Below are 115,343 nucleotides of genomic sequence, written 5' to 3'. Positions count from 1 at the left end.
ACTTTTTCTGAGGTAACTAAAATACCATTTTTAATAATCGTTTTTTTCAATAATCCCCACTCATCTCAATGTAAATTATTTATCTAATAATTCTCTTTTGAATATCTCTTTTTGTTCAGGTTCTTTATAAAATGCTATCTTTGAAATTTTTAAATTTTGTTTAATTAAATTCTCTAATAAATTGAATCCACATTCGATTGGATCTACTACCGGTACATTTAAATCTTTAGAAAGCTTAGAACTAAAACCTGTCATTCCTGCACATCCAAGAATAATTACTTCAGCTCCCTCCTCAAGCATTCTCATACCCATTTTGTATAAGTTTTCATAGCTATTTACTTTATTTTCTTCAATTTTTGAAACTGGAATATTTATTGTTAATATACTTGATAATCTTGATTCCAAACCGTATTCACGCACCAAAGATTCCATCATCGGTACAGCTTTTTGAGATGCAACCAAAATCCCAAATTTTCTACCTAACAATAAGGCAGTTGACATTGCGGCTTCAGCAATACCAATAACCGGGGTTTTTGCAATTTCTTTTAGAGCATATAATCCTGGATCACCAAAACAAGCTAAGAGGATTCCATCATAATTTATACTTGTATTATTTATATACCTAATACAACCAAATGTAGCCAAATTATATTCATAAAAGGATTCTAAAGAATCTACTCCAAAATCTGGGTTTGCAATAACAAAATTCGAATTTAGCCCGCTTATCTTATTAAGAGTATTGGTAATCTCAGAGCTCATGCTCAATGAGGTATTGGGATTTAAAACTAAAATATTCACTGTTCTAAATCTCCTTCAGGCATAATTTGGAATTCTTTGTTTTTTAATTTAATTACTAAATAGTATATTAATCCAGCACCTATACTTCCTAAAACATATGCGTTGTCAAATATTATTTGCAAAGGACTATAATATTTTCCTAATATTATGAAAATTGTAGATAGAAGTAGAATGGAGATGATTTCCACATTCCAACCATTTTTATAAAAATATTTTCCCCCATCTTCCCTATAAATAGAAACTAAATCCACTTTTGTTTTGTGTACAAAAAGATACGACACTATAAATAGACCAGAAACAGGTCCAAGTATTGCTCCTAAAATACCTAATACGTCAAATATTAGTGCATCCGGAGTTGCTAAAGTTTTCCACGGCTGCCCGATTAAAGCCAAAACCGATGCTATAAGAGTGGCCTGTTTATAGCTAATATTTCTTGCGAAAATTGTTGCTATTACATTAATTGGAGGTACTAAATTCGCTGCAACATTGGTTGTCAAAACAGCCATAATTATAAACGTTGAGAATATCACAACTACAAAAGGATTCTCAAAATGTCCTACTAAAACAGCAGGTTCCCAAATAGCCTCATTAAAAGCTATTGAAGCTCCAGCAGTACCGCAGATACCAACAAAGGCAATGAATAGAGTGATAAGTGGAGCACTAATGATTTGCCCTTTAATTTGCGCCTTTTGAGATTTACTGTATCTAGTAAAATCAGCCATCGAAAGAGCAATGCCTGCATCAAATGCAATCATTGCAGATAAAGCAGGGAAGAATAATATAGCAAATGAGGTTTCTCCATTACCATGGAGTATTGGCTCTGATAATAGAACGCTAAAGCTCCAGTTCGCTGTGTTTAAGCTCCATATTATTACTACCAAACTTAGTAGTATTAATAATGGTGCTGCATAGTCTTGTAGCATTTTAACACCTTTAGATCCTGACCAAGCAATATAGACGTTTAATAACCAAAATAATAAAAATGCAATTATTAACCCAAAAAATTCTAAATTACTCCAAGCTGGTATAAAGGTTTTTAATATAGCATTGACAGCTTGACCTCCTATCCATGCTTGCACGCCAAACCAGAAACAACCAATTATACCTCGTATTAAAGCTGGAATGATAACACCTTTAGTACCAAAAGCCATTTTGCACAACATTGGGAAATTCAATCCATATTTTGTACCAAAATGACCTAATATTAACGCAAATCCCATTACTAAAGTGTGTCCTAAGACAATTGTAAATAATGCCTGATACCAAGTCATACCTGCAACGATTAATCCACTGGCTACTTGATATACCGCAATAGACACAATCATCCCAATCCATAGATTACCCATACTGAAGGCACCCCAAGAACGTTCTGCTTTAGATATTGGTCTTGTGGACTCTGTGTAATTGTTTTTATGCTTTTTTATCTCTTCAATCCCAACTTCATTAAGTTCAATTATGTCATCAATTTGATTCTGAAATTTATTTTGCATAATAATCATCCCCCTCTTATATAAAATAAATTAGCTTTATTCCTCACAAGTAGTAACTTCATAATTTTTTAGACTTTAGCCGTTATTTTATTTTGTATTAGAAAGCTGCTTATGCTTGATGTTATATTGACGTTGAATAACAATTCCAGCAGGTTTTCGGTATGCCTCTTCCCCATGAACAACTACTTGCCCGTTAACAATAACTGTTTCAATACCAACATTGTGTTGACGCGGCTTTTCAAAAGTTGCTTGATCTATAATTGTGTCTGGATTAAAAATCACAATATCCGCTGCCAGTCCCTCACGGATTATTCCTCTATCCTGTAATCCAATAATACGAGCAGGTTGGGATGTCATACGACGAATCATTTCTTCAAGCGTCGTTACCTTTTCTTCTCTCACATATTTCCCTAAAATGCGAGGGAAGGACCCGTATGCACGAGGATGTGGTTCTCCTCCTAACAATCCATCAGAACCTACCGTTCCAGCAGGATGTGCTAAGATCATCTTCACCGATTCTTCATTCATAACAAAATCAATCATGCCAACGTTATTTTTTTCATGAAGAATTAAGTCCAATGCGACATCGGCCTCATCTTTACCATCAATTTTTGCAATTTCTTCAATTGTTTTACTAACACAGTATTGTTTTTCAGTTGTTTCGACTGATGTGATAATGATGCCACTCCATCCAGCCCATTTTGCAATACTATCCCAGCCTTTAAGAGCGGTCGACATTTCATTTTTAATTTGGTCACGTAATTGCAAATCTTCAAGACGCTTTAACATTTCTTCAGTTCCTCCATCATGTGCCCATGGTGGTAAAATTGCACTTAGCATTGTACTACCTGCAATGTATGGATATTGATCAAATGTAACTTCTAATCCTGCATTTCGAGCTTCATCAATTTTCTTTAAAACATCAGCTGTTTTATGCCAATTGTCTTTGCCACAATTTTTCAAATGAGAGAAATGCAGATGAGCCCCACATCGTTTCATCATTGCGATTAACTCATCCATTGATTCTAAAATTTCATCACCTTCACTACGCTGATGAATTACTAGCGGTACACCATATTCAGCAATTACTTGACATAATGATTCAAGTTCTTTCATTTCCGCAAAGCAACAAGGAAGGTATATTAATCCCGTAGAAAGACCTACTGCTCCCTCATCTAAAGATCTTCGGAGAACATCTTGCATTCTCTTAATTTCTTCATCAGTAGCTGGGCGGTTTGCTAAGCCCATTACCTCCATACGAATATTTCCATGTGGTGCCAAAACAGCTAAATTGTAACTTGGTTTATTTCGTTTAATTTTTTCAATATATTCACCAACAGTCTGCCAGTCCCAATCTACTGCTGGTGTTCCGTCTAATCCAGCTAGATTTTTCTGCCAAGTAGACACGTACTCCTGCGGAAGCGGAGCAGCAGCAATTCCATCCTGTCCCAATAAATCTGTCGTAATTCCTTGGCGTACTTTTGCTTCTATTAATGGCTCTTCTAATATCACTAAATCAGAATGAGTGTGCATATCGATAAACCCAGGTGATACTACTAATCCTTTTGCATCGATCTCTTTTTGTGCCTGTACATCAGTTAGTAACCCTATTTTTTCGATTTTCCCTTCTTTAACAGCAATATCTCCGTAATACCAAGGTGATCCTGTACCATCAATGATCTTGCCGTTTCTAATGATTAAATCTACCATTTCCCTACCCCCTATATGTTATAAGTTTGTTAGTGTTTCCATAATTGAAATATAGCCTTCTGTTGCCTTGACAAGTTGTTCAATTTCAATGTACTCATCATCAATATGCGCAAGTTTTTCTAAGGATGGGCCAAACCCGATAGTAGGAATATTAGCCTCACCTGCAAAATGGCTTCCGTTTGTACAGAACGAGTAGTGTGAAAGCTCTGTCTGAGGAATAATTTTCTTTAAATTTTCAAATGTTTGAGCGATAAAATCTTCATTTGCTTCATATAACCAAGCAGGAAAAAAACGTTCTGCTTCAATTGTTTCACCTGTATAGCAAAGCTCACTGCCACTTGAAAAGCTTACTTTTGCATTAAACTGCTCATCTTCTAGTTCTAAACGATCAATGATTTTTTGTATTGGTTCTAACACGGATTCACGTGTTTCATTTACTAATAAACGACGGTCAAATGTTACTCGAGCATGAGAAGGGACAACTGAAGCTCCTGGATATGGTGAAGAAATGAAATCAGTTAGCTCCAAGATACCTTTACCTAAAATTGGATGTTCTTCATTCTTTAATTGGTTAATTTCAGCTATTAGTGTGACCATTTTATTTACTGCATTGATCCCTGCATCTGGATTTGAAGAGTGGGCTGATTTTCCAAATATCTCTACAATTACTTCAGCTCGACCACGTTGACCAATATTTAACTTTAAATTTGTTGCTTCACCAATAACCACATAATTAGGTTGATGCTGTTCACTGACTAACCTTGTTGCTACTCCTTCAAAACATTCTTCATGCACACTACAAGAAATAACAATCTTACCCTTAAAATTTTTCTGGCAATCTTCAGCAAAGTATTTTGCCGCTAAAAGCATAGCAGTGACAGAACCTTTCATATCTGAAGTTCCGCGCCCCCATATCTTTCCGTCTTTTACTATTGCTTCATAAGGATTAACAGTCCAATTTTCTTCAAATACCGGTACCGTATCAATATGACCATCAAATAGCACTGTTGGTCCTGGCTCAACACCATTTATAACCACCGCAATATTCCCAAATCGATCAACTGTTACTTCATCAAATTTATGCTGATTCGCAAAGTCTTGAATTTTTTTAGCTACTTCTTTTTCCTGTCCAGAAAGACTAGGACTTTGAATTAGGTTCTGGCACAAAGTAACAATTTCATCTACACGTAATTGAATCATCTATTTTCCCTCCGATTGTAAGGCATATTTACCTTCCCAAACAATGTGTTTATAACTTTCACTATCTGTATCGCCCTCAGTACTTATTAATAAAATTGAAGACTCATCATTTAATTCCATTTCTTTTAAAATATTTTGATCTTGCTCATATTTTCGTAAATAATAAAGTAAACCTAATGTTGCAGCACCTGATTCTCCAGAAATTATTTTAGGATCTTCACCTATTGGATTTCCATAAATTCTCATTCCTAATGCTGCAAGTTCATCTGTACAAGAAATTGTACCAATTGCATAATTCCTTAATAATTCAAACGCTTTAGTATTGGGTTCACCACAAGCTAAACCAGCCATTAGCGTATCCAAACTCCCTGTTATAAATTCTCTCGTCCCTTCTGAAGATATAAAAGATTCATAAAAACAATTAGCTTTATGTGGTTCAACAATAACAATTTTCGGAGTATTTTCTCCGTATACTTGCAATAAGTAACCTGCAATAGCTGCAGCAAATGAGCCTACTCCAGCTTGTAAAAATACATGAGTAGGAATTTTTTCATCGTTAATTTTTAGTTCATCTACTATTTCTTTTGCAATTGCTGAGTAACCTTGCATAATCCATAAGGGAATTTTTTCATAACCTTCCCATGCTGTATCTTGAACCATTATCCAGTCATTTTTTTCAGCAAGTTGTGCACAAATACGAACTGTTTCGTCATAGTTTACATCCTGTATTTCAGCTACAGCTCCTTCGTCTCGAATTGCTCTCAAACGTTGTTCTGAGGACCCTTTAGGCATATAAATCACCGATTTATATCCTAATTCGCGTGCAGCCCATGCTACGCCCCTACCGTGATTACCATCCGTTGCAGAAATAAACGTTAAATCACCTAATTGACTTTTTACTTTATCGGATTTTAATATATCAAAAGATAATTGTTCAATTGGTCGATTTAGTTCTTCTGCTATATATTTAGCTATTGAGTAAATTCCACCCAAAACTTTAAATGCATTTAATCCAAAACGTTTAGACTCATCTTTAGCTAAAATTGCGCTAACATTTAATTCTTTAGCTAAGTGATTAAGTCTGTGCAAGGGTGTAGATGTAAAAGCTTTGTGGGTTTTTTGGAAAGCCAGCACTCTTTCAATTTCCAATTCATTAAAATCTACTAAAATGTTACTATTGTCTGTCTCTTGGTAAAAACGATTTTTTGCCCAAAGGATTTTTTTGTTTTGCAATACCAACCTGAATACCCCTCTCTATTTGTAACTTACAACTACTTCAATTTCGACTAGTGCTCCTTTTGGAATATCAGCAACAGCTACACAACTTCTCACAGGTTTATGCTCTCCAAATTCTCGTGCATAAATTGTATTCATTCCAGAAAAGTCATCCATTGTTTGTAAAAAAACTAATGATTTCACTACTTGATCCAATGTTAATCCTTCACTCTCAAGAAGACCTCGAATATTATTTAAAATTTGTTCTGTCTGTTCTTCAATTGTTAGTCCTACAACTACACCTGTCTCTGGGTTTAGTGGTAACATTCCAGAGCAGTATAAAACATCATTTAACTTAATCGCCTGAGAATAGGGACCAACGGCTGCTGGTGCTTTTGATGTCGTAATTATCTTCATATTATCTCCTCCTTTTTATGTATACTTTTTATAAAGCAAGAAGCGTGCCAAACTAAATAACCAGTTAAACTCATATGTTTTTAAATCTCTCCCTATTATTCCGGTCTCAATTTGATACTTAAATTTTTGTATTTTTGACTATAAGTACTGAAAACAAGGATAAAAATAAAAAGTATCAAATTGATACTAGATATCAATTTGATACTTTTTAATTTTTCGAAATAAAGTAGCTCTACCTATGCCTAATAACTTTGCTGCCTCATCCATATTTAATTGATTCAATTTTATGTATTCAATTGTTTTCTGAATTGTTTCTTTTTCTATTAACTCTAATTGAAATACCGTTTGTTGTTTTTCTTTTATAATTACAAAAGATTCATTGTTTAGTTTTCGTTTAATAAGATCTTTTGCACTGTCCCATGTTACAAAATCTTCTCGTACAAAATTAAATAAGTATTCGATAAAATTCTTCAGTTCTCTCACGTTACCAGGCCATGGATATTCATAAATTTTTTGTGTAATTTTTTCATCAAACCCTTTAATACTTTTGTTAAACAATACATTAAATTCTTTTATATAGTAATCGCATAACGTAAAAATGTCCTCTGGTCTACTTCTTAATGGAGGAATTAATATCGGAATAACGTTTAAACGATAATAAAGGTCTTCTCGAAAAGTCCCTTCTTCAACCATTTTATCCAAAGCTCGATTAGTCGCTGCTACAACTCGAACATTTACTTTAATTGGAGAGGTTCCTCCTACACGTTCAATTTCATTTTCTTGTAAAACACGCAAAATTTTCACTTGCAGAGCTAGAGGCATTTCTCCAATTTCATCTAAAAAAATTGTCCCTCCATTTGCTGTTTCAAATTTTCCAACTTTACCGATTTTACTAGCTCCTGTAAAAGCGCCCTTTTCATAACCAAACAATTCACTTTCCAATAAATTTTCTGGAATTGCACCGCAGTTCACTGCTATAAAAGAATCTCTATTTCTTTCGCTTGCATGATGGATTGCTTTTGCAAATACCTCTTTTCCTGTCCCACTTTCACCTTGAAGAAGAATAGTTGATTTTGATTGCGCTGCTCTTAATGCAAATTCTTTTACTGCTTCAAGTTGTGGGCTTGATCCAATAATACTTCTAAATACTTTCCTTTTTTCCAATTGAACATTTTCCGCAATCGTTTGAATGGTATCTACATCTTGTATACTTATTAAAAACTCTTCATTATTAATAGGTCGCTTAGTTACTATTACTTTTGTTTCCCGGGGTCTTGTTTGAATAATAAATGGCTCATTTTCAATTGTGTCCAACTTTATAATCCTTCGTATCCATTTTTCCACGCTACTTGGTAATTCATCCAGTCCATTAAGGTTTAATGTTCTTAATGCATGCTCATTTGCTTGTAAGACCTTAAAATATTTTGTGACTATTAGCACACCTTGATCCATTAGGTTAATAACATGATCTAATTTTTCAGCTTGATTTTTCATTTCTTCTAAAATTCGTCCTTGTTCTAACTTACTTGCTAATAAGTCTGCCAATTTACTTAAAAAAAGTAAAATTCCTTCTATATCTATAAATAACCTTTCTCGTTGTTCTTCTGAAAATGCTAATAAACCAATAAACCCAATGATTTGATTGTTCATAAAAATCGGCGCACTAATTTCTCCTGTCTCCATACAATTTCCATAAAATCCACACGATTTACAGATTTTTTCAAAACCTGGTTTACGGATAATCATAGATTTCTTAGTTTCATAAACTTCTTTGTATACCAAATTCCCCTCAAGCTTTTTTAATATATTTATTTTCCCTTCTCCTGTACCAGCAATACGCATATAATTTATATCGGCAATTTCAACCTCTAAATCTAAAACAGCTGCAATCGCTTCTGCAATACTTTGCACATCTGATTGAATGTCTAATAAGTACAAATAGAATCCTCTCCTTATTAATTAACAATTAAAAACTTCGAAACTCCTATATAGGTTATACCTACTTGAATAATCTGTTTTTCAGAAAAACCTTAACTATGTATTACCTTCTTCTAACTTATCTAATGAATTATTAATTTATTTTAATAAAGCAAGACTGTTTCAAAAAGAAGGTTCTTTTTGAAACAGTCACTTAATAGATATATATACACGTTTTGACGAACTAAATATATTTAACTCTTCACGGTATTTTGCGACAGTACGACGAGAGATTTGAATATCTTCCTCTCCCAAAATATCAGTAATTTGCTGATCAGAATACCGGTTATCAGGATTTTCACTGTCTATTAATTCTTTAATACGACGTTTAACATAACTAACTGAATCCATTTTCCCCGAATTACTTACAAATCCTTTAGTAAATAATGATTGTAAAGCATAGGTACCATGTGGTGTTCGTATATATTTACTTCTAATCGTACGGCTAATTGTAGATTCATGGACACCAAGAATTATTGAAACGTCCTTTAAACGCATAGGTTTAATGTCTTGCATCCCCTTTTCAAAAAAATCTTGCTGCTTTTCAAGTAATACTCGAAGTAAAGCATATATCGTTTTGTCTCGCTGTTCGATTCCTTGCATTAATAGTAGAGCATCCTTAAGACAGTCTTGATAATACTTTTTAGTTTTAGGGTCAGGATCAGATTTTAGTAAATCTACGTATGTTTTACTTATTGAAACAGTTGGTAAATACTTGCGATTTAACTGAATTATCCATTGGTCGTTTCTTTTTATAACCTCTGCATCCGGCACTATATATTGAATAGGTTTGAACATGTCTTCCGAAATTGGCAGAGGATTTAAATTTCTAATATAGTTTAAGGTTCTCTGTGTTTCCTTTATAGCAGTTCTATATTTCTTACTTAATATTTTCAGTGATAGTGAAGCCATATTTTCAAGCTCGAACTTCACAAAATCTACAGCAAGTGGTGGTGCAGTTAAATCTCGGTCAATTTGGATGAGTAAATAATCGGTAAAACTTCTTGCACCCACTCCAATTGGTTCAAAAGTTTGAAATAAATCTATAATAACTTCAACGTGTTCATTTGTTGTTTCAAACTTTTCTGCTACCTCATCTAACTCTATATCTAAAAATAAACGATCATCTAAGCTACATATTAAGTATTTTAAAATACTTAGATCTTTTTTAGATAAATTTTGATGCAGTGGTATCTGTTCTAATAAATAAGCCTCGAAACTATCTTTTTGGGTTAACCTTGTTTGAAGCAAATCAATTTTTTCACTATGGTTACTACTTCTATTATTTGAAAAAACGGACGCTAGTTGTAACACATCTTTATAACTTTTTTGGAATTTTGAATCCTCTACATGTAAGAGAGGATTATCATTTGCTTTTTCGTAAATATATCCTTCCAACTCTGCACCTGAATAATGCAAAATCTCAAGATGTTGTATTAACTCTGTTGTTAGTGCTATTTTTTGAATCTGTGAAATTTCTAAAGAACCGTGCATTATAGCCCCCCTCCCTATTATTAATTATCATAACACTATAAAAATACTGATTTATATTAATTTTCTGATTTTAATATATATATTAACATATTAAGCGAGACCTTCAATATTTATGTGTAAATGAGCTTTAGCATTTAATATTGGAACTCTTTATATATTGGATTTGAACATTATTTCTAGCTTCAAACGCGATTCCATTAGGTTTATCAAATTGATATTTGTTGCACAGATGCCCTTTGGAAAACATTTGAACGTGAAAATATACTTGTGAAAGGCCCTTGTAAAAGGTACAAGGTTTTTACTTAATGGTTTGAGAACCTAGTTTTTTACACAGGGACAAAAAAAGGAAAGAAAAAAGCGCAATCCTAATAGGACTACGCTTTCTTCTTTCCCTAAATAGGGAATACACTCGGAAAATTTTCAAGAAAGGTACCATGATCTCACCGAATTATGAATACTCCGGTAACTAAGTACCTGATGCTAGTGGAGAAAATCTATAAAATCACTTTCATCATAAAAGCTACAGACAGATTAAGCCGAACAAAAAAATCAGATAAATCGCATGCTAATAAGCTTTCAATTTTTTTGATTTTATAATTTATAGTATTCCGGTGTACAAACATACGTTGTGCCACTTCATTGACACGTCCGTTCGTTTCTAAATATAACTTTAGTACTGTACTTAAGTCCGTATCGTTTGCATTATCATATTGCAAAAGAGGACCGAGCATGGATTGAAAATATCTTTCTGCTCCGTCTTTGTCTATATGTGATAATAATAATTCATACACTCCCAGCGACTGATCGTCCTCTATCGGTTTAAAAATTAATCCGTTACTATTTATTTTATGAACTTGCTTTGCTCTAATAAAATGTTTATGTAACTGATTTAATTTCTTAACTTCTTTTCCAAGTGCCATAAATTGGAGTTGCGACTCGGGGGCTTTAATAGCAAAAAAACTGCATACTTTTTCCTTTAATATTTCTAATTTAGAATAATTCAGTTGAACCGAACAAAGGATGAAATTGTCTTCTATATTTACAATAGCAACCTTTCCGTCCAATTGGTAGGTAAAAAATTCAATCCTATTAGTAAGGTCATTTATAAATTTATCATTTACTTCTGAATCTATTTTACAGCTAAACATTGTAAAGCGCAGTTCATTTTCAATTCTAAAATCATATTCTTCCAAAATAGGTATATACAAATCTTCTCTCGTAGGTGCAAGTAATGCTTTTTCAAGAGCTTTGGAAATTTCCATTTCATACTTTTCGGCTTCTAATATATACATGCAAAAAACTTTTATTATACGAGCCATCTTTACTTCCCATGGTACTGTGAATAACGGAAACGCCATTTCATTACAATAAGCAAGAATTTCATCACTAATGTTCGGTATATATGGCCCAATATTCACTACCATTCCACTAGCACCATTACGTATGTTTTCTTTTACTAATTCCAATAAATCAAAGTCCTTATTTTCATATATCCCTATTCCAGTTGTGAAGACAACTTCCTCTCCATCTAAAAAAGTTGAAATTTCTCCATTTTCTACCATATGTACCCACTTTACAGGTTTATCCATGCCCTCATGTCCAGCTATTAGTTGTATATCAAAACTATTTACAACATATTTATATAATACATTCAGTAAGACGCTCATTCCATTACCCCTTCTCTATCTTATCATGAGCATATTTAGACATATATGGAAAAACACTTTATGTTAAAAGTAAGGAAATCCCGGAGATGAATAATAGAATATATGTTAACTTCAAGAAATTCTGATGGTTTATCTTTGTAAATAATTTGATACCGAGCATAATACCAAGGGTCAATGGAATGATTGACCAAAGAATCAATGGGATTGTCGTTTCGTTCAAGTGTCCTAAACGAACTTGATTTAAAAATAAGAAGGAATCTAAAATGACCCAAAGCGGTGCTAAAGTGGCTCTAAATTCCTTCTTCGTTTTCAAAGCGACGGCAGCATATATAACCAATAATGAACCACCAGATAAAAATAATCCATGTACTACTCCTGCCATAACAACTATCCAAAGTAAAAAGTTCCTAGAAAGGTTAAATTCTTTCTTCGCAAAAAATTTCCACAAGGCTATAAAAATTATCAGCAGTGCATAAAACTTCAATAAAATAGATACCGGAACAAAGTCAAATAGAACTATACCTACAATCATACCAAGTAACATAAAAATGGAGATTTTGAAAAGTTCCTTCCAATTCGTATCTTTATAGCACGATATAGTGATCCAAATACAACATAAAAGGGAAATAACATTTAAAACAGTCTTTGCCTCATCTACACCTATCAATTGCATTGAAGCAGGCATTGCAAGCAAAGTACCTGCAAAGCCAGTCATGGATTCAACAGTATTAGCTATGAAGACGACCAAAAGAAACAAAAATTCCTGTAGACTCAACAAACTGGTCATCTTCCTTTCAGAAGGATTTTTTCTTTATATCCTCTAAACGTAGTTATCTATCTAACTAAAACGCTTTTCACTTTTGCATCAGATTTGTCTGTTTTGGCTATAGAATAACCAGTGAAGCCAAAGATCATAGCGAAAACAATACATAAGTAACACGGGATGGCCCACATCCAATAGTTTCCAACCCCTACACCTAAAACTTCTAAATAGTAAATTCCAGATACTCCCCAAGGAACAAATGGGAGAATCATTGTCCCAGCATCTTCTAAAGTTCTTGATAGATTTTTACGATCTAATCCCATTTTGTTATATGCATCTTTTAATAGAGTACCAACCATGATAATAGATATTGAAGCAACACCAGCCGTGAAAACAAGTGCAACACTACCAGCAATCGTTACCCCTATTAACTGCCATACTTTCTCCACCTTACTATAGAATGACTCCAAGATTACCTCTAAACAGCCAGCCACTTCAACTATTCCGGCAAAAGCATATCCACAAATAATTGTGACCGCAATAGTCGTCATGGAGAAGATCCCCCCACGATTAAGTAACTTTAAGACAGTTTCAGAAACAGCGGAAGCATCAAAATTTGCTGAATGAACCATCGATACATTAAATCCGCTGACCATAGCTTGGAGCCCATCAGTAAGTGAAAAAGAGTTGGATAACATTCCTACTACTAGAGCTACCACGGAGGAAAGAAGCATAATTGGGACTGTCGGTTTTTTATAGAAAGCGCCCCAAAATATCACTAAGAACGGTAAACACATAAAAACATTCCAATTGTATATTGAATCGAGTTCACCAGTAAGTGCCTGAATAGCAGTAATATCTACTTTTTCATCACCATACATCTGCTGTCCAACTATCACATATACAATCATTCCTATTAGCGAAGCTGGAATGGTTGTATATAGCATATGCTTAATATGATCATACAAATTTACTTCACAAACAAGCGGAGCCAAATTAGTCGTATCAGACAATGGCGATAATTTATCCCCAAAAACTCCCCCTGCAATGACTGCACCCGCCGCCATACCAAGCGGAATATTTAACTGTGCGGCAATTCCCATAAGGGCAACACCAGCTGTTGCTGTAGATCCCCATGCGGTTCCTGTAGCAGTAGAAACTACGGCAACGATTATAAAAGCTGTAACTAAGAAAAATGCTGGACTTATGATTTTCAATCCATAATAGATTAACATGGGCACAGTACCTGCATATACCCAGCTACCTATTACAATACCTACCGCAAATAGGATAAAAACTGCAGGCATAACATTCCCTATACGAACAGAAACCCCTTTTTCCATTTCGTCCCAAGTTAGTCCTACCCTCCATCCAATGAAAGCGGCATAGACAGCCGATATAACTAATAATATTTGAATTCCGATTCCAAAGATCCCAAAGCCTATACCAATGACTAACCCCATAAAAACAAGACAGGATATAGATTCGAATAATGTTGGCTTTCTTTTAGCTCTTACTTTCCCCATTTCCCATACCCCCTTATTTATACAATTTCTATTAATTGCTGTACCGTCAGACCATCCAAACCAAGGCTCTTCAAATGTAGCCCATCATTATTAAAATCTTGTTCTAATAATGTCCCACCTAAAATTATTACCGCATCTATATTCGGCGTTGGAACCCCTGCGACTTTTCCTAAATCGGACCAGAGAACAAGACCGCTAGAAATATCCTCTGTAAAGTACCGTGATTGAACACTTACCGGTCCTTTGATCTTTGTAAACACTTCACTTGTATTAAAAAGGGTTTGTAGATCTTCCTCTTCGTTACTAAAATATCCCCTTCTCGCTCTACTTTTGACAGCATCCTCTAATTCGAAGCCAAAAGCCTTTCCAATTGCCATACGCTCACCTTCAATAGCATGTAGTAATTTAATCGTATGTTCTGTTATCCCTTCTTTATAAAGCCAAAATTCCCCATTAGAGTAATCTATTCTCCCTGCGTTCAATAAACAAGGACCTGGATGAACCTCAGGATTTCCATTCTCCAATGTGGTATGCCATATGTTTTTAGCCTCAACGAAGCAATCATAAAGCTGAGAGCATACAGCAAGTAAACGCTCAGTTTCGCTATGAGGGTATGCAGCAAGAAAAATCTTTCTTACACGTAAGGACATTTCTGCAATAGCTTCAGCAGGAAATGCACGGGTACCATAAGTAAGTGAATTCGTTTCTGCGATACTAAACTTCGTATCAATTCCTAAATCTCTTGCTTTGTTTACAAAACGTACGCATCCCATAGCTGCAGCACCATTTAGCAAAATCACTTGCTCATCTGTTACTATCGGTGCCAATAGTTCGGCAAACTGTTCAATTGCAAATCCAGGAACCGTCAGCATAATTACATCTGCTCCTTGAATAGCTTGTACAATGTTAGTAGTTACCAAATCCACTTCGTAGAAAGACTCCTGATCTAGTTCCTTTAATAAAATTCCTCCTTTTTGTTTAATGCCATCTAAATTATTTCTAAATTGAGGAAGTTCATATAAACTTACTTCAAAACCTCTACTTTTTAAATCCGCTGCCGCAGTAATTCCGCCATTTCCTGCTCCTAATATCGCTACTCTTTGTACCTTCATCCCAATCCCTCTTTCCAATAATTTATTCTATTATAGAAACTTATCTTGAACTCCTTTCTTTATCTCACATAATTCAGTCTATTAATATATTCATATAGCTAAAATATTTTGTGCTTCAGCACATACTGCAGTATAGAATGCTGCATCCTAAAAATAATGTAGGTATTGAAATGTTGCGCTTAACAAAATATCCTCCGAATCAAAAAAAAGCAGCAAGTAAACTGTCCCCCGCTGTTTTTTAAAATTTATTCAGTTGGAATTATAATAAGTAGTAAAAGCTACCCACTAGCGTTGCATAGAAGTAAAAATATAGGATACGAAACAAAATATAAAAAATAAATTTTAGATGTTAAAACACAAAAAAACTCCTAGTCTTGGTAATGGAATCTGGTATTTGTTCTAAACCAAAGTTCTTAGAAGAAATTGTGGTAAAATCTATCAGTCATTCTACAATTGGTCTCCGATTAGCGGAGCTGAATACAACGGCTTTTAGTAGATCTTCTCGGTCGTTTGACAGCTCATTATTGGCGTTTAAAAAGCGGTTCTACAGGAATACACAGGGACAAAAAAAGGAAAGAAAAAAGCGTAATCCAAATAGGACTACGCTTTCTTCTTTCCCTAAAGAGGGAATACACTCGGAAAATTTGTTAATGTTGCTTTGTTAAACCGTAACTGACAATTTCAAAAATCATCTCGTCAGTGCAGTTGAGTCGTCTGATATGAAACATCAGACATTTAGGTGCACTTCCACAAAAAACTTTTCTTTCACTAGCAGGTAAAACACGTTGGATGGAAACCTAAATATATCGGTTCCCGACGAGAGTACCTTTCGTCAGTAAAGCAAATTTTCCGCCAAGGCTGTGCAAATCAACCATTGGAGTCTCTTGTAAACGCATAGTTTACCAGTCCCTTCCTACGGTAGTTCCGCCTTGTACTATTTATATACCCCGCTTAAAAATGATTAAACATCTTTTGTTAAATTTGTTCAAACTTTTTTATGTAAGTTTTGAAAGGATTTTTCCCATTCTGCTCCTGCTATTTTTTCTGAAATGAAAAACGAAGGCTATCAATTTTATGTCGCCTCAACATACGGTAATAAACCAGAATTATAGATAATTGTCTGAATAGTGTAGAATTGTATCTTGCACAGGGAATACTTCTACAAGGAAGCGTTTAATTTCGGTAACAATACCTCTATGCTAGTCCCTATATTAACTTGACTCGTAATTTGTATAGAGCCTTTGTGTGCTTCTATTATACTATGGCTGACAGTCATACCTAAACCAATTCCTTTTTCTTTTAAGCTATAGAAAGGATCACCAATGTGTTGTAAATGGCTCTCTTCCATTCCGCAGCCATTATCCTCAATCTTAATGCCAATATAGTTTTCATCCTTCTCATATATAGAAATGTTGATTTCCCCATTTGTTGTAATTGCCTCTAAAGCGTTTTTCAATATATTTATAAACACTTGTTTCAATTTACTTTCATTGCAGTATGTATTAAATTGATCAAGGTCATTCACGTATATTTTCGTTTGTTGTTTGGATGCTTCTATTGAAAACAATTGAACGACATCTCTCACAATTTTATTAATGTCATTATTTTCAAGCAAAATGTCTGTTGGTTTTGCAATCATTAATAGTTCATTCACAATGCTATTAATTCGATCAATTTCAGTTACTAACATGTTAATATGATCATCCAGTTTAATTGTTTTCTCTTGTCCCATTTGCAAATACCCTTTAATAATTGCAAGAGGATTTCGTATTTCGTGGGCAATACCTGCTGATAGTTCGCCTAAAGCAGACATTTTTTCGGATTGTATTAACTTGCGCTCTGTTTCTTTTAAAGCGGTTATTTCTCTTCCAATAACGACTAATCCTTTTCTGGAACCATCATTATTAAAAATAGGCACTTTAAATGCATCGAAAATTTTATTGGAACCATTTCTCAATGGTATTATTTCTTCGCATCGACTAACCTTTCCAACCTTCCACGCCTCTTCGTCCGTTTCTATACAATAAATCAAAGCATCGTGATAAAAATCTGTATATTCCGCCATTTCCTTATCTGTTTTTCCTTTATAATCGATGCCTTCAAGCTCGAATAACTGAGCACCAAATTTATTTATTTGAAGCCACTTTCCTTCCCCATCTTTAAATGAAACAAAGTCGGGCATCGTATCAATTAAAAAAGAAAGTTTCTCTTTTTCTTCTTCAATTTGTTTGGAATCCCTTAATTTATTTATTAAAACAAATAAAAGAATAGCTGTAAGGACAACGAACAAAAAACCTTTAAATGTATCCAAAAATAGAATCTGTTCATCAGAAAGATTAAAAACAGCGAGGAAATAATCAGTACCAATAATCCAAACAGGTCCTATTATTACATACAAAAAAGGTACTATCCGGAAAAAGTCAGTGTTTTTATTCATTTTTTTGTCCCCTTATTGCGATTGATAAGCTAAGTATGTTTGGTTATATTGTCACATATATAACCAGATTCATCAATATAATACAGGTGCACAAATGCCATTCAATTGTAGGTAAATTGTTTCTTTCATAGGGACAAAAAAGAAAAGAAAAAAGCGCAATCCTAATAGGACTACGCTTTCTTCTTCCCCTGAAGGGGAATACACTCGGAAAATTTGTTAATGTTGCTTAGTTAAACCGTAACTGACAATTTCAAAATTCATCTCGTCAGTGCAGTTATGTCGTCTGATATGAAACCATCAGACATTCAGGTGCACTTCCACAAAAAACTTTTCTTTCACTTTCAGGTAAAACACGTTGGATCGGAACCTAAATATATCGGTTCCCGACGAGAGTACCTTTCGTCAGTAAAGCAAATTTTCCGCCAAGGCTGTGCAAATCATCCATTGGATTCTCTTGTAAACACATAGTTTACCAGTCCCTTCCTACGGTAGTTCCGCCTTGTACTATTTATATACCCCGCTTAAAAATGATTAAACATCTTTTATTAAATTTGTTCAAACTTTTTATGTAAGTTTTGAAAGGTTTTTTCCATCCAGTTCCTGCTGTATTATACCTTGTTTTTGAATAAGAAAAACCGGGTCAAAGATAGAGGGCTCTGAAAAACTAATGATTTCGGTGTGTTCAGTTGATTTAGTGGACACTGAAAGCCCGTTTTACTTTTTTCTCCTTCATTATACCATCCCTCTCATCGGGTAGAATTCGTGAAATGTACCATATTAACTATTAATCCTGAATTATTCAATAATTAGGTATCCGTCATTAATGTAAACAATGATACAATAAAGTCAACAACCTCGCTTCAGAGTTTGAGGTTCACAGGAGTTGTAGTACCAGTCATTCTAAAGCATGAGATTGTTGCAGTTCGAATGTTCATTTGTTTTGGTACTCCATACGGATTTTATTACTTATCGGACATACGAGCATTTGGAGAGTCAGTCATGGAGTGCGTGTCAAAGGACAAAATATAATTGAAAGTTGGAGGTTATCATATATGAATATTCATCAAGCAACTATAAACGATCTTGATTCCCTAACGGAACTTTTCGACTTATACAGGCTATTTTATAAACAAGCGTCGGATTTTAAAGGTGCAAGGGAGTTTTTGGAAGAAAGATTTCTAAAAAATGAGTCCGTAATTTTTATAGCTTACGATGACGGAAAACCTGTTGGCTTTACTCAGCTATTTCCATCATTCTCATCTGTTAGTATGCAAAAGTCATGGGTGTTAAATGATTTGTATGTGAAAGAAACGGCTCGAAGAAAAGGAATGGCTAAAGAGTTAATAAATAAAGCGATTGACTTGGCAGAAGAAACTAAGGCTAAAGGAATTTTATTAGAGACAGGGCAGGAAAACGTAAATGCCCAAAAACTTTATGAAACGATTGGCTTTACAAAAGACTCCAGTTATTATTACTATTATTCTCTTTAATTCTTTTAATTTGCCATCTGTCTAAAAAGTTAGGCTTGACGCAATGAAATTTATTAAAGGTAAACACCAAATAACTCTCCAATTTCATTGGGCGTTATTTGGTGTTTGCTTATTTAATAGGGAATTGTAATCTAATATGAAAAAAGTGCAGAATTGTTCTCACACATGGACGTATTTAACTTTACTTTCTTGATTCATACGCTAATTTAATATACGGTTCTATTTGACTAAAACTCTCTACCCATTCAAGTCTTATATATGCTTCATGAGGATATCTGATATATTCATAATCCTGTCTAGGATACTTAATACCGAGCTCACTATCGATTTTGCTTTGTGTTTCCAAGCCTAAACTTAAGTCCTTCTCTCCAATATGTAAGATTAAACATCGTTGTCTTGCAGTTGTTAAAGTAGCAAACTTGGTTTTCCCAATTCTTTCATAGCCTATTCCATTACTCGTTTCTGCATCAGCAACAGCAAACTCTTTGTTATTCCAAATATACGAATCGATAGTTCTTGCTAGTTCTCTCGCTTTTGGCTTCTCAAATCTTAAAAAGAAATATTCTTTAGACTTCTGCTTGTCACCAATACAGTTGATAATGCAGAATTGCTCAAACTGCCTCATCAAAAAACAGGTAATTAAATCTTGTTTAGCTTCGAAATGCTCGTATTGCTCCATAAAAAAGCTTCGAATTTCTTTCCATGTTAAGATAAATGGTTTATCAATGATCATCTGACCATTTGCAAAATTACTTTTATGCCTCTCCAATTGTTCCAATTCCAAGTATGTGTTATAACCAATTTTATTTTCAATTAATAGCGAAATATCATTTGAAATGATAGCTCCATCAGGTATTCCATATTGCTTAGTCTTTCCATCTATAGTTTTTCTACTTTCTGCAATACCTACTATTGCAGCAATAGGTGTAAGTTTGGAAAGTGGAGAACTCACTTGATATCGATATTCAAATTTTTCCATAGAAACCGCATTTAAATCAAATAATTTTATAAAGGCTAAGGTCAATTCAGGAGACGAATGCTGTAAAACATTTATAAAAGCTTTTGTTACATTATTTTCAACCTGTAAAATATTCGTTTCCTCTGAACTGTTTTTCGTTTGTCCTCTATAGTAATGAAAAATATTTTCATAGATAGACATGCCCACACCCCACTTCTTTCTTATTCATATTCCTGGATAAGAAAGAATATACAAAAGTTGAGATCCAGAAAAACAAATACTCATCTAAAAAAATAGATGGGTATTTAGGCTTTCCATGTGCAAATTGCAGTAGCCATATTTCGTACGCGGAAGATCAAAAAGGAGAAGATTTCGATCAAATCTATATGGAATTGTATTTTAATTCGTTTGCGCCACCTGCAGAAGAATCTACATACGTGACGCCTGAGGAAGCATTCGACACTGCAAATGCATTTTTTTATAAATATAAGTCCTTATTTTCATACGATACATATAAAAAAGCCAGAGAGAACAAAGACTATTCTTTAGGCGAATTTCACGAGGGATATCGTACCTATAATCGTGCGAATGAGGTATCGACAACCTATGTAAATCCAAAGATAAATGACCTTTTTAGACTAGCCATTCCAGATCCTGATACTATCTATTCAGCTAAGGAAATACCTTATAATGATCAATACAAAGCAATACTAGAAACGATTCGAGACGAACACACTGACTCAAAAATTATCCCCTTCACGGATCCTATGAGTGCATTTCGATTAAAGGAATTTTTAACAAATCCAAATCAGTTGGAAGCATATGAAAGATGGTTTGAAGAAATGGTAGCCGTCTATGGACAGGTCTATAGCTTCCATTCGGTAAATGAATATACGATAGATCCGACTTATTGGTTTGATGATCTTCACTTCTATCCAAACTTAGGTGACATATTCGTAGCTCATCTAGACGGAACTATGAAAAACGAAGAAATCCTAACCATTGTCACAAGCGAGAATCTAGATAATTACTTAGCTGATCTAAAAAATGAAGTGCGAGCATTCCAACCGAAGTATTAAGAAGTAAACGAATTACTACATAAAGCAAATCTATAACTACGATGTATTAGTTTATTAAATTAGATTACTGACTTCATTCAAATAATTATAGTAAAAAGGTATTGGACAAAAAGGTCAAAGAGAGAATTGCCGGAGCAATTCTCTCTTCTTCATTGGTTCTAACAAAGGGACGCGTCAATCGAATGAGGACAGCCTCTTTATACGAATATAACTTTTGTATCTCACTTGGAATTGTAGTGAATTGTCAGAATTGCGTAGAATTGTTTCTAACACAGGAACGCTTTTTTAATCCCTAAATCTATTGGACATGTTTATTGAGTTTCCTACATATACATGAAATGATTACTATTTATCTATCTTCTTCCATTATAATTGTTATAGGAAATGCACTTCATTAGTTTTAACAAAATCTTCATCTAAAAAAACTGCAATTATCAAAATAATGATTAAAGGGGCTCATTATGAAAAAAATTCTATGTTTAATTTTCCTATCGATTTTTTGTTTACCTGGAATAGCAAATGCCGCATTTACCGATGTGAAGGAGTACAAAGAAGAAATTCAGTTTTTAGTTGATGAAGGGATTGTACAAGAACACGGGAAGTTTAGGCCAAGTGACCAAATCACGAGATTGGAAGCCATTTCCATGTTAATGCGCTCGCTTGAAGTCGATTATACAAATGTAAAAAATCCTAATTTTTCGGATGTACAGGAAGGCGATGTCGGTTATCCATATATTGCGAGTGCACTTGAGTTAGGGATTATTAGTGGAAAGACGGATAAAAACGGTAATGCTATTTTTGAGCCAGATGCAGTTCTGACACGCGCTCAAATGGCTAAAATAATAGTCAATGCATTTTCTCTAAAGAAGCAATATAACAAAACATTTAGAGATATTCCAGTTACCAACCCCCAAGCAGCTTATATATCTATTTTAGCGTCAAATAATATTACAACAGGTTACAATGACGGATCCTTCAAACCCAACATTCCATTAACACGTATTCACTTTGCGGTATTTCTTGCAAGAGCATTAGAACCGTCCTATCAAATGGATAATTCTTTGCCAGAAATACCATTTTCTATAGGATTTGACGCTCAAAAGCAAGAGTTTCTAATAGCAGCTTTATCTATAAGCGGTAATGTTATTAAATGGAATTCTGGCATTGAGTCAGGAGTAGATCGTTATATAAAAACGTATACCCAATTATCGGAGAATGTGAAGGAATTGGAAAATGGATATATCCTGAAGAAAGATGGTACTGTATGGGAAATAAATGATGAATATACTGGGGCTAAACAGATTAAGTCCTTAAGCAACATTGAAACCATTGCATCTGGTGGGACATTTGTTGCCGCTTTGACGAAATCCGGTGAGTTATATATTTATGATAGAAATGACTTTCTGAAGCTTGGTACAAATGAAGATTCACCGATAAAGAAACTTACATCCTCTAATGTAAAACAAATTGAGGCAGGCTCCAAAGTACTGTTTGTGTTACAAAAAGATGGAACCGTACAAAGTATAGGACAACTAAATCAATGGGCAGATCAGCAAGATGAACTTGTGAAATTACCATTTGCTCAAGTTGTAACACAAATTGCAGTTAATGATTCCGATATGTATGCTTTCCTAACAGATGACAATGACGTACTTGTTTCTAATAACAGTATAATTATCGACGGTGACTTTCTAGCAAAAAAAACAAATATTGGTTTCATGCGAGTATCCTCTATTTCTAATGTACAACATATTTATAGTTCTGGACCGAGTTTTCTCTTTAATACAAGAGAAGATAAGTACTTTCAACTGTACAATGGAACTCACCTTACAGAAGATGGGCTTGAAGTTTACAAACGTACGAAACCAACTAATGCAATAGCAGTTGGAAATCCAGAATCAATGAGTAATGGTGGGGAATTTTTTTGGCTATTAAGTGATGGTCGCCTTTATGTAGATTTAGATTCTCCATATGTAGAGAATTATTATATTCCTATATTAAAAAACACATTAAACTAAAGATAATTTAATAGTGCCTTGTAAAGAAAATCTTTGCAAGGTTTTTTCCTCTTCTAGTCAATAACTGCGAGAGTTAAGAATGGTTAAACCCTCGTTTTTTCGCCTTAACTGTTTATGCTCTGCAAGGCTTTCTATAAAGTCCTATGAATTGTAGTCTATTGTCAGAATTCTGTAGAATTGTTTCTAACACATGGATGCGTCACTGAGAACTTGGTACCCGACACTAACTCTGTTATGCCTTTATACCTCCTTGCTTATGACTATTATCATATGATATACTTTGAATTATTCCATTATTTTTAGTTATATAGCACTTATTTTAATTAAAATGTTAAGGAGGTGTAGTAATTGGAAACTAACACACCGATGGTCATCTTATTTTTTCTACTAGCGTTAATATTAGTATTAGCAATCTATTTTTTACCGACTATAATTGCAGCGCTTAAGAAAAAAACTAATTTTCTACCTATTCTTCTTTTGAACTTATTGTTGGGATGGTCACTTATTGGATGGATTGTCGCTTTAATTTGGGCAACGACTAAAGATAGTTCAGCCCAACAAATTATTATCCAAAATAATCAATCGCAAGAGGGCTCTAAATAAAATACGTATACAATCTTGTGTGGGTGATTGTCACCGGTTGTTAACTGTACATAGTTGAAAAAGAAGTAGAAACAGCCCCTTGACCGATTGTTCGGTCAAGGGGCTGTTTTTTTGCGTCCACAAAACGTCTATGAATTAAAACACTTAAAAACCCGTCCCTGTGTTAGGAAATTTCGGGTACCCACTCGCGTTGCATAAGTAACAAATAAATTTATATAATCAATATTTTTACAGTAAGTTTCCGATTCTTAAATATAAAAAAAGGAACAGTTCTTCAAAGATAAATCAGTTCCCTTTTTTTACCATTTAGTTTGGTCTTGCTTTTTCTTTTTTAATTTTTTTTCTTCTTTTCTTTTTCGACGAATTGTTCTCTTGTAATTGGACTGACGATGGTAAAATCTTTTCCTTAGGAGGAGCTTATTTAGGCTTTGGTAGGTACTTTCTGACGCCCTTTGCTCTTTCTACGGTTACGATTGAAATGATGTAAAAGTTCCTTCACTGTATTTAGGAAGAACTCCTGTACCGTATTCAAAAATGTCGAAGAACTATTACAGCTCAATATGGATGAAAACCTAAAAATTGAACATCTCATGCCATGGTCCAAGTACCTCCCAGTTGATTGCTATATTCAATCGAAGAAATAGAAAATGCTTTTCGGACAAAGAAGTCGGAAGGGCATTTTCTTTTATAAGACACAATGTGTGCACTATTTGACGATTACATAAATAACGCCCACCTGTTTGGAAGTGGACGTTAATTATTGCTACTTATTTGATAGTGATGAAGTGTAGTTAATTGACAGAATTGTTTCTAACACAAGGAAGCTTTTTCTACTTCTTATACAATACATCCGTATCAAGCATCGATTTAAATGCTCTGTGTACCTCTTTTTCTACTGCTAATACATACGCTGAACACTGATTAGCATTTGTAAGTGTTACTTTAACATTATTAATATACGATTGAAATTTTGCTCCAAATGCATAATACGGTTTAGTCAGTACCGGTCTAAAGGTTTGTTCATAAACTAGCGACGCCGTTATATTTTTAGAGTTTATACGAGAAAGAAACCTTGAAAAAAGTACTTCCTTTACATCAGGAGTTAGATTTTTCACTCCTTCAAATGTAATGCATTGACGAAGAAGGTTTGTTAAGTCTCCTTTACTTTTTGTTATTGAGTTTTTAATAGTTCCCGGAAAGTTAACATCAAACGAATGAACATTTACAAACCTATAATCCAATATCACATGATGGCCTTCTCCAGATGGTAATCGAAAAACTAAAGCATTAAAGCTATTTCCGTGTGGGATTTTTCCAACATTGGCTCTACAGTTCTGTATAATATTTTGAAACATAATTGGATCTAACACCTTTTGCATTCCACTCTCTAGAGAAGGTGAATTAATAAGGATGCCAATGTCAGAACCGTAGGATGGATCGAATTCTATTTTAATTTTATGCGATGACTTTTTAGCCCGCCCAAAACGCTTTATCATTTCTATTACCGTTTGAGGTAGACTTTTTAATTGGGTTAGACCTAAAGGATCAATTCTATTTTCAACAAACGAGGTTGCATAATGTGCCAACACACTAGCACGCCCATCCCCCTCTTCATTTATATTTGATATAACCTCCTGTTCTACTAGCTTTATCGTATGAGCTATGTGTTCTTTTAAATCATCTAAATTAGGTTCTGCCTTACCACCAGAACCTCCTAAATCACTGAATGGGTCACTGGCCATGTTCTTGCTAGCCCACTCCTTTTTAAACTGATCAATAACCATATCTACTTTATTACTAATCATAATGACATCTAAATGAAATGGGAATTGTCGAAAGAAGTCACTTGATAATTGCAGAAACTTCTTTTCATTTGCACCTAAATAAAGGGGAGTCAACAGGACAACACCGTCATAATCATTCTCACGAGTTAATCGCTCAAAGTAGTGTTTCACATCTTGCTTATCCCCATATTTATGAAAAGCACCCATTGTATCGATTAAGCCAAACTCCATAAACCCATTACGGTTATGAAACTGCACTGCGGTTGATCCTAAGCCCTTAACAAGACCCATGTTAATACCAACATATACAATGATATCTTCATATAACACTTCAATAGAAACTTTTTCTTCATTAGCGTTATTACTGAAAAAGGCATTCCTCTTTTCAGTCTTTTCCTCATCCATAAAGTTAGATAAAGGGAAATCGATTGTATAGTACCCATCTTGTGTAACATCTGAACTATCAAAAAAGTCTTGCGCAAGTGTCGTAAACAAATTATTAATCTTGTTATATTGTTCGGCTAATTTATAGCCAATTTCTTTACCTGAAAATTGATGCACCGTCCCGTCCAAATAGTCACAAAAGACGTCTACTAACTTCGCATCAATAGAATCCAGGCTTTTACTCTTTGCCTTCTTAGATTCAGGATCCTCTAATCGAGCGTGGGCAACATCATATAAGTCTCGCAACTCATCACGTTGGACTTCATCAATAATAGCTGCTGTTTCTTGAATCCACTCATAGCCTTCATCCTGCAACAAGCCGAGGAAAGACACATAGTTCTCTCCTTTTATAAAACCTTTAGTAAGAAGGTTTTCTGCAGTTTCAACAACTTTTACATTTTCTTTTGCTGCCTGCTTTGCCAACAAGCTAAAGGTTTCCATAATAACGTCATCATAGTCATGGCGGTTCAACGGCTGACTATTCGGCTTTGCACATATTCTTATACAGTTTTCAAAATCTTTTTCCGCAGAAATCACAAATGTTTTAGGCTTTAGAGTAGAACTGCCTTGACCGACCATTTGAGTGATAATTGAGACTGCCTTTGGATTAACAAGCTTTGATACAAATGTTGTTTTTCCAGAACCCGTTGGGCCTGTTAACAGATACTTAGGTCCACGAAAAGCTCCATACGTTAACTGTGTGTTCTTCATTTTTAAGTTTTCCACGACAAAAAACCTCCAATTTTATAGCCGATCACACGCATCCTAAAAAAGGAAATGTACGATCGCCTAAAGATTTCGAGGTGGAATATGAATATAGGTTTACGTCACATTCGCTTCATTTAGGTAACTGGCGGTAAGCCAATTGCTTTTGAACGAATTATCGACCAGTGATTTTGACTTCTGTAAACCATATGTATGCATATTTCAAATTATTCAATATTTTTCATTTCTTTGTTTCTGACACAGGGACGCGTTTGGATTTTTGTCCACGTTTCAATAAATAAAATTCCAAGAAACAGTTATTTTCACACCTAAATTTTGTTCCATTTCCCACAAAGAGTTAACTCTCCTTTCGCCAGAAAATGGCCAAAAGGAGTATTCTTATGGTTTTGGCAAATGAAATTGCAGTCTATTGTCAGAATAGTGTAGAATAATTTCTAACACAGGGACGTTTCACTTTGGGGCTCTTTGAAATGCGAAATGTATTATTTAAACAAATTCCATACATACAAAGAGTTAGAAAAAGCAATTGCCTTGTATATTCATTTCTACAACACAAGTCGTTACCAGAAACGATTAAGCGGCTTAAGCCCTCTAGAATTCAGGACTCAAGCCGCTTAACACTTTTTTATTATTTCCCCTGTCTACTTGACAGGGGGCAGTTCACCGAAAAGGTGCGCTTATTTTTTTATAATTCGGGCTTACTTTGTGTCAGAGTCAATTGTCACTCAAATTGTGGCTGAAACAGGGACCGTCCTAATATAGATAAACAATAAAGTTGCTAAAGAATTTCATCCTCAGCAACTTTTTCCGTATATATGATTATGAATTGTAGTCAATTATCAGAATTGTTTCTAACACAAGGACACATTTTTCAAATTTACCTTCTCATTAACATTTTCTTACCTATTGTATAAAATTCATACAATAGATATCTGTGTACTACTAGTAATAAAATAAAAAGGGCTAGTAACAAACTTAATTCTAGCAACACACTTAATTCTAAAAATAATATCGTAATCTGAACTATGATTACTAATAGACAAGTTACAAGGTTTTTCATATTAATAGTTATTTTTATAAAACGTTTTGTATCGTATACTCGTATAATCCAAATAATTATAAAACTAAACATAGTTGCTAAACCTGCACCAATTCCGCCTAATATAGGAACAAGAATAAAATTTAAAACAAGACTAAATAAACCACCTATTAAAGAAGTTTTAAATACCCCTTTAGTTTCCTTAGCAGCGATATAATTTGTACCTAGAAAACCAGAGAAGCTCGAAAATACTACACTTAAAAGTAAAAAGGGAATATACTGCCAAGATAAATAATATGCTTCTGCAAATATCAGATTTAATAATGGTTTCAATAACACTAAAATAAAAGAAGTCCCTAATAATAAAAATGACTGATAGTAATAAAAGATCCGAGTATAAAATTTTGATTTATCTTCAGCATTATATTCTTCTATAGCTGAAAGTTGCCAAGATTTTCCGAAAATAGAAGTAAAAATAGTAAGTAAGGCAGGTATTTTAGAAGCTACTGCAAAGAGGCCATTTATTTCTACACCCTTATAGTGCAAAATAAAATAACGATTAGAAGCATTCATAAGAAACCACATAAAGGCATTAGGAATCAAGGGTATTGAGTATACTAACATATTTTTCATTAATTTCATATTTAGCTTACTCACATTTATATTTTTCAATAAATCTGTATTTGAGGCAAAATAAACAATTGAAACCATGTTTGAAAATATTATACTATAAAGATACCCATTAATTCCTTGTTTAAAAACAGTTAATAATAATATATTGCTTACGCCTAATGTTAGGGTCTTTAATATCCCACTTATAGCATAAATTTTCACCTTATCTATTGCTCTAGTGTATTGTGACAGTATCACTTCTATTGCTTGTAATATCAAGATCAAATATAAATATATCAACAATCCATTTAATACATTAAAATAGCTTAATATTGGATATATCAATATAGCGATAAAAATCCCTATAGTAGTCATTGCAAATGCGTTAGTCACAACTGATTGTATAGAAATGTTTTTATCCATCACAAACCTTAGTACAGCTTCATATATACTTAATGAAATAAAAGGCAATAGCATACTCGTAGTTATGGTTATAATATCTAATGTCCCATATTCGGAGGAAGATAAATAAAAAGTATATAAAGGTACTAATAATATTAGTATAATTTTGCTACCAAAGTTTCCTATTCCGAAAATTACTGAGTTTGCAATTAATTTTTTATATCTATTCATAGTACTCTTCCCAATAATTTATTTAATGTAATTGAGTGAATTTCAAAATCTAACCCTATGTCAATCCTTTGTCTCCCAAGCGTTTCATTACCCAAGAGAAATGAGGTGTCTCCCATGTCTATTATACGACAAGAGAGCTTGTTTGATATACAAAATTTTAACGATATGACTCCTTCAAAACGTTTTGAAGCTATTTTTTCTGCAAGTGATATTAAAGCAATTGTTTTTACTATATCTAAGGAATCGATATATGGTACTCCTCCGGAGCTTAACTATGCTGCTATGATATACGCTTTGGTCATGCGTATTCATGAAGGAATACCTAATATTAAACTTTTGGTAAAACGATTAATATTAGATATTCTTTTTCGACTTGATTGTAGAATCCTATTATCAGATCAAACTCTATCAAACGCTTCTTTCTCACGCCTTATTGGAAAACTTAGCGAATCACAGATACTTGAAGAAGAGAGAGATTCTGTTATACTTCAAGCTATAGAAGAAGGTTTTGTAATGATGCCACAACTGCGTTGATCCCCCTCATTTTGAGGCAAGAGACCGTAGTGTAGCCCAAGAAAAGAAACCTAAATCAGTACCTAAGAAACGCGGATGTAAATCCAAAGCTGAAAAGGAAGTAAAAAAACAAAAATCTATTTACGAAAAAACGGTTGCTGATATTAACTTGATGTCTCACTTGATGAGTCAAGGTCCAAAGCTCCGATTAAACCAGCCTGGGGCATTAAGTAAAACAGCGAAAGTAAAAATGAATTTTGGTTTGGATTTAAAGCACACCTATCCGTTGATACTAAGAGTCAGTATATTCTTCAATCCCTGATGACTTCAGGAAATATGAGTGATGGGAAAGCAGCTATTCCCTTATTTCCCTTGGAAATAGTGCTATGTTTTATATTAGTATAAATAAACCAATTCATTCTGAAATTATTATTATTATTATTATTATTATTCATATAGGAGAACTACCTTTTAACTTTTAGGGACTTCCTTTATCATTTTGGTTAATAATTCAATATAAGATTCCTTTTGATTAGTGCGTAAAAGAGAATCGTATCCTTCCTTTTCAGCCTGTTCCAACTCAGTAATAATCTCAGAAGAACTATCTCTTAAATATTTACAACGACTTTCAAGACCTAAACTTTTATAGAAATATTTAATTTTTTCATCCCATACTATTGAAATTCCAGGAATATCTAAAGAGTATGCGATTATATGACTATGCAAACGAAATGAAACAATACTCTTGAATGTAGATATTAATTCTACTAGTTCATTAGGCTTTAAAGGTCTAGGTGATAGTAAGTCAACTTGTTTTTCTTCACTATATCCTAGTGTACTTAATATATATTGTGCAAACTTATAATCTATAATTGAGCCATTACAGAAAATCTTCCATTCTATTCCTCTTTCTTCTAAATTACCGATGACATCTTTCCAAAATTTAACCATACGTGATTGACTCATGTTGTAAGCATACATTACTCCAAGTCCTACTACATTATTTTTTTTCTTTGTAATTTTATACACTTCATCGGTCCAAATTGCAGGATCAAAAGTTTTAGTAGCCTTTAGGTGGCTGTTTACTATGTAATCATTTAATGTATTGATATCATCACGGGATGATATGGCACGTACATTTGGATTAGATAAGGAATTTACCAATATTCCTTTCATCCTTTTACTTTTGATCTCACCAACACCACAAGCATTAAAAATAATAGGTATATTATTTAAACCCAAGCATTGGACAAATTTTGATATTGGTAGCACAAATGAGTCTTTAAACATTTGACCACCAGCAAAAATAGCTAAATCATAATCTCCTGAGCAAATTTCTTCAATATTTCCATTATTTTTAAAGCCCCTTTTGAATCTTTTATACTCTAAATCAACTCCTAAAACTGTTAAAGTTTTACTTAGTTTTAATTTAAAACTTGTATATTTTTCCTTTTCCAATGAAATACTCCTATTAATTGCCGTATTATAAGCTTTCTTGCCAGATATGTCAGCGACAATAATTTCAACATCATCAAAGTAATTAATTAACAAATTCTCTACTACATTACAGATTACTCCATCTCCTAAATTTGGAGAATAATATTCACCAATTAATAGTACTCTCATTCTATTACACCTCGAATTTTTTCAATTAAGGACTTTACTAAAAGAAATATATTAAATTTATTATTAAATAGCATAAAAATATCTATAATTCCATTCATTTAAAATAAAAAAAATATATTTTGATATGGGAATAAATTAGGGATATGTTCTACTAATGTAAACTGTGCTCTATAGACATATAAAAATCCATATAAAACTATTACCGCATGGAAAACCAATTTTTTTGAATTACGATTCAAGTATTTACTAACCATTGAAGTAGCTAAAAAAAAGCCAAGATTAGCGTAGAAAATTAGCCTTCCTAACGAAACCATACTGCTATAAAAGGATATAATACATGATAATGCATATATAGCTAAAAATATCTTAAAATAATCTGCTTTTTCGTTGCTGAATTTTTTATGAAATAAAAATAATAATAATAAAATTGGAAATGTATCAAAACTTGATAAACCTAAACTCAAACTATCTACGGTACCATAATTCGAATATCTACTTCCCATCAATGGTACTAAATAATTTGCAATAGCTATATATATAAACGGTGTTGCTACAAATCCAATAACAACAAATCGCTTTGTCCTTTTTGAAAGGTTATCCTTGTTTAATGCAAAATAGGTTAACACTAACATAAATAGTGCTGAATAATGAAACAAACTAGCAATTATAATTAATAACACATATCTTTTTATATTTCTCTGAGGAATATAATAAAACGCATTAAATACTATACTCATTGCAATAAACATTCTTACAAGACCTACAGAGAGTATCTGAAAGTATAGAAATGTACATAATAAAAATACAGCCATAGGAATGCTTATTAAATTCCTATATTTCTTAAAACCATAATAAAATAAGAATAATGGTATAAAAGAAGATGTTAATTGCATATATAAGTAATTTTCAGTGAACAACGATACTAATTGATTAAGGATTAAATATCCGGGTTCCATTGTTGACTGTTGAAATTTTGAAAACCAGCCATTTTGTGAAACATCAAGAAAAATATTGATATAAGATTCATCATCAATCCCAGAATAATTTCTGAATCCCAAATTAAAGAACAAAACTAAAAATGATATCCCCATGAATACATTTAAAAAAAATGTTGTTTTACATCTCTGTGCAATGCCAGCAAACATTACGGCACTTAATATTAGGGCGGTATAATAAAATGCTGTACTGAAGTGCTCTTCAGGTAAAAGGAAACACATTCCTAAGGCTACAAAGAAGTACAAATAAATAACAAATACATCTACTTCTTTTTTATTCGAAACACTATTTCTTAGATTCAAAGACTTCAGTTTGATGTTATTAGAACTGAATGTGCTTTTAACTCGTACCATTTCTGAAGTTCCTCCGCTATTGGATGAATATCAAATTCAGCCTTTTTTATAATATCCGTCGTGTCTTTTCTAGCATAACCTTTACACTTCAAAATCTCATCCGCCCACTTCTGTGGCGATTGTTCTAAGGAAATAAAATTCAACAGAATATTACTCATCTTGACTTCCTTTGGCACAACTCTGTCCGACGTAAAACATTTAAGACCCGATGCCTGTGCTTCAATTAATACAATACCTAATCCTTCATAAAGTGACGGAAATAAAAACATATCCATTGCTTGAAACAACTCTGGAACATCAGTTCTCACACCAGTAAAAATTACGCTCCTGGATAATCCCAAATCTTTTACTTTTCTTTCTATTCGTAACCTATGTTCTCCATCTCCAACTAACATTAATACACTATCTTTATTCTTGTCGTGAATCTTTTTAAAAACATCAATCACAAAATCATGGTTTTTTTGCGGATGAAATCTTCCTACATGACCAATTACGAATTTGTTTACAATGCCTAATTCTTTACGTTTTTGTTCCCTAATTGCCTGATGAAATATAAACTTCTCTGAATTAATACCATTATTTATCACTTTAAACTTATGATCATTATATAACTTTTTAGGATACGTCCATTTCGCGGCTAAATCTGAGCAAGCAAAATAGTCTGTAGCATAGGATTTAATTGAGAACTGGTTTATACGATGAATATACTTGTGTATCTTGCTTCCACCTTGTCTTGTGTTATGACTATGAACTATTCTACAAAGAATATTATTACTTTCAGCTGCTCTTAATGGCTCGACATATGTTAACGAGCTTAAATGTTGATGTACAACTTTATACTCATTATTAGTTTTAAAAAATTCATCTAACGACTTTTTATTTTTAAAATAACCCTGTCTACGTGGTACTACAGAAAAAATATTCCCACCTAGGCTTTTGATTTCCTCATCAAACGCACATTTTTTATCTGTGTGCACTAAAAAATCAAATTGCACCTTATTTCTATCAATATTTCTATATATATTCATTAGAAAAGTCTCAATTCCACCACGATCCATAGCACCAACAATTTGTAATACTCTAATCATTACTATCTCCTTTACTTTGGATAACTGTCTCCTAAGTTGTAATGAATATCAACTTAGATTTTTAATGATGTACTTAAAATTATTATTTGACATCTAATCTATGAGATTTCCTCATCGTATCCTTAACTATCTTATAAAATTCCTGTCTTTTCTGATCTAATATACTAAAATTAAATCTTTTAGAGGTTTCAAAGTTTCCTTTTGCCTCAATTAACTTTATAGAATTATCTTTCCCTAATATCTTTATTTTAGAGGCTAGTCCTTTATAATCATTAGTCATAATCCTAAAGTTTTTATCTATTAAAGTCACTAAACCTCCTGCATTTGTTGAAACAACTGGACAACCTCTCGACATTGCCTCTATTGTAGCTCTTGGCATTCCCTCAGTTAAACTAGGTTGAATATAAACATCAATCTCATCCAGCCATTTAAACACTTCTCTCCTACTTGGTAAAATTCCTAAAAACTCAACTTGATTTTCAACTCCAAGAGATTTAGCTAATTCTATTAACCAATTATGATTCCCTCTACCAACAACTTGGAGTTTATAGCCATCACCTAAAATCTGTAAGGCCTTTATTGCAGTATCAATCCCTTTTATTTTGTTATGTGTATATCCTATTAAACCAATTGTTATCGTACCACTATGGTTTTCAATTTTTTTTTGACGCTTAATTATTGCAGTTTGGTTAATTTCAATTTTAGCACTCGGACAAATCAAATACTTCCCTTTAGTGGGGTATCTTTCTAATAGATATTGATCTACATAATGTGCATAGGTTGCGTTTTTAACCATTTCTTTTATTAATAACATAATAAATGGTGCTGAAATTCTTTTTAATTTAGAATCCATATTTTTTAAGATATCAAATACACAACCACCAACATATGCAATTGTTGGCTTATTATACTTCTTAGCCTTTTTATATGCCAGATATCCATTAATTCCAAAACACATAACAATATCACTCTTTTTAACCGCATCATCAAGAATACTGTCTAGCCTTTTATAACTTTTAATAACATTTTTCCCATCTGTGATGGAATCAACTAAATGTACTTGGTATTTTTCTGAGATTAGATTACCTGATTGATCATAAGGCTTATTTCGTGCTATAAAAGTAATATCTTCAAAATTTTTTGTTACAGTAGCATAATGTTGTACATTTGCCCCACTATAATAATATCTACCATTTTCCACACTAAAACCATTATCAGATACAAATACGAGTTTCATCCTTTTTCACCAATCCTAAGTAAAATTTTTGAAGCCACCTCTGACTATCCTCTATATCATAACCATGGTTCTTAATCTCTACAATAGGACTTATACGCTCGTAACCTTCTAATCTTGTTAGAATAACTTCGCTCCAAATTTTGGGGGAATTATTTAATCGAACTTGTTCAACATTACTTGTAATAATCGCTTCTTTCGGAATCTTATCTGAGACCACACATGGTAAACCTGAGACCTGTGCTTCGATAAGTACTATACCAAGCCCCTCATATAGTGATGGAAAAACAAACATGTCCATTGCTTGTATTAACTCATCTATGTCCTCTCTAACACCTGTAAATATCACCTTTTCTCCCAAATCTAAATCATTAACCTTTTTTTCAATTGTTTTACGTAGTTCCCCATCTCCGACTAACATTAACACTGCATTTTCATTTCTATCACAAACTGCTTTAAAAATATCAATCAAAAAATCATGGTTCTTCGATGCATTAAACCTGCCAACATGACCGAGAACAAGTTTATTTTTTATTGGAAATTCATTTCTTTTCCCATTTCTAATTTTTTCACTGTAAACAAACTTTTTAGTATCTATTGCATTATTGAGTATATAGAAATTGTTTCTTTTACAAGCTATTTCGCCAAATAACCACTCACCAGCTGGTTTAGAACAAGCCAAGAGATAATCTGCAATATTTCTAATTGGATATTGAATTACATCTTTTACCTTTGCTGACAGACCAGTTCCTGAGGATATACTATGGCTATGCGCAATCGTAACTAATTTATACTTTTTGGCTATTTTCAAATAAATTGCCGCTGTACTTCTAACGTGACCATGAATTATGTTATATTCCGGTTGTTGTTCAAAAAAGTTTCGCCAACTCTTCACATAATTCATGTGATTTTTACCTTTATAAGCTGGTACTCGAAAAATCTTTCCTCCCAGCTTATATATTTCATCATCAAAGGCGCATTTTTCTTCCGTGTGCACAATAAAGTCGAACTGAATTTTAGAGCGGTCTATATTACGATACAGATTCATTATCATAGTTTCTGCTCCACCTCTATTCATTTGAGCAAAAACCTGTAAAACTCTAATTGGTTCTGTCATTACAAATAATTCTCCTTATACCACTCGATTGCAGCCACAATTCCTCGTTCAAAACTCCATTCAGGATCATACCCCAGCATTTCTTTAGCTTTAGAAATATCAGCATTACTATGTTTAATATCTCCCTTACGATCAGGTCCAAATATCGGCTGAATATCTTTCCCTAAGGCATTAGACAGCTGGACATAGATATCAATCAAATATTCTCTTCCACCATAAGCTATATTATACGCTTGTCCCGCTGCTTCATGGGATGCATTACAAGCTTTCAAGTTTGCCTCAATTACATTCTCGATATAAGTAAAATCCCTACTCTGCTTCCCATCACCATTAATAGTTGGAGAATCATCATTAAGCAATTGTTTAATAAACTTAGGAATAACTGCTGCATATGCACCATCAGGATTTTGTCTTCTACCAAATACGTTGAAATAACGCATCCCATACGTATCAAGACTATATAACTTGGTATAAAGTCTCCCGTACTCCTCGTCCACCTTTTTGGTAAGAGAGTAAGGTGACAAAACTTTCCCTTCTCTTCCTTCTCGTTTAGGAAGATTTGGCTCGTCTCCATATACAGAAGAACTTGATGCATAAACAAACTTCTTAACTCTATTTTGTCTAGCAGCTTCCATCATATTTAATGTACCTTTAATATTAATTTCTTCATATAGTAATGGCATTTCGATACTTCTTGGTACACTTCCCCACGCTGCTTGGTGTAATACAAAGTCGATTCCCTCACATACATTCATACATGTATCTAAATCACGAATATCGCCCTCTACAAATTCATAGTTTGGATTTTCAATAAACATTTCGACGTTTTCTTTTTTACCCGTTGAAAAGTTATCAAGTCCTCTAACTTGATAACCGAGTTTGAGAATTGCTTCCACCAAATTGGAACCTATAAAACCAGCTGACCCAGTCACTAAAAATCTAGATCCTTCTGGAAACTTAATATTTGCATATCCCATTTCATAACCTCCAATATGAAAGGCCTGTTTTCTCAGCCTCTTGTCTATTAAACATTCCTTTGATATCCATTAATACACGATTATGTTTACCGTCACATACTTCAAATTCCGATGTTGCGGCTACTTCACTCAAAACTTCTGACTGAATATAACTAAAAGGAATGTACATTCCTTTTACATCTTCTAAAGAAATATTTTTAAACTCTTCATGTGGTACTGCGAAGATAACTGCATCCATTCCCTTTATATCTTCTACTTCACATAGATTAATGTTATATTCTCTAAATAGATCTTCTCTATCTGCTGCTGGGTCTACAACTTTCACCTCTACTCCGTATTCTTCTAACTCTCTAATTACATCTACTACTTTAGTATTTCGAACATCGGGACAATTTTCTTTAAAGGTAACACCAAAAATAGCAACTTTGGAGCCATTTATTTGTTTGTTTGCTTTTATCATTTTCTTTACAGTACTTTCAGCAACATACTTACCCATATCGTCATTTATTTTTCTTCCAGAAAGAATAATTTGAGAATGATAACCTAATTGTTCTGCCTTATATGTAAGATAGTATGGATCTACACCTATACAATGACCACCAACAAGACCAGGAGAGAATTTAAGGAAGTTCCACTTCGTACCTGCTGCCTCAAGCACTGCTTTAGTATCAATGTCCATTTTATTAAAAATTATGGATAACTCGTTCATGAAGGCGATATTGATATCACGCTGAGAATTTTCAATAACTTTTGCTGCTTCAGCTACTTTTATACTTTCAGCTTTATACACTCCAACATCTACTACTAACTCGTATACTTTTGCAACGATATCTAATGTTTCTTTATCCATACCTGAAACTACTTTTATAATCGTTGCTAGTCTATGTTCATGATCACCAGGATTAATTCTTTCAGGTGAATATCCTACTTTAAAATCTACACCACATTTCAAGCCAGATTCTCTTTCTAGAATCGGAACACAAATATCTTCGGTGACACCTGGATAAACAGTAGATTCATAAACAACAATGGAACCTTTTGTTAAGTTTTTACCAAGCGTTCTACTAGCTGATTCAATTGGTATTAAATCCGGTGTACGATTCTCTTTTACTGGTGTTGGTACTGCAACAATATGGAATTTCGCTTCTTTTAGTTTTAATTCATCTGAAGTAAAGTCAACAGTGGTATTCTTGATTACCTCGTTTCCTACTTCTTTTGTAGGATCTATACCATTTTTATAAAGTTCAACTTTTTCTCTATTAACGTCGAATCCAATTACGTTCACCTTTTTTGCAAATTCTACTGCTATTGGCATCCCAACATATCCTAGTCCAATTAATGAAATTTTTTCTTCTTTATTAAAAATTTTTTCATATAAAGTCATTACAATTCTCCCTTAATTAAAATAACTCCATTGTCTGCATAATAGCTTCATTAACAATTTTCACGTCATATTTCTCTATTGCAATCTTCGCGCTTTCATTTCCCATAAGCCTGCTTATGTCTTGATGATTAATTAGGTAATCCATTTTATCTACTAATCCTTGAACATCTTTTACTTTAACCAAATATCCATTTTCCCCATCAATGACCGTCTCTCTACACCCTGGTGCGTCACTAGTAATGATAGCTCTCCCCATCGCCATTGCTTCTAGGACCGTTTTAGGTGTTCCTTCATGATAAGATGGTAATAAATAAGTACTGCATTGAGCGATGAATGGTCTCACATCACTTTGTTCCCCAAAATATTCAATAATATTGGTATCGATATATGGTTGAAGTTCTTCTGGTTTTAATGCAGAAGGATTACTATCATAAGGACCTACTAGTAAACAGCGAACGTGTGGAAATTTGTTCTTTATTTGTTTACAAGCTTCCAAATATTCTATTATTCCTTTATCTTTTATAAGCCTTCCTATAAAAAGAAATACTGTTTCCTCTGGCAAAAGAGTTTGTTTGAATTTTTCAAGATTGACTCCTGAACCATTTATTATTACAGTCTTCTCATCTTTTATTAACCCATTTTGTATAAATTCATTTTTATCATCATGATTCTGAAAAAAAACTTTTTTACTGCATTTACAAGCAATCCAGTATTCAAGTTTCATGATTGATTTTACTATTATATTTTTAAAGCCTTTACCACGGAATATCGAACCAAGACCTGCTATCAAAGGATAAACTTCAGAAATACCATTTACCTTAGCAGCTATACTCCCATAAACAATAGTTTTAGCCTGATAAGTAAATATTTTGTCAGGCTTTTCCTTCTTCATAAACTTATTAAGTGCCCTTAAAGTACTCAAATCTCTAAGTGGATTCATTCCATTTCTCTCAACATTCAACTGTCTATAATCTATACTGTATTGTTCAAACTCTCTCTTCCATTTAGCTTCTGGCTCAGATCCTAAAGCAATAACTGTATGGCCCTCTTTTATAAAGTCTTTCATCATATCCATCCGGAACCAAAACAACGATGAAGTATGACTAGAAAGTACCGCTATCTTCATATCCTTGCACCTACTCGTTAAGGTTGTTTTCTATTTTTCAATATGTATTCTTCGACTTCTACATGTATCCCTTTTTCAAAAGGAATCGGCTTATAACCAAAATCTTGGGTTGCATTAACATGAGAATAAATTCTATCTTCACCCATTCTTTGAACCCTCTCTACATAGTCAATTTTTCGTTTGGATACTATCTTTAAAATACTTGCCATTAACATACCTAATCCTAATGGCACACTAACATAAGTAGTTTTTTTATTAAGTTCTTTATTGATTAACTTAAATACATCAATCATTTTTATCGGTTTTTCACCTGAAAGTTCATAAGCCTTACTCGATGTTTCAATTGGTGACATCAATACTTTATAAAAGGCTTTTCCTAAATCTCTAGCATTAACTGGTTGAATTAAACTATTACCACCATTGATTACAGGCATAATTCTAAGCTTATCAATCATTTTTATAAATTTGCTCATATTGCTATCACATAAATCTCCATATATCATCGAAGGTCTAAGTATCGTTATGCTTGTTGGACACTTTGGATCATTAGTCAATACTGAGATTTTTTCTTCAATATTTTTATATCCTTCCGATGCATGCTTGAATTCCGAGTAAATCCCCGTGGTATGTACCAGTATTGCTCTCTTTAATTTATTTTTTATAGCTGCATTGACTATCATTGGAGAATGGTGAATATTATAGATGTGCATTACAGTATCAACACTATCCATTATTCTTTCAATAAATTCATTATCATCTAAATCTCCTACAACCTTTTCTATTTTTAAGCTGCTATTATCTAATAGTGAAGTGTTAGAAGTTTCTCTGACAACACAACGAATAGGACCTTCGTATTTGTTATTAATAAGTTCTTGTAAAAAATATCTCCCTGTATGACCAGTAATGCCTGTGACTAATAACATTTCTACACTCCTTATTCAATTTACTGTCCTGAAGAAGATCCTGAGATTTTATTATTCTTAAGTTTTTCCTTAGATCCTGTCCCACCTTCAACAATCCCATCACTCCTAACAACACTAACAACAGTCCCAAAGAAGCACCTAACATCCATCCAAAACCCAATCTTCCCAACATACTCCCCATCCAGCTTCGCCTTAATCCCAATAGGAAGCTCATCTCTACCATTAATCTGAGCCCAACCTGTCAAGCCAGGCGGCACATCATTAGCACCATATTTGTCTCTTTCTTCTATTAAATCGTATTGATTCCATAGTGCCGGTCTCGGACCAATAATACTCATCTGTCCAACAAAGATATTCCAAATCTGAGGAAGCTCGTCAAGTGAAGTTTTTCTTAAAAACTTACCCATTTTCGTTATATACTGCTCTGGGTCTGCTAATAAATGAGTTGGAGTGTCCTTTGGTGTATCTATTCTCATCGTTCTGAATTTAAAAATATTAAAATTGACCTTATTAATTCCGATTCTTTTTTGTTTAAAGAGGACTGGTCCTTTTGATTCCAATTTAATTGCTATAATTAATATTAAGAATACCGGTGATAGAACAGTAAGTCCGCATAATGAAAGTATGACATCTATCAATCTTTTAATTTTCATATACATCTCGGTTACACTCCTTGATTACATTAGTCGCTTAGTACTTAATTGAATTTCCTATCACCTATCAAATCAACTACTAACCTACTAAATACTACTTCCTCCTCAAAAACAGAAAGCCAAATCAATATGTGCTTTGATGTTTTAGTTCTTCATTTCCATCTATTAAATCTACTTTACTTTCATACTCTCCATGAGCTGTTCGAGATACTGAAGCAATTCCCCTCTCAACTCATCTCTACCCAAAGCAATCTCAACAGTAGTCTGTATAAACCCTAACTTCTCCCCAACATCATACCGCTTACCCTCAAAGTCGTAAGCATATACAGTCTGCACTTCATTCAAATATTGAATGGCATCCGTCAGTTGAATCTCCCCACCTGCACCTCGTTCTTGTTTATCCAAGAAACTAAATATCTCAGGAGTTAAAATATATCGGCCCATAATAGCTAGATTCGATGGAGCCGTTCCAGCAGCTGGTTTTTCCACAAAATTTCGGACTTCGTATGTACGACCCACTTGCGTTAGGGGATCTATAATTCCATAACGATGCGTTTGATAGTCTTCTACTTGTTGAACACCAATAACGGATGTTTGTTTTTTATCAAATACGTTCATCAATTGTTTTAAGCCTGGTGTTTCTGCTTGGACAATGTCGTCTCCGAGTAATACGGCAAATGGCTCTTCCCCGATGAATTTACGTGCACACCATACTGCATGTCCGAGGCCTTTTGGTTCTTTTTGACGGATGTAGTGGATATCGATTTTGGAGGATTTTCGAACATCTGCTAAGACATCCATTTTCCCTTTGTCTTCGAGTAGCTGCTCCAGTTCAAAGGAGTTATCGAAATGATCTTCAATCGCTCTTTTACCTCTCCCTGTTACAATAATGATATCTTCAATACCAGATTCAATCGCCTCTTCGACAATATATTGAATGGTCGGTTTGTCTACTATTGGCAGCATTTCTTTGGGCATTGCTTTTGTCGCAGGGAGGAAGCGTGTTCCTAATCCTGCAGCTGGTATAATGGCTTTTCTAACTTTTTGCATCCTACACACTTCCCCTCATTACCCAATACTTTCCCCATTAGCCGCAACTAATGATTTCACATTCTTCCGATTGGCAAGTCCAATTAGTAGTTGCTTCATATCGTCGATAGAAATTTCCGGTAGCTTCTCTAGCACATACTCTAACTCCATCGCACTGATTGGAGTTGCTTTTCCAATATGAATCTTTGGAAATACGTATTTGCTTTGAATTTCATCTTCATCTAATAATTCTTCAAATAGCTTCTCCCCAGGTCGAATGCCTGCGTAGTTAATACTTATGTCATTTTCACTATAGCCTGATAGTTTAATAAGATTCTTAGCTAAGTCAACAATTTTCACTGGTTCACCCATGTCGAGAACAAAAATCTCTCCACCACTTGCAAGCGTTCCTGCCTGAATAACGAGTCTAGATGCTTCTGGGATCGTCATGAAGTAGCGGGTCATTTCTGGATCTGTTACCGTGACTGGTCCACCTGCTGCTATTTGCTTTTTAAATAGAGGCACTACACTTCCTCTAGAACCGAGGACATTTCCAAAACGTACAGCTGCAAACTTGGTCTCACTTTCTTTTGCAAGATTCTGAACAATCATTTCAGCAAAGCGCTTAGTCGCACCCATAACGTTAGGGGGATTGACCGCCTTATCTGTGGAAATCATAACAAAATGACCAATCCCAAACATATCTGCCGCTTCCGCAACGTTTTTCGTTCCAAATATATTATTTTTTACCGCTTCCATCGGATTGCACTCCATTAAAGGTACATGTTTATGGGCTGCTGCGTGATAGATCACATCAGGTTTATATTCGGACATGATATCAAAGATTCGATTACGATCTTGCACATCTGCAATAAGTGGAATTATTTTCGTGTTGGTTGAAACCTTTTTACGTAATTCCATGTCTATTGTATAAATAGAATTTTCTCCGTGACCGAGTAGGATGATTTCTTTTGGGTTGAATCTTATCACCTGTCGACAAATTTCTGAACCGATTGAGCCGCCCGCTCCGGTTACTAAAATCCTTTTATCGGTTAGTGTAGAAGATATCGCATTCAAATCTAGTTCTACTTCGTCACGCCCAAGTAAGTCTTCAATTCTTACATCTCTTATTTCATTGATAGAAACCTTGCCTGTCAGTAAATCCTCGATAAGTGGCATTGTTTGTGTACGAATACCCGTATCAAGGCATCGCTGCATAAGAATGGCACCAGTCGATCTATCCATTGATGGAATGGCAATAATAATATGTTCAATATCCAAGTCTAATACCGCTTCAGCGATAATGTCTGTTCCACCAAGTACGCGTATGTTAAAGATTTCTAAGCCTTTTTTCGCAGCATCGTCATCCAAAAAAGCTATTGGCTTTAGTGGAGAATCTGTATTTTTTAGTAGCTGACGTGCTATCATCGTTCCAGCTGAGCCCGCTCCGATAATTAGTGTACGTTTGCGGTCCTCCTTCGTCTTTTCTACTGAGATATAAGTATCCCGGAATATCCTCCATGAAAGCCTAGAACCTCCAATGAGTAGTATGTGCAGCATCCAAGTAATAGATAATGCACGCACTAATACATCACCTCTAACTAAATATTGCACTAAAGCAACCGTTAAAATCGACAGCGTAACTGCTTTATAAATAGATACTAGCTCCCTTATAGACGCGTATTCCCACACTTTTCGATAAAGTCCGTAATACATAGCGAAGCCATGATGTGCTAGGAAAATTGCTAGAGAACTCGCTAAAAGAAAGGTATTACTAAAGAGATTATTAATCGGGTAAAGTACAAAATATCCTATATATATGGAAAATAATACAATAGCAGAATCGACAACTATTAATAACGACATTCTTTTCTGTAAGGACATCTAAACACTCCTTTTCAACATAATCTTCCAAAAATGGCTACTACTCATTATATCACTTTGGTAATTAAGTGGGAGAATATATTTGTTTTTTACCTATATAAGAAAAAAATCTAGTATTTTAGTCACAATATTTCGTTTTGAGTCAAGAAAATTACGAGGTAGATAGTATAATTCTTCCTTCATTTACCATCATATATTTATTAAATTCGTTTAATTTAGGCAAATATATTCCACCACTTTTGTTTACCTAGTTCTTCTGGCTCTAATATAATTATTTCTTGATTTCCTACGATTCTTGCATTATTTTCTAGAAATATGTCGACAGCATCTAATCTCTTATGCTTCTCTAAGTATCGTAAGCCTGCGTCAAATTTAAATGGTCTCTTTTTTAAATTGTGTACATCCGATCCATATATATGTACTAAGTTCGCATCTACTAGCTCTAATGATAGCTTTTGGATACCCCGCCCGAAATGTCCTGCCAAACTACCAGCAGTAATTTGAGCAACTGCCCCGTGGTTAATGAGTTTTTCTAGCCGAGCTGGCTTATCTGCTATCGCTTTGTTTCTCTCCGGATGAGCGATGATTGGTAATATATCTTCTGATAATAACTGGTGGATAATATCCACCGTATAGTTAGGTATGCCACTTGATGGTAGCTCCAGCAGCAAATATTTGGAGGCAGCAAGGGTATGAATTTTATTCTCCTGAAGTAGTTCGACTAAATTGTCTTTTAAACGCACTTCATGTCCTATATGTAATTTTAAAGGCATCTGTCGTTCTTCTATCGTTTGTTTCAATAATTCAATTTGTTCAGTTACTATAGCAGCACTCGCATTGAATTGCGGATGGAATGCATGTGAGGTGGATACTATTTCAGTAATCCCCTCTTTTAACGCTTGCTCAAACATTTGTATTGTCTCTTCTAGTTGGGATGGACCATCATCCAATCCATATAAAATGTGGCTATGAATATCTATCATTTAAAATTCTCCTATATCTGCAATATTAAGTAATAAAAAAAGAGTAAAAGTCACTTAAGTGATTTTACTCGCTAGTTCCATAGTACTGGTAGTAGTAATGATCTTTTTCAAGCTTAAAGTTATTCATAACAGTACCTATTATTTTCGCTTTCGACGCCAATAACAGCTCTTTTGCTTTTACCGCACTTTCCTTATCGGTAGATCCAGCACTTATGACTAAGATAGTTCCATCACTTTTATTAGCTAAAATTTGTGCATCTGTTACCGATAAAACGGGAGGTGCATCAAATAAAATAAGATCAAATTCTTTTTTTAGTTCTACTATTACCTCCTCCATTGACTTTGCGCTAAGTAAGTCAGCAGGGTTTGGAGGAATTGGACCACTTGTGATGATTTTCAGGTTTTCTATATCTGTTTCCTTTACGGCTTCCGTCACATCAATTTTCTTCGTTAGAAGATTAGATAATCCTATGGTATTAGTCAGATGAAACGTATAATGCACAGTCGGCTTACGCATATCCGCGTCAATCAAAACTACCTTTTTGCCTTCCTGTGCAAATAAACAGGCTAAATTTGCGGAAACTGTAGATTTTCCCTCTGCCTGTAAAGAAGATGTTACTAGAAGTGTCGATAGCTCTCCATCAGGCTTCGAAAAATTTATATTTGTACGTGTCGTTCGAAATTGTTCCGAGACAACAGACTTTGGATTAGTTAGTACTACTAGTTTTCGTGCTACATCTTTTAAACTACTTGTTCTTTTCTTTTTAGCCATGTTTAGACCTTCTTTCGTCTCGATTTTAAATTAGTCATCACGTCCACGTTTTGGTTCTCTGGAAACGGACTGATCAAGCCTAATATCGGTAACTGAAGGAGCTCTTCCACATCTTGCTCCTTCCTAATAGTTGTATCTAGGTATTCTAGTAAAAAGGCAATTCCTACACCAAGCATTAACCCAATCACTCCGGCAATCGCCATATTCAGCAATTTGTTCGGCTTAACTGGCGATGGATTTTCCGGTTGAATTGCTGGAGATAAAATATTCACATTGTCGACATTCATTAGGGTTTTAATCTCTTGTTGAAACACTTCTGCAGTCGTATTTGCAATATCTACTGCTTTAAAGGATTCAGGATCCTGTACGCTGATTGTTACTACTTGTGAATTTTGTTCACTCGTAACGGTGATTTTATCAGTGAGTAAAGCAGGGGTTGTATCCAAGTCTAAGTTTTGAATTACTTTTGATAGAATTGCTGGACTTTTAATAATGACGTTATATGTATTTATCAATTGAAGATTAGTCTGTATGTCTTGGGAATTATATTGTTGTTGTTGCTCGACTTTTTGTTGATTGACAAGAATTTGAGTTGAAGATTGATAGATTGGTGTGATGAAGAAATAACTTATAACGCCAGCTATCACAACTGCTAGAAAAGTTAAACCGATAATTAAAGCAATTCTTTTCCTTATCGTTTTAAATAAATCTTGTAAACTAATAGTTTCTTCCATATTAAATTGTTTCCCCTTCACTTCTCTATTGGTTTATTTGCTAATAATCTCCATTATAGCATAAATACTACCTATTACATTACAAATATTCACAATTTACGATGGAATATGTATATCTTCGACTTTTTTATGACCATGCAAACTCACTCATCATATGGTACTATTTCAGTATGAAAAAACTAATTTTCTTACTTATACTCGTGACTATTTTGTTTTTCTCATCCAGCCAAACATATGAACAACAGTCTCTAATACCTTTATTTGAGGACTTTCTAGTTGCGAAACCTCTAGAAGCTCCGCTACAGAAATTAGAAATACCTTATTGGGGTCGTACAATCTCCGTGGAGGAACGAGGCTATTATCATTTTGTCGAATTCGTTATTCGAAAAAGTGCCCATTTCTTTCTATTTGGTTTAGTAGCATTAGTCTTTTATGGTGTATTGCCTAAGGTCAGATATCGGTTTTTGTTAGCGATGCTGTCCACACTAGTATTGGCGATTGCCGATGAATTCCACCAACAACTGACAGGTGGACGAACTCCTTCTTGGCAGGATGTATTTCTCGATATGAGTGGTGCTTTAACTTTCCTGTGTGTTTTTATATGTGTAAAATGTATGAGGCAAAAAATCCGTTAGGTCCCAGTGGGGCCAAACGGATTTTTATTTAAGTGAATTAAAATAATTTTCGCTCTAGGCGGACGCTTTCCGCGGAGGGAGCGATAAGCCATCACCGTCGCTATCGCGTCGTTTGTGATGGCTTATCTGTCTCCCTTATCCCGCTAGAGTCGCCGCCTGCCGCTACAATTAACAAAGTGATAAATATTCGTGGTTCAGTCAGTCGTTAAGACACGATGTTGCGAACTTAGACTGACTTCCAAAATATAAGCACTTGCACTTTTCTTATCTTCCAAGTGCTTTACTTAGAATACTATCTCTTCTTGCTTTTTTCGTAGCTTCATATTCATCCTTAAAGCTTTTTGCATAGGACTTATCAAAGCCGTTCGCTACAAGATCCTTCTCTACGGCTGCTAAAACTCCATTAAAAATAGTATCCGTATTTGCTTCTAAGCCTTCTGCTGCTGCCATGTATTTGTTATAGAAGTAACCGAAATCGATGCCTTCCCCATTTGCTTTTTTACTCGTGTACTCTGTTTTTGCACGACCTATTAATGCGTTTATCTTTGCATCTGCTTGTCCTTCAAGTGCAGTAAAAGCAGGGATATACTTTTCTTTTATCGATCCAACTGTTGGTTGTGCTGGTGAATTATCGGATGAACCTGGTGAAGTTGTGGACCCACTTGATTCTCCAGTTTCATTGGAATCTGTTGAACCACTTTGGCCAGAAGTTGCTATTTGTTCAGATGACCCTCCGTCAGTTGTTGAATTGCCTTCATTAGAAGCAGTTTGCGTTGAAGAATAGTCCTCTACCACATTTCCATCTTTGTCCATTGTGATTTTGCTACCATCTGGTAATTCCAGAACATATGGATCCTCCACAATCTCCGAAACCTCATCGTCTGCTACATCGTATGTTTTAAACTTAAATTCATATAGTAAGTAACCTACAGCTCCGAGGATAATAACTAAAGATATCAATAGGAAGATTTTCAGTTTTTTTCTTTTCTTCATGTAATTCTCCTTTATGAAAATATTATGTTAATGATAGTTTAGCATGAGATTAGATGGTTCGCATAGAATATTGTGGAAATTTGGGGGATTATGTAGTTTTTATATGAGGTTACAAAAGATTATATTACTTATTTAAAGTCCAGGTAAACTATACGGCTGATTTCCGTTCCAGTCGGACGCTTTCCGCGGGGTGAGCGATGAACCATCACCGCCCCTTCGGGTACGTTGTGATGTTTCATCTGTCTCACTCATCCCGCTGGAGTCGCCGCCTTTCACTACAATCACCTAAAACAAAAATAAACTCTTCTTGTCCATTTTAGACAAGAAGAGTTTCAAATTAATTATTTGTTTTCAAAAGAAAATACATAAGAAGCATTAAAAGGTTTTGTGTCAATTGTACCTGCTATCGAAATAGTTAATGAATTGTCAATAAGTAACTTCAGTGCAGTATCTTCTGTAATTCCAGTGTTAATAACTTTGTCTAAGGCATTATTGATTATTGCTTCTACACTTTGATTATTATTAATATTAGAATCACTTACTACATAGTCAACGCCATAAGCCGTGAAACTAACACTTGCTGAATTTACTACCGCTCTTGTTTTTAAAGGTGTAAATACATCAACCATATTTTGTTTAAAATCTGTTAATTTGTACGTCGAGTTACTAGGTATTTTTACTGTAAATACATTAGTATTTTCATTTAATGATACGGTAATATCTTTAATATTCCCTTCGCCTGCATTTGCCGAAAGTATTGTATCTAATAAAGCATTACCAGCAGTATAGTCAGTTCCGCTTCCTCCGCCATTTCCACCACCACTGTTGCCGCCACCGCCAGCTGCTGGAGGTGTTACTTGTCCAGCGTCAGGATTTGCTACTCCACCAATTTTTTCAATTTGACCTTTTATTGCATTAAAGTTACTAATTACGTCTGAAGCAGTTTTTCCTACTGGTAATACTAGATTCTCTATAGCCAAGCTAGTACCTAGTGACAATTTTAAATCTGCCTTAACAAGTGTAATTGACCCGATTTTAGCAGTACCATTTAATGCAAAGTTTAATGAATTTACTAAGAAATCTTTAGTTGCTGCATTTAGTGTTACTTCACTTGCACCAGTTCCAGTAGTTACACGTGGAATAGTGATATTTTTGTCTGCTGATACTGTAGCGTTTGAATCTACATTAATAGAAGTTACTGAACTAGTACCTGTTAAATTTAGTGATGCATTTAGTTTTTTTAAAACAACTGTAGACAGTTTTGAATTGGCGAAACTAATTTTTGCTGCCACTGGTAATGCTGCTGCAGATACACCTGTTGTTTTATCGGAAACTTCTGTGTTCCCTTTAACTGCAATTTTGTCTGCTAGAAAGCTGTTTTTTACACCTTTACCAATTACTAAGTCACCATTGATCGTAAGGTTTTTAACTGTTACGTAGTCTCCATTTACTTTTAGGCTACCTGCAACAGAAGAATTTGCTCCGTCTAGTACGATATTAGTAGCTTCGGTTCCAACAGCAGTAATTTCAAGAGATTTCACTGCAACGATTTGACCGCCTTTTTCAGTGAATTTAATATTTGCATTTTTTAGTGCTACTGCATTTGTCGCATTGAATACTTTTTTCAAATCTTCTGCAATTGTATAAGTTCCAGTTGAAGTCTCTACAGAGTTATCTGAAACACTAATAACTGTTACCGGTTTTGAAGCTGCTTCTGCACGTACGACGAACGATGCCATTTGGCCACGTTTCACATTTGCATATGGTGAAAAAGTAGTCGCAGTTGTTCCAGTAGTAATTTCATTGTCTAATAGAGTTTGAAGGTATCCATTGTACCAATCATTTGCTTTCACATCTGTAAACTTTGTATCTGTTAGTTTACCTTCTTCAAATCCGAATGCTAATGTAATAATTTTCGCCATTTGGCTACGTGATAGCTTTTCACCTGGACCGTATGTACCATCTTCTTTACCTGATACAATGCCTTCAGCTACAAGTGCAGCAATTGGACCGTAGTATTCGTTGTCCGTTTTAATATCCTTAAAATTTGGATTCACTACATTTTTAGTATCTAAGCCTAATGCTAAAGCGATAATTTTTGCAGCTTGTCCACGAGTTACAGAAGCTTCTGGTTTAAATGTACCGTCTGTAAATCCTTTAACGATGCCTCTTTCAGTTAAATTCAGAACTGAACTATAATGTACATGTGTCGATTTTAAATCGGTGAAACCTGCTGCTTCCGTATTAAAAGGAGCTACAGTTACCACTGCTCCTGTTGCCAGTGATGTTGCTAATGCTGCTTTGAATAATTTTTGGTATGCTTTTTTGTTATTCTTCATCCAATTTCCTCCTTGTTTGTCAAAACTATAATAATATTGACCTATAGGGACAACTATACCATATTAAAAGATAATTCTAAAACAAAATATTCCAAAAAAATTCCCATTCAGGTTATTATCTGTAATATTGTGGGATATTATGTAGTATTATTGCACAAATATTATTGCTTCCATATGATTAATAGTACCTGTTATACGATAGGTGTTGAGCATAAGAAAAACCGGGCAAAAAGATGCTCGGTCCTTTATAGTCAAAACCTGTTTCTATCTTTTTCGAAGGGCTTTGGACAGCCGTTTGCTATATTATTACCGAGTGAATTTTTAGTGATATTGGTTGTGTCCTCCGTCACAACCAATATCACTTTTTTTCGGTAATCTTATGGCGTTTATCTGTCTGTCGCCCTCCTACAACTTTTAGAAACAGGTTAGTGCGTTTTTGTATAACTAGAAAAAAGCTACTTTCCTATTCATAATGGAAGCTCTCGAAGATGCAATTTCGTTCGCTATCTCGCTTCATTATTGAAAAAACACCTACTACTTCTCTTTATTTCCACTAGAATAACAGAAATCTGCTTTCCCATTTATTATTGGATAATAGCATTTAAATTTAAATAATCTTATCTTCTTAGTTATAGGCTATACTATATACTATTCCTTAGAACTACACGTTTATTGATTGAAGTGGAAGGTGGCGACTCCGGCAGGATGAGTGAGACAGATGAAACATCACAGGCGAACGCGAAGCGTCGGTGATGGTTCATCGCTCACCCTGCGGAAAGCGTCCGCCTGAAGTGGAAATCATAGTGTTATTTTTTATTTGATTAATCACCAAGAACTTAATGTTCACGGGACATTTTAATATACTTTCTGATGTATTAAGTAGCGTCCCTTTGTCTGCCACAATTTGATGGCCAATTGAATCTGACACAGGTACGCTAGAAAAGAAAAAGCCATCTGAGACTTCTCAGATGGCTCTTTTATGAGTTTACAACGTATTTGACGAGGCCCTTTGCATTTGCGTATAGGGCTGCTTGGGTTCTATCTGCGAGACCAAGCTTGGCAAATACTTGACTGACATGCTTTTTTACGGTGAATTCAGTAATATAGAGGACTTTAGAGATTTCCTTATTGGAATGCCCTTTACCTAGTTCGATTAATATCTCCATCTCTTTAGGTGTTAGTTGTTCAATATGTCCATCTTCATCCAAAGGGGTTGGAGCTTTCATGAGTAAATCCAAAACGGTTGGATCATAGTATTTACGACCCTTTCTTATCATTTGCAGTGCATGTAACAATTCTTCAGGCAATGCTTCCTTTAGCAAATAACCAGCAACTCCTATTTCTTTTGCTTTTTTAAAGTCTTCCTCGTTAGTGGATGAGGTAAGAATGACAAATTTACTCTTAATACCCACTCGGATTGCTTCTGTTATTAGCTCGATTCCTGATTCCTCTCCTAATCGAAGATCTACGATTGCTATATCTGGTTTTACTGCATTTAACAGTTCCATAGCTTCTCTTCTATTAGTAGCTTCTCCAAGCACTTTCAATGATCCGCTTAAGGAAAATAATGAATTCAACCCTCTACGAATTAATGGATGATCGTCAATTATAACCACTGTCATTATCCAAACACCTCTTGTTTTTTATGCATTTTTATATGTGGAATATCAATCTGTATGGTAGTTCCCATTTTATAAGGGGTCCCTATTTCAAATGTACCACCTAAAGAATGTACAATATTTTGCATATTAGATATCCCAATTCCTTGTTCTTTCATTGAGCCAGTCTTCGTCTGTATACCTATTCCATTATCCTTAATAATTAGGTAAGTTCTCTCTGCCTCTAAGGCTAGTGTTACTTCGATAACCGTACACTTACCATGTCGAACGGCATTTCCGGATGCTTCACAAATGATTCGATATAGACCATTCTTTGTATTTGCTGTAATAGTTGATTCATCGCCTGTTATATCATAGACAATGCGAATGTCATTTAACTTTGCGTATTCCACCAAGTAATTTTCAATAAGCACAAGAAATGGTTTCTCTCCTTTTTTTACTGTACTTAATCGATAAATAGAGGCTCGCAGCTCTTTCATCGTCGCATTAGCTGTCTGTGACAGGAATTCAAATTCCTGCTCTAATTCTTTAGTTGAAATATTCTGACTTTTTACTCGTAAACTATGCAATGAATAGACAATTCCAAACAATCGCTGTGACACACTATCATGCATTTCATTGGCAATACGATTCTGCTCTTCGCTAATCGCAAGCTGGTCCATCATATGATCCATATGAATTCTTTCCAGCATCATTTCACTAAGCTCCGCGAGAAATTCGAAAGTGCGGTGGAGTAAAAATGTGTTTTTTACTTCTGTTTTAATAGAATCGTTTACGCCTATCACTCCTATATACTCGGTTGTCCTAATTATCTTCATCCAGTACTGTTGGTTATGATATTTACGAGTAAAAGCACCTTTTTGTTTTCGTAGATGCTCCCAATCGTTTGTTAACTCCATCTCTAGACTTCTATTGGTTGTTTCATTTGATATATAGCTTTTTTGAAAGGCGCGATCCGTTACCCAAAAGAAAGCCGTATCCTTTTGTAAGCATTTCATCAAGGTCATCGTCATGACCTCTGCTAGCTTTTTCGGGTTTTTATTGGAAGAAAAATTTTCTAACATATGGTAAAGGGACATAATATGCTCCAATGTCTCTTGGTATTTCTCATTCGTATTCGCAAGTTTACCATTTACTTCGAGTAGTTCTTCTTGCTGCTCCTGTAGTTCCTTCGTTAACCCGGAAAATAAACTAGCAAGTAAAGTAATCAATATACAGACGAGATAAAAATAGGATATGTCTTCTAAAACGACGATTATACTATCACTCTGATTAGCGATAAATGTCGCAGTTGCAAGGTAAAACGTTAATGTCCCCCAGCTAAATCTAGGGGTTAGAAGGGTTGCAGCTACAAGAATGGGATTCAATGCATACCAGATAAATGGACTGGAAATACCTCCAGTTGGGATGAGTAGCAATGTTACACCAAGGGTTTCTATCAAAACTATCAATTTCACTAGATTCGTATACTCCAAATATCTCCGCTGTAAATCTGTTAAAACCCATGCAGCAACGCCTAGCGACACAACAACACCCGCTTTAAAAGCAAGCGAAGGCTGAGGTCCAAACAAATAAAAAAACGAAGTCAATAGTAGAGAAATATAACGGTAAAGAAATAATAAGTTCAAATTACTCGATGGATTCTTGTTTAAAAATGTATAAACTAGATTAGCTCTCCGCATATACACCACTAATGGATGGATCTATTCTAGTATTCCTTACTAATTCCCTACTCGCAGGCTCATAACTATATACATAATCGCCATCCACTATAAAAAATACCGGGCGGCCTTCCTCAGGATTCTTGTTTAAAAATATTGGAAGCTCCTTTTCATCGGACAATTGAAGAATCGATTTAAACGAATTCAAACTAATAATCAACCTCGGAGCACCTTTTATGTCCTGCGTCACTGTAATAATTCGTTTACCATACTTTTTGTTGATAGGGCCCACCTCCGATTTGATTGGTTTTACTCGAGTTTTCACCAATTGGGGATAAGTAAAATTTCTGTCATTCCCCAGGGAAGATAGAGGAAGTACCTCTACTAACCTCACTAAGTCAGTTGTCTCAAATAGTTCTACACTATATATTACGATTAGTGCATCTTCCTCTTCTGCTATTACCTTAATGCTATATGGACAGTTGAGAAAATATTGCTCTGTGATGAGAAGAATGAGCCCGACACAGCAACTAGCTTTATAATGATTAATCTTTTTTTCAACCTGTCACCTCCATCTCATAATAAAAACCCAATTAAATCGAGCCAGCGCTCAAGTTTAATCAGGTCGGTTGCACCAATTACTCCATACTTCTTAGGTGCCCATATACAAGAAGTATTTCACAGTATCCTTGTTAAAATATGCTATTTCTTATGTCATTATAACCAATTTAAAACTAAATAATACGTCACTCTGTGCTGTTGATTAAGTTCTATTTTTGTCGAAGTTAGGGCATCTATTGCTATGTATACTTATGGAATGCTATTATCGGGTGTTTACTTGCGTTCATCTGGAGGATACTTGCTCTCTAGGGAGCGGTTCTTGCGGAGTAGCGGGGTTTACTTGCGGTTCTGCTTGGTTTACTTGCGCTCGAGATGGTTTACTTGCGGAACGGGAGTTTATTCCATTTTTATTGTTAAAAGTTTAACTCTCCTTCCATCCAATAGGACAGAAGGAGAGTTTTTTAGTTCATTATTTTAAGCCACCCATGAAGTTTGTGAAGATTTTTGCAGCTTGTGCGCGAGTAGTTGGATGTGATGGGTTAAATTTACCGTCAGATCCATTCACTACTTGTAGCTCATAAAGCATAGAGATTGCATTGATCGTTTCTTCGTCGTAGGCAGCGATATCTGAGAATGGTGCTATTTTAGTAGCCGTGTACTTTTTGCCTGTTTTGAATGCATATGCGCGTTCAATCATTAAAGCAAGCTGTGCACGCGTTACTTTTTCAGAAGGCTTAAATTTACCATTATCTCCTTTGATAATGCCGTATTTATAGCCCGCAGCAATTTCCGATTTTGTTTCAGCCGCAAAATTCGCGATATCTTCAAACGGTGCTGCTTCTTGTGTTTCTAATTTTAATGCACGAACGATTAAGGAAGTTGCTTGTGCACGTGTCAAAGATTGCTCTGGTCTGAATGAGCCATCTGGATATCCTTTCATGAAGCCTAATAATGCAGCTTTTTGGATATAATCCGCTGCCCAATGTTTAGCAGGTACGTCTGTAAATATAATTGGTGATGGCGTTGGTGTCACTGGTGGTGTAGGTTTAACTGGACCTGGATTACCCGTTCCTGGATTAGATGTACCCGGGTTTCCGCCACCGCCTCCATTTCCAGGATTTCCTGGGTCTGTTGGTGGATTTGTAACTGTTACGTTTACCGTTTTTTCATTGCCACCATATTTTACAGTAATAGTTGTTTTACCTGCTGCTTTAGCAGTAACTAAACCATCTGTTACAGTAGCTACTTTTGGATCTGCTACTGTGTACGTCGCATCTTTTGTAACATCTTTAACTGTATCTGACTCGAATGTGCCGTAGCTTGGTGGACCATCTGTAATGTTGTTATTAGATTGAACTGGTTCGCTTGCTGGAACTGAATTTTCATATGGCGATACGAGTGTCAGCTTTGGAATTTCGTTTGACTCAAGAGAAGCAATACTTACAGTTTTAGCCGAATTAAGCCCCGAGTCTGCTGGATCTTCAGGTACTACAGGTTCTTCTGGTGTTGCTGGTTCTTCTGGCGTAGTTCCTTCTTCAGGAGTCGCTGGTTCTTCTGGTGTTGTTCCTTCCTCAGGTGTTGCTGGTGCCTCTGGTTTTACTGGCTCTGTTGGTAGAACTACACCTTCAATAACTTGCTCCCCTATGTTACCAGCTGCGTCTTTAATAATTACTTTTACTGATTCAGTTTCAGCTGTCACTGGGAATGAGAAGCTTCCATCTTGATCCAAATCAAAGTCAACTGCTGCCGTTTCTACACCATTTACTGTAGCAATATACGATGCATTTAATTTTTCATTTAGATCGTACTCTAAACCATATAAAGATAATTCTTCATTATAATCAATATATTTGTCTGTTACTTGACCTGTTACTACCCCTTCAGTTACTGCACCAGTAATTTCTGGGTCAGTAGTTTTCACGACGATTGGTCCTACATAGTCAAAAATATTATCATCGTAAGCATTGAAGTCAAATGTGTATAGACCATCAGGAATAATTGTTACAGGTTCTTCACTCCAAGGCTGGTATATTCCGTTAACAGTGAGCTTCCAAGATCCTGCTCCAAGTGAATTCGCAGCATGTAAGTATCCGATGTACCCATCCCCGTATTCTCCGCCGTCAGGATTCATGATATCCCAAACTTCTACAAAGTGAAGGCCAACCGCACCTGTCAATGTGAATGTGAGATCAGCTTTATCTTGCACACCGTCTCCATCAAACGACAAGTCTGTTTCATTAATGCTCATATTTCTAATTTCCGTTGCTGCTTCTCCACCAAAGTCTGCAGCGAATGGCAATGAAATTTCCGTGTATTCATTTTCTACTGATGTTGTTGTTTCTTTTACATTCAGTTGTAGTTTGTCTCCTGTTTTCATGTTCAGTTCTGTTTTGTCTACAGAAAGGGAGGTTTCAGTTTTAGTTTCATCAGCTGGTGTAATGTGAATGTATCCTAGAATTTCATCCCCTGCTTTTGCAGCAGCATTTTTGGACGCAGTCAACGTCACTGTTAACAATTCTTCTCCATCTAATGTAAAGGTAGGTTTATCAACAGTTACAGTCGCGTCGCTAAATTCTTTTGTAACATCAACCGTTACTTTGTATTCTCCACCAATACCTTGAATATCTTTGACTAGTATTTCCTTTGTAACTGAAATATCTTCCTCTAAAGATTGCGGTCCAAATGTTACAGTGCCCTTCAAGTTTTCAACGATTGTTCCACTTGCGTTTTGAACAGCCGTGTCTACTGCATAAGCAAGTACACTTGGGTGGGCTGCCGCGTATGCATCAACACGACCTGCACCTTGAGCGAATACATCGTATTTTGTTTTATCAAGTATTTTTGCTGTATTAGAAAGGGCTACCTTTACGTCAAATGCATTCCAATCTGGATTTGCTTGTTTGACAAGTGCTGCGATACCAGCAATATGCGGTGTTGCCATTGACGTTCCAGTTTTACGATCAAATGCTTCATTATAAACAACATCTGGGAAATCCGCTTTGTACATTGGAATGGTAGACATAATGTTCGTGCCAGGTGCACTTACATCCGGCTTAATATCAAAGTTTGGAGTAGATGGTCCACGTGAACTCGAGTCATTTACATCATCTCCAAGAGTTTTTGCGGAGTCAAAATTACCAAAAGAAACTTTTCCTTCTCCACCATTTAACGCTGCACGAATTGCATCGCCATCTGTTTGGGACATATCATAGGTTGGAATAAATGCAAAGGAATCCCCTAAGAATGTTCCAGATGCGTTCGGTGCGTTCGTACCGCCTGCAAAGTTATGGATAATTGCTGCTACTGCTCCATTTTCTTTGGCATATGCAATTTTATCAACAAATGCAATGCTGCCACGTGAGATCAATGCAACTTTACCGTCTACATCAATACCTTGGTAATCTTTTGCTTCACCGTTTCCAGGAACGGCTACTAAGTCAAACTCTCCTTGAAGTTGTGTTGCTAAGTCTTTACCGAAAGTAGACCCCATTAGTTGAAGTTGTTTCGTCAAGTTGTAGTCTCCAACTGTAACATTTATCTCACCGTTATACATTGTTTCTGGGTTAGTTGTGTTACCAACTGCGATACCCAAACGCGATGTAGCCGGAGGAGATATTGTTCCTCGGTTAGGTCCATCGTTACCAGTTGCAAGTACACCAATTGTTCCCGCCATCATAGCGTTGTTGATCGCAAAGGATCCGGCATCGGTTTCAGTGTTTGATCCTCCGCCTAGAGATAAGTTGATAACATCCATACCCTCTATCACTGCTGTGTCAATCGCTTTTACAATACCTGAATTAGATCCGCTTCCATATGCTCCAAGCACACGGTAAGCGTAAAGATCCACTTTAGGTGCTATCCCTTTAATGCCATATTCGTTCGCACCAATTGCTGCGATTGTACCTGCAACATGGGTACCGTGAGAAGTATAGAATGCACTTCCTCTTTCATTAAACTCAGGAGTTCCTGCTGGACGTTCTACAGGTGAAGTTTCAGATGCATCATCATCTGCACGAGTTCTCGTATAAACGGCCGAGTTCGGGATGAAGTTCTTTCCACCTTTATAAATTCCTGCAAATTCTGGATGATCTGCATCAATACCTGTATCAAGTACCGCTACTTTAATACCTTGCCCTTCAATTCCCTCTTCCCAAAGCTTTTCAATCCCGAGGAAGGAAATACTAGTATTCATCGCAGCATCAACTGTTGTGTCATTTTCAACTGGTTCTAATGAACTTGAATCTTCCATTGCATACACAGTTGTGTCTGGCTCAACCAATGTAACGCCATTGACATTAAGTAGCTTAACAAGATCACTAGCTTTTACGTTAGCTGCAAATCCGTTTAATACTGTGTCATACGAGAAAATTTCTTTATAAGAAATCATTTTATTGTTCATCTCTTTTTTTACAGATGCCTGCTGTGAAATTACTTTCGCTTTCACGGCACTTGCCTCTGATTTCGAGAAACTTTTGCCCGCTAACTCTCTTATACCTTTTTCAAGTGCAACAGGTTTTTCCGAAAGATGAACGATTACCGCTACTTCTTCATCCCCAGTTAATCCTTGTAAATCTTTGTGAAGTGTTGGACCATTATTTGTCAGACTTAGTTGTTCAGCGATAGCCGCTTTCAATGCTAATGTGCTTTCGCTTGGTCCCTGTGATTTGAACGGTGTCTTTTCCGTGTTAGCAAACACACTTGTTGGAGCTAACATTGCAAAGACCATCATAAAGATTAGGAACGCACTAAAGGCTTTGTTAAACATTTTTTTCTTCTTCATTAGATTTCCCCCTGTTCAGCAAATTTGTGCCACATCATTTCTACATGTTCTTAAAAAGACCGCATCCTTTCTACATGTATCATTAGGATTTTTGTTAAAACACCAGATTCACCAATGTTTAACGTGATACTGATACATTGTATGAATGAATGGGCCATGCTATGAAAAAATTAAGTGATTGATATTTTGGGTTTGGGGAATTTGTTGAGTTCTAGGGCTGGGGGTTTTGGGTTTGGCTCTCGTATAGGGTGGTGGCCCTCTCGTATAAAGCCGGTTCGCTCTCGTATAGGTGCCGATCTCTCTCGTTCGGATGGTGGCTCTCTCGTATAAAGCCAGTTCGCTCTCGTATAGGTGCCAATCTCTCTCGTTCATGGAGTGGTCTCTAGTAAGAGCCGAATTTCTCTCGACTGAAAGCATGTCAGGTACATATAAAAAGCCCTGCAGAGAGGTCTCTCTACAGGACTTTAATCAGTTAAAGGTTCTTATTGAATCCAGAATTGTTTGATAACATAGCACCATAAAAAAATCTAAGTTAGTTCCAGATTGATGTTGCCCATTCTGGGTGATCGATGAATGGATTACGATTTCCTTGCCATTTTTGAATGATGTTATTGCGATTGCGCTCGAATTCATCGACTGGGTCTTGCTCGTGCCATTTTAGTAGGGTTGAAAGCTTTCCGTGGTAGGGTGCGCTTCCATTGCCAAGCTTTTCGTTTAGTTCTAAATCTACTTTATCGCCTTGTTCATAACGTGTTGCCATGTAAAAGAGGATTCGAGCAACATCGCCTTTGACACGATTTGGTGGCTCAAAAGAGTTAGAGGAACGTTTACATTCGTCACAATTATTTATCGGACTGCCACCGTTATCAAAATCCAAGTTTCCTCTTGAACTATTCACTTGTACGTCTGTAGGTCTAAGATGGTGGACATCGGTCCCTGGTCCTTTACTTGTACCGAAGTTCCCATGTGATTTAGCCCATGTGTGTTCTCGGTTCCACTGTCCTACATTTCCACCATTGGCATTTTTAGAGCGTGATACTCCAGAGTAAAACAAGATGACATTGTTTGTATTATTCGGATCCTCATCTGTTTCACGTAATGCTTCCCATACTTGGTCATAAGAAAGTTGAGTATGGTCGTCAATTATTTCATGTAGTGCAGCTTTTAACGCTTGCCCTTCTTTACCGATAGCATCTTTATAATAGTCATCGGAAGGTGAGCTAGCGGAAGTTACAAGTACACTGAAGCTTGTCGTTACACTTTTTTCACCATCTGTAGCAGTAACTCCTACAATGTGGCTTCCTTCTGTAAGTTTAAGTTTTAACGTAGAACCTTCAATCGTTCCTAAAGTGGAAGAAAAAGTTAATACTTGGTTTTCTGGGTCTGCAAAATGATCTGTTAATAGGATCGAAATGGACTCTCCGGTTTTAACTGTTTGACTTGGAATACTTTTCTTTACTACTGGTGCTTGGTTTTCACCAGGTAAAGAAGGAACCACAATGGGTTCCCCTTTCGAATTTGTAATTTTAATGTTTTTGCTATCCGCACCATTAATAAATTCAAATTCTTGAATATTTTCAGCGCCTCTTATTTCTTTTACGTTTGTTCCATTAATAATCACTTTTTGGACATTGGTACCTTTGAAATCCATAATCGCGCCAGCTTTTTCTGGTTTAATCGTTACAGTTTGCTCTGCAAAGCCTTCTCCATGGAATTCTGCATAATTACCTGTGAATAGAATGCCTTCTGTGATTTCTGATGCATCGTCAAGTGTGATAGAAACGCTAGGTTTGCCAATAGTTAGTTTCTTTGTTTGAAGATTTTTGATGTTGTATGTTTTTTCAGCTGTAATCGGTGTAACAACATCATCTGCTAAAATATCAATTTGTACCATTACTGGATCATGGTCACTTGCCCGTCCTGCCATATCGGTAAAGTCTGCATTGATATGAAGAATGTCGATTTTCGTTTTATTTTCTAAGTTTTTAGTGACTAAAATATGATCTAGTACTTGTGAGTTTCCTTGATATAGGTATGTGTATCGATCTGACGTCTCCACTTTGTTAATCATGTTTGTCATGTTTTCACCTTCGTGAATTAAAAGGGAATCGGCAAATTGATAATCGTTGAAGTCACCTAAAGATACAACGTTTGCATCTGGGTTTTTCGTTTTAATATCTACAACAAAGTCAGAAACAATTTTTGCAATTTTTTTACGTTGGATTTCACTGTCGTATTTTGGTGGTTGGATGGATCCGAATAATGGTGTATCACCAGTTTTAGAGTTCCAATGATTCGCAATAACGACGACGCTTTCACCTTTAAAATCAAATTGTGCTGCTAAAGGTTTACGGCTGCTGTTAAATGCACTATTCGATGGATCGATACGACCTGGGTTAAGTGTTAGCTTACCATCTTTGTAACCAACCGCATTAGTCGCATTTCCAGCAGAAATACCTTCTGTCAACTTTACTCGTTCTGGATTATAAAGGAACCCAACACGAATATTAGCATTTGGTGCTCCGCCGTCTTGATTGTTTACTGGGTCAATATTTACATATTTATAGGTTGGTCCACCGGCAGCACTAATTGCAGCGATTAGTCTGCTATAACTTTGGTCCGCTCTTGAGTCTCCAGTACCTTCACCATTATTATCCTGTACCTCTGTTACACCTACAATGTCAGGAGCTTGCATATCCGAAGCAATTGCTCTTGCTAATTTACGTGCTTTGTCATCTGTTGTGGATGTTTTGTTATTCGAGAAGTTTTCTAAGTTATAAGAAGCAATTGTTAACTTATCTTCTGCTTTTACAATTGTTGTTTTTTCCGGTGTTGCAGTTCCTTTTGTATGAGCAGCTTTCATTTCATTTAAAGAGACATAGATTTTAAAGTTTTGGAATGAATAGCCTACCACTCCCGTTATCGGTCCTTTAAATTTGTCTCCAGTTGCTACTTCGAAATCACGACCAGGTCCATTTGGCTCTAAACGGAATTGCACGCGATTTGGATTTTGATTATCCTTTTCATATAAAACCCCGCCATGAAGGGAGTTCGTTGGAGCGTTTTCCAAAACGGTGATCAAATCGCCATGCTCTTGAGGCGCTACCGCTTTCACATTTCCGACTTGCACGCGCATTCCTTCGATACTTTCCCAGAAATCGATTGCATCTACCGTCGGATTGAAAACAGTAAGATTGTCGCTATCAATTTTAGCGAGAGACATTTTAGTTTCATCGATTAAGATCGGAGCTGGTAAAGCTACGCCACTTTTAATGACTTCGACTTTTCCACCTTGGTCATTTCGAACATTGATTTGCGTAGTTTTCAAATCAGTTGTTTGACGATCAGTATATCCGTCATATGCAAATTCACTTACTCTCCCAGTGACTGATACTAAATCTCCTACTTTAATCGGCCATGTGTTTGTTCCGCTGTAAAGTACAATGGCTTCAGAAGTATTAGGATTCGTATCCGCTAACTCATCCGGTGTTTGGATATGATAGTAGGTTGCACCATTTAATAAGAACGAGTAAGTAACAACTCCTTGAATGCCCTCTACTGTCTTATTGTCAAAAGATGTGAAGTGTCCTGCTCCTTGGATATCATGAATTTGAAGACTATCTGTAATTGTATATTCGAATGATTTTACTTCACTAAAAGTACCATCTTGTGTTTTTACGACTGCTTTAAGTGTTGAATTTTTTGTGATAGTAATCGGAGATGCATATTTTACACCAAATTCAATTGGATCTTTTCCATCCACTGTGTAAAAAATTTCCGAATTTGCCGTAGTTGTGGATAATGTAACTGTTGTGCTTCCAACAAAAGTTCCACTTCCCGGGTTTGCTATAACAGGTTGTATGATGGAGCTATCCGCCACAATATCTGAAACTGAGCGAGGGATAATTTGATAAGCTGCGTCAAATTGTTGCACAATACCAGTAATGGATTCGTACGTATTACCTACAATTAAACCCAATGAGTTGTTTTCATCTCGAACGATGAACTCTGTCGTTCCATCTGTTGCTGTATAGTTTCCTGCATTTACTGCAGTTAGTGTAATTTGTTTTGCTTGGACAAGAAGTGATTCATTGTTTTCGTTCACTTCCGCTCCTGTTACAACCTTAGGAGTTGGAGCACCTACATTTTCAGTCTTTGCAACAATCGTTGCACCGTCTAATTGAAGAAGTCCACGGAATTCCGCTAATTTCCCAGTAAGCGTTACTTCATCACCTACAGTTGCAGCTATACTTGTCGGACGTATTGCGATACCGCCTGTCGCATCTTGAACTGAAATGGAATTTTTCAAGTTTGCAGCTACTATCCCTTTAACAGTAACGGTTTCTCCAAGAGCTGTATTTCGTGCTTCTGCAATGGTCAATGCTCCAGTTTCACTTATCACCGTATAGGAGAATGTAGAAATTTGACTGTTTACATAGCCTTCTTTTATTGCAATTGCTTTAATCGTCATGTCTTTGTCGATAACAATTGGAGTTTCATATTTAATACTTGAATCAGACGGATCAGATCCATCTGTCGTATAGTAAATGGAAGCTTCTTCCGTGTTAGTCGATAATGTAATTTCTGTGCCTACTGGTACAGTCGATGAAGGGATAGAAACTGTTACAGTTTCTACTTGAGTTTCTCCCGGATCCGTGCCACCAATATCCATTGTGTGAGAGCCTAAATTGGAAGAATCGTCTTTTGGTAGTGTCGTCCATTCCGCAGTTGGATCGAATGCGTCATCGATTACTCTGTCGCCTTCTGTAACTGAACTTTTGCGTACTAGTGTAACATCCGCACCGAAATTATTTTTGGAACCATTTGCCTGCCCGATAGAGTCAATCACTTCACCTGATTTCCTTAAAACAATAGGGTCATCGCCATTGAAATTAATAACATTCGAATCAACTTGATTTCCTTTGCTTTTTATATCAGCATTTGCATCTTTATGATGTACTACATATGTGTCATCATTATCTAAGCTTCCCGATAATGTCATTTTATTTCCTGCTGTAACTGCTCCATTTGAATGAAGTTCAAGTGTATATGCACTTAAATCTACTGTAGCCCCTGTTCCGTTGTAAATCTCAATTGCTTTATTAAAACTGCTTCCTTCAATATACTCTGAAATAATTAGCTCCGATGCATTCGTAGCGGCTATAGCCTTCGATGGCAACACTGGAATTACTAGACCAGCTACTAAACTTGCAGATAAGAAAGCATTTATGGGCCTCTTCCAATTCCTTTTACTCATCTATACAATTCTCCTTTTATATAGGGATTTCTAGTAAAGTTATTATGTTGATTTACCAAGCTTTCTACTTTCTATTCGAAAGCTTGGTGATTGGTATTAAAAAATTGTCTCTCCATCCACAATGATTCCATCAAGATCTAAGGTTTCTCCGTTTAGCCCCGAAAGGTCCAAGTTGCCTTTAACCGTAATATTAGAAAGTGTCATATTATTAGAGGGATTTCCTGTAATAGTTAAATTCCCTTTAATAATGGCATTTCCAAGGAAGGACACTTCTGTAACCGAAACCGTCACGTCGCCATTGTACACTTTTGGTACTTCTACAGTGCCTGAGAAATCGTCCTCGTCAATATTTCCACCTGGGTATTCATTGTTTGGGTCTTCATCCTTCACGTCGACAATACGTCCTTCGACTTTTGGATCCACGTTCCCTAAACTTACAAGGTGCTCACTGAAATTTTCCCAATCGGATAGACCGAGATCCGTAACTCTACCTTCTGCGTAGGCTTTTGCTAATACCGTATAGCCGTCTCCACCTTTAGCAGTGAATGCGTTAGTTGCAATGGTATACTTCTGGGTATCTTGTATTTCAGTGTAACTACCTTCTGCATTTTTATAAGCAATGGATACAACTCGTTGACCAACAGGCTTGGACGAATCATACTTTACTTTTGCACCTGATACATGAAGGAATCCTCCATTTTCACGTGGAAGTTCTTTGAAGCTAATTTCAAACGTTTCTTTGATTTCTGCTCCAGTTAACTCCATCGTCGCTAATGTATTTCCGAATGGAAGCACGGTAATCACTTCACCTACTGTAATAGGTCCTTGATTGATCGCTGATCTAATTCCTCCACCATTTTGGAATGCCATGACTACATTTTTGTTGTACACTTTTGCTTTACTAAGCATGCCATCTGTAATTACATTTCCTAGTGGCGTTTCGTTGCTACGAACACTATTACTACTATTTGCATTTGAACGTGGATTTTCTAATGCATTTACAGCAATTGCACCAGTTTCTTCGTTTGATATATCTTTAATTCTATCAGAGTATTTCTTTAATATTTCAGCCGCTGCAGGGTCTGCAGCTTTATCCGCAACTTTTATCAACTTTCCTGCATGTCCAACAATAACCCCGTTTTTGTCGAATGTGACATCCAATGTTCCAAGGAAATCAGCATATTGGTAAGCTTGCACAATAATTGTAGGCTGAGCATTTTTGCTTACTAAAACTGGTTTGTCTAGTTGTGTATGACTATGTCCACCGACAATTACATCGATACCTTCGACTGCTTTAGCAAGTTCCATATCATTGTCCACTGCGGGATTGTCGTCGTAGCCAATATGTGTGATCGCAACGATTTTGTTAACACCCATTTTTTCAAACTCAGCAACCATCTTTTTCGCATCGTCGATATAGTTAGAGAACTCGATCTTACCTGGACTTGAAATGTCTTTCGTTTCGGCAGTTGTTAAACCGAAGATACCGATTTTCTCTCCATTTACTTCCTTTACTATTCCCGAATAAATATTGGCTTTCTCAGGTTTATCCGCAATTTTAGTATTGAACAAACCTGTAAATAGACCGTCTTTTGAAAAATCGACGTTTGCAGATACAAACGGGAAGTTCGCTGCTTTGATGAAATCTGCTAATGCTTTGTGACCTTCAGGTGATGAACCAAGATCAAATTCGTGGTTACCAAACGTCATTGCATCGACTTTCATTAAATTCATAAATTCTAAGTCAGCTTGTCCTTTAAATTCATTAAAATAGAGAGTTCCCGAGAAAACATCCCCTGCATCTAATAACAATGAGTTCGGTTTAGCAGCACGTACTTCATTGACCGCTGTCACACGTTTTGCGGCATTATCCAGGTGAGCATGTGTATCGTTAAAGTGCATAATAGATAAGTCGAAGTTTTTATCTTCTGGTTTTGTTGGTGGATTAGTGTTACCGCCTCCGCCTCCACTTCCTCCTCCGCCAGAAGATGGTGGAGTCACTGGTTTGGCATCTGGGTTCGCTACGCCATTAATCTTTTCGATATTTGCCTTTACTTTGTCATAGTTTGGAATGATATCTTTTGCTTGTGTTCCAGCTGGTAGAAGAAGGTCGCCGATTTTAGCATTTGTGCCGAGTGTGACTTTTGTATTTTTCGATTGGACTTTTAGTTTTTCAACCTTAGCATCTACTGTGACTGAGGTAGTTCCTTGCTTTATTTGGAGTGATGCTAATAATATGTTTTTGATCGTAATGAAATTGCCATTAGTTGAAAGTTCACCATTAAATTTATCACCTTTACCATCCAGTACAAGGTAGTTGTTAGCTGTTCCGCTTGCTTGTATCTCGATGTAGCTAATATTATCGATTTCCTTGTCTTTCACTGTGTATTTTATATGTGAACCTTTCAATATTGCTAAATTGGATTCGCTTAAGATGTTAGCGAAGCTTTTAGGTATTGCGTATGTTCCATCTGAGACTGTGAGTTCATTATTAGATATATTTTGTATTAAAACTGCTTCTTGTTTTTTGGTAGCTTCCGTTCGGTAAATAAAGGAAGCAGCTTGTCCACGTGTAACATATGCATTTGGATCATACTTGCTAGCCGTCTTACCGGTTGTAATTTTATGGTCAAATAAGGTTTGAATGTAATTCGCATGCCATTCATTGTTTTTCACATCATCAAACGGTAGATTACTATACTTCTCTTCTTCAAACTTAAAACCTTTTACTAGCATCTTAGCCATTTGAGCTCGTGTTAAATTGCCATCTGGATGGAATGTATTATTTTCATAGCCTTTTAAAACGCCAGCCTCGACAAGCGCAGCAATCGCTTCATAGTTTGGATGGCTGGTGCTCACATCTTTGAATTCAGGATTTTTTACGTTTTTTGTATCTAATCCTAAAGCAAGCGCCATTATTTTGGCAGCGTGTGCTCTGCTAATGTTTTCAGACGGTCTAAACGTGCCATCTTCAAAACCAGAGATTATTCCTCTGGCTGTCAAATTCTTCACAGCCTCATAGAAATGCTGGGATGCTTGTACATCGGAGAAGGATTTTTCATTCACATCTGCTGCTAATGCATTAGGTGGTGACAATGTTACTAGTGATCCAGTTGCTAAAGCCATTGCCAGTGCTGCTTTATATGTCCGTTGTCTTAGCTTTCTTCTTTCTTTCATAAACTAGCCTCCTATTAATCTATAGTCGCATTGAGGGACTGCCAAATTTCCTATACCTTTCACCATATGTTAGGTACTAGAGAAAGATTCCAATTACTTGAGATATAGATTTCCATTTCTACGGCTATAGGATTTTGAGAATTTGCAGGTATTCTACAATTTCCATTTCCTGAGTTGGTTAAGTTTTGGGGATTGGGATTTTGTAGTTGGCTCTCGTATGGAGGCGTGGCTCTCTCGTATGGAAGTGGATTGCTCTCGTATGAGTGGAAATCTCTCTCGTTCGGGGGTAGCTCTTTCGTATAGATGCGGATCTCTCTCGTATGAGAAACAAACTCTCTCGTATAGAAGTGGATTGCTCTCGTATGAGTGTGGAAATCTCTCTCGTTCGGGGATAGCTCTTTTGTATAGGTGCGGATCACTCTCATATGTGGATAAAGCTCTCTCGTATGAGCGGCGAGCTCTCTCGTAATGAAGTGGATCTCACTCGTATCGGTAGCAATCTCTCTCGCATAGAAAGTGTGGTGGGTACTTTTATAAGGTTTCCAATAGGAAGTAAAGTTATTTGGAAGCTGATGCACTTGTTGCATTTTCTCGTGGTGCGAAAACTTGTTGTATTCCATCCAATACGTCCATTTCCCTACTCGACTACTTTTCAACCGTGTAGCTATGCTATAATTTGAAGGGATTAATATGATTAAAAGGAGTACATGTATGCCAGAACAAATTTTAGAGAAATTCAAGCAGTGGATTCGCCCAGAGTGGAAGTCTGCATTTATGGCCAGTGTTGTTATTGGCTTTTTGATTCATTTATACGCATTTGTCAATTATTTACCTAACCATGATGGACTTATTAATATTCATAATACGCAATTGAAATTTAAATTAGGGCGTTTTTTCCTCGGTCCCTTTAGTGGAATTAGCTCCTATTTTGATCTACCGTTTGTTATCGGTGTATTGTCTATCCTCTATTTAGCGGTAACAGTCGTGCTGATTGTAGAGATTCTAAAGCTTCGGAAAACCTTGTCCATTTGGTTAACAGCTGGTTTGGTTGTAAGCTTTCCAACTATTGCTTCGACGTTTTCTTATATGTTCACTGCTGATGGGTATATGATGGGCTTTTTACTTGCTGCCCTAGCTATTCTTGTAACACAGAAGTTTAGATATGGCTTTATAGCAGGAGCCTTCATCTTCTATTTATCGGTCGGAATTTATCAGGCCAATCTTCCACTTGCACTAACTTTAATAGCGTTAGTATGGTTACAGGATCTTTTATTTGGAAATAAAAAGTTGAAAGTAATTATTAGTAAGTGGATTAGCTACGTATTGACGATTGGTGTCGGAATGATCCTTTATGCCATTACATTTAAAATCTATCAAACCTATTTTGCTGGGGAGATTTCGGATTATCAGGGTTTAAGTGAAATTGGAGCTGGATCCTTGAGTCTGGTATCGGCTTTTGTAGCTATTAAGAATTCCATGGTGGCCTTTTTCTTTGGAGGTTTCCAGGCTGATACAGCAATGACTTTCTTGGATGTGTTGAATGCGTTCTTAGTAGTTGTAACTATCGCTAGCTTTATATGGACATTACGTAAACTACCACTTGTACATATTATACTTGCTGTTGGCATTTTCGTTATGATGCCAGTGCTTTCTTATTGTATGTATTTCGTGTCACCTGGTGTGGAATATCACATGCTGATGGTGATGGGACTTGTTAGTTTTTATTTGCTCCCAATTTTATTTTACGATCGGATGACTAGTGAAAAAGGATTTGGACAAGGGATAGCTTGGTCTACTGTTATCGTACTTGGGTTGACCGTGTTTAACTTTGGACTAATCGCGAATATTTCGTATTTTAATACGACATTAAAGTATGAAAAGTCGGTTTCCTATGCTAATCGAGTGTTGGACCGTATAGAACAAACTGCTGGCTATGAAAACGTCACGAAGCTTGCGATATATGGAACATATTATTTGAAATCGGAGTTAGGCTCATCGACAATACCAGATAGACTTCCATCTATGACGGGAGTTATTGGAGAAACCATTCTAGCACAGCCTTACCATTATCAGTATTTATTTGCCAATGAGTTTGGTGAATCGTTCCACTTAGCGAGTCCAGAGGAGAAACAGACTATTCAGGATACCGAATGGTTCGAAGGCATGCCTACTTGGCCGCATCCCGATTCAGTTCGAGTCGAGGGTGATATTATGGTGATAAAGCTAAATAAATAAAGGACGTTGATACAATGAGTACTATAAAAAAAGCAATTATTCCAGCGGCAGGTCTTGGCACACGATTCCTTCCTGCCACAAAAGCGATGCCGAAAGAAATGCTTCCAATCGTAGATAAGCCAACCATTCAATATATAGTAGAAGAAGCAATCGCATCTGGTATTGAAGATATTATTATCGTAACGGGAAAGCATAAACGCGCCATCGAAGATCACTTTGATAACGCATATGAGCTAGAGGCAAACTTGCTGGAGCACGAAAAATTTGACTTGTTAAATAAAGTACAGGCCCCTTCCACTGTGGATATCCATTATATTCGTCAAAAAGAACCGCTTGGGCTAGGACATGCCATATGGTGTGCACGTAAATTTATCGGGGATGAGCCGTTTGCCGTGTTACTGGGAGATGATATTGTTTCCAGTGAAGTGCCTTGTCTTGCTCAGCTGATCAGCCAATTTGATGAAGTACAAAGTAGTGTTATCGGTGTACAAAAAGTGCCTTTAGAGGACGTTCATCGATATGGTATTATAGATCCGATTAATGCAGATGATCGTTTGATGAAGGTTCGTCAATTTGTGGAGAAGCCAAAACAGGCAGATGCACCTTCCCAATTTGGAATTGTCGGTAGATATATTTTAACACCAGCTATTTTCTCTCTACTAGAAGACCAAAAAATCGGTGCTGGTGGCGAAATTCAGTTAACGGACGCGATTGAGCGATTGAATAGAAGTGAACCAGTGTATGCCTATAATTTTGAGGGTAAACGCTACGATATCGGTGAACAGCTTGGTTTCATCGATACGACTATTGCTTTTGCTTTAGAAAGACCTGATTTGCGTCAAGGTGTGGAGGATATTTTGAAGAAATATGTGAAATCACTAGTGTCTCATTAATCTCTTTTTATGAGCAAGATAAGGAGTACTTAAATGGCTAAAAAACGCATTTTTTATATGGATTATGTAAGGGCTATCGCAATTATTGGTGTATTGGTAATACATACAGCTGCACCATATGCAACAATGTACAACAAAGTCGACTTTTGGATTTGGGAGTCTAGCATTATTTATAACTCGCTAGTTCGATGGTGTGTTCCATTATTCTTAATGGTAAGTGGGGCATTACTATTAGGTAGAAAAGAAGAATCCTTGACCGATTTCTTTACAAAACGGGCGAACCGGATTATTGTCCCTTTCCTATTTTGGTCTGTATTTTACTTTGCTTGGAGGCACTTCTATTACGGTGCTGATCTTTCTATTACAAAGATGATCTCTCAAATGCTGAACAATGGTACATACTATCATCTTTGGTATTTTGCTGCGTTAATCGGGATTTATTTATTGGTTCCTATTTTTAATGTATTTGTGAATCATGCATCCCGTACACTAGTAGGATATCTTGTACTTTTGTGGATTATGGTATATGGAGGATTCCGCTATTATTCGTTTATCATCCCGAATGATGTCGCTACTTTTTTCCCATTAACGGAGTTTATCGGCATGTTTTTAATGGGCTATTACTTTTCTAAATTCGAACAACCTTTAAAAGCACGAATCGTTATTTATCTACTAGGTATCATTGGTGGAACTGGCACCATTTTACGAACAAACTCTTTCGCATTCGATCAAGGTGCTTTTTCTAGCTACGCCTTTTCGTATTCCAGTCCAGGAGTCATCGCCATGTCGATTGCATTGTTTGTTTTCATCAAATATGCCATTACTCATTTGAGTGAGAAAAATACTGATTTTCAAGCTGGAAAGATTATTAAACTCATCTCTGCAACAAGCTTCGGCATTTACTTGGTGCATCCCGTGATATTGGATTTGTTAAGACCTTTCTTTCATGAAGGATTGGACATATACATCCACCCAGTTATAGGGATTCCATTGCAGACACTTATATTATTAGTGATTTCTGCTATTGTTAGTTGGGTTATTGGTAAGATTCCTGTGTTGAATAGAACAATCTAAGATTGAAGGGAAAAGTGAGCGGTTTTTGCTCGCTTTTCTCTTTTTTTGTTTAAGGTATGTGGTGGTTGTCCTGGTTTATGTGGTGGCTAGGGAGGTTTATGTGGTGATTGGATGAATTTATGTGGTAGCTACTAGTTTGTGTGGTGGTTGGATCGGGTTATGTGGTGGTTGTCCTGGTTTATGTGGTGGCTAGAGAGGTTTATGTGGTGGCTAGAGAGGTTTATGTGGTAGCTGGAGGGATTTATTTGGTGGCTTGTAATATATAATTTCAAGTAAATAAGAAAATCCTCTCAGATGAGAGGATTTTTGTTTTATTGGCCTACGATTACTTGTGTTGTTAGGGTGTTGCCGTCTACGATGTAGGTTAAGTAGAATGTGTCGCCTTTTTCTACATCCTTGAATGTTAGGGTATTGGTTCCATTGCCTGTTACGGTTGGTGCTATATTGTCCGCGTCTGCGTTAACTAGGTTGGTTGCTGTTAGTTTGATACGGCTTGCTGCAGTTTTGGAAATATCTTCTCCGTATTGATCGGTGATTTTCAATACTGCTCTTAAATCGGCTGAAGCGATATTTACGGTTGCTGTTGTTGCTGGGATTTTTATCACTTGGTTCTCAATTGTCAGGCCATTGGTTGGTTGGAGCTCAACACTACTTGCAAGTGGCTCTGCCTTTGTCACGATGATCTCTTGATCGAGTGTTACTGGCTGACGGTCAGCATTTACGATTACTTTTACTGGAACAGCTTTATCTTCTTTATCTACAATATCTTTTGTTCCTCGAACGGATAGTTTTCCGTTTAATACATTATAAATGAGATCATTATGCCCAGTGATTACGGTATATTCTGCTTTTGGTACAACGAGTCTATTGCCATCTGATGTGATTCCATAAACAATCAATTCGGTAGCATAGTTTTCTACTGTCAAATTCGATGGGTTATCGTAAATTTGTGAAATAGGTTTCATTTCATAGGAAACGATGCTTGCTTTATCGATTACTCTTAGATTCATATCATATTCACTAGATTCTTGCGATTGAGCGCTGCCTTTCGAATCTACTTTTTGTAAAGTCAGCTTGATCGCATCTGCACCTTTTTTACTGCCCGTTACAGTTACTTCGTTTTTAGCTGAAATAACTTTGTTTGTTGAAATTTTTACTTTGTCATCCATTGCATCTACTTTAACTAAGTATTTACCTGCGTTTGCTGTTGTTTCAGCTGTTGCTAGGTTTGAATCAGACAATATGAATTCTCGATCATACTGATCTAACACAATAATTGACTCTTTGTTTAATGTAAATGCCCCGCCAACTAGTAGATTTGTTTCTAAATCTTTTGTTGCTACAATCTTTTTTGCTTCTGCTTTCGCTTTAACTGTTACGAGAAGTGTTTCTGACCTCTTCGTTGCTGTTGTTGCGGATATTAGTACTTGACGATCTTTTGTTGATTTTGAAGAATCGGTTAATATTAATTTTGCTTTGCCCGTCAATGGATCGCTTTCTATCGTTGCCTTTACATTCGCATCATTCGTTGATACAGTCACGCCATTTGACTTATTTAAAGTTACTGGGTTTGTGATTTCATTGCCATCAATTCCTCGTATTTGGAAAGCCACTTCTGTCTTTTCATCTGCAACAACTAGATTTGGAGTGTTGAGTGAAATCGTATCAGCTTTCACACCTTCTGCAACTACTACCTCAAATTTAGCCGTTTTCCCGGTAGATTTTGAAGCAATTGAAATAGTTGCTTTACCAGTTTTCTTAGTTTTCGGCTGTTTTAGCTCAAGAACAGTTTGTTTTTGACCATCTATTATCAATTGTGAAAAAGTAGGTGAGGTTACGCTTTTGTTCACATCAACAATCGTTGTATCTGAAATCGAAACGGTAACGTCTTTTGCGATATCTTGAAATGGCACTTCAAGGCCGTATTGATCGATTGCCTTTAAAACTAAATGAAAGTCTTCATATGTAGCATCAGGATCTAAAGTAGCACTTGGATTCAAATCGTTATACACATTTTTAATACTCACTTCAGCTACTTTTGATAGTTCAGAAACGCGAACAATTTTAGATCCTGAGATGGAAGTCTTTGTATCCAATAAAGTGACCGATATATTATCCCCTAGCTTAAAGTTAGAGGACGCTGCAGCTTTCGAGATTTCTATAACGCCTTCAGTTGGCTTTACAGTAATGTCACTACCTGCTCCTGCCACGTCAGTGTTTGCTACTAAATTATGACTAATGGATGTCATATCTTCTCCGTATTGGTTTTCTACTTTATAAGGAATACGTACTTTACTTCCCGCAACATTCGGGATTGCAGCATTCGCTGGAAACTTAATAGCAGTCACTATTTCATCCGTTACAGTTGTAGATTTCGATAGGCTTGTCTCTGGGCTTCCAGTTACAGCAACATTATATGTTCCAGCTGTTAACCTTTCGGATAATAAAATCTTCGCTGATTTATTATCTTTTGCGAATTCCACACTCGTGATTGCTACATCTGAAGTCCCTTTTTTAACTGTAATTTTAGAAGAAGAATCGACTACTTTATTGAAAGTTACGGTTAATGCTTGAGCACCAGTAGCTTTAAAGGTTGTAATTGATGCCGGCTTTAATAGAATAACTCTTTGAAGGAATGTTGCAAATTGACCTCTAGTAGTTGTGCTTTTAGGATTAAATTTATCTAAAGCAGGGTTTGTAATATCAAAGTAATCAAGTACAGCGATATAAGGGCGTGCAGCCTCTTTGGCGTTCGCCAAATCTTTCACATCAGCTTTAAATACTTGTTTGGCTACATAATCTTCTAAGTTAGCATCTTCTCCGATATTCATCAGACGAACCAAGGCAATAGCCATATCTTCTCGGGTCATTTTTTGTTGAGCTAAAAGTTTATCTTCCGTTCCCCAAAATATCCCATTGTCTTTTATCAAGGCTGCATATTTTAATAGTTCGTCATTATCATTAGTTAGTGCTATATCTGAAAAACGTGATTTTGTCTTATAGTTTTCCGGTACCACGAAGCCCTCTGCCACTAAATATTTTCCAATTAGTTTCACTACATCGGAGCGTATTAATGTTTTGTTTGGCTTGAACGAACCATCTGGATAGCCCGTAATAACACCAGCATCCACCAATGCATAAATTGCTTCTTTATGTGTGTTGTCGATTGTATCTGAGAAACTTGCTGCGAAAGCCGTTGGTGCAATAGCTGTTGCTACTAAAGATATAGCTACAGAACTCGCTAGAAACTTATTTTGTTTTTTCATATATGAATTTCCCCCTTTTTAATGAACATCACCGCAAAAATTAGACGAAATAGATTGTTAATAGTTTCCCCTACTCCTAGTATATAACAATTTTGTTTGGATAGGGATTCTATTTTTGGAATTGTAAGCATACTTGGATTGATGGTGAAGTTTATGTGGTGGTTGATTGGTTTTATGTGGTGTATAGCAGGATTTATGTGTTGGACAATAGGTTATGTGGTGTATAGCAGGATTTATGTGTTGGACAATAGGTTATGTGGTGGATGTTTTGTTTTAAGTGGTGCCCACCAGTTTATGTGACAACTATCATTTGAGGGAAAGTAAAACTAAAAATAAGCGGCTGATTTTATACTATCTGCCGCTCTGGCAAGTCTATTTTATTTTATATATGTTAGTGAATTGATAAGAATTTTGGCCGCTTGGCCGCGTTTTGCTGTGTTTTCTGGCATGAATTTGCCGTCTGAACCACTTATAATTTTAAATGTAGCGAGCATAGAAATCGCGGCTTTTGTTTCGTCGTCGTAGTGGTCGATATCTGAAAATGGCGCTGGAATTTCCGTTGTGTATGGATTTCCTGTAACGGATTCCACTGTTCGTTTCAGCATAAGTGCCAGCTGTGCTCGTGTTACATATTCGGTTGGACGAAACTTCCCGTCGCTTCCTTTAATAATGCCATATTGATAAGCAGCTGCAATCTCTGCTTGTGTTTCTGCAGCGTAAATTCCAATGTCTTCGAATGGTGCAGCTTTATCTGTTTTAAGTTTTAATGCGTTTACGATGATTGAAGCTGCTTGTGCACGTGTAATTTTATGTTCTGGTTTAAATGTACCATCTGGATAACCCTTCACTACTCCAGCAGCCACGGCTTGTGTAATATAGTCCTTTGCCCAGTGTTGTTGAATATCCGGGAAAATTACAGGTGTTACTCCAGTAGTAATTGCAGCAGTTGGGTTCACTGTACTCGCATTGCCGGAAGCATCTAAAGCTACTACTGTAAACGTATATGCTTTATTTTCTTCTAGATTTCCTATTTCATATGTGAGTATGTTTCCAGTTACTTGCCCTACTAATTCTTTCCCATTATAGATTGCGTAACCAGCTACTCCTGTATTGTCAGTCGCAGGCTTCCAACTCAATGTTGCATTTGTTTTGTTGGAAACTACTATACTTAGAGTATCCTTTGAAACCCATGGATAGCTTTCTACTAATTTCTGATTGAATAAGTCTGAAACTACCTTATAACCTGCTTCACTTAAATGGATATTTTTCGGATTTGGTAGGTTTGCTGCGTAATTTTCTGCAATTTTTTCAGCAGTTGGGATGAAAGCTGCAGTAGTGCCAGTCATGCCAGTTTGAATTGCCCCATTTAGTCCATTCATTAACTGAGCAATTTGGGTTTGGTACTTCTCATCCATTTGTGGGAATGGATTATAATAGCCCATTACATATACTTGAACATCTGGATTTAGCTTATAGATAGCTTTTAACATTTGGCTATAATTAACGCCAACCTGTTGGATAGAAGCCATGATTTTTGCTAAATCTACCGTTGGAACACCAGTAGTAGCATCTACTTTAAAGTATGGTAGAATATCATTTGCTCCAGCACTAATAGTGATAATATCTGCTGCTGCGATAGACTTATGCAACTCAGCAGTATCGCCTTCATTGCCAATTCCAAAAACTGGCTTGGTCACATTTGCTTGAAGATCCTTTAAAATATCTGAGGTCGTATAACCTGGCAAAGTAAAGCCTTTGTTGAATGAGTTCAAAACATCCTTAGATTTCAAGGCCTCTGCGATGAAATCCGTATAGCCACTTCCAAGCTTACTATCTGGCGTAACACCAGTAGCCAACGAATCTCCAAGTGCTAAATAATTTACCGGAGTAACCCAAGTTGGTGTTTCTGTATCCGTTTCAGCTGCAAATGAAAGACTTGGAATAGCTACTAGCTGTAGTACAAGTGCAAGGACAAACAATAATCTAAATTTCTTCAATGCTTTTTTCAATTCTCTACCTCCCTTTCCCTAAATAAAAAACTATATTACAGATAATTATATTCTATTTTAGAGGTTCATAATCCTCTATCCTTTCCTAAGAAAATCTATCTGCTAGAGCCGCAAAAAACAAGTGTCTAATCATCCAAAGTACAAAGAACTAATACTAATATAAAGAGTGCATATTATATATTTCACACACAACACGATACTTGCGTTCACCTGGTGGATACTTGCTTTCGATGGAGCGGTACTTGCGATTTGGTGATGTTTACTTGCGGTTCTGTTTGAGTTACTTGCGCTCAGTGGAGATTTACTTGCGGAATAGGAATTTATACCACATTTTATTGTTTAACAAATAATCTGCCCAAAAAGTTTGTGAATATTTTTTCACATTGTGCTCGAGTAGTTGAATTTGATGGGTGTCCTACTGTAAAAGCTTAAATAGGATATTTTTATCCATCTCATATTCACCATAGTCTTGACGAAAACGAAAAAGCTGCCAATGCACGATACGCCATGCATTGGCAGCTTTTCAAATCTTAGTGTCTTATTGAGCTATCTTCATCCGCCTATAATGTCTGATGATCATCAACACAATACCACCCGCCACAAGTAAAGTACCTAACAACATCAGAATAATTATATTTGTCGATGTGGGAGGGAGGTTGGACCCGCCTGGTGTTGGACCGACACTTGCAACATGTCCCATTGTCATAGCTTGAACCGTCGTACCTTCTTTTCCTTCCGCCGTAAAAGAGAAAACAAAAGCCGATTCAAGTCCTTGAAAATCATTTCCAAGATGCTCTGGAAAACGAATAGTGATATCTAAATTTTCTTCAGTGCCACTCGTTAGTTCTCTTTCAGGCAATGATTCAAATTCGGCCAGTTTCCCTTGATACAATTCTTTGTCACCTGCTTTAACTTCCAGCAATAACTCATTGAAAAGCTTTTTTTCTCCACTGTTTTGCAACTGCATATAGTAAACAAAATCTTTGCTTCCGGAATTCTGAACTGTAATGGTCCGAGGTGCCCAATCACCGGGCTTCATGTTGCTAATATCAAATAAATTCTCTTTTGATGAAAGACTGATGTCTAATTCATTCTCAGCCGTGTCGTTTTCAGCTGCAAATACATTTGTCACGGGATAGAAACAGATCATACTCAACAAAAGAAGAAATGGGAATAACCGATAGAATTTGGTCATGGTAATACCTCCTTACATATTCTATAGACCAATTCAGGAAGTACTTTTTCCGCCATCTTCCCCTACTATGTCTACTTGTTCTTTCGGACGCAATTCCATAACAGATATCACTTTCCAAATCGTAAATGCGGAATAGATCAGCAACAGGAATCCAGGTATCAAAAGAAGTAATGCGCCATTCTTAGACTGCGAAAAATTAATGAAGTATCCAACGTAAGGTAATGTGAAACCGGTGTATTTTGCTACCACATTGTCTGAAAGAACCGGATTCATATCCTCCGCATTGTTGTTATCTCCTTTTGTCCGGTAAAGTACGGAGTCACCAGTTCTGACTACCTCTGTGATTCTGTGTGTAATCAAAATGTCTTCTTCTGCCTGGAATGTAATGACATCGTCTTTTTCGTAGCCAGTTTTAACTACAGCCGACTTGACGGCGATGATGGAGCCTGTTTGAATCCCTGGTTCCATCGATCCCGACAGAACTGTTTTTAATTGGTATCCAAAAAATTCTGGTTCTCCACCCGAGGCTTTCGATATTACTACTATGGTAGCTACGCTGATAAGTAGAATCATCAATATGCCGGAGACAATGTTATTTACCCACTTTTTTATCTTTTGCTTTTTATTCGTTTTAGGTTTCGTTCTCATTTATATCACCTTCTGCTTTCTTTATGTTTTTACTTATTTTACGGCGTCGGTTATTTCGTTGTTTTCTAAATTAACATCTTTTTTAGAATCCTTTTCAGTCGAAATCTCATCCTTGGATTCTTTTACAGATTCGTCATTGATCTTTGGTTCTTTTTGACTTTCATCGTTGGACTTCTGTTTCTCATCCTCTTTGCTATCTTCCACGTCTGCTTTATTCGCGTTTCCTTTCTCCGCTTTATTGTTTCCATCTTCTAATTCATTTTGTTTCTCAATAATCGGTTCGATCGTTTCTACGTCTTCTGGTGCTTTTTCTTTTTCATTTTCCACATTAGGTTCATCATCTTTATCCTTGCAGTCTGCCTTGGCTTTCTCACTTGAAGCTGCATCTTTTTCCTTGCAGTCGACCTCGCCTACAGCATCCTTTTCATCTTTGTCCCCACAGTCAATCTCATTTTCGTCGCTTGGTATTACATCCTTTTCACTTTCTTCTATAGGATTATCTTCGTTGTCCTCGGGGTCGACAATGATTTCCTCGCTCGGTAACCCATCTTTCCCGGTTTCTTCCTTAGAATTGTCATCTTTGTCCTCACGGTTAAACTCGATTTCCTCTCTCGATCCCTCATCAATTGTGTATCCCTCACCACATCCATTAACAAGTACTTGCGGAACTTCCCATGTACCAGCAGTGATTGTCTGAGAGACCTCCGACTGGCTGCTGAGATATGCGGATGTGTCTGATGACATATAACCGACGCCAAAGATGGCTAAGTAACAAATGAATGCAATTTTTAAATACAGGAAAAGGTCGTGTTTCTTTTTCTTATATCTGCGTCTAGGTTTGCTTTTCAATCCGATTCCGCCTCTCTAATTTTTATCGTGGAATATACTTAAATATATTCCTCAAAACATAAAATTATTGTTATATGTTGAGAAATATACATAAGGAAGGGCACCGACGGATTAGTGAAATAAAATAAGGGAGGAGAAGAGCTCTCCTCCCAGAATTTATGTTACTTCGCTGATCCTGCTGTCTGTTGCGCATTAAACTTCCACGTTAAAGATAGGTTTGCTTTTTGGTATGCATTTTGGTCTGCACCATTATCTTTAAATCTAAATTTCACGTACATATTATCTTTTGTACCCGCTAGTAATCCGTCCTGTTCTCCACCCTGCCATCCTAACCATCCTCTAGGGGATGTATTATCAACGGCATCTAGCGATAATGCTCTTAATTCATTTAAAGTCTTGGAAGCAATCACATTGCTGTCACCTAGTATACTGCCTTTATCCTCGTTTCTAAGGAATTCTACTACGATGTGATCTCCAAAACCTGCTACCGATTCAGTATATTCAGTAGTCAAAAATACTTTAGAAATATCAAGGGTACCTTTGTTTTCCAATTTAAAAGTACGATTCATCCAGTCACCAGGCTTCAAATTGTCCACTTTAATAAAAGTTTCGGGATTCACTGCCAAATCCAGCGTACCAGCAGCAAATGTATTATTCTCGCTTACTGCTACATCATTGAAATAAGCATAAGTTCCTCCGCCAATCATACTAATAGCCAATCCACCAGTTAAAATACCCATTGCTAACTTTTGTTTAATACCCATTTTTAATTTCCTCCAATTAATTGTAGTTTTTAGTTTTGTTATTGCTGGGCCTTACTCGTTTTCTTTTTCAAACTTTGTTTCGAAGTTACTTTTGCTAAGGGAGACTTGGTTCCATGCACCATTTCATAGTCCAATAGCTGTTTTGCTTCGAGTGTTTCACTTTGTCAGAGGTGGTTTATAACCCCACTCTAGAGAAGTCTTTAGCTAAGACTCTTATTGCATAACTAGTTCCTCAGCCTGTAATAGCGATAGATAAAAGAAGTATAATGCCACTATTCTTTGATATTCAATTCTGTATTTAAGCACCTCTCTTTATGTAATTCACCTCTTCCTTTAGATTTCGTTTTGATGCTCATGCAATGGAACTAACTTCAGTATATACAGTGAGAAACAATCGAGCCTCCCTCAAATGGGTAGTTTTTGGCTCTTCAGTATTCTCCTTTTGGGTGATACCTTGGTATACTTTCGTACCATTCAAGATGATATCCATACCAACCCAAAAAAGAAAAACCCTGCAGAGATTCCTCTCCACAGAGCCTTCCTATCAATCTTCAACTAAATTCAAATCCAGTTTCTTTAGAAACAAATTATCTGATTTTTTTTAGAGCTTGGCACAAAAAAATTTACCAAATTAGTTCAGCAAATTCGGGGTGGTCGATGAATGGGTTTCGATTGCCTTGCCATTTTTGGATGACGTCGTTGCGGTTACGTTCGAATTCGTCTACTGGATCTTGTTTATGCCATTCAAGTAGGACTGAAAGTTTGCCGTGGTATGGTGCACTTCCATTACCTAGCTTTTCATTCAATTCTAGGTCTACTTTATCGCCTTTTTCATAGCGTGTTGCCATATAGAATAGAATTCGTGCAACATCACCTTTTACGCGATTTGGTGGTTCAAAAGAGTTAGAAGTTCGTTTACATTCAGCACAATTTTTTACCGAACTCCCACCATTTCCAAAATCTAAACTCCCTCTAGAGCTATTTACTTGCATATCTGTTGGACGCAGGTGATGAATATCTGAACCTGGTCCATTACTTGTGCCAAAATTTCCATGTGATTTTGCCCAAGTATGCTCTCGGTTCCATTGTCCGACATCTCCGCCGTTACTACTTTTTGAACGTGAATCTCCAGAATAAAATAAAATAACATTGTTTTTATTCTTAGGATCTTCATCTGTTTCGCGAAGTGCTTCCCATGCTTTATCGTAAGAAAGTTGAGTATGATCATCAATAATTTCATGTAATGCTGTTTTTAATGCTTCGCCTTCTTTACCGAATGCATCTTGATAATAGACATCTAAAGGAGAATCAATTGAAGTTACATTTACACTAAAATTTGTAGTTACACTTTTTTCACCATCTGAAGCCGTCACCCCAACAATATGGCTTCCCTTTTCAAGGGTAAGCTTTAGAGTAGATTCAGTTATAGTCCCTTTAGTAGAAGTAAAAGTCAGTTTATCATTCTCCAGATCAGAAAAATGATCTGTTAATAAGATGGAAATAGACTCTCCAACTTTTATCGTTGCATTAGGAATTTCCTTTTTCACTATAGGTGCTTTGTTTCCACCAGGTAAAGAAGGAACCTCAATGGGTTCCCCTTTCACATTTGTAAATTTAATTGTATTTGCACTTGCATCATTGATATATTCAATTTCTTGAATACTTTCAGCACCACGGATTTCCTTCACGTTAGTACCATCAATGATAACTTTTTTGACTGTTGTAGCTTTGAAATCAATAATTGTCCCAGCATTTGCTGGTTTAACCGTGACAGAATGCTTTGCAAAACCTTCTCCTTGGAATTCACCATAAGCTCCAGTAAATAAAATACCTTCTGTAATAGTCGACTGATCATCCAGTATTACCGATACACTTGGTTTACCAATCGTCAATTTTTTAGTCGTAAGGTTTTTGATGTCATATGCTTTTTCAGCCTCAATAGGTTCTTCAACATCATCAGCAAGTAAATCAATTTGAACCATTACAGGGTCGTGGTCACTTGCGCGTCCAGCCATATCTGTAAAGTCTGCATTGATATGAAGAATATCAATTTCTGTTTTCTTTACAAGGTTGTTAGTAACTAAAATATGATCTAGTACTTGTGAGTTTCCTTGGAATACATATGTGTAACGATCAGACGTTTCCACTTCATTGATCATATTCTTCATGTGATCACCTTCGTGGATTTTTAATGCATCAGAGAATTGGAAGTCATTAAAGTCACCAAGAGATACAACATTCGCATCTGGATTTTTTGTTTTAATGTCCTTAACAAAATTAGACACTACGTTTGCAATTTGTTCACGTTGCGCTTCACTTCCATAAACGGGTGGTTGTTGTGAACCGAATAATGGAGTATCTCCATTTTTTGAGTTCCAATGGTTCGCAATGACAACAACACTTTCACCTTGGAAATTAAATTGTGCTGCTAAAGGTTTACGGCTACTATTGAATGCAGCATTGTTTGGATCAATTCGTCCAGGGTTTAATGTTAATTTCTCATTTACGTAACCAACAGCGGTTGTTGCATTTCCTGCAGTAATTCCTTCTGGTAAGGACACACGCTCAGCATTATATAAGAAACCTACGCGAATATTAGCATCAGGTGCCCCACCGTCTTGGTTTTTCACTGGGTCGATATTCAAATATTTATATTTCGGTCCGCCTGCATTTTCAATCTCAGTGATCAGTCTTTGATAACTTTGGTCAGCATTAGAATCACCAGCAGTTTGACCGTTATTGTCTTGGACTTCAGTCACTCCAACAATATCAGGACCTTGCATATCTTTTGCAATAGCTCTTGCTAATTTTTTTGCTTTATCAACTGTCGTTGACTGTGTATTATTAGAGAAATTTTCTAAGTTATAAGAAGCAATCGTTAATTTGTCATCTTCTTTAACAATCTTTGTTTGTTCTGGTTTTGCTGTTCCTTTTGAATGCTTTTGTTTCATCTCATCTAAAGAAACATAAATTTTATAGTTTTGGAATGAATAACCAACTACTCCATTGATCGGCCCTGTAAATTTATCACCAGTCGCCACTTCAAAATCACGTGCTGAACTGTTCGGCTCTAAACGGAATTGGATACGATCTACGTTTTGGTTATCTTTTTCTAGCAAAATTCCACCTTGTAAAGAATTTGTTTGTTTGCTTTCAAGAACAGTTACTATATCTCCGTGTTCTTGTGGAGCCACTGCTTTGACATTACCAACTTCTACACGCATTCCTTCAATACTTTCCCAGAAATCAAGTGCGTCTACATCTGGGTTAAATTGAGCTAGTTGATCACTGTCTATAGATTGAGTCGGTAGGTTCTTTTCATCAATGATGATTGGTTTTGGTAAGTCCATACCTGATTGAATAACTTTAACATTACCACCTTGATCATCACGAACATTGATTTGCGTTGTTTTCATATCAGTTAATTGACGTTCGTTACCCGCATATCCATCATAAACATACTCACTTACTTTACCAGTAACAGATACTAAATCCCCTACATTTACTGGCCAAGCATTTTTGCCACTAAAAAGAAGAATTGCTTCAGACGTTTTTGCATCAGTATCGGCAAGTGCGTCTGGTGTTTGTATATGGTAGTAATTTGCAGTACCTAATTTGAAAGAATATGTTACAACACCTTGAATATTTTCTACATTTTGACCTTCAAATGATGATTTGTGGTTAGCCCCTTGAATGTCGTGGATCTGCAGGCTATCTGTAATTTTATATTCGAAAGTTTTTACTTCACTGAACTTCGCATCAGCGGTTTTTACAACTGCTTTGATTGTCGTATCTTTTGTAATTTCGATTGGCGCTTCGTATTTTACACCATTAGCTACTGGATCTGATTCATCTATCGTGTAAAGAATCTCAGCATTAGATGTGTTTGAAGTCAATGTAACTGTTTTGCTTTCTACATATGTTCCGCTATCCGGATTAGCAAAAACAGGTTGGATAACAGAGCTATCAGCAATAATATCTTGCTGAGAACGTGGGATGATTTGGTACGTATCTTTAAACTGAGACACAATACCTGTGATTGATTCATATGTTGTGCTTTCAGCAAGACCTAGATCACCGTTTTCATCACGAACTGCAACTGTCGCACCATCTGCTATTGCAGTGTAATTACCTGAACCAGCATTTGCAGTGAGTGTTACGTTATTAATCGTTACTAGTTTCGATTCATTTTCTTCCACTAATTTATCTCCAGTGATAACTACAGGTGCTGGAACACTAACATTATTACCTTTTTCCACTATTGATGCAGGATCAATTTGTAAAAGACTGTTAAACTCTTTTAAAGTACCTTTTAGCGTAACTTCATCACCAATTTCAATAGCAAGTGCTGTTGGACGTACAGCGATTGCTGCTGTTTGATCTTGGAGTTGAATCGTATTTTTTAGCTTAGCTGTTACGATCCCTTTTACAGTTACTTCTTGATTTAATGCTTGTTTACGTGCATCTGCGATTGACATTACTTCAACAGGTACTTCAGGATCTGCTGCCGCAACTGCTGTTGTCGCATCACTTGTTATAGATGTTTCATTTTCACCTTTTATGATGACTTTAATAAATTGGCCTTCTTGTTCTGTAGCTAATGCTAATGTTGCATTTGTAGCACCATTTATATTTGTGTAAGTACCGTCCGCTGTATCAGACATTTGCCATTGGTACGTTACATTTGTTGCACCTTTGTTTGCTGAAGCTGTTAAAGTTTCGCCTACTTTTGCCGTTCCAGTGATTGTTGCCGATGTTACTTCAACTGGCTCAGTTGGTTCTGGAGGTGTTGAACCATCCATAATATGGGAGCCTAAATTCGAAAAGTCATCTTGTGGAAGACTTGACCACTCAATAGATGGATCAAATGAGTCGTTAGTTACGGTGTCACCAGATGTAACTGAACTGTTGCGGATAAGTGTCATTTCTGAAGTAGCTACATCATTTGCTTTCCAGTTAGTTCCTGGATCAATCCCTACTTGTCCCAGAGAATCAACTACATCATCCATTTTCTTCAGAACAATAGCATCGTCGCCATTAAATGTTAATACTTGACCACCTACTTGGTCTCCTACACTTTTTATACCATTGGCTGCCGAAGAATTATAAACTACATGAACGTCTCCATTAGCTAATGTACCTGTTAACGGGACAGTATAAGTTGCTGTATTTTTTCCATTATTATATTGCTCCAACTTATAATCACCCAAATTAACTACAGAGCCAGTCCCGTTATAAATCTCTATTGCTTTGTTATCTGAACTACCCTCAATATACTCCGAAATAATCAAGTCCGTTGCATTCGTAGCGGCTACTACATTTGATGGTATTGCTGGCAGAACTAAACTGGCTACTAAACTAGCTGATAAAAAAGCTTTAATTGGTTTTTTCCAATTCCTTTTACTCATCTAAACAATTCTCCTTTTATAGGGATTTTTTTGTTAGTTATTTAGATTGCGAAACCTTCTACCGCACGTGCAGAAGGTTTCGCAAAAATTGTTATAGTACTACATTTCCATCTTTTGCATCTAAGCCTTCAATCTTAATGTCACCGTCAACTCCAGTGAAATCTACATCACCTGTAATAGTTACATTTGTGAGTGTTAATGTTCCGCTATTCGTACCAGTTAAAATTAGGTCACCGTTTACTGTTGCATTCTCAAGAGTTGTAACTTCTGAAACGTCAACGGAAATATTACCTTCATGCGTTTTACCAGAGAAATCTTCTGCAGGAACTGGTGTTACTGGAATTGCAGTTCCTTCAAATTCATATACTGCAACTGTTCCTGACATTTCGTGTGTTACTGCAAGTAATGCGTTACCTGTTGGGCTCTCAGAAGCTGGGATAAATCTTAAACCTTCTGGAGCTACATCTCCTGCAATATCTTGAGAGAAGTCACGACTTGTAATAAACGTCACAAATTCTGGACTTGATGGATTAGTAAGATCATAAACCATAATACCGCTGATGCGTTCTAAAGCGATAAATGCATAATTCTTTCCATTCATTTCCCCAGTTACTACCGATTCTGGTTCTGGACCTTTACTATTACTGCGATCGTCTACTTCTACATTGTTGTTACTTACGTTGAAGTATTGTTTTAATCTTGGATCATTTGCAATGATAGATTCGAAATCACTTCCACTATCAAATGCTAGCTCCATTGTGTCTGCATTAAAGATAGAGAAGCTACGTCCGCCGTAACCATAAAGCGCTTCGTATACAGTTTTATCTTCGCTTAATCCATTTTCAATCGTCACTTTGTAATCTGCTAGCTTTGTTAAATCAAATGCATCTAGCTCTTCTTGTGTATAACCAGCATAATTTTCTGCATTTAATTTAACCTCTTTACCGATTTTTGATAACTTTTTCTCTTCGCTGTATGCACCGTAGTCCCGGGCATCTCCTTCATTCGGTGTAACAATATATGTCTGATCCGCTACGGTAAACGTATCAATTGCATCTGGCATATAGAATGAAAGAATTGGTTGTTTCTCTAGTTTTACTGCTCCATCCTTGAGAGCATCTAGTTCGTTGCCTTCTACGGAGTGATCTTTCACGCCAAGACCCTTAACATCTAAAATCTTATTTGTTACAAGGTCTACTGTTGCTACTGCGTTATTTTCTTGTAATGAAACATAAGCTGTTTTACTGTCTGCAGAAACAGTTACATATTCTGGTTCTAGTTGCTCTAAAATTGTACCTTTAGAACTAACACGAACATGCTCATCTAACATCTCCTCTGTAAAAGTCAGCGTATCTACTGTAAATGTTGCTAAGTCAATGATTGAAATGGAGCCTTCTGGATCTACAGAATAGTCATCATTTGGTTCCCCTTCATTTGCCACAATTGCTTTTGTCCCATCGGGAGTGAATGTCACCATGTCTGGTAATGCACCAACTTCAACTGCTTGTACAAATACACCTGATTTTGTTGCAAAAACGATATGCCCATTATCTGTTTTTGGATTACTTACTGCAGAAATAGCGATTAAATCCTCTGTTGGATGTGATGCGATACTTGTAATGTCGTCTACGCCTTCTACCCCATACTCAGATAATAATATTTGTTTACTAGATTCTACTTCTGTTAATTGTTCTGATTGTAAATCAGCAAAGGAAAGGATATTGAATCCACCAGCTGCACCGTTAGTGACAAATGCAAGCTCTTTTTCTGCATCATATGCCATAATTTCCGTCCCGCCTTCGCCTTGTCCACTATCATAGCGAGCAATTTGAGAGACTGCTAATCTTCCAGGGTTCGTGTTATAGAATCCTGTGATTGGATCTGGACCTACAACTTGTCCTGCAACGTCTACAATACGACCTTTAATTTCAGTTGGAATTGTTGTTAAAGTTTTCAAATGGTCAGCAAAGTTTTCCCAATCTGAAAGTCCTAGATCCTTTACTTTTCCTGCTTCATAAATTTCTTTGAAGACATCATAGTTGTCTCCGCCTTGAGCTGTAAAGTAATTCGTTGCTATTGTATATGTTTCTGTGTCTACTATTCCTGTGTAACTTCCATCTGCATTTTCGTATGAGATAGATACAACACGTTCGCCTTTAGGTTTAGAAGAATCAAATTCTACTTTTGCACCAGCCACATGTAAGAAACCACCGTTTTCAAGTGGGTAAACACCTACACTCGTTTCAAACGCTTCTTTTAGTTGTGCACCGGTAATCTCCATTGTAGATAAGGTATTTCCGAAAGGTAGTACTGTGATTACTTCACCTACCGTAATTGGTCCAACATCAATACTTTCGCGAATTCCTCCACCATTTTGGAATGCCATTATCACTTCTTGGTTAAGTGATTTAGCTTTTGCCAACATCCCATCTGTAATAAGGTTTCCAAGTATCGTTTCGTTTTTACGAACACTTGGTTTAGTGTTGTCTCCATTCGTACGAGGGTTTTCTAATACAACCTTTGCACTAACTCCAATTTCTTCTTCAGCAATTTCATCAACTGCTGGTTTATATGTTTCTAGTAATGTTTTAGCTTCTGGATCTTCCTCAAGGCCTTTAACCTCAATTAATTTCCCTGCTTGTCCAACGACTTTTCCGTTTTTATCAAACTCCACATCCAGTGTACCTAGGAAGTCTCCTTGGGAGGATGCTTGTACGATAATCGTTTTGTCTTTTGTAGCACCCGTTTCATCTTTATCTATTACTTTTGGAGTTGCTAGTTTTGTATGACTATGTCCGCCTATAATAACGTCAATGCCGTCTACTTGAGCTGCTAGAGTTAAGTCATTGTCCACCGCTGGGTTGTCATCATAACCAATATGGGAAATTGCAACAATTTTGTTCACTCCCATATCTTCAAAAGCTTTCACCGCTTTTTCAGCTTCTACAATATAGTCTGTAAATGTTACTTGTCCTGGGCTAGAAAGGCCTTTCGTTTCTTCAGTCGTTAGCCCAAAGAACCCTACCTTCTGACCATCTACTTCTTTCACAATACCGTTATAGATTTTTCCATTTTCAGGCGTACTTGATACTAAGTCACTAAACAGACCTTGTAAATTTTCATCTTTCGAAAAATCTGCGTTTGCACTAACAAATGGGAAATGAGCCCCTTTTATAAAGTCAGCTAATGCTTTATGCCCTTCTTCAGATGAACCAAGGTCAAATTCATGATTACCAAAAGTCATTACATCATATTCTGCTAGATTCATAAATGCTAAATCGGCAAGCCCTTTGTACTGATTGAAATATAGAGTTCCCGAGAATACATCTCCAGCATCTACTAATACTGCACTTGGATTTTGTGCTCTTTCATTTTTTATGGCTGTAATACGTTTAGGTGCAGTTTCTACTTTTGCATGTGTATCGTTTGTATGCATTAAAGTAAGTTGGAAGTTTTTATCTGTACCTCCGCCATTGTTGCCGCCGTTATTTCCACTATTGTTTCCACCATTACTAGTACCGCCGCTACCGCTATTCAATTCATCAAAATTTACAATAATATCTTTTGCCGTCGTTCCTTCTGGCAGTTCAAATTTATCGACTTTTGTTCCGGCACCTAATGTGATTGCAGTACCTTTAACATCAACAATCAATTTTTCGATTTTTCCGGTTGTTCGAAGCTTTAGATCAATCTTAGTTTTGACTGTGACATTTTTGATATTGGCTGTTCCATCAATCGACATTGTATTAGGCGTGTCCACTGAAAGGTTATCCACTGACGCGTCAAGCGTCACGTTCGTTGCACCTTTTTTCATGTTCACTTTTGGCAATGTAATTCCTTTATCAGCTTTTAAATGGACATTCGATAAAAGAGTGAATTCTTGAGCTGTTGAATTACCTTTTACTTCAATTATTACTTTATTACCCTTTGACACTTCAACAGATTGGATTGTAGAGTCTGTAAAAACAAAACTTGGTTCTTTTACTTCTACAGCAGCTGCTGAAAATACTTTATTGTCTCGGCTAATTGAAGTTTTATCGGTAAGATTAGTTCTCCCTAAAACCTTGATATCAAAAGCTTTGAAACTATTTTCTACTTCTTTCCCTATTTCTAAATCTTTTTCAATCGTTAAATTTTTCAAAGAAACATAGTCACCATTAACACGTACTGTCCCTGCAAATTTAGTTCCTTGTCCATCTAGTACAATATTGTTTGCTTCATTGCCATTCGCTGTAAGTTCAATTGAATCAATTCCAACGATTACACCGTCTTTAACTGTATATTCCAAAACCGATCCTAAAAGAGCTGCTGAATTTGAAGCATTCATAATTTTCTTCAAGTCCGCTGACAAAGCATATGTTCCAGAAGATAACTCAACTGACTCATTTGTTACGCCAATCAATTTTGCCGTCTTTTGTACTGGGGATTCACTGCGCACAATAAACGAAGCCATTTGTCCTCTAGTAACGTAAGCGTTTGGCTCAAATGTAGTTGGAGTGGTTCCAGTTGTAACTTCATTAGCGATCAATGCTTGGACATAATCTGCGTACCAGTGTTCAGCTTTAACATCTGTAAATGGCGTATTTGTTAGCTTTACTTCCTCTAGTTTAAAAGCAAGACTAATAATTTTAGACATCTGTGCACGTGTAAGAGGTTTACCTGGCTTAAACGTTTTGTCATTATACCCATCGATTATCCCTGCTTCTACAAGTGCTGCAATTGGTCCATAATACTCATCCGTCACTTTCACATCTTTGAATCCTGGGTTTTTCACATTTTCTATATTCATCTCAAGAGTTTTTGCTATAACGCTAGCCATTTGTCCCCGAGTTACAGATTGATAAGGTTTAAAAGTACCATCGCCAAATCCTTTTACAATTCCTCTAGAAGCCAAACTTATAACACTCTCATAGAAATAATTACTTTCAATGTTCTTTACATCCGAAAACGAAGGAGCTACCACCTCTTCGGCTTGTGTATGTACTGGTACAGCTGTTGTAATCGTTCCAGTTGCCACCACCGTAGCTAATGTCGCACCGAACAATTTTTTCTGATATGAACTAGCATGTTTCTTCATATACTGACCTCCTCTAGTCATGGGATCAGATTAATCCCTAAATAAAGATTACCACGCTAAAATTAAGTTACTGTTAAGTGATTGTTAATACTTTCCTCCTATAGAAGCTAATGATAAATTAACTGTATTTTACCCAAAATTATAGGAGCAACTATCGAAAAACCCGTGCTCCCTTTCATTTTATGGGTTATTTTGGGATACATGTATTTTCTATGAATAGTTTTAACTTTAGTAGAGTATTATATTTTTGTAAAAAACATTAAGCTATAGATTTTGTGCTTTTAAAACAAAAATAGACAAATAATTCTTACGACCGGATAAACATATAAAAACATCCCTGTAGAAGATTCTCTACGGGGATGTTTTAGAAAATATTTTAACACATTAGATTTGAGTGGAAGCATCTAAAAGTTACTCAATCGTTACTGTTGTTGCGCCAAATGCGTTAGCGGTATTACCAGCTACATCACGGATATATGCTGGAGTTTTTACAGTAGCAACAGATAATGCACCAGTGTAAGTTGCATATCCATTTACTAAAGTTACAGTAGCGGTATCACCATTTGCAGTTGCGGTTACTGTATAATCATCTCCAGCTTTTAATCTATCTCCATCAACTTTAGTTATTACTAGGTCACTAGCCCAAAGAGCAGTTGACGCTGATAAGGCTTCATCAAAATCAATAGTGAAATCAGAAACATTACCAGTTGCTGTATTGTTATCTATTAATAGTTTCCCATCATTACCTTTCTCAACACTTGGAGCAATCCCATCTTTAACTGAAATGGTGAATGCCGAATTTGTAGTTCCAAATGTATTAGTTAAAGCACCAGCTGTAGCTACAACATTTAATTTCTGATTTGGTGCAAAGGAAGATGTAGTACTGTTAGCCGCAAGTGTTAATGTTACCGTTGCTTTCCCATTGTTATTTTCATAGGAAGCTCCACCAAATGTAAATGTTCCAGCAGGTGATGGATCAGCTACAGTAAACAAGGATGGATTCAATGAACCTTGTAATTCTTGGTTTAATTGGAACTTAACAGTTTTATTTGTAGCTGTCATAGCAGAATCTTTTACAAGAGAGACTTCATCTAAAGCATCATTTGATACTGGTTCTAAAATGTAATCCGTATTACTATATACATTCCCAGCAGCATCTTTAAGTGATCCACTCACACGTACTCCATCAATATTATTAATCACTGTATTACCAGCAGGTAAGCGAATCTCAACTGTTGAATTATTAATAACAACGATTGATGTACCAGCTGGGTGATTAACCATTACGTCCTTATTACGTAAACTATAGTTGGAAAGACTTGTCAACTCTTCTGTGCTCATCGCTTCGCTAAATGTTACTCGGATATTATTTCCGCTTTTAACTGCACTTTTAACATCCCAAGCTGTTGAATCAGGTATAGCAACGTTAATCGTTTGAGAGGTTAATTTATTTTTTTCATAGGATAAATCTTCTATATTCTTAACTACTAATGAGTATGAACCTGGTTTTAAGTTTGTAGGCAAAGTAACGGTTACAGTCTTTTTCGAATTGTCGTAATCAAAAGTAGCGCCAGTAAGTGATATAGCTTTACCAGCAGAATCCGTTAAAGCATAATTTGCTGCTAATTCAGCAGTTGTTTCATTTACTTCTTCAGAGAATGTAACAACAAATTTCTTGTCAGTAGTAGCATCTACTTTTGTAACGGAAGGGGCAGTTTTATCTAAAACTACATTTGCTGATAATTCCGCTGATGCAACGTCATTACCCCAAGCATCTTCAAAGGCATTTTCTTTTGTGTTTAAGAACAACTTTGAAGTACCCTCCGGAAGTGGTGTTGCAAAGTTCACTGTAAATGTATCAGCAAAACCATTAACTGCATTTACTGCAGTAAGACCAGTTCCTACATAATTAGCACTATTATTAACAGTATGGTAGAACGAAACATTGCCGGCGTTTGTAACTTTAACCGGTTTAGAGAATTTAAATGTGACTTGATCTGGTGCAGCTTTGTCAATTGTAACTGTCGGTACAGTGGTATCAACAGCATAGTTAAATTCTTTAGTAGTTTTAGCTACTTTATATGAAGCGTAGTCTTGGCCACCCTCTATTTCAAGTGAATGTGCACCTTCTGTAGGAGCGATACCAAATTCAACTACTGCTCTAGAGCGATTGGAAGGATCAATTGTAACAGCTGTAGAAATAGATCCATTATCTAATTTAACAGTTGGTGCAGCTGCCAAAGGTTCAGAGAAGTTAATCTCTACTGAACGTGGACCAACTGTACGAAGCGTTTCAACTGTTGGTGCAGCTCTATCAAAGAATGTAACATTTCCTTCGTATTTTTTGTTAGGCACATTTTTTTCATTTACTACATCTTCTACAGTAACTTTCACTTCGTCTTGTTGACGAGCTTCCTTTCCAAGCGTTATAAGTACAGTTTTTCCTTCATCTTGTAGTTTTACAGAACCGTTTGTTAAATCTGCAGTAGCACCAGATGTTACATCAGCTAATGAATAATTTGCAATATCTTCAGCAGATGCTTTATCTACTTTTGAGTTGAAAGTAATAGAGAACTGTTTTAAGTTATCAGCATTTACGGAAACCACTTCCGGAGTTGGGTTATCAACTACTGGATGGGCAACATCAAAAGAACGGTTCAAGAATGAAGCCATTTGACCACGTTTAACATCACCGGTTGGATTAAATGCAGTAACTTCGGTTACACCATTTTCAGATAAAATATTAATATATTTTACAAATTGTTGTTGTGCTTTAGCATTGTCCGTAACTTTCGACTCCACTCCAGCAAGATCCTTTAAACCAAATCCGTTCACAAGAACTTGTGCCATTTGTTGACGAGTAATGTTGTTTGCAGGCATTAGGTTGTTATTGCTACCTTTGAAGATTCCAGACTCTTTTACGATTAAAGAAGCGTAATATAATTCTTTGTCACCATGAGTTGCAGGAACGTCCTTAAATGGTGTTACTTTATCTGCTAATTTGTTAGCAGTAACATACTCTTCGAAATTTTTATAGTCAGATTGAGAAATTACATATTTCGCAAGAGATTTCACTACACCTTTACGGTCGATAGAGTTTTCAGGTTTGAAAGTACCATCTTTATAACCATCAAATAGTCCACGTTCTACAGCTTGCATAATTGCAGCGTAGTGTGTATGCGTTGAAGCGACATCAGAAAAGTCAGTTCCTGCGCTTTTTACCTCTGCTGCAAAAGTAGTTGGTACGATTGCCGTTGCTACTAGTGTAGCTGTAGCTGCACCAGCTGAAAACTTACGGTATTTCGTTGGTTTGTTAGCCATGTATAATTTCCTCCTCATCTTAGGTTCCAATTTCTAAAATTTTTAGCTAGTGTAATAGAATTTTTCTTCTATTACACTACCTGTACTATTTCCTTTGATATAGGATATAAACGTTAATAATGATATTGTGCAATATGTAAGGTTATTGAAATTTTTGTAATGTAGGGGTTCCTTGTATAAAATGCTAGATTCCTTTACTAATCTCAAACTAACAATGTTTACTCTTCTGAGACAGGCTGATTCTCCAGTAGCTACATTTGCTTCTGTTTCTTGACTTCACATTTTATCCCAATGATCCCTCCTCAAATAGAAAAAGCCCTATCTCCACTTAATGAGTTAGGGCTGATATTACAATCCTTCTATTAAATTTAAAATGTTTAAAAGTCATTCATTACGGATTAAAGGCAAAAGAAAAACCCCGCAGAGATTTCTCTCCACAAGGCATTCTCTCATTCAATTATTTCATTCAACAGAAAATAATTATTTGAATTGTTTTTAATAAGGATTATTTAGAAACAGAACCGTCTTTAACTTTGTTCTTATTAGCATCAAATAGGTTAGCTGATTTAAACTCAACAGCAATGCTATCTGTTAGTGCAAAGTCATTAGTTGTCTTAACAGTTAGCTTGCCATTAGCTGCTACAACTGAAGCAGGAACTACAGAAGCATCAGCAATCTTAACTGTTAAACCAGTAACAGTAGCTTGGTCAGCAATTGCTTCAGAGAAATCAACAGTAAATGTTTTGCTATCTACTACAGTTACTTTAGAAGCTACTGGAGCAACGCTTTCTTTTAGCACAACTGGAGTTGTAGCTTTACCGTCTTTAAGCGTGTTACCTTTAGTATCTACAACATTCTTAGCTTCAAGAACATAGCTACCATTAGCAGTGATAGAACCTTCAGGTAATGTGAATCTTACTTTTTTAGTTCCATTTACAAACTGAAGTTGAGTTCCTGTAGGTAATACTTTTCCTCCAAGAGTGTAGTTAGCTACTGTTGTTGCTGAAGAAGTAACATCTGCAGCATACTCAACAGTGAATACTCTATTGTTAGTAGCATCTACTACAACTGGTGTAGTGCCATAAACTAATGAATCTGTAACTGTACCAGGTGTAGCTTGGAAAGTACCAGTTGCAACATTAAATGTAATTGTCTCTGCATTTTTATTTCCAGTCAAATCTGCTACTGCTCCAGCAGCCAATTCGAATGAGTATGTTGAATTGCTATCTAGGTCAATAGAAACTTTAACAGTATTTTTTTCAGAACCTTCAACTTTACCGTTACCATCAACATCAAAACCAGTTCCTGCAACTTCATTTACAGCTGTTACATTTCCAGTTGTATAAACAATACCATTCTTAGTATTAAGAGTTAAATCACCGTTTACTTTTACAGGCTCATTGAAAGTAAGGTATAAAGCATCTTCGTCTGTAGTAACAGTTGTATTATCTTCTACTAGCATTTTAGATGAAGTAGATGAAAGAGTAGCAGGAGTTGAATCTATAGCTAGAGTTGCATCGAATTCAAAAGCATCTCCAGCGTTACCAGCTAGGTCTTTTTGTCCTTCTACTTTAACTTTTGTATTAATAAATTTAGCTCCACCTAAAACAGATACTGCATCTACAGTAAATTTAGTTTTATCAGTAGCATCTTTAATATTAGCATCAGTCAAGTAGAAATCAGTAGTTCCTACAGTTACTTTTGCATACTCATTACGACCTGAAGTCCCATCAAGATTTTGTTTAGACAATTCTTCTGAGAAATCAAAAGTGATTTCAGTACCGTTAACTGTAGTAGATACAGTTGGGTTTGAATTATCAACTACTGGCTTAGCTACTGTGAAGTTAACAGCGATAGGGTTAGAGATATTGTTAGCGAAGTCCGTTGCTCCAACAACATCTACTTTATAAGACTTATCAGCAGTTAAACCTGTAATTGTTAGTGTTTTACCAGATAAAGTATATTGAGCAGGAGATGCAAGTTGAACACCATCCAAGCTTACAGTTCCTTCGCTTTGTACAGGCTCATCAAAAGTGATAACTGCTGTAGTTCCTTTTGCTTCAACAGATTTAATATCAACAGGAGTTGTATCTGCAAATGTTAGCAACTTGTTGAACTCTGAAGTTAGAACAGTAGCATCTGCTTTTGTTTTGATCGGTGAAACAGTAACTTTAGCATTTGATACTTTTAACTCATCAGCAGTTGTTAAAGTTACAGTCTTGCCATCTTCTGAAACTACTGCGTTAGAGATAGTTTCGCCTTCGACAGCATATTTCGTTTTAATAGCCGCATCTGTTGCATCAACAGCTTGGTTGAATGTAACAACTAACTCTTTAGCGTTAACCGCACTTACAGAAACAACTTCTGGAGTTGTGTTAACTTCTTCTGGATGAGCAACATCATATGAACGGTTCAAGAATGAAGCCATTTGTCCACGCTTAACTGCTCCAGTTGGATTGAACGCAGTAACTTCAGTTACACCGTTTTCAGATAAGATGTTGATGTAGTCAACGTACTCAGCTTGAGCTTTGTCGTTATCAGTAACTTTTGATTCAACATCTGCAAGATCTTTAAGGTCAAATCCGTTAACTAATACTTTTGCCATTTGTTGACGAGTAATTACGTTAGCAGGCATTAAGTTGTTGTTGCTTCCAGTGAAGATTCCAGAATCTTTAACGATTAAAGAAGCGTTAAATAATTCTTTGTCACCATGAGTTGCAGGAACATCATTGAATGGCGCTACAGTTTCAGCTAACTTGTTAGCAGCAACATACGCTTCAAAAGTTTTATACTCAGATTGTGAAACTACATAGTTAGCAAGAGATTTAACTACACCTTTACGGTCGATAGTGTTTTCAGGTTTGAAAGTACCATCTGTGTAACCGTTGAATAATCCACGTTCTACAGCTTGCATAATTGCACCGTAGTGTGTGTGTGTTGGAGCTACGTCTGAGAATTCTTTTGCTGCTGTTTCTACCTCTGCTGCTAAAGCAGTTGGTACGATTGCTGTTGCTACTAGAGCAGCTGAAGCTGCACCAGCTAAAAATTTACTGTATTTCGATGATTGAATGGTCATGGAAAATTTCCTCCTAATAGGTAAATATAATTTGTTATAACTATAATTTAGTAAATTTGCTCCTACTTATGTAGAATAACGAAATGATGTTTTCTCTTCGTAAACTTACATCCTCCAATAATTCTTTTGGAGACTACTAAGTTAGTATAAGTCTAGTATTTTTTAGAGTCTATCACAAAAGGTTGGTAATACTACCATATAAAAGAAATATCCAGCGGCTGATAGCCGCTGGATCTCACTGTCTTTTTAAGCTGATTGGTATTTGTTGAAAGTTTTGTTTAAGCTTGGTTTGATCTAAACTGAAGATTCTTCAGTCTTGGAAATAGATTCCCTACATATCCAAGGATGCTGGTTCACTTACTGATGTAAGCCTCTAATTCAAGCTCAACTGGTAGAAATTGGTCCTCTACTACAGTAAAAACTTCTACTGCTATATTTTGCAGGGGTTTTGAATTCGACTTAAAGAATGTTCCTACCACTTATCTCTTCCCCCCGCTTTTAACGATACATCTTTCAATGAGTTGGAATCGAAATAGTATTCCGCTATGAAGAGGTAGATGGCAAACAGGTCCCTAATACGGTGGTTTACGGAAATCTAATTAAGTCAATTTAGGCTAGAAGGAAGCAAGTTTAAAGGAATCGATAACAGACTTTAATAACTCTCTTGGTATTGTCCTATATGTGGAGGAGAAAATGATGAAGAGATTTTATCTAAGAATATACATTGGGTATTATTTATCTTTGTAGTCATCAATTTGATTATTGGATTTATTAACTTTAACATAGCCATTTTTTATTAACTAAAGAATAAATAACAAAGAAATTGACAATAAATAATGTACATTGGAGGTAATATTCATGCTGATAATCAAAAAAAATGATGATAAAATATTTTTTTGCTATTGCTGTCGCAAAAGGACTTTATTTATACGAAGAGATTTGCACAATAACAGTGGGGTAGAGAGTCATTGTAGTGAATGTTCTTATGTTTGGTTTGAATGGCAAAATCGAGCAGTGGAGCGAGAAAAGGAAAAATGGTTGGAGCATAACGGAGGACTATTAAATACCTTGAAAAGTCACTATAAAATTTTTTAACAATAACAGCCTTTTCCAAATCCATATTTTAGTTCATTAGATAATATTTTTTTGTTAAAATATCAAATAAAAATAATAAAATCAATTAAATGTGCAATAATCTAAACAATCTAATAGGAATGATTACCTTCTTATGAAATCGTATTACAGACAAAAGTAATCTAGCCGAGTGCTAACTCATAGGTGGATTACTTTTGTCGTGTCATTAAAAGCTGGGTGTTATAACTGCAATCATCAAAAATGCATAAAGGGTTAAGGACACTTATAATCAAAGCACCAATAAATCCACCACGAGCTAGATGAAGTTGAATTGTTCTATTCATCCATCACATCCAACTTATTCATAGATTTATTTTCCTCTCTTATACAACTTCTTGATTTTCCTTTTCTTGAATACACTCATTAACCAATACCAATAAAAGTTTATTTCTATCAATAGATTTACTAATATAGTCAATTACTTTCATTAATCCCACAAAAAAAATTAAAAATAATATATAGCTAAGAATAAACTTCAAAACACTCCATTTGGTAAAATTCAAAGTAGTAATTAAAGATGACGTAATAACAGCAATTAAAATTGTTTGCATTGAACTTAAGAGCGATGTTAGTCGAGGACTAGCTGACTTAAGTTCAAGAAAAGTTCTAAAACCTTTCAAGTCACTAAGCTCTGGCAAATCCCGTAGCATTTTTTCTTTAATTCGATTGCAATTTTCTATAAACTTATTATGCTCAAAATTTTTAATACTTGAAAACTCTTCATAAAACTTTATCGGTGGGTGAGGATCACCCATCCATTGGTAAAAGTTATATTTTTCTGCCGTATGTTTATCATACCAATTGAAAAACTTATTAAATGAAAAATTAATAATGAATAAGAAAAGATTAAATAGTAGAAAGAAAGCAATAAATGCCAAAATCAATTCTTTAATATTTTCAGCTTTCGAGTATAAATCTAGCACATTAAATACCATAAAAAATAATAAAAGAATATTTAAGACCAAATATTGATATCTTTTTTTTATCAAAAAGTTTCCCCCTCATCCTGCTTAATACGTATAACTTTTCCTTAGTGGTAGTTATCTTATCTCTTGCAAGTTCGACAACTTGACTTTGCCTTCGGAGACTATTACCAGGGTTCTAGTATCTCTGTTTTGGTGAAAAAGAGAGTTTCCTTAAAACAATCCATTTTATTTAAAATGGATAGAACCTCAAAACGTCACCCAATAGATTTCATTCCTCCCATTTTCAATATATACGCAGTATTCAACTAAAAGTTACATATATTTTATACGAAACGTATTTAGACAAAATTAAAAGGTCTAGCACGGTACAATACCGAGTTCAAACCTTAGCTGCCTAAAATATTTATCGTGCCTAACATTTACGGGACAGTTCAATATGATGGTCTTGTTGGACTAAAGCACCTCGTTATTGCAATAAGAGATATTAGTTTTGGTAGCAAGTATCATAGTCGTCTTTCATCAACAAACTTTTACAAGCCAAACCATTTTCGTGATAAATCTCTTTACCGATTTCTAATTCGATACTTCTATTTGAATTTGGATGCTCAGGTTCGTCATTTAGAATATACAGGGTATCTTCATCCATCCATTCCATAGAAAGATTACTTTTTGCATCCCCATAATAAACAGTTTTAACTTTATTTTTCTCATTATTGTATGTGATTTCAACCCATACATTAACTCCTCCAGCCGCACCACCATATGGTTCATAAAAAGCATTAGCCGTATATTTTTCTGTGGGTGATGTTACAGGTCCAGGTCCGTTTTGAGTATATTCTCTATCAATTTCACTAAATGTAAAAAAGTACATTTCATATATATAGATTGAAGATACTAAAACAACCCCAGATAACGTTGCAATCAGCAATTTTTTAGGAAAAGGTTTCTTTTTAATGAAAGAAATTATTATATTAGCACATAAAATTAAGAATAATATAATGGTAATAAATGAAATTAAGATACCAAATACAATTAAAATAATAACCCCCACCTTCTTAAGTTCAATCACAATCATTTCAAATAATGATAATTTACGCAATATTCTTCTTCAAGTAAACTGCCGCGTTAGTTGATCAACTGAATAATCAGTTGTTGGTATAGTGGAAAGCATTTACAAATATTGATGTAGTGAAGTTGTAAATGTGTAAAAAATGTGATTGACAGTTACCACAAGTAATACGATAAGCTCAATCGCTTCAACTTTGAGTTAGCATACATCAACCATATCAAACTCCTAGAATCAATTAACGAGCCTGTGAGCTTCGAGAATGAAGTAGAGAAATTATGGTTGCCTCATCGTTGCAACAGAGCGTTCCTGTGAGTGTGTGAAGGCATTACAAAAGGACTTGCATGTATGAGGTGTATTCATACGCACAAGCCCCAGATTGATACTTAATGGGATATTAGAGTGGATTAGGATCCGTTGAAAAGGCTTGTAATAAATCTAATTCTACTTGTTTTTCTATGTCTCCACTTTCGACCCCTATCAATTTGTAGAACTCTTTACCCGCTTCGATTGACTTGTAAGAATTCATATAGGAATAAGAACTTAAAAATTTAGCGTACTCAACTAGATTATTTTTTTGTTCGTAAGACAATTTTTTAACACCCATTGAACAAAGAATTTGATACAAATATATCTCTGGTGTTAAGATACCATTTTTATCGAATTTTATAAGAGCTTCTGTAAAGTAATAATCGTAACCAATTGAATTATAGAAACTACTTCCATACATTTTTGTCGAGTATTCCGACTTGCCATTGTTTAGATTTTTAGCATAGTCCTTTAGATTTCTTAAATTATAAGTAGAAATTTCATCATTAATTGTACTAGTGTATAAATAATGTTCAATAGAAGCTACTCCATCATCTGTGTCGTATTTAAATGAGGGATATTTCTTTTCTAAAGGAAGTAATGTCGAAAGGCCTAAATAGCTAAAGTTATCTCGAATAAATTGGTTAGGTGAAGTTTTAAAATGAGGTCTTACATAAGTCCCGTCCTCACGATAATATCCTCTAACGTAAACTAATTCATCAATCTGTTCTTGCCCAACGATTCTATCACCTTTATATAAGCTAACTATCCCTGTTGTAGAGTATTTTGGATTCGAATCTACAAGTTTTAAATTATAATCATAATAGAAACTTGATGAACCGCTAGAACTACTAGAACCACCATAGTTTCGGTAATGAGGTTTTACATAAGTCTCGTCCTTGCGATAATAGCCTTTCACCTTAGTACTTTTAGCTTCTGCGTCATCCCCAAAAAAGCCCAAAAATAGAGGGAAAACTAATATGAAACTTAGAAAAATTAGCAAACCTCTTTTCATTTTGTTACCTTCTTAATCATTTTTTACTTATCATACCATATTTTTCAATTAATTATTAATTAACTTAAATCTAACTACTCTGTTTTAGTATTCGAAATATAATTAATGTTTATAGCATTTTATACCTTACAATAATCATAAGCTTACTGATTTAAGTTCTAATTCACTTGATAAAAGTGGAGTAATTTCGTAATAAATGCTTAAGATACGTAACAAAAGGACTTGCATATATGGAAATCAATCAGAACGCAAGTCCTATTCTTCTTCAACTAAAGCACCCGTTAGCTTAATAAGAAAAACTATTCTTTCTCAACTTTTTTTATAAAAGTATCTAAAACCTTTGTATATATTTCTGGCTGTTCCAAATGCACTAGGTGCGAGGCAAAAGGAATGATAGACACATGAACGTCCTCCCTTAATAACGGGTACAAGATAGCCCCTTTGGTTTCACCTTTATTTCCTTCACCAACCATATACAAAACAGGTGAATTAATACCATCCAAATCTTTTGTCTCGTGAAATGGATACCAATGTTCATCTTTCCCCATATATATGAATTGTCTCCAATCAGACCCATGTAAATTATCAAAGTAATTAGCTACATCTTCATTTTGTAATAATTGTGCTTGATATTTTACATCTTCTTTGTGCAATTCAATCCAGTTTTCTGGCTTTTTAGATAAAACTCCAGAAATAGTTAAACTTTTAACTTTATGAGGGAAGTTTTTTGCGAAGCATAATCCAACTAAAGCACCTAATGAAGATCCAACTAGATGAGCAGATTTCACATCTAATTTATTTAACGTTTCTTCTATATCTATTGCAGAATCCTTAAAGAAATTCGAAAGATTATTTTCAATTGATTTACCATGTCCTCTTATATCGGGAAGAATAACTTTAAAGTTGTGCTTAAAATATTCTCTCTGATATTCAAAGTCAGTTAAACCAGTTTGTAAGCCAGTATGGAGAAATACAATTGGTTCCCCCTCCCCAAAAACTTCAGTATGTAATAGCAAATTCATCCCTACTTTTCTAAGTTATATTCGTTTAATAATTCCCTTATATACCTACTTCGGCAGCCTTTTAAAAATACCTTCTTCTTCAACTAAACTGCACCGTTAGTTTAAGTGAACACTTTCACAATCTTATATTTATTTTAACATAAATATCCAGTTCAAAATTATACAGGGAAGCCCATTCTCCACATTCATTAATGACTAATCAACCTGGTCCTTTAACAATGCCTTGTGTTTTATCTATCTTTAATATGGTGTTCCCTAATGACTCGTATACTATCACCAGTGATGATAGTTTCAGGCAGTATTTGACCATATATAATAAAAAACAGAACCATCACACTCTATGATGATTCTGCCTATTAAAATGTGTAACATTCTATTCTTTTTGAGTAAATACTGAGTGTATTGAAAATATGTTGACTTTTAATAAAAAAAACTAGAGAGGTGATTTAACAATCTTTATTATATAGTCTGAATCCAACGACTACTGTCGCACTTAATACGAAATAATCCTAACCTGGTTATTGCACAACCTTGCCTTTATTCTAAGAAGAATGGAGTTGCTTCCTGAGTTACCTATCAACTCAAAATAAACATTCTGAAGGCTCATCCTTTTTATTCACGTATTCCATCTGAAGGCATGATCATAGAGTATCAGTCCACAAGGCATTCTCTCATTCATTATTCCATTTAATAGAATAGTAAATAGTTTTGCCTCACGTGTGCTACTACTCTACTGTCGCAAAAGAACTTTATTTATACGTAGAGATTTGCACAATAATAGTGGTGTAGAGAGTCATTGTAGTGAATGTTCTTATGTTTGGTTTGAATGGCAAAATCGAGCAGTGGAGCGAGAAAAAGAAAAATGGTTGGAATATAATGGGGGAGTAATAAATAAATTGAAAGGCAATGAACAAGTTTTTATACAATAATGAACATTTTCACTTGCATGTTGTTTGTTTTTCTTCCGTTTCGATGACATTATAACAACTGCAACCTTTAAGTTGGTCTCAATAACTCTATTTAATGGTAATCCTATCATAAAAATTAGTCATGATATACCCCAATCCTAAATGAACTCTAAAACTGCCCTGTAGAACATACTCTACAGGGCAATTTTTACTCTACTATTTCTATCAACTTTTACATTTACAATCTATATAACTATCAAATTACATTACAATTACACCACAAAAACTACATTATCCTTACATAATATACAAATCCGTCATATACGTTTACTTCTCTCCTGAAAGGAAATAATAAGAATAGTAGGCAGTACATAAAAACTTCCGAAATCATTACTAAAACAAAAAAAGCCCTGCAGAGATCTCTCTCCACAAGGCTTTCTCTCATTCATGTACTCCATTCAATAGAATAGAATTATTTTAGAACCAATTTCTAAAATATATTATTTGTTAGCTTGAACCCATTTTGCACCATCAAAAGTGAATTTTTGGTTCAATAAAGATTTTTTAGCTTTATCAGCTAAGTTTTTAGTGCTAATTACATCTGCAGTTACAGGAGCATCTGCAGCTGTTTTAAATGCGATTGTGATTGTCTTATTAGTAGCATCATATACTGCAGTATTGATTTTAGCAGCAGTTGCACCATCTAAATAAGCTTTTACATCAGCAGCATCAGCAATAGCTGTGCCAGTTGTTGCATCATGTAATGCTTCACTAGCAGTTAATACTAAAGTAGTTACACTATTAGTAGCTGGAGCAGCAACACCTGCAGCTACAGTTGGAGCAGCATTATCTACTTCAAACTGAATTGCTTCAGAAGTAGTTGATACAACATTTCCAGCTTCATCTTCAAGGAATCTTGGAGCAGGAAGTGCTACTGTCATAACACCAGTTCTGTTTGTAGTAGTACCTGTGAATGTTACAACAAGATCAGTAGAATTCGCTGCAGCAGTAACTTCATAGTCAACACCAGGAATTAGAGTAGTACTTCCACTCTTAATTACAAGATCAGTAGCTTCAGAAGTACCAGTAGTTGCTACAGCATCAAGTTCTTCGTTAAATACAACTTTGAATTGACTTCCGTCAGCAGCTCCTACAACTTCTTTAATTGTTGCGTTAATTGCATCATCAACACGTACACCAGCAACGTTTGCATCAATAGCAATTCCAGATGGAGTTGCAGTTCTAGCGTTAGCTCTAACTTGTACTTCAACATCTTTTACGTTATATGTTGCATTTTCAGCTAATTTAGTTGAATCAGCTAATGTAAGAACAACAACTGATGCATCAGATGATGACAATTCAGCTTTTACTACTGAAAGAGTAGATGGTGAAACTTCATCAGTCTTAACAGCGAAATCAGCTGCATTAATTGTGTTTGAAAGTAAATTTGCATTGAAATCTACTTCGATTTCGTTGTTAGCAGTTGCAGTTACACCAACGATTGAAACAGTACCAGGAGCTTGAACAGCACGATCAACGCTTAGATCCTTGATGTAGTTTCCAGCAGTGTCTTTAACTAACTGAATGCGAAGGTTATCAACATTATCAACATCAACATCCGTTGGGAAAGAAATAATTACGGATTTACCATCTGGAGTAACATTGAAGTTTACGCCTGAAGGTAAAGCTTTCCATGTTCCGTCAACATCATACAAATATTTAGAGCTATCAACAATAGAACCGTCACCACTTACTGCCATAACTTCAGGGAATGTTACAACAAGAGAGTTAGTAGTGCTATTTCTCACAACAGCATCCGCTGCTACTACAGCATTAGTAGTATCTGTTGTAGTTAATTCTTTAGTGTATGGTAATATTACATTTTTCAACGTTGTGTTATCACTTACACCAGAAATAGAAAGTGTGTATTTTTTACCTTCAGCAAGTGGAGTTGTTAAGAAAACTTTTACAACTTTAGTGTCAGCTTGTTGAACTACAGTTTTAAGCTTACTCACTTCTTTACCATCAGCATCCTTAATTACATAGTTAGCTGCTGTTTCTGCTGAAGCTTCGTTTAATACCTTGCTAAACTTAACAGTAAGTTCACTACGAGAAGTCATATCTACGTTTACAACTTCTGGACGAGTTTGGTCAACTACTGGAGTTACTTGGATTTTAGCTCCAGAAGCTAACGAATTACCAGAGTAATCCTTAACTCCACTTACGTATAGGTCAGTAGTATATTGAATTTTGTTGTTAGTAAAATCGAATGCATAAGTATCATCAGCTAAACGAGTAACTGATCCTGCAGTCATTTTAGTGTTACCTTGTAACCAGTGAACATTAGCTGCAAGTACTGTTGCAGGATCAACTGGCTCGCTGAATTTAATTACTACTTCCTCAAACGATGCTTCTTCAACAGAAGAGATTGTAGGAGCAGTTACATCTTCAACTACATTAAATTTAACATCTTGAGATAATGATTTAAATTCATTGAAATCAGTTACGTTTTTAACGTTTACTGTATGTTCTCCATTATCTAATGCAGAGTATAATTTAACAATTACACTATTCCCTGTTACTTCTGTAAAACCAATCACTGTTTTTCCATCTACTTGGAAATTAGATGCATTAGCAGCTTTAACTGGCTCGCTGAAAGTTACTCTTAGAGTCTTATTCCCTAATGAAGTAACGTCAGTTACAGTTGGAAGTGTTGAATCAACAGGTGTAAACTTGTGTTCTTTTGCAGATAAAACTGTAGAACCAGCTTTTACATTGTTAAAAGATAGTTTGTATTCTGCTTGATTAGTAAATGCAGTGTTAGGAGAAGTAGTATCTAAAGTTAATGTAACGCTTTTTTTATCATCAGATAAAGTAGCTGTACTTAGGACTTTTCCATCGATAGAGTAATTATTAACGTCTGCAGCAGTAGCTTTTTCAACAGTACCATCAAAAGTTACTACAACTTCTTTCAGGTTAGTCGCACTTACTGATACAACTTTAGTAGCTGTTTCAGGAGCTACAACTTTATGAGCTGAATCATATGCACGGTTTAAGAATGAAGCCATTTGACCACGTTTAACTGGTGAAGTTGGATTGAATGCAGTAACTTCAGTTACACCGTTTTCAGATAAGATGTTGATGAAGTCTACGAACTCAGCTTGAGCTTTGTCGTTATCAGTAACTTTTGACTCAACTCCAGCAAGATCTTTAAGACCAAATCCGTTAACTAATACTTTTGCCATTTGTTGACGTGTAATTACGTTACCTGGCATTAAGTTGTTGTTGCTTCCAGTGAAAATGCCAGCATCTTTAACGATTAAAGAAGCGTTAAATAATTCAGCATCACCGTGAGTTGCAGGAACATCATTAAATGGTGTTACTTTTTCAACTAATTTGTTAGCAGTGATATACTCTTCGAAAGTTTTGTATTCAGATTGAGAAATTACATATTTCGCAAGAGATTTTGCTACACCTTTACGGTCGATAGTATTTTCAGGTTTGAAAGTTCCATCAGTGTATCCGTCAAATAATCCACGTTCTACAGCTTGCATAATTGCAGCGTAGTGTGTGTGGTTTGCAGCTACATCAGAAAAGTCAGTTGCTGCTGTTTCTGCTGCTAAAGCAGTTGGTACGATTGCTGTTGCTACTAATGTAGCAGACGCTGCACCAGCTAAAAATTTCTTGTATTTCGTTGGTTGGTTAGCCATGGATAATTTCCTCCTCATAGGTAAAAATAAATTTGTAAACTATTAACACGGCAAAATGATAATAGTTTACCAACTACACATTAAAGTATAGATTGGTTATAGAATTCTGTCAATTATTAAATTGGAAACAGTTTCATAATGCATCCAGTTTTATAGCTAATTGTTAGATTCCTCATTTCCATTCTATAGCAATAAAAGATAATTTCAAGTGTTTTTTTGGATTAATATTCCTTTACTCTTTTTTCTACTTCCTAAATAGTTAAGATTAACCAATTTTTAATATTTATCCGAATTATGATATACTTATTGACTGAAGAGTATTCATATAAAAGGAGATTAACAAATGGCTCGCATATGGAAAAAGATTTTCCCCTCAGTAGATGATAAAAAGCTAACTTTATATAAGAAGGAATTACTAGAGATAGATAAATGGGACGAAACATTACGTAGTCTTTCAGATATGGAGTTAGCACACAAAACCACTGAATTTAAAGACAGACTAGTACAAGGTGAAAAACTACAAGCTATTCGCCCTGAAGCTTTTGCCGTTGTTCGTGAAGCAGCCCACCGAGTTCTTGGTATGCGTCACTTTGACGTTCAGCTTATCGGAGGCATGGTCCTTTCTGATGGAAATATTGCTGAAATGCCTACTGGTGAGGGAAAGACATTAGTTGCCTCCCTTCCCTCCTATTACCGCGCATTAGAAGGTAAAGGTGTACACGTCATCACAGTAAATGAATATTTAGCAAAACGTGACCAGGAACAAATAGGTCAGATCCACGAGTTTTTAGGATTAACGGTCGGCATCACGCTGCCTATGATGGAGCCTTCTCAAAAGGCTGCCGCTTATGCTGCTGATATTACATATGGAATAGGCTCTGAATTTGGTTTCGATTTCCTTCGAGATAATATGGCATACAACGCAACCTCTCGTGTACAGCGTCCGTATCATTTTGCTTTAGTAGATGAAGTGGATAGTGTATTAATCGATGAAGCGAAGACACCCCTTATAATCGCTGGGAAAACGGACGTGCATGATCAGCTCAGCACACTATGCGCTAAGCTAGTGAAATCATTTAAGCAAGAGAAGCATTTCCTTTTTGACTTAGAAACGAAAACAGTAAGTTACACAGAAGAAGGGATCGAACAGATTGAACGCTTCTTCTCTATTGATAATTTATATGATTTAGCCCATCAAACGCTTTATCATTATATGATTCAAGCATTGCGTGCACGCATGATGTTCGCCCGTGATGTAGATTATATTGTTAAAGAGGGCAAAGTATTACTAGTAGATATGTTCACAGGCCGTCCAATGGAAGGGCGCAGTCTTTCTAATGGGCTTCACCAAGCGATTGAAGCTAAAGAAGGATTAATCATTACGGAAGAAAACAAAACACAGGCTTCAATTACAATACAAAACTATTTCCGTATGTATCCATTCCTTTCGGGGATGACCGGTACGGCGAAGACAGAAGAAAAAGAGTTCCAAGAATTGTATGCAATGAACGTTATGCAAATACCAACAAATCGACCAATCATTCGAAAAGATTTACCAAACCGTATATACGCGAAAATAGAGGACAAATATAAAGCGGTTGCTTCGAAAGTAAACGAACTCCATGCTACTGGGCAGCCAGTATTAATAGGAACAACTTCTATTATTCAATCGGAAGAGGTTTCGAGCTATTTGAAGCAGGTGGGCATTACGCATGAAGTATTAAATGCGAAAAGTATTGATCAGGAGATTTCGCTTATTTCATTGGCTGGACAAAAAGGTATGGTCACTGTTGCAACGAATATGGCAGGTCGTGGGACGGATATCTCCCTTGGTGAAGGTGTAGCAGAGCTTGGTGGACTTTATGTTATCGGAACAGAGCTACATGAGTCTCGTCGTATTGACAATCAGCTGAAGGGTCGCTCTGGTCGTCAAGGGGATCCAGGTACATCCGAGTTTTTCATCTCGCTGGAGGATGAAATGTTCAAACGTTTTGCTGGAGAAGAGTTAGAAAAACTTGTAGCCAATGTGAAAGCCGGTAAGGACGGTCTTATCGAGAACAAAAAGGCAATGGAATTTGTTACAAGAACGCAGCGAATTTGTGAAGGTGCTAGCTATAGTGTGCGGGAATATAATTTGAAGCTAGACAATGTACTAAATGTTCAGCGTAAAACTATTTATGAGCTTCGTGATCAGTTGATCTTTGGAGAAAATATAGAAGAAACCTTTGTTACTTTTATAAAGGAGTTCCCTGAACATGAGCTTAACTTCTTTTTTGACGAGGAGATTTCTCATACAGACGAAGAGTTTGAAGCACTTCGCCAAGTTTTCTTAGATAAGATGCCGGGTATAGATCTTCCTGCTTGGGATACAAGTTTAACTATTGAAGCAGCGAAAAAACAGGTGAATGCTCAGGTTAGTCTGTATAAAGACACAGTGCTCGAGCTATTAAGCCATGCTACTGAAAAGGAACAGCTTCGGATGTATTTAATCGGTACAGTGGATCAGCATTGGTTAACTCATATGGATTCGATGGACAAGTTAAAAGAAGGTATCGGTATGCGTAGCTATTCCCAGGAGGATCCGATGAGACAATATGAACGAGAAGGTTTAGAATTATTTACTCGTATGATTCACGGCATCGGTAAAGGAGTCGCAACAGAGATTTCTAATTTGATACGTGAGCATGGCGTTACTTTACAAAATGGAGGAGAAGTAGAATGATCCCTTTTTTCAAACGTACTTCTAAGAAACAACAGAAAGAGTCTGCCATCGCTTCGAAAGACTTAATGGATAATGCATCTGAAGCGACGGAAGAAGAAATTCATACGAAACTATACTTCTACGGTGGAAAACCGAAGCAAGTAGAAGATCAATATTATTTTCAATTCCTGCTAAATGAATTACAGCCCTTAAAGCGAAATCAGCTTTCCCTTGCACCGATTGAGTTGAAGATTGACGGAGAAACTGTACATGCACAGTTTTTCTTCCGTCAATCATTAGCAAAAGAAATTAACATGGGTATTACCCCACTGGTTTTGTTTGGTGAGGATGGAAAATTAGTTGCTCGTATAGATGCAGATTTAAGTGAGCTAGGAACAATTCCTGCTGAGAGTGCTATGCCTTGGATTGTTACTTTTGAAAAAGAGCATTTAGTTGTTCCGGCTGACCAAATCTTGAAGGAAAACTGGTCCATTGCATTTGAGCAAAAGCTTCCACACCGTTTAGACTTAGACGAAAATTGGGAGAAGTCCTTAGCTACTGCGAATAAGGATCAATTAAGAAAAATTGTAGAGGATTTAACCCCACCAAAGAAAAATGAAGTCAATTTCATGGGCTTGCAGCAAAGCTTGCAAGAGGATGGAAGTTTGAGCGTAACTGTATTAATAAGAAGTGGTCATGAAAAGGATATTACTATTAGTCAGCTCCCCCTTGAGGTCATGGATACAACAAAAGAAACTGTGGCAAAGGGTGCATTTACTCTTCCCCCACTTACTGTTCAAGCTAATACAAGTAAGCCGTGGACATTCGTCTTCCCAAAAGAAATGGTGCTAAAAGACCAGCCCGATTTCACTAGCTGGTCCGTAAAAGTAATCGAGCACAATTGAATAACACAAAAAAGCCTAAGTAGAAATTCTACTTAGGCTTTTTTGCGTGGGCAACCAACCGACTTTTTTAATAATTTATATATTCTGAGGAAACGATCCTTACAATTTCATGCTACCATCTTTTGTTTAAAACTTCAATAGATAAACAAGTGTCAAGTAGTAAATATTTGAAATTTTTTTTAATTACTTTTTTAAAGTTTCTATTAAGAACTTTGGTAGGACTAGCTGTCTTTTTAAGCGGCTTGGTTCTTTTGCAAGACGATAAAACCACTCAAGCCCTGTCTTTTGGAAAAACCCTGGTGCACGTTTTACATTCCCAGCTAATACGTCAAATGAACCACCCACACCTTGGTAAAGGGATGGATAAAGTTTGTCCCGATTTGCTTCGATCCATTCTTCCTGGCGAGGTGATCCCATTGCAACGAATAGAATATCTGGTTTTGCGTCGTTTATCTTTTGAATGACTTTTTCGTTATCTTTTTCGTAGCCATCCTGTGTACCAGCAATTTGAAGCGAAGCATATGTAAATTTAAGTGCTTCGGCTGCGCTTTCCGCTACACCCGGCTTTGCTCCGTATAAAAATATGGACTTCCCAGTTCTTGCTGCTTCTCTTACGATACGATCCATCATATCTATACCCGTAACACGAGATTTGATATTTCCTTTGTTAAGCTTCGAAGCAAGGATGACTCCTATCCCGTCTGGAATTTGAAATTCCGCACGGTTTAGGAGGTCTTTTAAGGATTGATCTTCTTTTGCCTTCATAAGCTTTTCAGGGTTTATCGCAACTACGAGTGATTTTTCTTTACTGTCGATACGTTTGAACAGTTTTTTTATGAGTTCATCGTAATTATCGGTGTCGACTTTTACACCAAGTATCATTTCCTTCATTGGTTCTGATGCTCCAATTGACTTTGGCTTTTATTTTTCGCATCACCAAGCGTGTAAAAAGCAAACCCCGCTTGTTCCCACGTTTGACGAAGTAGGCAGTTTTTCGTATCTAGTACTACTGCAGTTTCTACGTTTTCACGGATAGAAGCTGGCTGTAATGCTTTGAATTCGTTATGGTCTGTCAGTACAAGTACAACATCTGCTCCAGCAGTTGCTTCATCTAGTGATTGTGTTTGTGTTGGATGCGTATTTGTTTTAATATGCGGATCGTATGACACTACTTCTAATCCTAGGTCTTGCAATTCTTGAATTACGTCTGTTGAAGGACTTTCACGCATATCATCTACGTTCCCTTTGAAGGCTAATCCAAGTACAGCAACTTTACCAGTTGTTTTGTTGGCTACTTCTTGTAGGATTTGTTTTGTCTTTTTCGCCGTATATCCTGGCATGCCATCATTCGTGTTACGAGCAAGCTCGATGATTTTTGCTTCCGAGCTAAGTTCAACTAGGAACCACGGGTCTACTGCGATACAGTGCCCCCCTACTCCAGGACCTGGATAATGGATATTCACACGCGGGTGGAAGTTTGCAAATTTAATAGCTTCCCAAATGTTCACATCTAGCGTTTCTGCAATTTTTGCTAGTTCGTTTGCAAATGCAATATTCACGTCACGGTATGTGTTTTCCATTACTTTTACTAGTTCTGCTGTTGTAGCGTCTGTAATATGGATTGTCCCTTTTACGAACGTTTCATAAAGCTCTTTCGTCATTTGGGCAGATTCATCATTTATCCCACCAACAATACGGTCATTGTTCGTCAGTTCCTCGAAGATACGACCAGGAATAACGCGCTCTGGTGAATGGGATACGAATAGCTCTACACCAATTTTCAGACCTGATTTTATAAGTTCCGGTAGCATAATGTTTTCAACCGTTTTTGGTGGCACGGTAGATTCTAGAACAACAAGGTTTCCTTCTTTTAAATAAGGAACAACTGATGCTGTTGCTTGACGTACATATTCTAAGTTTGCTGTTTTATCACGGTTAATCGGAGAAGGTACGGCAATGATGAATACGTCCGCTTCTTCCGGTTTAGTGGAAACTGTTAGTAGTTTTTCATCTATCGCTTTATCTAAACGCTCTTGTAGGCCGTCTTCTTCTATATGAAGTTGTTTGTTTTGGATCATTTCTACTGCTTTTTCATTTACGTCTACGCCATGTACGCGGACTCCGTGGTTAGCGAATGTTACTGCGGTTGGAAGTCCGATATAACCTAAGCCGACCACACATATTTTTTTTTGCATGTTGGGTACTTCCTTTCTTTTTTTACCTTGCAATATTATAGCATATTTTATGGAAATGGGCGATTTTTGATGTGTTTGGGTTGCGGTTGGGTGGTTTTGGTTGGGTATGTGGTGGTTGGTTCTAGTTATGTGGTGGCTATAGCAGTTTATGTGGTGGTTGGATTGATATGTGGTGGTTTAGCTTAGTTGTGTGGTAGTTGGCTCTAGTTATGTGGTGGTTATAGAAGTTTATGTGGTGGTTGGATGAATAGGTGGTAGTTTGGGTTGGGTATGTGGTAGTTGGCTCTAGTTATGTGGTGCTTGTGGTTGGTTATGTGGTAGTTGGATTGAGTTATGCGGCGGATGCCAATTTGGAATATAAAAGGAAGCCATTTTGAGAATCGGCTTCCTTTTTTAGTGCAGTATATTGTATTTGGTGGTTTTTTTGTATCCACTTTTTCCTACATTCATTTTCTTGAGGCTGTTGTAAATAGTGTATCTTGAATTTATTTCTAAATAATGCATGCAATCTTTCACTGAAAGGTCTTGTTTTATTAATAAAAAAAGGTCTTCTATGTTTGATGGTATGGGATTTCTCTCCGTTGTTAAGCACGTTTTGCAGTGCCAGGTTTGGAGTGATTTTCTATGGAGTTTGGAATTGCAGTTTTTGCAAAGGACTCCCTTTTTGAGAATTTCAGGATTTATATTCATACGATTGCAAAGTGAATCAGGTGTGAAGTTATTGTTCATCTTCGTGAGTTGTTTGGCTATTCGGTTAAACTGATGGTTGGTCAGTATTGGTGGTTGAGTGTTTAGTTTTTGGATGAATAACGGTATTTGTTTAGCGAAGAAAATATGGTGGTTTTTTGGTGCATCTTCGATGATTGTGTTTTGGGATGGAAACACAAGTGCTTGTATAATGGGCAGTTCGATGCTTGGAAATAGTGTTTTAATACCATCGCAGTTTCGGTCTAGTTGGGTTAGTGGACAAGCATATGATTTTTCTTCTATGTTGTCTATTATTCGGACTAGTTGGTTTGGATCTTTTTTAAATCGTAGGGTACCCGTGATGTTTTTTATTTCGATTATTAACATGTAGGATTTGGTGAGTATTAGTGTGTCTATTTGGATGTGTCGTTTGGAGTGTAATCGGGTGTGTAAATCTGGGATGATGAGTAGTTGGTGTTGCGGAAATAGCACTTCTTCGATGAATCGATCGGTTCGTACTTCTCCAAAGTGGCCAGCGCTTATTTGGTCTAGTTTTTCTAGGATAGCTGGGTATTTTTCATGATGCGTTGGCAAGCGGGCTTTTAATCTTGTTAGTGCGTGGTAGTTTTGAGGTAATGGTCTGATAATTTCTATGAGTAGTGCCCCTTTCTATTGAATTGGTTATAGGATAACAGATATTGGATGGTGACGCAATTGGTGTTGGGTGTTGGGGCGGGGGGTTGCATGTTTATGTGGTGGTCGGGATGAGTTATGAGGTGGATATGGACGTTTATGTGGTAGATAGGATTGGATATGTGATGAATTGTTAGAATTATGTGGTGGTTGCATGTTTATGTGGTGGTTGGGATGAGTTATGTGGTGGTTATGGAAGTTTATGTGGTGATTGAAGGGTTTTGTGGTGGTTATAAAAGTCTGTGCGGTAGTTAGAGATGGATATGTGGTAGTGGCTGGTTTATTTAGGGGTTATGGAAGGTTATGTGGTAGTTAGCAGGAGTTATGTGTGGGTTTTATTAAAAAAATCCATTGACCTTTGGGGTTGGTCAATGGATTGGGGGTGTGTTTTATTTTACTAAGTTGTTGTCTACAGTTGCTTCTTTACCGTTTTTGTATTTAACAGAGAATGTCACTTTTGTTGGTTCGCCAGTGAATTCACCTTCTGTTTTCCAGAAACCGTCTGTTACGTAGTTAAATGCTGGGTCGAATGGCATTGAAATTTGTGTTGCTGTTGGGTAGTCAGTTACAAATTTTTCTGTCATTGTACCTTTTGCTAAAGCTTTTCCGTCTTTATCGAACCACTCAGCAGTTAGAGTTTCAATGTCGCTA

70 protein-coding genes, 3 pseudogenes and 1 riboswitch (2 of these 74 cut by a window edge) are annotated in these 115,343 nt (G+C 36.0%); of the genes and pseudogenes, 12 read left to right on the top strand and 61 right to left on the bottom strand.

What is annotated here, in order from left to right; genetic code table 11:
* The 14 genes from hydA to KD050_RS15045 form a co-directional block, all read right to left on the bottom strand.
* Positions 1-50, bottom strand: partial view of a dihydropyrimidinase gene (gene hydA / locus KD050_RS15110; protein WP_211893163.1) — the 5' portion only. Its footprint begins 1,336 nt before the window's first position; only the first 50 of its 1,386 coding nucleotides appear in the window; the start codon lies at positions 48-50; its stop codon lies beyond the left edge, outside the window.
* A gap of 25 nt (positions 51-75) precedes the next feature.
* The gene (locus KD050_RS15105) at positions 76-798 is read right to left on the bottom strand and encodes an aspartate/glutamate racemase family protein (RefSeq protein ID WP_211893162.1); all 723 of its coding nucleotides are present in this window, start codon (positions 796-798) and stop codon (positions 76-78) included.
* Positions 795-2,288, bottom strand: a complete 1,494-nt coding sequence (locus tag KD050_RS15100) for an NCS1 family nucleobase:cation symporter-1 (RefSeq protein ID WP_211893161.1) — start codon at positions 2,286-2,288, stop codon at positions 795-797. Before KD050_RS15100 ends, KD050_RS15105 begins: the two co-directional genes overlap by 4 nt.
* A gap of 87 nt (positions 2,289-2,375) precedes the next feature.
* On the bottom strand, positions 2,376-3,998 hold the full coding sequence (locus tag KD050_RS15095; protein WP_211893160.1) for an N-acyl-D-amino-acid deacylase family protein: 1,623 nt from the start codon (positions 3,996-3,998) through the stop codon (positions 2,376-2,378).
* An 18-nt stretch (positions 3,999-4,016) separates the two neighbouring features.
* Positions 4,017-5,198 carry a YgeY family selenium metabolism-linked hydrolase gene (locus KD050_RS15090; protein ID WP_211893159.1) on the bottom strand — a complete coding sequence of 394 codons (1,182 nt, stop codon included), beginning with the start codon at positions 5,196-5,198 and terminating at the stop codon, positions 4,017-4,019.
* Positions 5,199-6,437: a diaminopropionate ammonia-lyase gene (gene dpaL / locus KD050_RS15085; protein ID WP_235753826.1), complete on the bottom strand. Its 1,239-nt coding sequence runs from the start codon at positions 6,435-6,437 to the stop codon at positions 5,199-5,201.
* Positions 6,438-6,452: 15 nt separating this feature from the next.
* On the bottom strand, positions 6,453-6,830 hold the full coding sequence (locus tag KD050_RS15080; protein ID WP_211893158.1) for a Rid family detoxifying hydrolase: 378 nt from the start codon (positions 6,828-6,830) through the stop codon (positions 6,453-6,455).
* Between the two features lie 186 nt (positions 6,831-7,016).
* On the bottom strand, positions 7,017-8,768 hold the full coding sequence (locus tag KD050_RS15075) for a sigma-54 interaction domain-containing protein (protein WP_211893157.1): 1,752 nt from the start codon (positions 8,766-8,768) through the stop codon (positions 7,017-7,019).
* 189 nt (positions 8,769-8,957) lie between these two features.
* Positions 8,958-10,301 (bottom strand): RNA polymerase factor sigma-54, encoded by a 1,344-nt coding sequence (rpoN, locus tag KD050_RS15070; RefSeq protein ID WP_211893156.1) that lies wholly within the window; start codon positions 10,299-10,301, stop codon positions 8,958-8,960.
* A gap of 494 nt (positions 10,302-10,795) precedes the next feature.
* Positions 10,796-11,968, bottom strand: a complete 1,173-nt coding sequence (locus tag KD050_RS15065) for a PucR family transcriptional regulator ligand-binding domain-containing protein (protein WP_211893155.1) — start codon at positions 11,966-11,968, stop codon at positions 10,796-10,798.
* A gap of 58 nt (positions 11,969-12,026) precedes the next feature.
* Positions 12,027-12,746 carry a sulfite exporter TauE/SafE family protein gene (locus tag KD050_RS15060; protein ID WP_211893154.1) on the bottom strand — a complete coding sequence of 240 codons (720 nt, stop codon included), beginning with the start codon at positions 12,744-12,746 and terminating at the stop codon, positions 12,027-12,029.
* Positions 12,747-12,802: 56 nt separating this feature from the next.
* Entirely contained in the window at positions 12,803-14,257 is a 1,455-nt protein-coding gene (gene nhaC / locus KD050_RS15055; protein WP_211893153.1) for a Na+/H+ antiporter NhaC, read from the bottom strand.
* Between the two features lie 17 nt (positions 14,258-14,274).
* Entirely contained in the window at positions 14,275-15,369 is a 1,095-nt protein-coding gene (locus KD050_RS15050) for an NAD/NADP-dependent octopine/nopaline dehydrogenase family protein (RefSeq protein WP_211893152.1), read from the bottom strand.
* 1,159 nt (positions 15,370-16,528) lie between these two features.
* Positions 16,529-17,806 carry an ATP-binding protein gene (locus KD050_RS15045; protein WP_211893151.1) on the bottom strand — a complete coding sequence of 426 codons (1,278 nt, stop codon included), beginning with the start codon at positions 17,804-17,806 and terminating at the stop codon, positions 16,529-16,531.
* Positions 17,807-18,858: 1,052 nt separating this feature from the next.
* On the opposite strand from KD050_RS15045, the gene KD050_RS15040 reads away from it, so the two are divergent.
* Entirely contained in the window at positions 18,859-19,296 is a 438-nt protein-coding gene (locus KD050_RS15040) for a GNAT family N-acetyltransferase (protein WP_211893150.1), read from the top strand.
* Between the two features lie 181 nt (positions 19,297-19,477).
* Here KD050_RS15040 and KD050_RS15035 read toward each other — a convergent pair whose 3' ends face one another.
* Complete coding sequence (locus tag KD050_RS15035; protein ID WP_211893149.1) at positions 19,478-20,455, bottom strand: hypothetical protein; 978 nt, start codon at positions 20,453-20,455, stop codon at positions 19,478-19,480.
* A 185-nt stretch (positions 20,456-20,640) separates the two neighbouring features.
* Here KD050_RS15035 and KD050_RS15030 point away from each other — a divergent pair, with 185 nt between their 5' ends.
* The 3 genes from KD050_RS15030 to KD050_RS15020 all read left to right on the top strand — a co-directional run bounded on the left by KD050_RS15030 (position 20,641) and on the right by KD050_RS15020 (position 23,954).
* Positions 20,641-21,333, top strand: coding sequence for an SGNH/GDSL hydrolase family protein (locus tag KD050_RS15030; protein WP_211893148.1), 693 nt, complete (start codon positions 20,641-20,643; stop codon positions 21,331-21,333).
* 461 nt (positions 21,334-21,794) lie between these two features.
* Positions 21,795-23,351, top strand: coding sequence for an S-layer homology domain-containing protein (locus tag KD050_RS15025; protein WP_211893147.1), 1,557 nt, complete (start codon positions 21,795-21,797; stop codon positions 23,349-23,351).
* 348 nt (positions 23,352-23,699) lie between these two features.
* Entirely contained in the window at positions 23,700-23,954 is a 255-nt protein-coding gene (locus KD050_RS15020; protein WP_235753825.1) for a superinfection immunity protein, read from the top strand.
* Between the two features lie 830 nt (positions 23,955-24,784).
* Here the strand turns inward: KD050_RS15020 and KD050_RS15015 are convergent.
* Positions 24,785-26,908 carry a P-loop NTPase family protein gene (locus KD050_RS15015; protein WP_211893146.1) on the bottom strand — a complete coding sequence of 708 codons (2,124 nt, stop codon included), beginning with the start codon at positions 26,906-26,908 and terminating at the stop codon, positions 24,785-24,787.
* A gap of 450 nt (positions 26,909-27,358) precedes the next feature.
* Between KD050_RS15015 and KD050_RS15010 the strand changes: the two are divergent.
* A pseudogene (locus KD050_RS15010) lies at positions 27,359-27,526 on the top strand (IS3 family transposase); the annotation flags it as partial.
* Positions 27,527-27,785: 259 nt separating this feature from the next.
* Here the strand turns inward: KD050_RS15010 and KD050_RS15005 are convergent.
* Positions 27,786-29,192 (bottom strand): oligosaccharide flippase family protein, encoded by a 1,407-nt coding sequence (locus tag KD050_RS15005; RefSeq protein WP_211893144.1) that lies wholly within the window; start codon positions 29,190-29,192, stop codon positions 27,786-27,788.
* Between the two features lie 114 nt (positions 29,193-29,306).
* On the opposite strand from KD050_RS15005, the gene KD050_RS15000 reads away from it, so the two are divergent.
* On the top strand, positions 29,307-29,726 hold the full coding sequence (locus KD050_RS15000; RefSeq protein ID WP_211893143.1) for a transposase: 420 nt from the start codon (positions 29,307-29,309) through the stop codon (positions 29,724-29,726).
* A 450-nt stretch (positions 29,727-30,176) separates the two neighbouring features.
* Here KD050_RS15000 and KD050_RS14990 read toward each other — a convergent pair whose 3' ends face one another.
* The 15 genes from KD050_RS14990 to KD050_RS14920 all read right to left on the bottom strand — a co-directional run bounded on the left by KD050_RS14990 (position 30,177) and on the right by KD050_RS14920 (position 46,584).
* A complete protein-coding gene (locus KD050_RS14990; protein ID WP_211893142.1) occupies positions 30,177-31,331 on the bottom strand; it encodes a polysaccharide pyruvyl transferase family protein in 1,155 nt (384 codons plus the stop codon).
* Between the two features lie 98 nt (positions 31,332-31,429).
* Positions 31,430-32,680, bottom strand: a complete 1,251-nt coding sequence (locus KD050_RS14985) for an EpsG family protein (protein ID WP_211893141.1) — start codon at positions 32,678-32,680, stop codon at positions 31,430-31,432.
* Positions 32,635-33,768 (bottom strand): glycosyltransferase family 1 protein, encoded by a 1,134-nt coding sequence (locus KD050_RS14980; RefSeq protein WP_211893140.1) that lies wholly within the window; start codon positions 33,766-33,768, stop codon positions 32,635-32,637. The genes KD050_RS14985 and KD050_RS14980 overlap by 46 nt, the downstream gene beginning before the upstream one ends.
* A gap of 82 nt (positions 33,769-33,850) precedes the next feature.
* Entirely contained in the window at positions 33,851-35,005 is a 1,155-nt protein-coding gene (locus tag KD050_RS14975; protein ID WP_211893139.1) for a glycosyltransferase, read from the bottom strand.
* A complete protein-coding gene (locus tag KD050_RS14970; protein ID WP_211893138.1) occupies positions 34,983-36,119 on the bottom strand; it encodes a glycosyltransferase family 1 protein in 1,137 nt (378 codons plus the stop codon). Before KD050_RS14970 ends, KD050_RS14975 begins: the two co-directional genes overlap by 23 nt.
* Entirely contained in the window at positions 36,119-37,096 is a 978-nt protein-coding gene (locus KD050_RS14965; RefSeq protein WP_211893137.1) for an SDR family oxidoreductase, read from the bottom strand. Before KD050_RS14965 ends, KD050_RS14970 begins: the two co-directional genes overlap by 1 nt.
* A 1-nt stretch (position 37,097) precedes the next feature.
* A complete protein-coding gene (locus tag KD050_RS14960; RefSeq protein WP_211893136.1) occupies positions 37,098-38,480 on the bottom strand; it encodes a nucleotide sugar dehydrogenase in 1,383 nt (460 codons plus the stop codon).
* A gap of 16 nt (positions 38,481-38,496) precedes the next feature.
* Positions 38,497-39,606, bottom strand: a complete 1,110-nt coding sequence (locus tag KD050_RS14955; RefSeq protein ID WP_211893135.1) for a glycosyltransferase family 4 protein — start codon at positions 39,604-39,606, stop codon at positions 38,497-38,499.
* Between the two features lie 17 nt (positions 39,607-39,623).
* Entirely contained in the window at positions 39,624-40,529 is a 906-nt protein-coding gene (locus KD050_RS14950; RefSeq protein WP_211893134.1) for an SDR family oxidoreductase, read from the bottom strand.
* Positions 40,530-40,549: 20 nt separating this feature from the next.
* Positions 40,550-41,188, bottom strand: coding sequence for a sugar transferase (locus tag KD050_RS14945; protein WP_211893133.1), 639 nt, complete (start codon positions 41,186-41,188; stop codon positions 40,550-40,552).
* A gap of 165 nt (positions 41,189-41,353) precedes the next feature.
* Positions 41,354-42,232 carry a UTP--glucose-1-phosphate uridylyltransferase GalU gene (gene galU / locus KD050_RS14940; RefSeq protein ID WP_211893132.1) on the bottom strand — a complete coding sequence of 293 codons (879 nt, stop codon included), beginning with the start codon at positions 42,230-42,232 and terminating at the stop codon, positions 41,354-41,356.
* Positions 42,233-42,250: 18 nt separating this feature from the next.
* A complete protein-coding gene (locus KD050_RS14935; protein ID WP_211893131.1) occupies positions 42,251-44,095 on the bottom strand; it encodes a polysaccharide biosynthesis protein in 1,845 nt (614 codons plus the stop codon).
* Positions 44,096-44,310: 215 nt separating this feature from the next.
* On the bottom strand, positions 44,311-45,078 hold the full coding sequence (locus tag KD050_RS14930; RefSeq protein ID WP_211893130.1) for a tyrosine-protein phosphatase: 768 nt from the start codon (positions 45,076-45,078) through the stop codon (positions 44,311-44,313).
* A gap of 64 nt (positions 45,079-45,142) precedes the next feature.
* Positions 45,143-45,850: a CpsD/CapB family tyrosine-protein kinase gene (locus tag KD050_RS14925; RefSeq protein ID WP_211893129.1), complete on the bottom strand. Its 708-nt coding sequence runs from the start codon at positions 45,848-45,850 to the stop codon at positions 45,143-45,145.
* 2 nt (positions 45,851-45,852) lie between these two features.
* On the bottom strand, positions 45,853-46,584 hold the full coding sequence (locus KD050_RS14920; protein WP_211893128.1) for a YveK family protein: 732 nt from the start codon (positions 46,582-46,584) through the stop codon (positions 45,853-45,855).
* Positions 46,585-46,754: 170 nt separating this feature from the next.
* Here KD050_RS14920 and KD050_RS14915 point away from each other — a divergent pair, with 170 nt between their 5' ends.
* The gene (locus tag KD050_RS14915; RefSeq protein ID WP_211893127.1) at positions 46,755-47,219 is read left to right on the top strand and encodes a VanZ family protein; all 465 of its coding nucleotides are present in this window, start codon (positions 46,755-46,757) and stop codon (positions 47,217-47,219) included.
* A gap of 264 nt (positions 47,220-47,483) precedes the next feature.
* On the opposite strand, the gene KD050_RS14910 is transcribed toward KD050_RS14915, so the two are convergent.
* The 9 genes and pseudogenes from KD050_RS14910 to KD050_RS21550 form a co-directional block, all read right to left on the bottom strand.
* Positions 47,484-48,212: a hypothetical protein gene (locus KD050_RS14910; RefSeq protein WP_211893126.1), complete on the bottom strand. Its 729-nt coding sequence runs from the start codon at positions 48,210-48,212 to the stop codon at positions 47,484-47,486.
* Positions 48,213-48,553: 341 nt separating this feature from the next.
* The gene (locus tag KD050_RS14905; RefSeq protein ID WP_211893125.1) at positions 48,554-50,551 is read right to left on the bottom strand and encodes an S-layer homology domain-containing protein; all 1,998 of its coding nucleotides are present in this window, start codon (positions 50,549-50,551) and stop codon (positions 48,554-48,556) included.
* A gap of 977 nt (positions 50,552-51,528) precedes the next feature.
* Complete coding sequence (locus tag KD050_RS14900; protein ID WP_211893124.1) at positions 51,529-52,173, bottom strand: response regulator; 645 nt, start codon at positions 52,171-52,173, stop codon at positions 51,529-51,531.
* The gene (locus tag KD050_RS14895; protein WP_211893123.1) at positions 52,173-53,852 is read right to left on the bottom strand and encodes a sensor histidine kinase; all 1,680 of its coding nucleotides are present in this window, start codon (positions 53,850-53,852) and stop codon (positions 52,173-52,175) included. Before KD050_RS14895 ends, KD050_RS14900 begins: the two co-directional genes overlap by 1 nt.
* Positions 53,839-54,123, bottom strand: a complete 285-nt coding sequence (locus tag KD050_RS14890; protein WP_370627235.1) for a DUF5305 family protein — start codon at positions 54,121-54,123, stop codon at positions 53,839-53,841. Before KD050_RS14890 ends, KD050_RS14895 begins: the two co-directional genes overlap by 14 nt.
* A 322-nt stretch (positions 54,124-54,445) precedes the next feature.
* A riboswitch (cyclic di-GMP riboswitch) is annotated at positions 54,446-54,529 on the bottom strand.
* Between the two features lie 332 nt (positions 54,530-54,861).
* Positions 54,862-59,172 carry a S8 family serine peptidase gene (locus tag KD050_RS14885; RefSeq protein WP_211893121.1) on the bottom strand — a complete coding sequence of 1,437 codons (4,311 nt, stop codon included), beginning with the start codon at positions 59,170-59,172 and terminating at the stop codon, positions 54,862-54,864.
* 532 nt (positions 59,173-59,704) lie between these two features.
* A complete protein-coding gene (locus KD050_RS14880; RefSeq protein WP_211893120.1) occupies positions 59,705-64,429 on the bottom strand; it encodes an endonuclease in 4,725 nt (1,574 codons plus the stop codon).
* Positions 64,430-64,525: 96 nt separating this feature from the next.
* A pseudogene (locus KD050_RS21555) lies at positions 64,526-66,352 on the bottom strand (bifunctional UDP-sugar hydrolase/5'-nucleotidase); the annotation flags it as partial.
* 645 nt (positions 66,353-66,997) lie between these two features.
* Positions 66,998-67,555: pseudogene (locus tag KD050_RS21550) on the bottom strand (S-layer homology domain-containing protein); the annotation flags it as partial.
* 762 nt (positions 67,556-68,317) lie between these two features.
* On the opposite strand from KD050_RS21550, the gene KD050_RS14870 reads away from it, so the two are divergent.
* The 3 genes from KD050_RS14870 to KD050_RS14860 are packed head-to-tail and all read left to right on the top strand — an operon-like array spanning position 68,318 to position 71,808.
* Positions 68,318-69,841: a glucosyltransferase domain-containing protein gene (locus KD050_RS14870; RefSeq protein ID WP_211893118.1), complete on the top strand. Its 1,524-nt coding sequence runs from the start codon at positions 68,318-68,320 to the stop codon at positions 69,839-69,841.
* A gap of 14 nt (positions 69,842-69,855) precedes the next feature.
* Positions 69,856-70,734, top strand: coding sequence for a UTP--glucose-1-phosphate uridylyltransferase GalU (gene galU / locus KD050_RS14865; protein ID WP_211893117.1), 879 nt, complete (start codon positions 69,856-69,858; stop codon positions 70,732-70,734).
* Positions 70,735-70,767: 33 nt separating this feature from the next.
* Positions 70,768-71,808, top strand: a complete 1,041-nt coding sequence (locus KD050_RS14860; protein WP_211893116.1) for an acyltransferase — start codon at positions 70,768-70,770, stop codon at positions 71,806-71,808.
* 311 nt (positions 71,809-72,119) lie between these two features.
* On the opposite strand, the gene KD050_RS14855 is transcribed toward KD050_RS14860, so the two are convergent.
* The 16 genes from KD050_RS14855 to KD050_RS14785 form a co-directional block, all read right to left on the bottom strand.
* The gene (locus KD050_RS14855) at positions 72,120-75,074 is read right to left on the bottom strand and encodes an S-layer homology domain-containing protein (protein ID WP_211893115.1); all 2,955 of its coding nucleotides are present in this window, start codon (positions 75,072-75,074) and stop codon (positions 72,120-72,122) included.
* Between the two features lie 377 nt (positions 75,075-75,451).
* Positions 75,452-77,083: an S-layer homology domain-containing protein gene (locus tag KD050_RS14850; RefSeq protein ID WP_211893114.1), complete on the bottom strand. Its 1,632-nt coding sequence runs from the start codon at positions 77,081-77,083 to the stop codon at positions 75,452-75,454.
* A 538-nt stretch (positions 77,084-77,621) separates the two neighbouring features.
* Positions 77,622-78,278: a M73 family metallopeptidase gene (locus tag KD050_RS14845; RefSeq protein WP_211893113.1), complete on the bottom strand. Its 657-nt coding sequence runs from the start codon at positions 78,276-78,278 to the stop codon at positions 77,622-77,624.
* A 33-nt stretch (positions 78,279-78,311) separates the two neighbouring features.
* The gene (gene sipW, locus KD050_RS14840; protein WP_211893112.1) at positions 78,312-78,926 is read right to left on the bottom strand and encodes a signal peptidase I SipW; all 615 of its coding nucleotides are present in this window, start codon (positions 78,924-78,926) and stop codon (positions 78,312-78,314) included.
* A 33-nt stretch (positions 78,927-78,959) separates the two neighbouring features.
* Positions 78,960-79,775: a SipW-dependent-type signal peptide-containing protein gene (locus KD050_RS14835; protein WP_211893111.1), complete on the bottom strand. Its 816-nt coding sequence runs from the start codon at positions 79,773-79,775 to the stop codon at positions 78,960-78,962.
* 161 nt (positions 79,776-79,936) lie between these two features.
* Entirely contained in the window at positions 79,937-80,539 is a 603-nt protein-coding gene (locus KD050_RS14830) for a TasA family protein (protein WP_211893110.1), read from the bottom strand.
* Positions 80,540-81,162: 623 nt separating this feature from the next.
* Positions 81,163-85,947 carry an endonuclease gene (locus KD050_RS14825; RefSeq protein WP_211893109.1) on the bottom strand — a complete coding sequence of 1,595 codons (4,785 nt, stop codon included), beginning with the start codon at positions 85,945-85,947 and terminating at the stop codon, positions 81,163-81,165.
* A 91-nt stretch (positions 85,948-86,038) separates the two neighbouring features.
* Complete coding sequence (locus KD050_RS14820) at positions 86,039-91,024, bottom strand: choice-of-anchor I family protein (protein ID WP_211893108.1); 4,986 nt, start codon at positions 91,022-91,024, stop codon at positions 86,039-86,041.
* Between the two features lie 411 nt (positions 91,025-91,435).
* The gene (locus KD050_RS14815; RefSeq protein WP_211893107.1) at positions 91,436-94,345 is read right to left on the bottom strand and encodes an S-layer homology domain-containing protein; all 2,910 of its coding nucleotides are present in this window, start codon (positions 94,343-94,345) and stop codon (positions 91,436-91,438) included.
* Positions 94,346-94,850: 505 nt separating this feature from the next.
* On the bottom strand, positions 94,851-97,421 hold the full coding sequence (locus KD050_RS14810) for an S-layer homology domain-containing protein (RefSeq protein WP_211893106.1): 2,571 nt from the start codon (positions 97,419-97,421) through the stop codon (positions 94,851-94,853).
* Positions 97,422-97,774: 353 nt separating this feature from the next.
* On the bottom strand, positions 97,775-97,900 hold the full coding sequence (locus KD050_RS21405) for a hypothetical protein (RefSeq protein ID WP_255553296.1): 126 nt from the start codon (positions 97,898-97,900) through the stop codon (positions 97,775-97,777).
* A gap of 978 nt (positions 97,901-98,878) precedes the next feature.
* Positions 98,879-99,544, bottom strand: coding sequence for a hypothetical protein (locus KD050_RS14805; RefSeq protein WP_211893105.1), 666 nt, complete (start codon positions 99,542-99,544; stop codon positions 98,879-98,881).
* 421 nt (positions 99,545-99,965) lie between these two features.
* Positions 99,966-100,580, bottom strand: a complete 615-nt coding sequence (locus KD050_RS14800) for a DUF5412 family protein (protein ID WP_235753824.1) — start codon at positions 100,578-100,580, stop codon at positions 99,966-99,968.
* A 364-nt stretch (positions 100,581-100,944) separates the two neighbouring features.
* On the bottom strand, positions 100,945-101,871 hold the full coding sequence (locus tag KD050_RS14795) for a hypothetical protein (protein WP_211893104.1): 927 nt from the start codon (positions 101,869-101,871) through the stop codon (positions 100,945-100,947).
* Between the two features lie 299 nt (positions 101,872-102,170).
* Entirely contained in the window at positions 102,171-102,887 is a 717-nt protein-coding gene (locus tag KD050_RS14790; protein WP_211893103.1) for an alpha/beta fold hydrolase, read from the bottom strand.
* 1,414 nt (positions 102,888-104,301) lie between these two features.
* Positions 104,302-107,511: an Ig-like domain-containing protein gene (locus KD050_RS14785; protein ID WP_211893102.1), complete on the bottom strand. Its 3,210-nt coding sequence runs from the start codon at positions 107,509-107,511 to the stop codon at positions 104,302-104,304.
* A 343-nt stretch (positions 107,512-107,854) separates the two neighbouring features.
* Between KD050_RS14785 and secA2 the strand changes: the two genes are divergently transcribed.
* Together secA2 and KD050_RS14775 are read left to right on the top strand one after the other, a co-directional pair.
* A complete protein-coding gene (gene secA2 / locus KD050_RS14780) occupies positions 107,855-110,233 on the top strand; it encodes an accessory Sec system translocase SecA2 (protein WP_211893101.1) in 2,379 nt (792 codons plus the stop codon).
* Positions 110,230-111,117 (top strand): accessory Sec system S-layer assembly protein, encoded by an 888-nt coding sequence (locus tag KD050_RS14775; RefSeq protein ID WP_211893100.1) that lies wholly within the window; start codon positions 110,230-110,232, stop codon positions 111,115-111,117. The genes secA2 and KD050_RS14775 overlap by 4 nt, the downstream gene beginning before the upstream one ends.
* Positions 111,118-111,300: 183 nt before the next feature.
* Here the strand turns inward: KD050_RS14775 and KD050_RS14770 are convergent, their stop codons facing one another.
* The 4 genes from KD050_RS14770 to KD050_RS14755 form a co-directional block, all read right to left on the bottom strand.
* On the bottom strand, positions 111,301-112,008 hold the full coding sequence (locus tag KD050_RS14770) for a WecB/TagA/CpsF family glycosyltransferase (protein ID WP_211893099.1): 708 nt from the start codon (positions 112,006-112,008) through the stop codon (positions 111,301-111,303).
* Positions 112,005-113,312: a nucleotide sugar dehydrogenase gene (locus tag KD050_RS14765; protein WP_211893098.1), complete on the bottom strand. Its 1,308-nt coding sequence runs from the start codon at positions 113,310-113,312 to the stop codon at positions 112,005-112,007. Before KD050_RS14765 ends, KD050_RS14770 begins: the two co-directional genes overlap by 4 nt.
* A gap of 393 nt (positions 113,313-113,705) precedes the next feature.
* Entirely contained in the window at positions 113,706-114,491 is a 786-nt protein-coding gene (locus KD050_RS21545; protein ID WP_370627234.1) for a nuclease-related domain-containing protein, read from the bottom strand.
* Positions 114,492-115,081: 590 nt separating this feature from the next.
* Positions 115,082-115,343: the 3' portion of an S-layer homology domain-containing protein gene (locus tag KD050_RS14755; protein ID WP_211893096.1), read on the bottom strand. Its footprint extends 1,427 nt past the window's final position; the window shows 262 of its 1,689 coding nt (coding positions 1,428-1,689); its start codon lies off the right edge, out of view; it ends in the stop codon at positions 115,082-115,084.

The sequence above is a fragment of the Psychrobacillus sp. INOP01 genome, assembly GCF_018140925.1.
In the GTDB taxonomy this organism is placed as follows: domain Bacteria; phylum Bacillota; class Bacilli; order Bacillales_A; family Planococcaceae; genus Psychrobacillus.
Note: the sequence above shows the minus strand (reverse complement) of the source record. Positions and strands in the feature narration are given on the sequence as shown.

Coding starts and splice junctions, on each gene's coding strand:
- KD050_RS15100 (WP_211893161.1), bottom strand. CDS start 2,288: ATGCAAAATAAATTTCAGAATCAAATTGATGACATAATTGAACTTAAT.
- KD050_RS15095 (WP_211893160.1), bottom strand. CDS start 3,998: ATGGTAGATTTAATCATTAGAAACGGCAAGATCATTGATGGTACAGGA.
- KD050_RS15090 (WP_211893159.1), bottom strand. CDS start 5,198: ATGATTCAATTACGTGTAGATGAAATTGTTACTTTGTGCCAGAACCTA.
- KD050_RS15080 (WP_211893158.1), bottom strand. CDS start 6,830: ATGAAGATAATTACGACATCAAAAGCACCAGCAGCCGTTGGTCCCTAT.
- rpoN (WP_211893156.1), bottom strand. CDS start 10,301: ATGCACGGTTCTTTAGAAATTTCACAGATTCAAAAAATAGCACTAACA.
- KD050_RS15065 (WP_211893155.1), bottom strand. CDS start 11,968: ATGAGCGTCTTACTGAATGTATTATATAAATATGTTGTAAATAGTTTT.
- nhaC (WP_211893153.1), bottom strand. CDS start 14,257: ATGGGGAAAGTAAGAGCTAAAAGAAAGCCAACATTATTCGAATCTATA.
- KD050_RS15050 (WP_211893152.1), bottom strand. CDS start 15,369: ATGAAGGTACAAAGAGTAGCGATATTAGGAGCAGGAAATGGCGGAATT.
- KD050_RS15045 (WP_211893151.1), bottom strand. CDS start 17,806: ATGAATAAAAACACTGACTTTTTCCGGATAGTACCTTTTTTGTATGTA.
- KD050_RS15040 (WP_211893150.1), top strand. CDS start 18,859: ATGAATATTCATCAAGCAACTATAAACGATCTTGATTCCCTAACGGAA.
- KD050_RS15035 (WP_211893149.1), bottom strand. CDS start 20,455: ATGTCTATCTATGAAAATATTTTTCATTACTATAGAGGACAAACGAAA.
- KD050_RS15030 (WP_211893148.1), top strand. CDS start 20,641: ATGGAATTGTATTTTAATTCGTTTGCGCCACCTGCAGAAGAATCTACA.
- KD050_RS15025 (WP_211893147.1), top strand. CDS start 21,795: ATGAAAAAAATTCTATGTTTAATTTTCCTATCGATTTTTTGTTTACCT.
- KD050_RS15005 (WP_211893144.1), bottom strand. CDS start 29,192: ATGAATAGATATAAAAAATTAATTGCAAACTCAGTAATTTTCGGAATA.
- KD050_RS15000 (WP_211893143.1), top strand. CDS start 29,307: ATGTCTATTATACGACAAGAGAGCTTGTTTGATATACAAAATTTTAAC.
- KD050_RS14990 (WP_211893142.1), bottom strand. CDS start 31,331: ATGAGAGTACTATTAATTGGTGAATATTATTCTCCAAATTTAGGAGAT.
- KD050_RS14985 (WP_211893141.1), bottom strand. CDS start 32,680: ATGGTACGAGTTAAAAGCACATTCAGTTCTAATAACATCAAACTGAAG.
- KD050_RS14980 (WP_211893140.1), bottom strand. CDS start 33,768: ATGATTAGAGTATTACAAATTGTTGGTGCTATGGATCGTGGTGGAATT.
- KD050_RS14975 (WP_211893139.1), bottom strand. CDS start 35,005: ATGAAACTCGTATTTGTATCTGATAATGGTTTTAGTGTGGAAAATGGT.
- KD050_RS14970 (WP_211893138.1), bottom strand. CDS start 36,119: ATGACAGAACCAATTAGAGTTTTACAGGTTTTTGCTCAAATGAATAGA.
- KD050_RS14965 (WP_211893137.1), bottom strand. CDS start 37,096: ATGGGATATGCAAATATTAAGTTTCCAGAAGGATCTAGATTTTTAGTG.
- KD050_RS14960 (WP_211893136.1), bottom strand. CDS start 38,480: ATGACTTTATATGAAAAAATTTTTAATAAAGAAGAAAAAATTTCATTA.
- KD050_RS14955 (WP_211893135.1), bottom strand. CDS start 39,606: ATGAAGATAGCGGTACTTTCTAGTCATACTTCATCGTTGTTTTGGTTC.
- KD050_RS14950 (WP_211893134.1), bottom strand. CDS start 40,529: ATGTTATTAGTCACAGGCATTACTGGTCATACAGGGAGATATTTTTTA.
- KD050_RS14945 (WP_211893133.1), bottom strand. CDS start 41,188: ATGTATATGAAAATTAAAAGATTGATAGATGTCATACTTTCATTATGC.
- galU (WP_211893132.1), bottom strand. CDS start 42,232: ATGCAAAAAGTTAGAAAAGCCATTATACCAGCTGCAGGATTAGGAACA.
- KD050_RS14935 (WP_211893131.1), bottom strand. CDS start 44,095: ATGTCCTTACAGAAAAGAATGTCGTTATTAATAGTTGTCGATTCTGCT.
- KD050_RS14930 (WP_211893130.1), bottom strand. CDS start 45,078: ATGATAGATATTCATAGCCACATTTTATATGGATTGGATGATGGTCCA.
- KD050_RS14925 (WP_211893129.1), bottom strand. CDS start 45,850: ATGGCTAAAAAGAAAAGAACAAGTAGTTTAAAAGATGTAGCACGAAAA.
- KD050_RS14920 (WP_211893128.1), bottom strand. CDS start 46,584: ATGGAAGAAACTATTAGTTTACAAGATTTATTTAAAACGATAAGGAAA.
- KD050_RS14915 (WP_211893127.1), top strand. CDS start 46,755: ATGAAAAAACTAATTTTCTTACTTATACTCGTGACTATTTTGTTTTTC.
- KD050_RS14910 (WP_211893126.1), bottom strand. CDS start 48,212: ATGAAGAAAAGAAAAAAACTGAAAATCTTCCTATTGATATCTTTAGTT.
- KD050_RS14905 (WP_211893125.1), bottom strand. CDS start 50,551: ATGAAGAATAACAAAAAAGCATACCAAAAATTATTCAAAGCAGCATTA.
- KD050_RS14900 (WP_211893124.1), bottom strand. CDS start 52,173: ATGACAGTGGTTATAATTGACGATCATCCATTAATTCGTAGAGGGTTG.
- KD050_RS14895 (WP_211893123.1), bottom strand. CDS start 53,852: ATGCGGAGAGCTAATCTAGTTTATACATTTTTAAACAAGAATCCATCG.
- KD050_RS14885 (WP_211893121.1), bottom strand. CDS start 59,172: ATGAAGAAGAAAAAAATGTTTAACAAAGCCTTTAGTGCGTTCCTAATC.
- KD050_RS14880 (WP_211893120.1), bottom strand. CDS start 64,429: ATGAGTAAAAGGAATTGGAAGAGGCCCATAAATGCTTTCTTATCTGCA.
- KD050_RS14870 (WP_211893118.1), top strand. CDS start 68,318: ATGCCAGAACAAATTTTAGAGAAATTCAAGCAGTGGATTCGCCCAGAG.
- galU (WP_211893117.1), top strand. CDS start 69,856: ATGAGTACTATAAAAAAAGCAATTATTCCAGCGGCAGGTCTTGGCACA.
- KD050_RS14860 (WP_211893116.1), top strand. CDS start 70,768: ATGGCTAAAAAACGCATTTTTTATATGGATTATGTAAGGGCTATCGCA.
- KD050_RS14855 (WP_211893115.1), bottom strand. CDS start 75,074: ATGAAAAAACAAAATAAGTTTCTAGCGAGTTCTGTAGCTATATCTTTA.
- KD050_RS14845 (WP_211893113.1), bottom strand. CDS start 78,278: ATGACCAAATTCTATCGGTTATTCCCATTTCTTCTTTTGTTGAGTATG.
- sipW (WP_211893112.1), bottom strand. CDS start 78,926: ATGAGAACGAAACCTAAAACGAATAAAAAGCAAAAGATAAAAAAGTGG.
- KD050_RS14830 (WP_211893110.1), bottom strand. CDS start 80,539: ATGGGTATTAAACAAAAGTTAGCAATGGGTATTTTAACTGGTGGATTG.
- KD050_RS14825 (WP_211893109.1), bottom strand. CDS start 85,947: ATGAGTAAAAGGAATTGGAAAAAACCAATTAAAGCTTTTTTATCAGCT.
- KD050_RS14820 (WP_211893108.1), bottom strand. CDS start 91,024: ATGAAGAAACATGCTAGTTCATATCAGAAAAAATTGTTCGGTGCGACA.
- KD050_RS14815 (WP_211893107.1), bottom strand. CDS start 94,345: ATGGCTAACAAACCAACGAAATACCGTAAGTTTTCAGCTGGTGCAGCT.
- KD050_RS14810 (WP_211893106.1), bottom strand. CDS start 97,421: ATGACCATTCAATCATCGAAATACAGTAAATTTTTAGCTGGTGCAGCT.
- KD050_RS14795 (WP_211893104.1), bottom strand. CDS start 101,871: ATGAAAAGAGGTTTGCTAATTTTTCTAAGTTTCATATTAGTTTTCCCT.
- KD050_RS14785 (WP_211893102.1), bottom strand. CDS start 107,511: ATGGCTAACCAACCAACGAAATACAAGAAATTTTTAGCTGGTGCAGCG.
- secA2 (WP_211893101.1), top strand. CDS start 107,855: ATGGCTCGCATATGGAAAAAGATTTTCCCCTCAGTAGATGATAAAAAG.
- KD050_RS14775 (WP_211893100.1), top strand. CDS start 110,230: ATGATCCCTTTTTTCAAACGTACTTCTAAGAAACAACAGAAAGAGTCT.
- KD050_RS14770 (WP_211893099.1), bottom strand. CDS start 112,008: ATGAAGGAAATGATACTTGGTGTAAAAGTCGACACCGATAATTACGAT.
- KD050_RS14765 (WP_211893098.1), bottom strand. CDS start 113,312: ATGCAAAAAAAAATATGTGTGGTCGGCTTAGGTTATATCGGACTTCCA.